At 67.4% G+C, this 110,618-nt stretch carries 116 protein-coding genes, 2 tRNA genes, 2 pseudogenes and 1 riboswitch (2 of these 121 running past the window's edge); of the genes and pseudogenes, 52 read left to right on the top strand and 68 right to left on the bottom strand.

Going from position 1 to position 110,618, the window contains the following annotated elements; all coding sequences use genetic code 11:
• From OKW76_RS07895 to OKW76_RS07885, 3 genes are all read left to right on the top strand, one after another.
• Positions 1–2,828: the 3' portion of a translocation/assembly module TamB domain-containing protein gene (locus OKW76_RS07895; protein WP_322740118.1), read on the top strand. It extends 1,339 nt beyond the left edge of the window; 2,828 of the gene's 4,167 nt are visible here — the last part of the coding sequence; its start codon lies beyond the left edge, outside the window; it ends in the stop codon at positions 2,826–2,828.
• Positions 2,829–2,945: 117 nt separating this feature from the next.
• Positions 2,946–4,721 (top strand): SLC13 family permease, encoded by a 1,776-nt coding sequence (locus OKW76_RS07890; protein ID WP_265552659.1) that lies wholly within the window; start codon positions 2,946–2,948, stop codon positions 4,719–4,721.
• A 55-nt stretch (positions 4,722–4,776) separates the two neighbouring features.
• A complete protein-coding gene (locus tag OKW76_RS07885) occupies positions 4,777–5,103 on the top strand; it encodes a zf-TFIIB domain-containing protein (RefSeq protein ID WP_265552657.1) in 327 nt (108 codons plus the stop codon).
• Positions 5,104–5,154: 51 nt separating this feature from the next.
• Here OKW76_RS07885 and OKW76_RS07880 read toward each other — a convergent pair whose 3' ends face one another.
• Positions 5,155–6,579 (bottom strand): aldehyde dehydrogenase family protein, encoded by a 1,425-nt coding sequence (locus OKW76_RS07880; RefSeq protein ID WP_265552656.1) that lies wholly within the window; start codon positions 6,577–6,579, stop codon positions 5,155–5,157.
• Between the two features lie 115 nt (positions 6,580–6,694).
• Between OKW76_RS07880 and OKW76_RS07875 the strand changes: the two genes are divergently transcribed.
• Positions 6,695–7,444: an SDR family NAD(P)-dependent oxidoreductase gene (locus tag OKW76_RS07875; protein WP_265552654.1), complete on the top strand. Its 750-nt coding sequence runs from the start codon at positions 6,695–6,697 to the stop codon at positions 7,442–7,444.
• Positions 7,441–8,421: a quinone oxidoreductase family protein gene (locus OKW76_RS07870; RefSeq protein ID WP_265552652.1), complete on the top strand. Its 981-nt coding sequence runs from the start codon at positions 7,441–7,443 to the stop codon at positions 8,419–8,421. Before OKW76_RS07875 ends, OKW76_RS07870 begins: the two co-directional genes overlap by 4 nt.
• A gap of 167 nt (positions 8,422–8,588) precedes the next feature.
• On the opposite strand, the gene OKW76_RS07865 is transcribed toward OKW76_RS07870, so the two are convergent.
• The 4 genes from OKW76_RS07865 to map form a co-directional block, all read right to left on the bottom strand.
• On the bottom strand, positions 8,589–9,887 hold the full coding sequence (locus tag OKW76_RS07865; protein WP_265552650.1) for a M20/M25/M40 family metallo-hydrolase: 1,299 nt from the start codon (positions 9,885–9,887) through the stop codon (positions 8,589–8,591).
• A 230-nt stretch (positions 9,888–10,117) separates the two neighbouring features.
• The gene (gene glnA, locus OKW76_RS07860) at positions 10,118–11,530 is read right to left on the bottom strand and encodes a type I glutamate--ammonia ligase (protein WP_265552647.1); all 1,413 of its coding nucleotides are present in this window, start codon (positions 11,528–11,530) and stop codon (positions 10,118–10,120) included.
• 117 nt (positions 11,531–11,647) lie between these two features.
• On the bottom strand, positions 11,648–11,986 hold the full coding sequence (locus OKW76_RS07855; RefSeq protein ID WP_265552644.1) for a P-II family nitrogen regulator: 339 nt from the start codon (positions 11,984–11,986) through the stop codon (positions 11,648–11,650).
• 160 nt (positions 11,987–12,146) lie between these two features.
• Positions 12,147–12,974 carry a type I methionyl aminopeptidase gene (gene map / locus OKW76_RS07850; RefSeq protein ID WP_265552641.1) on the bottom strand — a complete coding sequence of 276 codons (828 nt, stop codon included), beginning with the start codon at positions 12,972–12,974 and terminating at the stop codon, positions 12,147–12,149.
• Between the two features lie 65 nt (positions 12,975–13,039).
• On the opposite strand from map, the gene OKW76_RS07845 reads away from it, so the two are divergent.
• Positions 13,040–13,795, top strand: coding sequence for a competence/damage-inducible protein A (locus tag OKW76_RS07845; protein WP_265552639.1), 756 nt, complete (start codon positions 13,040–13,042; stop codon positions 13,793–13,795).
• 122 nt (positions 13,796–13,917) lie between these two features.
• A complete protein-coding gene (locus tag OKW76_RS07840; RefSeq protein WP_265552637.1) occupies positions 13,918–14,250 on the top strand; it encodes a DUF6481 family protein in 333 nt (110 codons plus the stop codon).
• A 779-nt stretch (positions 14,251–15,029) separates the two neighbouring features.
• Here the strand turns inward: OKW76_RS07840 and OKW76_RS07835 are convergent.
• On the bottom strand, positions 15,030–16,091 hold the full coding sequence (locus tag OKW76_RS07835; RefSeq protein ID WP_265552635.1) for a phytase: 1,062 nt from the start codon (positions 16,089–16,091) through the stop codon (positions 15,030–15,032).
• A 163-nt stretch (positions 16,092–16,254) separates the two neighbouring features.
• Between OKW76_RS07835 and OKW76_RS07830 the strand changes: the two genes are divergently transcribed.
• Positions 16,255–19,107 (top strand): TonB-dependent receptor, encoded by a 2,853-nt coding sequence (locus tag OKW76_RS07830; protein ID WP_265552633.1) that lies wholly within the window; start codon positions 16,255–16,257, stop codon positions 19,105–19,107.
• A gap of 85 nt (positions 19,108–19,192) precedes the next feature.
• On the opposite strand, the gene OKW76_RS07825 is transcribed toward OKW76_RS07830, so the two are convergent.
• Positions 19,193–19,489: a transporter associated domain-containing protein gene (locus OKW76_RS07825; protein WP_265552631.1), complete on the bottom strand. Its 297-nt coding sequence runs from the start codon at positions 19,487–19,489 to the stop codon at positions 19,193–19,195.
• Positions 19,490–19,530: 41 nt separating this feature from the next.
• On the opposite strand from OKW76_RS07825, the gene OKW76_RS07820 reads away from it, so the two are divergent.
• The gene (locus OKW76_RS07820; RefSeq protein ID WP_265552629.1) at positions 19,531–19,722 is read left to right on the top strand and encodes a hypothetical protein; all 192 of its coding nucleotides are present in this window, start codon (positions 19,531–19,533) and stop codon (positions 19,720–19,722) included.
• On the opposite strand, the gene OKW76_RS07815 is transcribed toward OKW76_RS07820, so the two are convergent.
• Entirely contained in the window at positions 19,703–21,286 is a 1,584-nt protein-coding gene (locus OKW76_RS07815; RefSeq protein WP_265552627.1) for a tyrosinase family protein, read from the bottom strand. The genes OKW76_RS07820 and OKW76_RS07815 overlap by 20 nt on opposite strands.
• 210 nt (positions 21,287–21,496) lie before the next feature.
• Between OKW76_RS07815 and OKW76_RS07810 the strand changes: the two genes are divergently transcribed.
• Positions 21,497–21,958, top strand: a complete 462-nt coding sequence (locus tag OKW76_RS07810) for a hypothetical protein (RefSeq protein ID WP_265552625.1) — start codon at positions 21,497–21,499, stop codon at positions 21,956–21,958.
• Positions 21,959–22,296: 338 nt separating this feature from the next.
• Here the strand turns inward: OKW76_RS07810 and OKW76_RS07805 are convergent, their stop codons facing one another.
• On the bottom strand, positions 22,297–23,094 hold the full coding sequence (locus OKW76_RS07805) for a hypothetical protein (protein WP_265552623.1): 798 nt from the start codon (positions 23,092–23,094) through the stop codon (positions 22,297–22,299).
• Positions 23,095–23,199: 105 nt separating this feature from the next.
• Here OKW76_RS07805 and OKW76_RS07800 point away from each other — a divergent pair, with 105 nt between their 5' ends.
• Positions 23,200–23,661, top strand: a complete 462-nt coding sequence (locus OKW76_RS07800) for a hypothetical protein (protein ID WP_265552621.1) — start codon at positions 23,200–23,202, stop codon at positions 23,659–23,661.
• 501 nt (positions 23,662–24,162) lie between these two features.
• Here the strand turns inward: OKW76_RS07800 and OKW76_RS07795 are convergent.
• Together OKW76_RS07795 and OKW76_RS07790 are read right to left on the bottom strand one after the other, a co-directional pair.
• Positions 24,163–24,236 (bottom strand) — tRNA-Gly (locus OKW76_RS07795).
• Between the two features lie 198 nt (positions 24,237–24,434).
• The gene (locus OKW76_RS07790; RefSeq protein WP_265552619.1) at positions 24,435–26,063 is read right to left on the bottom strand and encodes a ShlB/FhaC/HecB family hemolysin secretion/activation protein; all 1,629 of its coding nucleotides are present in this window, start codon (positions 26,061–26,063) and stop codon (positions 24,435–24,437) included.
• Between the two features lie 205 nt (positions 26,064–26,268).
• Between OKW76_RS07790 and OKW76_RS07785 the strand changes: the two genes are divergently transcribed.
• Positions 26,269–27,981, top strand: a complete 1,713-nt coding sequence (locus OKW76_RS07785; protein ID WP_265552617.1) for a FecR family protein — start codon at positions 26,269–26,271, stop codon at positions 27,979–27,981.
• Between the two features lie 45 nt (positions 27,982–28,026).
• On the top strand, positions 28,027–30,363 hold the full coding sequence (locus tag OKW76_RS07780; RefSeq protein ID WP_265552615.1) for a GGDEF domain-containing phosphodiesterase: 2,337 nt from the start codon (positions 28,027–28,029) through the stop codon (positions 30,361–30,363).
• An 82-nt stretch (positions 30,364–30,445) separates the two neighbouring features.
• On the opposite strand, the gene OKW76_RS07775 is transcribed toward OKW76_RS07780, so the two are convergent.
• Complete coding sequence (locus OKW76_RS07775; protein ID WP_265552613.1) at positions 30,446–31,366, bottom strand: hypothetical protein; 921 nt, start codon at positions 31,364–31,366, stop codon at positions 30,446–30,448.
• Positions 31,367–31,380: 14 nt separating this feature from the next.
• On the opposite strand from OKW76_RS07775, the gene OKW76_RS07770 reads away from it, so the two are divergent.
• Both OKW76_RS07770 and OKW76_RS07765 read left to right on the top strand, forming a co-directional pair.
• Entirely contained in the window at positions 31,381–31,503 is a 123-nt protein-coding gene (locus tag OKW76_RS07770; protein WP_265552612.1) for a hypothetical protein, read from the top strand.
• A 131-nt stretch (positions 31,504–31,634) separates the two neighbouring features.
• A pseudogene (locus OKW76_RS07765) lies at positions 31,635–31,766 on the top strand (VIT family protein); the annotation flags it as partial.
• Positions 31,767–31,905: 139 nt separating this feature from the next.
• Here OKW76_RS07765 and OKW76_RS07760 read toward each other — a convergent pair.
• A complete protein-coding gene (locus OKW76_RS07760) occupies positions 31,906–33,414 on the bottom strand; it encodes an aldehyde dehydrogenase family protein (protein WP_265552608.1) in 1,509 nt (502 codons plus the stop codon).
• Positions 33,415–33,563: 149 nt separating this feature from the next.
• Positions 33,564–34,664 carry a redox-regulated ATPase YchF gene (gene ychF / locus OKW76_RS07755; RefSeq protein ID WP_256505078.1) on the bottom strand — a complete coding sequence of 367 codons (1,101 nt, stop codon included), beginning with the start codon at positions 34,662–34,664 and terminating at the stop codon, positions 33,564–33,566.
• Between the two features lie 123 nt (positions 34,665–34,787).
• On the opposite strand from ychF, the gene OKW76_RS07750 reads away from it, so the two are divergent.
• Positions 34,788–35,453, top strand: coding sequence for a phosphatase PAP2 family protein (locus OKW76_RS07750; RefSeq protein ID WP_265552606.1), 666 nt, complete (start codon positions 34,788–34,790; stop codon positions 35,451–35,453).
• Between the two features lie 12 nt (positions 35,454–35,465).
• On the opposite strand, the gene OKW76_RS07745 is transcribed toward OKW76_RS07750, so the two are convergent.
• The 4 genes from OKW76_RS07745 to OKW76_RS07730 form a co-directional block, all read right to left on the bottom strand.
• Positions 35,466–36,050, bottom strand: a complete 585-nt coding sequence (locus OKW76_RS07745; RefSeq protein ID WP_265552603.1) for a TIGR02466 family protein — start codon at positions 36,048–36,050, stop codon at positions 35,466–35,468.
• Positions 36,051–36,251: 201 nt separating this feature from the next.
• Positions 36,252–36,821, bottom strand: a complete 570-nt coding sequence (gene pth / locus OKW76_RS07740; RefSeq protein WP_265552601.1) for an aminoacyl-tRNA hydrolase — start codon at positions 36,819–36,821, stop codon at positions 36,252–36,254.
• 96 nt (positions 36,822–36,917) lie between these two features.
• A complete protein-coding gene (locus OKW76_RS07735) occupies positions 36,918–37,628 on the bottom strand; it encodes a 50S ribosomal protein L25/general stress protein Ctc (RefSeq protein ID WP_265552600.1) in 711 nt (236 codons plus the stop codon).
• A 418-nt stretch (positions 37,629–38,046) separates the two neighbouring features.
• Positions 38,047–38,928 (bottom strand): TraB/GumN family protein, encoded by an 882-nt coding sequence (locus OKW76_RS07730; RefSeq protein ID WP_265552598.1) that lies wholly within the window; start codon positions 38,926–38,928, stop codon positions 38,047–38,049.
• Positions 38,929–39,064: 136 nt separating this feature from the next.
• Between OKW76_RS07730 and OKW76_RS07725 the strand changes: the two genes are divergently transcribed.
• The 4 genes from OKW76_RS07725 to OKW76_RS07710 all read left to right on the top strand — a co-directional run bounded on the left by OKW76_RS07725 (position 39,065) and on the right by OKW76_RS07710 (position 45,549).
• Positions 39,065–39,904: a glycine--tRNA ligase subunit alpha gene (locus OKW76_RS07725; RefSeq protein ID WP_265552838.1), complete on the top strand. Its 840-nt coding sequence runs from the start codon at positions 39,065–39,067 to the stop codon at positions 39,902–39,904.
• Positions 39,905–40,021: 117 nt separating this feature from the next.
• Complete coding sequence (glyS, locus tag OKW76_RS07720) at positions 40,022–42,631, top strand: glycine--tRNA ligase subunit beta (RefSeq protein WP_265552597.1); 2,610 nt, start codon at positions 40,022–40,024, stop codon at positions 42,629–42,631.
• Between the two features lie 75 nt (positions 42,632–42,706).
• Positions 42,707–45,367 (top strand): pyruvate, phosphate dikinase, encoded by a 2,661-nt coding sequence (gene ppdK / locus OKW76_RS07715; protein ID WP_265552594.1) that lies wholly within the window; start codon positions 42,707–42,709, stop codon positions 45,365–45,367.
• Entirely contained in the window at positions 45,364–45,549 is a 186-nt protein-coding gene (locus tag OKW76_RS07710; RefSeq protein ID WP_265552593.1) for a hypothetical protein, read from the top strand. Before ppdK ends, OKW76_RS07710 begins: the two co-directional genes overlap by 4 nt.
• A 212-nt stretch (positions 45,550–45,761) precedes the next feature.
• Here the strand turns inward: OKW76_RS07710 and OKW76_RS07705 are convergent, their stop codons facing one another.
• The 8 genes from OKW76_RS07705 to OKW76_RS07670 all read right to left on the bottom strand — a co-directional run bounded on the left by OKW76_RS07705 (position 45,762) and on the right by OKW76_RS07670 (position 53,564).
• Positions 45,762–46,289, bottom strand: a complete 528-nt coding sequence (locus tag OKW76_RS07705; protein ID WP_265552591.1) for a hypothetical protein — start codon at positions 46,287–46,289, stop codon at positions 45,762–45,764.
• Between the two features lie 110 nt (positions 46,290–46,399).
• Positions 46,400–47,392 carry a type II secretion system F family protein gene (locus tag OKW76_RS07700; RefSeq protein WP_265552589.1) on the bottom strand — a complete coding sequence of 331 codons (993 nt, stop codon included), beginning with the start codon at positions 47,390–47,392 and terminating at the stop codon, positions 46,400–46,402.
• A gap of 31 nt (positions 47,393–47,423) precedes the next feature.
• Positions 47,424–48,383, bottom strand: coding sequence for a type II secretion system F family protein (locus tag OKW76_RS07695; RefSeq protein ID WP_265552587.1), 960 nt, complete (start codon positions 48,381–48,383; stop codon positions 47,424–47,426).
• A 74-nt stretch (positions 48,384–48,457) separates the two neighbouring features.
• Complete coding sequence (locus tag OKW76_RS07690) at positions 48,458–49,756, bottom strand: AAA family ATPase (RefSeq protein ID WP_265552585.1); 1,299 nt, start codon at positions 49,754–49,756, stop codon at positions 48,458–48,460.
• Between the two features lies 1 nt (position 49,757).
• Positions 49,758–50,399, bottom strand: a complete 642-nt coding sequence (locus OKW76_RS07685) for a CpaD family pilus assembly lipoprotein (protein WP_265552836.1) — start codon at positions 50,397–50,399, stop codon at positions 49,758–49,760.
• A gap of 23 nt (positions 50,400–50,422) precedes the next feature.
• Positions 50,423–51,997 (bottom strand): type II and III secretion system protein family protein, encoded by a 1,575-nt coding sequence (locus OKW76_RS07680; RefSeq protein WP_265552583.1) that lies wholly within the window; start codon positions 51,995–51,997, stop codon positions 50,423–50,425.
• A gap of 1 nt (position 51,998) precedes the next feature.
• Positions 51,999–53,042: a Flp pilus assembly protein CpaB gene (cpaB, locus tag OKW76_RS07675; protein ID WP_265552581.1), complete on the bottom strand. Its 1,044-nt coding sequence runs from the start codon at positions 53,040–53,042 to the stop codon at positions 51,999–52,001.
• Between the two features lie 51 nt (positions 53,043–53,093).
• Positions 53,094–53,564 (bottom strand): A24 family peptidase, encoded by a 471-nt coding sequence (locus tag OKW76_RS07670; protein ID WP_265552579.1) that lies wholly within the window; start codon positions 53,562–53,564, stop codon positions 53,094–53,096.
• Positions 53,565–53,613: 49 nt separating this feature from the next.
• On the opposite strand from OKW76_RS07670, the gene OKW76_RS07665 reads away from it, so the two are divergent.
• Together OKW76_RS07665 and OKW76_RS07660 are read left to right on the top strand one after the other, a co-directional pair.
• A complete protein-coding gene (locus tag OKW76_RS07665) occupies positions 53,614–54,558 on the top strand; it encodes an alpha/beta fold hydrolase (RefSeq protein ID WP_416221851.1) in 945 nt (314 codons plus the stop codon).
• Entirely contained in the window at positions 54,555–55,670 is a 1,116-nt protein-coding gene (locus OKW76_RS07660) for an NAD(P)/FAD-dependent oxidoreductase (protein WP_265552575.1), read from the top strand. The genes OKW76_RS07665 and OKW76_RS07660 overlap by 4 nt, the downstream gene beginning before the upstream one ends.
• A gap of 117 nt (positions 55,671–55,787) precedes the next feature.
• Here the strand turns inward: OKW76_RS07660 and rnhA are convergent, their stop codons facing one another.
• The 3 genes from rnhA to ispH form a co-directional block, all read right to left on the bottom strand.
• Complete coding sequence (gene rnhA / locus OKW76_RS07655) at positions 55,788–56,255, bottom strand: ribonuclease HI (protein ID WP_265552835.1); 468 nt, start codon at positions 56,253–56,255, stop codon at positions 55,788–55,790.
• A 5-nt stretch (positions 56,256–56,260) separates the two neighbouring features.
• Positions 56,261–57,214, bottom strand: a complete 954-nt coding sequence (gene thrB / locus OKW76_RS07650; protein ID WP_265552573.1) for a homoserine kinase — start codon at positions 57,212–57,214, stop codon at positions 56,261–56,263.
• Positions 57,215–57,389: 175 nt separating this feature from the next.
• Entirely contained in the window at positions 57,390–58,343 is a 954-nt protein-coding gene (gene ispH / locus OKW76_RS07645) for a 4-hydroxy-3-methylbut-2-enyl diphosphate reductase (RefSeq protein ID WP_265552571.1), read from the bottom strand.
• A gap of 137 nt (positions 58,344–58,480) precedes the next feature.
• Here ispH and OKW76_RS07640 point away from each other — a divergent pair, with 137 nt between their 5' ends.
• The 5 genes from OKW76_RS07640 (at position 58,481) to gcvPB (ending at position 64,058) form a co-directional block, all read left to right on the top strand.
• Positions 58,481–59,131: a hypothetical protein gene (locus tag OKW76_RS07640; RefSeq protein WP_265552569.1), complete on the top strand. Its 651-nt coding sequence runs from the start codon at positions 58,481–58,483 to the stop codon at positions 59,129–59,131.
• Between the two features lie 97 nt (positions 59,132–59,228).
• Positions 59,229–59,321, top strand: a riboswitch (glycine riboswitch).
• A 172-nt stretch (positions 59,322–59,493) separates the two neighbouring features.
• On the top strand, positions 59,494–60,648 hold the full coding sequence (gene gcvT / locus OKW76_RS07635) for a glycine cleavage system aminomethyltransferase GcvT (protein ID WP_265552567.1): 1,155 nt from the start codon (positions 59,494–59,496) through the stop codon (positions 60,646–60,648).
• Positions 60,645–61,016 (top strand): glycine cleavage system protein GcvH, encoded by a 372-nt coding sequence (gcvH, locus tag OKW76_RS07630; RefSeq protein ID WP_265552566.1) that lies wholly within the window; start codon positions 60,645–60,647, stop codon positions 61,014–61,016. Before gcvT ends, gcvH begins: the two co-directional genes overlap by 4 nt.
• 118 nt (positions 61,017–61,134) lie before the next feature.
• On the top strand, positions 61,135–62,493 hold the full coding sequence (gcvPA, locus tag OKW76_RS07625) for an aminomethyl-transferring glycine dehydrogenase subunit GcvPA (protein WP_265552563.1): 1,359 nt from the start codon (positions 61,135–61,137) through the stop codon (positions 62,491–62,493).
• On the top strand, positions 62,490–64,058 hold the full coding sequence (gene gcvPB / locus OKW76_RS07620) for an aminomethyl-transferring glycine dehydrogenase subunit GcvPB (RefSeq protein WP_265552561.1): 1,569 nt from the start codon (positions 62,490–62,492) through the stop codon (positions 64,056–64,058). The genes gcvPA and gcvPB overlap by 4 nt, the downstream gene beginning before the upstream one ends.
• Before the next feature lie 132 nt (positions 64,059–64,190).
• Here gcvPB and OKW76_RS07615 read toward each other — a convergent pair whose 3' ends face one another.
• The 3 genes from OKW76_RS07615 to thpR all read right to left on the bottom strand — a co-directional run bounded on the left by OKW76_RS07615 (position 64,191) and on the right by thpR (position 66,561).
• Positions 64,191–65,369 carry a glycosyltransferase gene (locus OKW76_RS07615; RefSeq protein ID WP_265552559.1) on the bottom strand — a complete coding sequence of 393 codons (1,179 nt, stop codon included), beginning with the start codon at positions 65,367–65,369 and terminating at the stop codon, positions 64,191–64,193.
• Between the two features lie 240 nt (positions 65,370–65,609).
• Complete coding sequence (locus OKW76_RS07610; protein WP_265552557.1) at positions 65,610–65,921, bottom strand: glycine zipper 2TM domain-containing protein; 312 nt, start codon at positions 65,919–65,921, stop codon at positions 65,610–65,612.
• A gap of 100 nt (positions 65,922–66,021) precedes the next feature.
• Positions 66,022–66,561, bottom strand: coding sequence for an RNA 2',3'-cyclic phosphodiesterase (gene thpR, locus OKW76_RS07605; protein ID WP_265552555.1), 540 nt, complete (start codon positions 66,559–66,561; stop codon positions 66,022–66,024).
• Between the two features lie 115 nt (positions 66,562–66,676).
• Here thpR and OKW76_RS07600 point away from each other — a divergent pair, with 115 nt between their 5' ends.
• Positions 66,677–67,423, top strand: coding sequence for a Bax inhibitor-1 family protein (locus OKW76_RS07600; RefSeq protein WP_265552553.1), 747 nt, complete (start codon positions 66,677–66,679; stop codon positions 67,421–67,423).
• A 115-nt stretch (positions 67,424–67,538) separates the two neighbouring features.
• Positions 67,539–67,835 carry a hypothetical protein gene (locus OKW76_RS07595; RefSeq protein ID WP_265552552.1) on the top strand — a complete coding sequence of 99 codons (297 nt, stop codon included), beginning with the start codon at positions 67,539–67,541 and terminating at the stop codon, positions 67,833–67,835.
• A gap of 69 nt (positions 67,836–67,904) precedes the next feature.
• On the opposite strand, the gene OKW76_RS07590 is transcribed toward OKW76_RS07595, so the two are convergent.
• From OKW76_RS07590 to OKW76_RS07575, 4 genes are all read right to left on the bottom strand, one after another.
• The gene (locus OKW76_RS07590; protein WP_265552550.1) at positions 67,905–69,209 is read right to left on the bottom strand and encodes an amidohydrolase; all 1,305 of its coding nucleotides are present in this window, start codon (positions 69,207–69,209) and stop codon (positions 67,905–67,907) included.
• Positions 69,206–69,844, bottom strand: coding sequence for a DUF4893 domain-containing protein (locus OKW76_RS07585; RefSeq protein ID WP_265552548.1), 639 nt, complete (start codon positions 69,842–69,844; stop codon positions 69,206–69,208). The genes OKW76_RS07590 and OKW76_RS07585 overlap by 4 nt, the downstream gene beginning before the upstream one ends.
• A 67-nt stretch (positions 69,845–69,911) precedes the next feature.
• The gene (locus OKW76_RS07580) at positions 69,912–70,694 is read right to left on the bottom strand and encodes a 3-hydroxybutyrate dehydrogenase (protein ID WP_265552546.1); all 783 of its coding nucleotides are present in this window, start codon (positions 70,692–70,694) and stop codon (positions 69,912–69,914) included.
• Between the two features lie 28 nt (positions 70,695–70,722).
• Entirely contained in the window at positions 70,723–71,868 is a 1,146-nt protein-coding gene (locus OKW76_RS07575) for a patatin-like phospholipase family protein (RefSeq protein ID WP_265552544.1), read from the bottom strand.
• Between the two features lie 136 nt (positions 71,869–72,004).
• On the opposite strand from OKW76_RS07575, the gene OKW76_RS07570 reads away from it, so the two are divergent.
• Genes OKW76_RS07570 through OKW76_RS07555 form a run of 4 tightly spaced genes read left to right on the top strand, consistent with a single transcriptional unit; the run spans position 72,005 to position 74,014 of the window.
• On the top strand, positions 72,005–72,892 hold the full coding sequence (locus tag OKW76_RS07570; protein WP_265552542.1) for a neutral zinc metallopeptidase: 888 nt from the start codon (positions 72,005–72,007) through the stop codon (positions 72,890–72,892).
• Positions 72,893–72,896: 4 nt separating this feature from the next.
• Positions 72,897–73,370 (top strand): GreA/GreB family elongation factor, encoded by a 474-nt coding sequence (locus tag OKW76_RS07565; RefSeq protein ID WP_265552540.1) that lies wholly within the window; start codon positions 72,897–72,899, stop codon positions 73,368–73,370.
• A 5-nt stretch (positions 73,371–73,375) separates the two neighbouring features.
• Complete coding sequence (locus OKW76_RS07560) at positions 73,376–73,825, top strand: YaiI/YqxD family protein (protein ID WP_265552833.1); 450 nt, start codon at positions 73,376–73,378, stop codon at positions 73,823–73,825.
• A gap of 9 nt (positions 73,826–73,834) precedes the next feature.
• Positions 73,835–74,014 carry a hypothetical protein gene (locus OKW76_RS07555; protein WP_033922694.1) on the top strand — a complete coding sequence of 60 codons (180 nt, stop codon included), beginning with the start codon at positions 73,835–73,837 and terminating at the stop codon, positions 74,012–74,014.
• Between the two features lie 4 nt (positions 74,015–74,018).
• Here the strand turns inward: OKW76_RS07555 and OKW76_RS07550 are convergent, their stop codons facing one another.
• Together OKW76_RS07550 and OKW76_RS07545 are read right to left on the bottom strand one after the other, a co-directional pair.
• Complete coding sequence (locus tag OKW76_RS07550) at positions 74,019–74,516, bottom strand: DUF427 domain-containing protein (RefSeq protein ID WP_265552538.1); 498 nt, start codon at positions 74,514–74,516, stop codon at positions 74,019–74,021.
• Positions 74,513–74,860 carry a thiol-disulfide oxidoreductase DCC family protein gene (locus OKW76_RS07545; RefSeq protein ID WP_265552536.1) on the bottom strand — a complete coding sequence of 116 codons (348 nt, stop codon included), beginning with the start codon at positions 74,858–74,860 and terminating at the stop codon, positions 74,513–74,515. The genes OKW76_RS07550 and OKW76_RS07545 overlap by 4 nt, the downstream gene beginning before the upstream one ends.
• A gap of 48 nt (positions 74,861–74,908) precedes the next feature.
• On the opposite strand from OKW76_RS07545, the gene OKW76_RS07540 reads away from it, so the two are divergent.
• Positions 74,909–75,835: an NAD(P)/FAD-dependent oxidoreductase gene (locus OKW76_RS07540; RefSeq protein WP_265552533.1), complete on the top strand. Its 927-nt coding sequence runs from the start codon at positions 74,909–74,911 to the stop codon at positions 75,833–75,835.
• Between the two features lie 3 nt (positions 75,836–75,838).
• Here the strand turns inward: OKW76_RS07540 and OKW76_RS07535 are convergent.
• A tRNA-Ala gene (locus OKW76_RS07535) sits at positions 75,839–75,914 on the bottom strand.
• 204 nt (positions 75,915–76,118) lie between these two features.
• On the opposite strand from OKW76_RS07535, the gene OKW76_RS07530 reads away from it, so the two are divergent.
• From OKW76_RS07530 to OKW76_RS07510, 5 genes are all read left to right on the top strand, one after another.
• Positions 76,119–77,165, top strand: a complete 1,047-nt coding sequence (locus OKW76_RS07530) for a DUF2171 domain-containing protein (protein WP_265552531.1) — start codon at positions 76,119–76,121, stop codon at positions 77,163–77,165.
• Positions 77,166–77,271: 106 nt separating this feature from the next.
• Entirely contained in the window at positions 77,272–78,261 is a 990-nt protein-coding gene (locus OKW76_RS07525) for an NADP-dependent oxidoreductase (RefSeq protein WP_265552528.1), read from the top strand.
• Between the two features lie 100 nt (positions 78,262–78,361).
• Complete coding sequence (locus OKW76_RS07520; protein ID WP_265552526.1) at positions 78,362–78,880, top strand: cyclic nucleotide-binding/CBS domain-containing protein; 519 nt, start codon at positions 78,362–78,364, stop codon at positions 78,878–78,880.
• Positions 78,881–78,921: 41 nt separating this feature from the next.
• Positions 78,922–79,677, top strand: coding sequence for an NUDIX domain-containing protein (locus OKW76_RS07515; RefSeq protein WP_265552524.1), 756 nt, complete (start codon positions 78,922–78,924; stop codon positions 79,675–79,677).
• Entirely contained in the window at positions 79,674–80,399 is a 726-nt protein-coding gene (locus tag OKW76_RS07510; RefSeq protein WP_265552522.1) for an extensin family protein, read from the top strand. Before OKW76_RS07515 ends, OKW76_RS07510 begins: the two co-directional genes overlap by 4 nt.
• 33 nt (positions 80,400–80,432) lie before the next feature.
• Here OKW76_RS07510 and OKW76_RS07505 read toward each other — a convergent pair whose 3' ends face one another.
• Positions 80,433–80,984: a hypothetical protein gene (locus OKW76_RS07505; protein WP_265552520.1), complete on the bottom strand. Its 552-nt coding sequence runs from the start codon at positions 80,982–80,984 to the stop codon at positions 80,433–80,435.
• Positions 80,985–81,174: 190 nt separating this feature from the next.
• A complete protein-coding gene (locus OKW76_RS07500; RefSeq protein WP_265552518.1) occupies positions 81,175–81,639 on the bottom strand; it encodes a hypothetical protein in 465 nt (154 codons plus the stop codon).
• A 168-nt stretch (positions 81,640–81,807) separates the two neighbouring features.
• Here OKW76_RS07500 and OKW76_RS07495 point away from each other — a divergent pair, with 168 nt between their 5' ends.
• Positions 81,808–82,353 carry a CHAP domain-containing protein gene (locus OKW76_RS07495; RefSeq protein WP_265552517.1) on the top strand — a complete coding sequence of 182 codons (546 nt, stop codon included), beginning with the start codon at positions 81,808–81,810 and terminating at the stop codon, positions 82,351–82,353.
• Between the two features lie 215 nt (positions 82,354–82,568).
• Here the strand turns inward: OKW76_RS07495 and msrB are convergent, their stop codons facing one another.
• From msrB to OKW76_RS07475, 4 genes are all read right to left on the bottom strand, one after another.
• Positions 82,569–83,054, bottom strand: coding sequence for a peptide-methionine (R)-S-oxide reductase MsrB (gene msrB / locus OKW76_RS07490; RefSeq protein ID WP_265552515.1), 486 nt, complete (start codon positions 83,052–83,054; stop codon positions 82,569–82,571).
• Positions 83,055–83,118: 64 nt separating this feature from the next.
• A complete protein-coding gene (locus OKW76_RS07485) occupies positions 83,119–84,354 on the bottom strand; it encodes a cytochrome P450 (protein WP_265552513.1) in 1,236 nt (411 codons plus the stop codon).
• Between the two features lie 127 nt (positions 84,355–84,481).
• On the bottom strand, positions 84,482–85,708 hold the full coding sequence (locus OKW76_RS07480; RefSeq protein WP_265552511.1) for an ABC transporter permease: 1,227 nt from the start codon (positions 85,706–85,708) through the stop codon (positions 84,482–84,484).
• Positions 85,705–86,625, bottom strand: a complete 921-nt coding sequence (locus OKW76_RS07475; RefSeq protein WP_265552508.1) for an ABC transporter ATP-binding protein — start codon at positions 86,623–86,625, stop codon at positions 85,705–85,707. The genes OKW76_RS07480 and OKW76_RS07475 overlap by 4 nt, the downstream gene beginning before the upstream one ends.
• Before the next feature lie 115 nt (positions 86,626–86,740).
• On the opposite strand from OKW76_RS07475, the gene queG reads away from it, so the two are divergent.
• Entirely contained in the window at positions 86,741–87,793 is a 1,053-nt protein-coding gene (gene queG, locus OKW76_RS07470; protein ID WP_265552506.1) for a tRNA epoxyqueuosine(34) reductase QueG, read from the top strand.
• Positions 87,794–87,911: 118 nt separating this feature from the next.
• On the opposite strand, the gene OKW76_RS07465 is transcribed toward queG, so the two are convergent.
• From OKW76_RS07465 to OKW76_RS07455, 3 genes are read right to left on the bottom strand one after another with little or no spacing between them, the layout of a single operon-like run.
• Positions 87,912–88,238 carry a PilZ domain-containing protein gene (locus OKW76_RS07465; RefSeq protein ID WP_256505022.1) on the bottom strand — a complete coding sequence of 109 codons (327 nt, stop codon included), beginning with the start codon at positions 88,236–88,238 and terminating at the stop codon, positions 87,912–87,914.
• Positions 88,239–88,295: 57 nt separating this feature from the next.
• Entirely contained in the window at positions 88,296–88,670 is a 375-nt protein-coding gene (locus tag OKW76_RS07460) for a hypothetical protein (protein ID WP_265552504.1), read from the bottom strand.
• Entirely contained in the window at positions 88,667–89,347 is a 681-nt protein-coding gene (locus OKW76_RS07455) for an EI24 domain-containing protein (protein ID WP_265552502.1), read from the bottom strand. Before OKW76_RS07455 ends, OKW76_RS07460 begins: the two co-directional genes overlap by 4 nt.
• A 108-nt stretch (positions 89,348–89,455) precedes the next feature.
• Between OKW76_RS07455 and OKW76_RS07450 the strand changes: the two genes are divergently transcribed.
• Entirely contained in the window at positions 89,456–90,454 is a 999-nt protein-coding gene (locus OKW76_RS07450) for an adenosine kinase (RefSeq protein WP_265552500.1), read from the top strand.
• A gap of 191 nt (positions 90,455–90,645) precedes the next feature.
• On the opposite strand, the gene OKW76_RS07445 is transcribed toward OKW76_RS07450, so the two are convergent.
• From OKW76_RS07445 to hisB, 9 genes and pseudogenes are all read right to left on the bottom strand, one after another.
• On the bottom strand, positions 90,646–92,202 hold the full coding sequence (locus tag OKW76_RS07445; protein ID WP_265552498.1) for an amino acid permease: 1,557 nt from the start codon (positions 92,200–92,202) through the stop codon (positions 90,646–90,648).
• A 317-nt stretch (positions 92,203–92,519) separates the two neighbouring features.
• A complete protein-coding gene (locus tag OKW76_RS07440; protein ID WP_256505017.1) occupies positions 92,520–92,897 on the bottom strand; it encodes a histidine triad nucleotide-binding protein in 378 nt (125 codons plus the stop codon).
• Between the two features lie 200 nt (positions 92,898–93,097).
• Positions 93,098–93,418: pseudogene (locus OKW76_RS07435) on the bottom strand (phosphoribosyl-ATP diphosphatase); the annotation flags it as partial.
• A gap of 32 nt (positions 93,419–93,450) precedes the next feature.
• Entirely contained in the window at positions 93,451–93,645 is a 195-nt protein-coding gene (locus OKW76_RS07430) for a hypothetical protein (protein WP_265552495.1), read from the bottom strand.
• 21 nt (positions 93,646–93,666) lie between these two features.
• Positions 93,667–94,443, bottom strand: a complete 777-nt coding sequence (hisF, locus tag OKW76_RS07425) for an imidazole glycerol phosphate synthase subunit HisF (RefSeq protein ID WP_265552494.1) — start codon at positions 94,441–94,443, stop codon at positions 93,667–93,669.
• A gap of 115 nt (positions 94,444–94,558) precedes the next feature.
• Positions 94,559–95,293 (bottom strand): 1-(5-phosphoribosyl)-5-[(5-phosphoribosylamino)methylideneamino]imidazole-4-carboxamide isomerase, encoded by a 735-nt coding sequence (hisA, locus tag OKW76_RS07420; RefSeq protein WP_265552492.1) that lies wholly within the window; start codon positions 95,291–95,293, stop codon positions 94,559–94,561.
• Positions 95,281–95,883, bottom strand: a complete 603-nt coding sequence (gene hisH / locus OKW76_RS07415; RefSeq protein WP_265552490.1) for an imidazole glycerol phosphate synthase subunit HisH — start codon at positions 95,881–95,883, stop codon at positions 95,281–95,283. Before hisH ends, hisA begins: the two co-directional genes overlap by 13 nt.
• A 115-nt stretch (positions 95,884–95,998) precedes the next feature.
• Complete coding sequence (locus OKW76_RS07410) at positions 95,999–96,316, bottom strand: YciI family protein (protein ID WP_265552488.1); 318 nt, start codon at positions 96,314–96,316, stop codon at positions 95,999–96,001.
• Positions 96,313–96,900 carry an imidazoleglycerol-phosphate dehydratase HisB gene (gene hisB, locus OKW76_RS07405; protein ID WP_256505010.1) on the bottom strand — a complete coding sequence of 196 codons (588 nt, stop codon included), beginning with the start codon at positions 96,898–96,900 and terminating at the stop codon, positions 96,313–96,315. Before hisB ends, OKW76_RS07410 begins: the two co-directional genes overlap by 4 nt.
• Before the next feature lie 94 nt (positions 96,901–96,994).
• Here hisB and OKW76_RS07400 point away from each other — a divergent pair, with 94 nt between their 5' ends.
• The 6 genes from OKW76_RS07400 to gmk all read left to right on the top strand — a co-directional run bounded on the left by OKW76_RS07400 (position 96,995) and on the right by gmk (position 100,662).
• Complete coding sequence (locus tag OKW76_RS07400; protein WP_256505009.1) at positions 96,995–97,477, top strand: SspB family protein; 483 nt, start codon at positions 96,995–96,997, stop codon at positions 97,475–97,477.
• Positions 97,474–97,899 carry a GNAT family N-acetyltransferase gene (locus OKW76_RS07395; protein WP_265552485.1) on the top strand — a complete coding sequence of 142 codons (426 nt, stop codon included), beginning with the start codon at positions 97,474–97,476 and terminating at the stop codon, positions 97,897–97,899. Before OKW76_RS07400 ends, OKW76_RS07395 begins: the two co-directional genes overlap by 4 nt.
• 36 nt (positions 97,900–97,935) lie before the next feature.
• Entirely contained in the window at positions 97,936–99,327 is a 1,392-nt protein-coding gene (gene fumC / locus OKW76_RS07390; RefSeq protein ID WP_265552483.1) for a class II fumarate hydratase, read from the top strand.
• Positions 99,328–99,545: 218 nt separating this feature from the next.
• Complete coding sequence (locus tag OKW76_RS07385) at positions 99,546–99,761, top strand: hypothetical protein (RefSeq protein ID WP_265552481.1); 216 nt, start codon at positions 99,546–99,548, stop codon at positions 99,759–99,761.
• A complete protein-coding gene (locus OKW76_RS07380; protein ID WP_256505005.1) occupies positions 99,758–99,958 on the top strand; it encodes a hypothetical protein in 201 nt (66 codons plus the stop codon). Before OKW76_RS07385 ends, OKW76_RS07380 begins: the two co-directional genes overlap by 4 nt.
• A gap of 47 nt (positions 99,959–100,005) precedes the next feature.
• The gene (gmk, locus tag OKW76_RS07375; RefSeq protein WP_265552479.1) at positions 100,006–100,662 is read left to right on the top strand and encodes a guanylate kinase; all 657 of its coding nucleotides are present in this window, start codon (positions 100,006–100,008) and stop codon (positions 100,660–100,662) included.
• Positions 100,663–100,701: 39 nt separating this feature from the next.
• On the opposite strand, the gene OKW76_RS07370 is transcribed toward gmk, so the two are convergent.
• The 8 genes from OKW76_RS07370 to OKW76_RS07335 form a co-directional block, all read right to left on the bottom strand.
• Entirely contained in the window at positions 100,702–100,956 is a 255-nt protein-coding gene (locus OKW76_RS07370; protein ID WP_265552477.1) for a hypothetical protein, read from the bottom strand.
• Positions 100,956–101,144 (bottom strand): hypothetical protein, encoded by a 189-nt coding sequence (locus tag OKW76_RS07365; RefSeq protein ID WP_265552475.1) that lies wholly within the window; start codon positions 101,142–101,144, stop codon positions 100,956–100,958. The genes OKW76_RS07370 and OKW76_RS07365 overlap by 1 nt, the downstream gene beginning before the upstream one ends.
• 117 nt (positions 101,145–101,261) lie before the next feature.
• On the bottom strand, positions 101,262–101,957 hold the full coding sequence (locus OKW76_RS07360) for an ATP12 family chaperone protein (RefSeq protein ID WP_265552474.1): 696 nt from the start codon (positions 101,955–101,957) through the stop codon (positions 101,262–101,264).
• The gene (locus OKW76_RS07355) at positions 101,954–102,211 is read right to left on the bottom strand and encodes a hypothetical protein (protein ID WP_265552472.1); all 258 of its coding nucleotides are present in this window, start codon (positions 102,209–102,211) and stop codon (positions 101,954–101,956) included. The genes OKW76_RS07360 and OKW76_RS07355 overlap by 4 nt, the downstream gene beginning before the upstream one ends.
• 6 nt (positions 102,212–102,217) lie before the next feature.
• Positions 102,218–102,880: an HAD-IA family hydrolase gene (locus OKW76_RS07350; RefSeq protein WP_265552469.1), complete on the bottom strand. Its 663-nt coding sequence runs from the start codon at positions 102,878–102,880 to the stop codon at positions 102,218–102,220.
• Positions 102,877–104,010 (bottom strand): RluA family pseudouridine synthase, encoded by a 1,134-nt coding sequence (locus OKW76_RS07345; protein ID WP_265552467.1) that lies wholly within the window; start codon positions 104,008–104,010, stop codon positions 102,877–102,879. Before OKW76_RS07345 ends, OKW76_RS07350 begins: the two co-directional genes overlap by 4 nt.
• Positions 104,007–104,381 carry a fluoride efflux transporter CrcB gene (crcB, locus tag OKW76_RS07340; RefSeq protein ID WP_265552464.1) on the bottom strand — a complete coding sequence of 125 codons (375 nt, stop codon included), beginning with the start codon at positions 104,379–104,381 and terminating at the stop codon, positions 104,007–104,009. Before crcB ends, OKW76_RS07345 begins: the two co-directional genes overlap by 4 nt.
• A gap of 45 nt (positions 104,382–104,426) precedes the next feature.
• Positions 104,427–105,116 carry a hypothetical protein gene (locus OKW76_RS07335; RefSeq protein WP_265552462.1) on the bottom strand — a complete coding sequence of 230 codons (690 nt, stop codon included), beginning with the start codon at positions 105,114–105,116 and terminating at the stop codon, positions 104,427–104,429.
• 178 nt (positions 105,117–105,294) lie between these two features.
• Between OKW76_RS07335 and OKW76_RS07330 the strand changes: the two genes are divergently transcribed.
• Positions 105,295–105,888 carry an SOUL family heme-binding protein gene (locus tag OKW76_RS07330; RefSeq protein ID WP_265552460.1) on the top strand — a complete coding sequence of 198 codons (594 nt, stop codon included), beginning with the start codon at positions 105,295–105,297 and terminating at the stop codon, positions 105,886–105,888.
• Positions 105,889–105,922: 34 nt separating this feature from the next.
• Positions 105,923–106,144 carry a hypothetical protein gene (locus tag OKW76_RS07325; RefSeq protein ID WP_265552458.1) on the top strand — a complete coding sequence of 74 codons (222 nt, stop codon included), beginning with the start codon at positions 105,923–105,925 and terminating at the stop codon, positions 106,142–106,144.
• A 64-nt stretch (positions 106,145–106,208) separates the two neighbouring features.
• Here the strand turns inward: OKW76_RS07325 and OKW76_RS07320 are convergent, their stop codons facing one another.
• Positions 106,209–106,769, bottom strand: coding sequence for a glycine zipper 2TM domain-containing protein (locus tag OKW76_RS07320; RefSeq protein WP_265552456.1), 561 nt, complete (start codon positions 106,767–106,769; stop codon positions 106,209–106,211).
• Between the two features lie 96 nt (positions 106,770–106,865).
• Entirely contained in the window at positions 106,866–107,690 is an 825-nt protein-coding gene (locus OKW76_RS07315; protein ID WP_265552454.1) for a phosphoheptose isomerase, read from the bottom strand.
• A gap of 127 nt (positions 107,691–107,817) precedes the next feature.
• Here OKW76_RS07315 and OKW76_RS07310 point away from each other — a divergent pair, with 127 nt between their 5' ends.
• Positions 107,818–108,657, top strand: coding sequence for an outer membrane protein assembly factor BamD (locus tag OKW76_RS07310; protein ID WP_265552452.1), 840 nt, complete (start codon positions 107,818–107,820; stop codon positions 108,655–108,657).
• Between the two features lie 57 nt (positions 108,658–108,714).
• Entirely contained in the window at positions 108,715–110,373 is a 1,659-nt protein-coding gene (gene recN / locus OKW76_RS07305; RefSeq protein WP_265552451.1) for a DNA repair protein RecN, read from the top strand.
• 163 nt (positions 110,374–110,536) lie between these two features.
• On the opposite strand, the gene OKW76_RS07300 is transcribed toward recN, so the two are convergent.
• Positions 110,537–110,618 carry the 3' end of a class I SAM-dependent methyltransferase gene (locus OKW76_RS07300; protein ID WP_265552449.1) on the bottom strand. Its footprint extends 467 nt past the window's final position, so 82 of the gene's 549 nt are visible here — the last part of the coding sequence; its start codon lies off the right edge, out of view; the stop codon is at positions 110,537–110,539.

Genomic DNA, 110,618 nt, shown 5'->3' with positions numbered 1-110,618 from the left:
AGTTGCAGCTGCGATCGGACAAATTGTCGGGCCGGGTGATGGTGTTCGTCGACCTGCGTACCGGGCAATATGAAGTCGGGCTGGCGGGCGGACTGCAACGCTATCTGATCCCTGGCCTTGGCATCGTCGATGTCGATTCTCGGCTCAGCGTCGTGCCCGGCGCCAATGGCCGCGGTACGCGAATCCTCGGGCGCGGCACCGCGCAGGTCGTGCGGCTCGACAATGGCTTCTTCCGCTCGCTTACCGGCGGGCTGCCGCGGATCGTCACCGGGCTCGAGCGCGGCGCCGACCGCATCCTCTATTTCCGCAATGCCGTGCTCACCTCGCCCGACCTGACGCTGCGCGGCAACGGCTTCCGCCGCGTCGACGGGACCTTTTATTTCGAGGGCAGCGGCACCCAGCGCCAATATGGCCCGGTCACGCTCAAGCTGAACGGGCGGATCGATCGCCCCACCGTCGAGCTGCGGCTGGCGTTGCCCAACGCGACGCTCGGCCTCAGCGACGTCCAGGCGCGGCTCGATCCGACACCGCAAGGCTATGTCTATACCGCCGCGGGCGGATCGCGGCTGGGGCCCTTCACCAGCGAGGGCGCGATCCTGCTGCCGCGCGGGGGCAGCGGCCGCATCGAGGTCGCGCGGCTCGACGTCGCGGGAACGCGCGCGAGCGGCGCGCTCGATATCGTCGCCGGCGGGTTCGACGGGCGGCTCGACGTCGCTGGCGGCGGGCTGTCGGGCAATCTGGCGTTCGCGGTGCAAGCCGGCATCCAGCGGATCGACGGCGCGATCGATGCGCAGGGCGCGCAACTCGCCGAGACGCTCAGCGTCCGCCGCGGCCAATTGCGCTTCACGACCTTGCTCGATCCCGCCGGCACCACGCTCGAGGGCAATGTGCTCGCGCGCGGCCTGCGCGCCGGTGGGCTGACGCTCGCGCGGTTCGACGGCAGTGCGCGGCTGGTCGATGGCGTCGGCGACGCCAAGGTCGCGCTGGCGGGGTCGCGCGGCCGCGGCTTCGCGATCGATGCGACCGCGCGGATCGCGGCCGACAGCTACACGATCAGCGGCGGCGGCACCGTCGATCGCCGGCCGCTCAAGCTGGTGTCGCCCGCGGTGATCCGCCGCGAGGGCGATGGCTGGCGGCTGGAACCCACGCGGTTGACCTTCGCCGACGGCGAGGCACAAATTGCCGGTACCCTCGCCGGCGGCACTACTGCGATCGACGCCAGCGTCACGCGGATGCCGCTGACGGTGCTCGACATCGGCTATCCGGGGCTGGGGCTGGGCGGGCGCGCGACCGGCAAGCTGAGTTATGTCGCGCGTGCCGACGCCGCGCCGACGGGGTCGGTCGACATGACGATCCGCGGGCTCAGCCGCGCGGGGCTGGTGCTCTCGTCGCGGCCGATCGATGTCGGGGTGAAGGGCGTGCTCCAGCCGGGTCAGGCGGGCTTCCGCGCGATCATGGCGTCGGGCGGGCGGACGATCGGTCGCGCGCAGGCGCGGCTGGCGCCGCTGGGTGCTGGCAGCCTTGCGCAGCGTCTAGCGAACGCGCCTTTGGTCGCGCAGCTTCGCTATGGTGGTCCCGCCGACACGCTTTGGCGGCTCACGGGGATCGAGCTGTTCGACCTGTCGGGGCCGGTGGCGATCGGCGCCGATGTGAGCGGCAGGCTCGCCGATCCGCGGATCCGCGGGTCGCTGCGCAGCGAGAATGCGCGGATCGAAAGCACCGTCACCGGCACCGTGCTCACCAACGTCCAGACGCGCGGGCGTTTCAACGGGTCGCGGCTGGTGATCGATCAGTTCCAGGCGCGCGACGGGCGCCAAGGCAGCGTCTCGGGATCGGGCAGCTTCGACCTTTCCGCGGTGCGCGGCTTCGGCATCGACCTGAACGTCAACGCGCAGAATGCGCTGCTGATCAACCGCGACGATATCGGTGCGACGGTGACCGGGCCGATCAGCATCACGTCCGACGGGCGCGGCGGCACGATCGGCGGCGAAGTGGTACTCAACAGCAGCCGCTACCGGCTCGGCCAGGCGGTGGTCGCCGCGCCGATCCCGCGGCTCAACATCACCGAGATCAACCAGCGCGGCGGCGACGATGCCGAGCCCGAACGGATCGAGCCGTGGAAGCTCGACCTGCGCGCGCGTGCGCCGGGCAACATGGCGGTGACCGGGCTGGGCCTCGACAGCGAATGGTCGGCGAACCTGCGGATCGGTGGCGAGCCGACCGCACCGCAGATCCGCGGACGCGCCGATCTGGTGCGCGGCGACTATGACTTTGCCGGGCGCAGCTTCGACATCGATCGCGGGCGGATCAGCTTCGATGGATCGGTGCCCTCGAACCCCGCGCTCGACATTTCGGCCAACGCCAACACCCAGGGGCTTAACGCGACGATCCGCGTGACGGGCAACGCGCTGAAACCCCAGATCGGCTTTTCGAGCATCCCCGCTTTGCCCGAGGACGAACTGCTCTCGCGGCTGTTGTTCGGCACCTCGATCACCAATCTCTCGGCGCCCGAGGCGCTGCAGCTGGCATCGGCGGTGTCGGCGCTGCAGGATGGCGGCAACGGGCTCGACCCGATCAATGCGGTGCGGCGCGCGGCGGGGCTCGACCGGCTGCGAATCGTCGCCGCCGATCCGCAGACGGGCCAGGGCACCTCGATCGCCGCGGGCAAGTTCGTGACGCGGCGCACCTATGTCGAGATCATCTCCGACGGGCAGGGCTATTCGGCGACCCGCGTCGAGTTCCAGCTGACGCGCTGGCTGTCGCTGCTGTCGTCGATCTCGACCATCGGGCGGCAGAGTGCGAATGTGCGCGTGTCGCGCGATTATTGATCTTATCGCGTGCGGTATTGCCAAATCATGGACCTAACGGCAGTCCGCTTCGCTTGTTCGCCGACGTGGCGGTGACCGGTCCCGTTCCATGAGCCCATCTCCTAGGTAGCCCGCCCGATGACCCTTCCTCAGATCCTGTCGGTCGCCGTCCTGCTGGGGATGATGGGTCTCTTCATCTGGGGGAAGCTGCGCTACGATCTGGTCGCGATCATCGCGCTGATGGCGGCGCTCGCGGTCGGAATCGTCAGCCCGGCCGAGGCGTTCACCGGCTTTTCGGACGACATCGTCATCATCGTCGGGTCGGCGCTGGTGATCTCGGGCGCGGTCCAGCGCTCGGGGGTCGTCGAAACGACGATGGGCTTCCTCCAAAAGCGCGTCACCAGCGTCCGCACCCAGTTGCTGCTGCTGACGGGTACCGTCGGGCTCGCCTCGGGGCTGGTCAAGAATATCGGCGCGCTGGCGATGATGATGCCGGTGGCGTTCCAGATGGCCAAGAAGTCGCAGGTGTCGCCCTCGGCCTTCCTGATGCCGATGGCGTTCGCGTCGCTGCTCGGCGGGCTGATGACGCTGGTCGGTACCTCGCCCAACGTCATCGTCAGCCGGGTGCGCGAGGAGATTACCGGCCAGCCGTTCGAGATGTTCGATTATCTACCCGTCGGCGCGGTGCTTGCGGTGATGGGGCTGATTTATCTGTTCTTCGCCTATCGGCTGCTGCCGAGCGATCGGCGCGGCGCCGCGACGATGGGCGAATCGCTCGACATCAACAGCTATGTCACCGAAGCGACGATCGCCCCCAAATCGCCCGCGATCGGCGAGACCGTCGGTGACTTCGTCGAGCGCCACGAGCATGAGGTCACCGTCACCGCGCTGCTGCGCAACGGCCTGCGGACGATGCCCAATGATACGATGGAGCTGCACGAGGACGACACGCTGATCCTGGGCGGCGCACCCGACAGCCTCGAGCGCGTCATCGCCGGCGATCGGCTCGAGCTCGAGGGGCATCACCGTGACGGGCCCGAAGGCACTGAGAGCGACGAGGTCGGGGTGATCGAGGCGGTGATCAACGTCGATTCGCCCTTGATCGGGCGGACCGCGGGCCGGCTGCTGCTGCGCCAGCGCTATGGCGTCAACCTGATCGCGGTGTCGCGCCAGGGCGAGCGGCTCACCCGCCGCCTCGCCAACACCACGCTGCGCGCGGGCGACGTGCTGGTGCTGCAGGGACCGCTGACGATCCTGCCCGATCGGATGCGCGAGCTCGGCTGCCTGCCGCTGGCCGAACGGACGATCCGGCTGGGCAATGGCCGCAAGTCGCTGCTGCCGATCGGCATCCTGGCGGTGGCGATGCTCGCGACCGCGCTCGGCTATGTCCCCGTTGCGGTCGCGTTCTTCTGCGCCGCCGGCGTGATCCTGGCGACCGGCGCGATGCCGATCCGCGAGGCGTACAACCATATCGAATGGCCGATCCTGATCATGCTCGGCGCGCTGATTCCGGTGTCGGACACGCTGCGCACCACCGGCACCAGCGACCTGATCGGCCAGTGGCTCTCGGGGGTCGCGGTGACGCTGCCGCCCTGGGGGGCGATCGCGCTGATCCTGGCGGCGGCGATGGCGGTGACGCCGTTCCTCAACAACGCCGCGACGGTGCTGGTGATGGCGCCGATCGCCGCGACCTTCGCTGCCAGCTTGGGCTACCGTCCCGAGCCGTTCCTGATGGCGACCGCGGTGGGCGCGGGGTGTGATTTCCTCACCCCGATCGGCCACCAGTGCAACACGCTGGTGATGGGGCCCGGGGGCTATCGCTTCGGCGATTATGCGCGGCTGGGCGCGCCGCTATCGGTGCTGGTGCTGCTGGTGGGCACGCCGATGATCCTGTGGGTGTGGCCGGTCAGCTGATTTGCGCAGGTCCGCCCTATACCCCATATCGACCGTTCATCAGCAGGAGAGTTCGATGCGTTCAGCCGAAGCCGTTGCCGGGATGCCATGCCCCGTTTGCAAGACTCCGCTCGCCATGGCCGAGCGCCACGGCATCGAGATCGATTATTGCCCCACCTGCCGCGGCGTGTGGCTCGATCGCGGCGAACTCGACAAGATCATCGAGCGTAGCGCCGCCGAACAGGCCCCCGCCGCGCCGCAGCCAAGCTATGCGCCGCCGCCGCAGCCATCCTATCAGCAGCCACAAGGCAATCCGTGGAGCGGCAGCGGCGGGTATCGCAACGACGATCGCTATCACGGCAAAAAGCGCAAAAAGTCGTTTCTCGAAGAATTGCTCGGCTAAAAGCCACCGGGGCATAGCGGCGGCCCGGTTCAGCCGGGCCGTCGATAGGGATCAGGCCAGCATCCCGACCACCGATTTCACTTCCATGAATTCGGCCAAGCCGAACTTGCCATATTCGCGGCCATTGCCCGACTGCTTGTAGCCGCCGAAGGGCACGCTCGGATCGGGCTGGCCACCATTGACGTACACCATGCCGGCGCGCAGCCGCGGCGCGACCCGCGAGATCCCGTCCTTGTCACCGAACAGCACCGCCGACAGGCCATAGGCGGTGTCGTTGGCGATGCGGATCGCGTCCTCCTCGCTGTCATAGGGGATGATCGTCACCACCGGGCCGAAGATTTCCTCGCGCGCGATGCTCATGTCGTTGGTCACGTTCGAGAACAGGGTGGGGCGCACATAATAGCCGGTATCGACGCCCTCGGGTCGGCCGGGGCCGCCGGCCTCAAGCGTCGCGCCCTCGGCGATCCCCGCCTCGATCAGCGCCTGCACCTTGTCGAACTGCGCTTGGTTGACCAGCGGGCCGATGTGCCGCCCCTCGGTCATCGGGTCGCCGGTCTTGGTCGCCTCGACCATCGCCCGCGCGATTTCGACCGCTTCGTCCTGCCGCGCCGCCGGGACCAGCAGCCGGGTGGGCGCAATACAGCTTTGCCCCGAGTTGAGCAGGACCGCCATCAACGTCCCAGGGACCGCCTTGGCCATGTCGGCGCTGTCGAGCACGACCGAGGGCGCCTTGCCGCCGAGTTCCTGGTGGACGCGCTTGACGGTGTCGGCGGCGCTTTTGGCGACCATGATCCCAGCGCGCGTCGATCCGGTGAAGCTGACCATGTCGATCCCCGGATGCGCCGAAAGCGCCGCGCCGACCCCCGCGCCGTCGCCATTGACCAGGTTGAACACCCCCGGTGGCACCCCGGCGGCGTCGAGGATCTCGGCGAAGATCGCCGCACATGCCGGCGCTTCCTCCGACGGCTTGAGGATCATCGTATTGCCCGCCGCGAGCGCGGGCGCGACCTTGGCGACGATCTGGTTGAGCGGCCAGTTCCAGGGCGTGATCAGCGCGACGACGCCGATCGGCTCGTGCACCACGATGCTGGTGTTGATCGTCTCTTCGAAGGTGAAGTCGCGCAGCGCCTTGATCGCCGCGGCGAGGTGGCCGATTCCCGACCCGACCTGCGCGGTACGCGCGACCGAGATCGGGCAGCCCATTTCGAGCGCGATCGCCTCGGCAAGCTCGCCCGCGCGGGCCTTGTATTCGACCTTGATCGCCTCGAGCAGCGCGATCCGATCGTCGACACTGCTGGGACCGAAACGCTCGAACGCCCGCCGCGCGGCAACCACAGCGGTATCGACATCGGCCTCGGTGCCGAGCGTGATCCGGCTACAAGGCTGTTCGGTGGCGGGGTTGATCACTTCGTGCAGCGTGCCGCCGTCGCTATCGACCCAGGCGCCGTCGATATAATGCTTCAGGTAATCGCGCATCCTCGCCATCCTTTTTGAATATCGGGTACGTGATCGACGATGGCGAGCGCGGCGAAGCGTTGCAACCCGAAACCGTCCCGCCGCGTTCGGGCGCAAACGACTTTTGGAGAATGGCATGACGCGATTTCAGGGCAAGACGGTGATCGTCACCGGCGCCGCATCCGGCATCGGCAAGGCGACCGCCGAGCGGTTCCTCGCCGAAGGGGCGAACCTCGTCGCGGTCGATATCGAGCGCGACGCGCTGCACGCGGCGTTTGCCAACGGCGATCGGGTGCTGTGCCACGTCGCCGATGTCGGCGACGATGCGGCGTGCAAGGATATTGCCGAAGCCGCGGTCGCGCGCTTCGGCGGGATCGACGTATTGGTCAACAATGCCGGGGTCGCGCCCGAAGGATCGATCACCAAGACCAGCCCCGCCGATTTCGAACGCGTGCTGCGGGTCAACGTGCTCGGCGTCTTTGCGCTGTCGCGCCACGCCATGCCGTATCTGGCAACCGCCAAGGGATCGATCGTCAACACCGGATCGGTGTCGGGGCTGGGCGGCGATTGGGAGAAGGCGGCGTACAATGCATCGAAAGGCGCAGTCACCAACCTGACGCGCGCGATGGCGCTCGATCACGGCAAACAGGGCGTGCGAGTCAACGCGGTCGCGCCTACCTTCACCCGGACAGGCATGACCGAGGACTATATGGACGAAAAGACCGTGGCGAGTTTCGTCGAGCGTATCCCGCTCGGCCGGATCGGCGAACCCGAGGATCTGGCGGCGGCGATCGCCTTCCTCGCCAGCGAGGATGCCGGCTTCATCTCGGGGGTGACGTTGCCGGTCGATGGTGGGCTGTCGGCGTCGAACGGGCAGCCAGCATGAGCGCCGCCTGGGTCCAGCGGCTTGCCGCCACCGGCGGTCCCGATGCGTTCGAATGGGTGCAGGTCGATCTGCCGCCCCCCGCCGCGGGTGAGGTGCGGCTACGCGCCACCGCGATCGGGCTGAACTATATCGACACCTATCATCGCGGCGGGCTGTACCCGGTCGAGTTCCCTGCGGTGCTGGGTGCCGAAGGTGCCGGGGTGATCGATGCGCTGGGCAAGGGCGTCGAGGGCTTCGCGATCGGCGACCGCGTCGGCACCTTCGGTCCGGCGCGCGGGGCGTATGCGACCGCGCGCAATGTCGCAGTCGATCAATTGGTCCGGCTGCCCGACGACGTCGCCGACACCGACGCGGCGGCGCTGATGCTCAAGGGCGCGACCGCGTGGTTCCTGATCGAGCCATGCGCGAAGGTGCAGGCCGGGCAGACGGTGCTGGTCCATGCCGCCGCGGGCGGGGTGGGGCTGTTGCTGGTCGGCTGGCTCAAGGCGATCGGTGCTACGGTGATCGGCGTGGTGGGTAGCGAAGCGAAGGCCGACCAGGCGCGCCAGGCGGGTGCCGATCATGTCATCCTCCACCGCAGCGAGGATATCGCCGCGCGGGTGCGTGCCATCACCGATGGTGCCGGAGTGCCGGTGGTGTTCGACGGGGTCGGCAAGGCGACCTGGGCCGCCTCGCTCGACAGCGCGGCGCGGCGCGGGCTGATCGTCAGCTATGGCAACGCCAGCGGTCCGGTCGATGGCGTCAATCTGGGGGTGCTGGCGGCGAAGGGATCGCTGTTCGTCACCCGCCCGACCTTGTTCGACTATGCGACGACGCACCATGCGCGGCAGCAGGCCGCCGACCGGGTGTTCGCGATGCTGCGCGACGGCGCGATCGCGGCGCATGTCGGGCAGACGTTTGCGCTGGCGGATGTCGCGCAGGCGCATCGAGCGATCGAAGCTGGGGAGACGACGGGGAGCACGGTGCTGCTGCCTTGAGTCAGCAACGCCCCCGTTCGTCCTGAGTAGCCGCTGAGTAGCTGCGCAGCAGCGTATCGAAGCGGCGTATCGAAGGACCGTTGTCGGGCAGGTACTTCGATACGCGCCCTCGATACGGCTTCGCCTACTCGGTCGCTACTCAGCACGAACGGAGTGGGTGGGGGCGGTCAGCGCTTCTCCCCCGCCAATCGCGTCAGGAACGCCGCATTGCGCAGCGCCTGGCGCGGCAGGCTGTCGAGGTCGAGCCATTCGCCCTCGGCATGCGCCGCGCCGCCCACCGCGCCCAGCCCGGCGAGCGTCGGCACGTCGGCGGCGACCCAGCCCGAATCGGCGGCACCGCGCTTGGCGGGGTCGTATTCGGGCATTTCGGGCAGTTTCAGGTCGCGATTGACCGCGTTGAGCGTCGCCAGCAGCGCGCGGTTGCCCTCGCTCGGGGCCATTGGCGGCATCCCGTCGAAGAAGGTCAGCGTCGCGCCGGTCTGCGGCAGATGCGCCGCGACGATCGTCGCCATCTTGGCGCGTACCGATCTGTCCTGCTCGGGAGTCAGCGTGCGAAGATCGCCGCGCGCGATCGCGGTTTCGGCGACGATGTTGGTCTTGCCGCTGCCCGTCGCGGTGACCCCGGCGGCGTCAATCGCGGCCGGCGTGCCGCCCGCGAGCACGCCGACATTATAGGTGAGGTTGGGCTCGGGCAGCTCGCGGCGGAAGCCGTCGAGGATCCGCGCCATCTCGTAGATCGCACCATAGCCCAGTGCCTTGCCGAACACCCCGCTCGAATGGCCGGTCTTGCCGCTGGTGCGCAATTCCCAACTGGTCGAGCTGCGCCGCGCGACGGTGCCATATTCGGTGCCGCCCTCGACCGCGAGGCCTTCATATTCGAGCGCGACGTCGCTCGCCTTGCCCGCCGCGATCAGCGCCTCGCGCGCCTGGATCGCGGGACGGCCGGTGCGTTCCTCGTCGCCGGTGAGCACCACGGTGATGTCGGCGTCCTTGAGCGTGCCCGCCGCCTGCATCGCGCGCAACGCCGCGACGATCACGACCATCCCGCCCTTGTCGTCGCCGACGCCGGGGCCGACCGCGCGGCGACCTTCGACTTTATACGCCTGGAACGGCGAGGTCGGTTCGAACACCGTGTCGAGATGGCCGATCATCAGGATGCGCTTGCCACGCCCGTTGCCCTTGTGCGTGGCGACCAGATGCCCCGCGCGCCCGACCGCCGATTGATCGACCCAATCGACCTTGAAGCCCAGCGGCTCAAGCTCGGCGCGCATCATGTCGCCGACCACCTTTACCCCGGCAAGGTTGAGCGTGCCCGAATTCTGCTCGACCAGCTTCTGGAGCAGCGCTTCGTGGCGCGCGGTTTCGGCGGCGACGGTCTGACGCATCGCAGCGACCTGCGGCGCGGTTTGCGCGGCGGCGGGGGTGGCAAGGAGCAGGGCGAGCGCGGCGAGGGCGGGACGGGTCATGGGGCGAGCCTAACTTTTTGGGTGCGCGGACGATACCCCCCAGTCCGTTCGTGCTGAGCTTGTCGAAGCACTGTTCTTTCTTCGCGGACCGCTGGCAAAAGAAGGACGGTGCTTCGACAAGCTCAGCACGAACGGGGGAGGGGTTAGCGCGCTGTCGGTGCGAAACCAAAAAGGGCGGCAGGATCGCTCCCGCCGCCCTCGTCATCGCTCGGTCACGGCAACGCCGCGGCTTACGAGCTGTAGTACATGTCGTACTCGACCGGGCTCGGGGTCATTTCCCAGCGCGCCACGTCCTCGTACTTCAGCTCGATATAGCTCTCGATCTGCTCCTTGCTGAACACGTCGCCCTTGAGCAGGAAGTCGTGGTCGGCGGCCAGGCTCTCGAGTGCCTCGCGCAGCGACGCGCAGACGGTGGGGACTTCGGCCAGCTCGGCGGGCGGCAGGTCGTACAGATTCTTGTCCATCGCTTCGCCCGGATGGATCTTGTTCTGGATGCCGTCGAGGCCAGCCATCATCAGCGCCGCATAAGCGAGATAGGGGTTGGCCAGCGCATCGGGGAAGCGAACCTCGACGCGCTTCGACTTCGGCCCGGTGCCATAAGGAATGCGGCACGACGCCGAACGGTTGCGCGCCGAATAGGCGAGCAGCACCGGCGCTTCATAGCCCGGCACCAGCCGCTTGTAGCTGTTGGTCGACGGGTTGGTGAAGGCGTTGACCGCCTTGGCATGCTTGATGATGCCGCCGATGAAATACAGGCACATTTCCGACAGGCCGGCATAGCCATTGCCCGCGAACAACGGCTCCTTGCCGTTCCAGATCGAGAAATGCGTGTGCATCCCCGAGCCGTTATCTTCCTTGATCGGCTTGGGCATGAACGTCGCCGACTTGCCATAGGCATGCGCGACCTGATGCACGACATACTTGTAGATCTGCATCCGGTCGGCGGTCTGCGTCAGCGTGCCGAAGGTCAGGCCAAGCTCGTGCTGCGCGGCGGCGACTTCATGGTGATGCTTGTCGCAGGGCAGGCCCATCTCGATCATCGTCGAGACCATCTCGGCGCGGATGTCGACCGCGCTGTCGACCGGCGCGACGGGGAAATAGCCGCCCTTGGCACGCGGACGATGGCCCATGTTGCCGGCTTCATACACCCGACCGGTGTTGGTCGGCAGCTCGATATCGTCGATCTGGAAATAGCTGGTGTTGTAGGCGTTCTCGAACCGGACGTCGTCGAACATGAAGAATTCGGCTTCGGGGCCGACATAGACGGTGTCGCCGATCCCGGTGTTCTTGAGATACGCCTCGGCGCGCTTGGCGGTCGAGCGCGGATCGCGGGCATAGAGCTCGCCGGTCGAGGGCTCGACGACGTCGCAGAAGATGATCAGCATCGGCGTCGCCGAGAACGGATCGGTATAGACCGCATCCAGATCGGGCATCAGCGTCATGTCGCTCTCGTTGATCGCCTTCCAGCCGGCGATCGAGGAGCCGTCGAACATCAGGCCGTCGGTCAGCTCGTCTTCGCCCAGCAGGCCGGCAACCATCGTCAGATGCTGCCACTTACCCTTGGGATCGGTGAAGCGCAGATCGACCCACTCGATCTCTTCTTCCTTCATCCGCTTCAGAATTTCGCCGGCGTCGGTGGCCATCGTGTCAGTCCCTTTCGGTTCGTTCGGTTCGCAAAGTCGCGCGCACGAGTCGCGCAAGGATGTTTCGCGTCGCCCTCCTTTTCACAGGATGCTGCGTCGCGTCAAATGCCGGTCGTCCTAGATCGCGTCTTCGTTGCGCTCGCCGGTACGGATGCGCAGTGCGGTCTCGACATGGCTGACGAAGATCTTGCCGTCGCCGATCCGCCCGGTCTGCGCCGCCGCGGCGATCGCCTCGACCACGCGCTCGGCCAGGCCGTCCTCGACGATCACCTCGAGCTTCACCTTGGGCAGGAAATCGACGACATATTCGGCGCCGCGATAGAGTTCGGTGTGGCCTTTCTGCCGGCCGAAGCCCTTGGCCTCGGTCACGGTGATGCCCGATACGCCGACGTCGTGCAGCGCCTCCTTCACCTCATCGAGCTTGAACGGCTTGATGATGGCTTCGATCTTTTTCACGCTTTCCCCCAAATCTCGCCGAGGCGGTTTCAAAAATCGTGCCAAAGCCGACAAGCACGATTTTCGCTCGCTGAACGCCAAAGCGCAAGGCCAATCGGGTGCCGCAAAAGCGGGCATCGCGCGCCCGCTGCCCGCTAACCGGGCAGTTGGAGCCGTCGGTTCAGGCGTAGGGCGGCTGGTGCATCCCCGCCGGGCTCAGCGTGAAGATCTCGCACCCCGTCTCGGTGATCGCGATCGTATGCTCGAACTGCGCCGACAGGCTGCGGTCGCGCGTCACCGCGGTCCAACCGTCGTCGAGCAATTTCACGTCGGCGCGGCCGATGTTGATCATCGGTTCGATCGTGAAGATCATCCCGGGGCGCAATTCGGGGCCGGTGCCGGGGCGGCCGACATGGACGACCTCGGGGGCGTCGTGGAACAGTCGCCCCACGCCATGGCCGCAAAAATCGCGCACCACGCCATAGCGATGCTGCTCGGCATGGCGCTGGATCGCATGCGCGACGTCGCCCATGTGATTGCCCGGCACCGCCTGTTCGATCCCCAGCATCAGGCATTCATAAGTCACATCGACCAGCCGCCGCGCCTTCAGCGGCACGTCGCCGATCAGGTACATCCGGCTCGAATCGCCGTGCCAGCCATTGAGCAACGGGGTGACGTCGACATTGACGATGTCGCCGTCCTTCAGCGTCCGCTCCGACGGGATGCCGTGGCACACGACATGGTTGATCGAGATGCAGCTGCTATGCGTATAGCCGCGATAGCCAAGCGTCGCCGGCACCGCGCCCGCCGCGAGCATCTGGACGCGGATCGCATCGTCGATGTCGCGGGTGAGCGCGCCGGGCACCATCAGCGGCACGATCGAATCGAGGATTTCGGCGGCGAGCCGCCCGGCGGGACGCATCCCTTCGAACGCATCGGCGCCGTACAGATGGATCGCGCCATCGCGCGACAGCGGCGCGTCGGGCGCGACGGTTACATAATTGGTCATGCACCGCACATAACGCCCAAAGCCCGACTTTGCGAGGGGAGGCGGCTGGGCTATGCGCCAAAGTCATGGGCGAACGCATCTGGACCGCAGGGCTGGTGGTGATCGGCGACGAGATTCTCTCGGGCCGCACGCAGGACAAGAATGTCGCGCAGCTGGCGAGCTGGCTCAACGTGCAGGGCATCCGGCTGGCCGAGGTGCGCGTGGTCGGCGATACCGCTGCGGCGATCGGCGAGGCGGTCGATGCGCTGCGCAGCCGCTGCGATTATTGCTTCACCACCGGCGGGATCGGCCCGACGCATGACGACATCACCGTCGACGCGATCGCGCAGGCATTGGGGGTGCCGGTGGTGGTCCACCCCGAGGCGCGCGCGATGCTCGAGGCGCATTATGCGAACCGCGGCGGGATCACCGATGCGCGGCTGCGGATGGCGCGCGTGCCGCAAGGCGCCGAGCTGATCGCCAACGCGATGTCGGGCGCGCCGGGGATCCGCTTCGGCAATCTCTTCATCCTTGCCGGCGTGCCGCACATTGCCGCGCAAATGCTCGATTCGCTCACCGGCACGCTCGAGGGCGGGCGCCCGGTGGTCAGCCGGACGATCGGCTGCTGGGTCGCCGAAAGCGAGGTCGCCGAGCTGCTGCGCACGGTCGAGGCGGCGCATGACGGGGTGTCGATCGGCAGCTATCCCTTCTTCCGCGAGGGCAAGGTCGGCGCCAATTTCGTCGTGCGCGCCACCGACGCGGGCGTGGTCGATACCTGCATCGCCGACCTGACCGCGCGGCTCGAAGCGCAGGGTCGCGAAATCGCCGCGGGCGGAATATAGCCGTTTTTGCCCCTATCGGGGGCGACATTGCTGCCGAATTGCCCTAGGGCGACCCTGCTCGACGCCAGCGCGGCTCGAATCCTCGGCGCGCGGCCTCGAACCAACGGAGTGATTTGCCCCTCATGAGTGCGTACAAAGCCCCCGATTTCCAAGAGCGCCAGGCCCTGTCGAAGCAGGCCAAGGAAAAGGCGCTCGAAAAGCTGCGCGCCAAGCCGCCGATGGATCCGGCCGTGGTTGCCGAGCGCCTCGCCGCCGCCGAACGCCGCGAAGCCGCCGCCGCCGAGCGCCAGCGCGAAAAGATCGCCGCCAAGGAAGCCGCCGAAGCCGAGAAGATCGCCAAGGCCGCCGAAGCCGAAGCCGCAATCCTCCAGGCCGCCAAGGACGCCGAACAGGCCGAGATCGACAAGAAAGCCGCGCGCGACGCGCGCTACGCGGCGCGCAAGCAGCGTAAGTAAGGGCAGGCGAGGGGGCGGGCGCATAGCCGCCCACCCATTCTCGCCGAACCGGCGCGATTGTCGTCCTGATCGCCAGAGGCGCAAGACGCGCACACGCCATTGCCATGTCGTCGCGTTTCACCGGCGCTGCGCCTGGGGGAACCCGGTTAGAAGAGCAGCCCTGATCTGCGCCTAACCCACTGGCTTTGAAGCGGTATTTTGATCGCTCAACCGCTAGCTTACATTTTAGCAGACGCTTATGGGCCGCAATGCCTTTGAGCTATTCCAAGCGGCGAAATGGGTGGAAACCGGAATGACCGCTTTGGAGTGGTCAACCTAGGAAAGCGGACGTTCGTTGGCCGGCTTCGGCGCGTCAGCTACGCGCCCCGATCCCGATCGTTCGCCGTGCCGCTGGTCATTCCCGAAGGCCGCCATTCGTTCATGCAGCATTGCCGACAACGACGGGTGGATAGCGGCAAGTCCGCTGTAGAATTACATGCCTTTGGCTTTGGTCGTTCATTCACGTTCGAGGACATCAGGGTAAGCCCCGGCTCGGAAACGTCTCTCAAAATGACCGGCAGGAAGCTACCGCTATCGTGAACCCCGCTCTTATAGGTTGCGGCAACGTACGACCTCTGAGCAAGTTCGGCAGTTATCCAATGGGCTATATGTCCTGATCAGCGGTAAGCGGCACGCTCGAAGCAGCAAGCCCGAGCAATATGTCAAAGGGCTATTGTAGCGGTGCTTATGGGTGGGCCGTGGGTAGGTCTATCCGGACCGAACGCCTGAGATGTCGGTGATCAGCGCGACGGAGCTACGAGATTCAGCGCCGCGCGGACGTCGCGCCAGTCGACGATCTTGAAGTTCTGCTGCGGTCCGTTGCCGTCGCGATCGTCGTGCATCGCCAGCGCGCCTTCGGCAAATGGGCCGATCGGGCCCGACCAGGCATCAACGCCGTCGGTTTCGGTGACGCCGTCGATCGTGACGCCGTCGATTACCGCGAAGCGTCCGACATAGGTTTCGATACCATCGGCGATGCGGAACACCGCGAAGGTGCTATCGCCCTGCGACGATGCGATCAGGTAGCGCGAATCGCCGTCCTGCATAATCGTCAGCCCCTCAACATCATCGGTGATCCGCTTGCGATCGACGCGCGCGACGGAGCGGGGTTCGGCGGTGATCGTCGCGTCGAGGGGGAAGGCCCAGATGCCGACATCCTCTTCGCCGACATACAGCACGCCATTGACGTCGTCGGACACGCAGCCTTCGAGCTGGCTCGCCAGCTTGCGCGACCCCAGCAAGGTGACCTCGGGGCCGCTGGCGCCGGCGCGGACGCGCCATTGCTTGATATCGCCTAGCTTGTTGTTGGCGATCAGGTAGAAATCGTCGCCGCTGCGGCCCATGCACGAACCATAGGGCTCGCCCATGTCGGTGGCGACGAACCCCCAGTCGCGCGTCACCATCGTCGCGGGATCGAACAGATACAGGTTGATCCCCATCTTGCCGTCGTTGGTCGCGGCGACCAGCACCTGTTCGCGGCCATCGACGACGAAGCCGGTGCGGGTGTCGACATTGTTTAGCGGACCGCTGGGCAGGAATTGGCGCACCGTGCCGTCCATATTGTGGACGTACAGCCCATCGGTTTTGTCGGTCCCGAACATGACCGCGCGCGCTGGGTTCTTGGCGTCCGCCCACAGCGCCGGATCATCGGCATCGACGGTGGGATCGGTATCGACGACCGTTTCGACGCGCGCCTGCACCAAGGCGGGCTGCTCGCCCACCGCCCAGGGGGGATTGGGCATCGTCGCGGCGCAACCGCCCAACGATAGCGCCGCGCCGGCGCCGATCAAGAATGCGCGCATGTCATTTCCCCTTTTTGATGGGCCCTCTTTGGAAGCCCGGCCTTTCAGTTTCGTGACGGCGAACGCAACGTAAGTGTCTTTGATCAGTGATCAAACTGTCACCCCGTGCAGCTAGGGCTCGCCGATAAAGAGGCGCGGGGGCCTCGCATTCAGGGGAATTTCTATGACATCGACGCAGCGGCTGCGCGCGCTCGCCTTCGGCGCGGCGATGGGTGCCCTTCTCGTGGGCGCAGCGCCAGGGCTTACCCCGGCGGCGCAGGCGCAGCAGGTCGCGACGGGCACGATCGCGGGCCGCGTCGGCGACCGCACCGAAAGCGCGTTCTTCGGCGATGCCGAGGTCGAGATCGTCGAGCTCGGCCGTCGGACGACGACGCAGGACGATGGGCGCTTCACCTTCGCGGGTGTGCCGGCGAGCGACTATACGCTTCGCGTCAGCTATCTTGGTGCGCCCGCCGAAACCGTGTCGGTCAGCGTGGCTGCGGGCGGCCGCGCCGACGTTGCGATCGCGGTGGGGGCCGATGTCGACAGCGCCGACAATATCCTGATCGTCGGATCGCGCGCAAACCTGTCGTCGGCGATCAACGACAAGCGCAATTCGTCGCGCGTGCAGGACGGTGTCTCGGCCGACTTTATCGGCCAGTTCCCCGACCAGAACGTCACCGAGGCTGCTCAGCGCATCCCCGGCGTCGCGATCAACCGCGATCAGGGCGAGGGGCGCTTCATCTCGGTGCGCGGCATCAACCCGAATTTGAACGCGGTCACGGTCAACGGCATCGATCTGCCCTCGGCCGAGGGCGACCAGCGCCAGGTCGCGCTCGACGTCATTCCATCGGACGTGCTGTCGAAGCTGACGGTGGTGAAGAGCCTCACCCCCGATCTCGACGCAAATTCGATCGGCGGCACGATCCAGATCGAAAGCGCGACCGCCTTCGATCGCAGCGGCCTCTATGCCACAGGCAGCGCCGAGGGGCATTACAACCAGCTGCGCGACAAGGTCAGCCCGCGGCTGAGCGCCGCCGCCTCGAACATCTTCGAAACCGACGTCGGCGAGATCGGCATCTATGGCGCGGTGAGCTATTTCGATCGCCAGCTGGGATCCGACGGGATCGAGAATGGCGACGGCCAGGTCGACGAGATCGACGGCACGCTGTTCCCCGTGACCGCCGAGCCACGCGATTATGTGCTCAGCCGCAAGCGGCTCGGCGCGACGCTGAACCTCGATTGGCGCGTGAACGACAATGTGTCCTTCTACGTTCGCCAGCTCTATTCGCGCTTCACCGATGACGAGCGCCAGGGCGGGACGATCGTCGAACCCAATCCCGACGACGGCGACAATATCGTCGAGGCGGGGCCGACGCGGCTGTTGCTCGCGAACCAGGAAGTCGAAAGCTACGCCAGCCAGCGCAAGGAAACGCAGACGATCTATTCGGTCGCGTTCGGCGGCCAGAACCGATCGGGCGATCTGTTGGTCGATTACCAGATCGATTATTCGCAGGCGGGCGAGGACAATCCCGATTACGCCGAATCGATCTTCGTTGCCGATTTCAGCGACACCGACACGCTCGTCGGCACCGACCTGTCCGATCCGCGTCGCCCGCTGATCATCACCCAGGGTGGCGGCTTCGCCGATCCCTCGGCCTATGAACTTGACGAAGTGATCCGCGAGGATTCGCGCACGCTCGACCAGCGTTACTCGGGGCGGATCGATTTCACCCTCGACGGCGCGTTCGGTGATCTGCCCGGCGCGATCAAGACCGGCGCCAAGGTCGCACTGCGCAGCCGCACGTCGAACCTCAATGCGCGAATCTATGGCGGTGCCGATCTCGACGCGACCGTGGCCGACTTCCTCAACCCCGACATCGATTATCCGCTGGGGCTGATTGCGCCGCAGAACGATCCGCGCGCGGTCGCCGATTTCGTCCGCGCCAACCAGGCGCCGTTCGACGACGATGTCGACGAGGAAGGCAGCTTCATCGATTCGAACGCCGAGGATTACCGCGTCACCGAGGACATTTATGCCGGCTATCTGATGGGCACCGTCGATCTGGGCGACCTACGACTGGTGGGCGGGTTGCGCGTCGAGCATACCGAATATGCCGCGCGCGGCAACGAAGTGACGCTCGACGAGGAAGCCGGCGAATTGTCGCTCGGCGCGATCCGTATCGACGACAGCTACACCGATTTTCTGCCGAGCCTGAACGCACGTTGGCGGGCGAGCGAAAGGCTGCAGCTGCGCGCCGCCTATTTCCGCGCAGTCGTTCGCCCGATCTACGAACAGAACCGCCCCGCGGCCTTGTTCGAGCGCGACGACGAAGGCGTGATCGAGGCCGAGGCGGGCAATCCCGACCTCGAGCGCTTCAAGGCCGACAATTTCGACGTCGGCGTCGAATATTACCCCGGTAGCTCTTCGGTGATCTCGGCGGGCGCCTTCTACAAGCGGCTGCAGAACCCGACCTTCGGCATCGATCTCGCGGGCACCGACGGGTTCGAGGGCTTCGACGTCTACAGCACCTTCATCAACGGCGAGCGCGCCGACGTGCTGGGGTTCGAGGCGAACATCCAGCAGGATCTCGACTTCCTGCCATCGCCGCTCGACGGGCTGCTGATCGCGGCGAACTACACCTTCACCGACGCCACTGCGCGCGTGCCGCTGCCCGACGGCACCACGCGCGATTCGGTGCTGCCGTTCCAGTCGCGCCACACCGCCAACGCATCGATCGGCTATGACAAATACGGCTTCCAATTCCGCGCCGCGCTGTCGTACCGCGACCGCATCCTCGACGAGATCGGCGACCCGACCGATCCGGTAGGCGACGTGTTCATCGACGAGCATCTGCAGATCGACCTGACCGCCGCGTACCAGGTGACGCCCGGCGTGCGGGTGTTCGGCCAGGTCTCGAACCTCAACGACCGGCCGCTCTACCGCTATGCCGGCAATCGCGGCGTCAATGTCCAGTTCGAGGAATATCAGCTGTCGGCGAGCCTCGGGCTGCGCGTGACCTTCGGCGGCAAGTGATCGGGCGGGCGGAGCGGGAAGGGCCGCTCCGCCCTCTTGGCCAAAGAAGGCGTGGCAGCGTCGTGCGAGGGCGAAGGGAAGGCGGCTAGGTCCGCTCCAGCCGAACGCGCACGATCTTCATGCCCTGCACATCTTCGGCCACGAGCCGCACGCCGCCGCGCTCCAGCCGGTCGCCGATGTCGGGTAACACCCCGCTCTCGGCCAGGAACAGCCCGGCAACGGTCGTCACCTCGGGGTGGTCGAGCATGATGCCATGGTCTTCCTCGAGTTCGGCGAGCGTTACCTCGCCATCGAGCAGCAGCGTGCCGTCGGGCAGCTTGCGGATCCAGTCCGATGACACCCCGTCGTCCTGGTCGATCAGATCGGCCACCAGATCGTCCACCGCAGTGAAGAAAACCGTGAGCTCCTGTACCCGAATTGGAGATGGAGCGGATCGAAGCCGACGACAGCCGCACGGTGCTGCAGGACGCGCTTGAAGGCGCAGATGACGACTATAACGTTGCGGCGCTGAGGCGCATCTTCGAACATCTGGCATCGGGTTCGCTTGAGCTGCTTGGGCGCATGCGGACAGACCGCAAGGCTGGATCGCCGGCGATCACCGAATCTCTAGCGTGAACGGCTCTGCCGCCTCGGTCAGCGCGGCGGCCGCGATGGTCGATTTGCGCAGCATGCGCGGGCCGCCGCCCAGCGCGCCCTGACGCGTCCGGATCTCGACTTCGACCTTGCCCTGCGCCGCGGCATCGGCGGTGAGGCGGAAGTCGGCCGACGCCTTCAGGTGCGTCTGGCAATTGGCGCAGCCCTCGACATGCCAGCGGCTGAGTACCGCCTCATGGCCGAGCAGGCGGCGCTCGCCGTCGACCTCGGCATAAGCGGAGATGAGGAACGATCCGCGGATCTTGGAGCGATCGACCCCGGCGACGTGCAGCGTGCGCTCGTCGTCGCTGCGCCGGGTCAGCATCAGCGCTTCATGCTGTTCCGATGCGTGGGCGTAGCTGTCGAGCGATCCGGGACCGTAGCCATAGCCCAGCTGTGTCTCGATATCGATGCAGTCGTTCGAGGTGTACACGCTGCCGTCGGGCTTGGTGAAGGGGTTGAGCGGCGTGTCCATCGTGATCGGCTGGTCGGGCTCGCCACCGGCGGGCGGTGGATTGTTCGCGCCATATGCCGCGCCGGGATCGCTCGAATCGATCGTGAAGGACGTCGTCGCGCCGTTGCGGCGCTGCCAGGTCCAGAACACATAATCGATGAAGGAGTGATGGAAGAAGAAGATCGGATCGAGCCCGGCGGTATCATTTTCCCCCATGTCGCCATTGGCGCCGTCGATCGGCGACATGTCGCCCTGACCCGGAATGTCGAAGCCGCCGACCGCCAAGTGCATGCTGTTGTGCGGGCTTTCGAGCGCGCGCACCGGATTGGTCGGGTGGGCGTTGTTCCAGGCGCCTTGCGAGGTCGTATTCGAAAAGAGCGTGTAGGTCGGCGCGTTCAGGCACGCCACGAACTTGCTGTAGACTTCGCCCATCGGGTTCCCCGCGATGACGATCGTCGAGGTCAGCCAGGAGACGATGTTGGCGTTCAATATCTTGACGTTGGCGGCGTAGCTCGGGAATTTGGCGTTGTGCGCGGCGGTTGCCGCCTGATCGGCCACCGTTCCGACCAGCCCCGATAGCGGGTACCGCACCGTCTCGTAGCCGGCGGGCTTGCTGTAGAGCGCGTTGTCGCCCTGGACGGTGTCGACGATCCCGACCGGCAGCGTGAACGAGCGCAGCGGATTGTCGATCGATACGCCGTCGAGCTCGAAATGTTCGTCGGTCAGCGCGCGCGGAATGCCGTTTGCCTGCGAATCCTGGCTGCATTCGTCCCAGAAGGGCAGCATCACGCTTTCGCAGCCAGGAATGCTCTGCAGCGCCCGTTCGAGCGCGTGGAGATAGACGCGGTGCCATGTGGGGAAGAGTACGGTGCCGTGCTGGCAGTATCCGCCCCACCAACTGGGGTCGGTCGCACCGGGTCCGCGGAACGGTTCGCCATGATAGCCGCCGAGGACGAAGAAGGAACGCAGGTCGGCGGGATCGAGCGCCTGGATCCCCCGCCACGCGCGCATCAAATTCTCGAGCTCGGTTTTATTGCCGCTGTCATAGTCGGCCTGAATATCGGCAATCGATCTGCGAATTCCGACGCCCATGATGCGCTCCCCCAAACTCTATATGCCATCCTAATGTAATCTCGCCCCGAGCTGTAAAGGTTCGCAGCTAAGCGATTTACAAGCTACAAATCACAGCGCCGAGGCGGTACCGGATATTGCGCCAGAATAGCTTGATCGTGTCTCAGCGAATTGCATTTAGTATGGTATTGCGATCGTACCTGCAGGGAAAGTCGGGGGCGGGAACACCGCATGCTTGAAGGAAAATGGACCTATCGCAGCTTTATCAACGATTCGGCGCTGATCGGCGATGCCGCCGCGGCAGCCTTGGCGTTGATCTTCGGTGAGGGGATTTTCGACTTCGAAGCCGAAAGCGCGGGCCGGTTCGTTGGCGGGCTCGGCATGGGGCAGGGCTATGCGCTCGCGCTCGACGGGATGGTCGTCGCCCGCGATCCCTTCGCGTTTTCGATCGTCGGCAGCGGGATCGTCGGCACTCCGACGCAGGGTTGGCGCTACGACTATCATGGCGTGTCGGGCTATGCCTGGCCCGATGGCGTCGGGCAGGTCCCAAGCCTGCTCGGAACGGTGATCCGGGTCGTGGCGCATGGCGTGCACGCACCCGCCGGCGTCACCGCATCCTTCATCGCAGTACGCCAAAGCGAAGCGACCGCACCGCGCACGCTGCGCCCCTCGATGCTGGCGATGGGACTATGATTGCGCGACGCGGCAGCGCGGGTGGCGGCACAAATCGACCGGCCTATTACGCGCTGGCGGCGTTCCCCGCGGTGCTGACGCTGGTGCTGTCGCCGGTTGCGGTAGCGCAGCCGCAAGGTCTGATGGTCGGATTGTGCGGCGGGGGCAGCGTGACGATCCCCCTGCCACGCGGTTCCGAGCATGCTCCGAGCGATCCGCGCCTGCTCGGCTGCGCACACGCCACCTGTACGCGCGAGACGCGGCTCCGACCCGGCAGATCGCGGCGGGCCATCGATCGGCGGGGATGTTGTTGAGTAGTTAGCCCGACAACGGCCTTGGCGTGTGTGCGCATTGGTCGCTCACCTGCAAGCGCAACTGTCGTTAGGAGGTCGGGCTCTTGCGCCCGTCGCGCTTGCTGTGCTGCAAGGGCGGCATGCGAGCGTCCCCGGCGTCACGCTCGATCGCGCACCGTCAGTTTGGCGCGACCGGCGGGCCGCAGCGGCGCCGGTCGCCGGCGTTGCAGGCGATGACGTCGCGCTCCCAGCGATGGCGGGCCGCGCGGGCGGCTTCGAGCCGGGTGTTGTACTCGGCCATCGCGGCGGCATGCGCCGCTTGGGCTTCCGCATGCCGGGCGAAACGATCGCGCTCGGCTTGCTTGTCGGTGGCGATCTGGTCGGCGCGGTTACCCCGGGCGTGGCCGCGCTGAGGAACGCCTGGCGCCCGTCGTGCCGGTCGATCGCGGTGGTGAGCGTCGCCACGTCGCGTTCGACCGCGGTCATGTCCTTGACGGTGATCGGCGCGTTGCCGGCCGGGGTCTTGCGATGCTTGCGCCCGGCATCGCCGGCGATGCGCGCCTTCACGCCGGGGAAATTCTCGACATCGGCAAAGACATAGCTGTTGCCGGTGCCGCCGAATCCGTTGAGGCGATCCTTGATGTAGGTCGCATAGCTCGGCTCCGACCGTTCGCCGTCGTTGATCACGTCGATCCCTGCGGCGGCCTGGCAGGCGACGACACCCTCGACCGCCGCGACGACCCGCGCCTCGACCGCGACGGGATCGAGCGGCAGCCCTTCCTCGCGCGCGAACATCAGCGCGATCAGATCGTCCTGGCGTGGCAGGCTGCCGACATGCGTCGTGAGGAAACGCCCCGCGCTCATGCCACGCCCGCCCGGACGATCGCCTGCATCTTCAGGGTGGGGTGAGCGAAGGCGCTTTGGGTGGGCCGATCGGGTCGAGCGTTGGCAGATGTCTTGGAGAGCAACATGGAACCGCCCCTAATCGAGGAGGGAAGCAAGGAAATCCGCCCGCACCGCGTTGAAGCGCGCGGGGTTGTCGAGATTGCAGAGATGGCCGGCGCCGGCGATGCGGCGGGCCTCGCCCTGCGGCGCGGTCGCGGCGATGAAGTCGGCCACGCGGCGGCGCCAGGCGGTATCGTCGCTGCCGACGATCGCGAGCACCGGCATCGGCAGCACGGCGATGCCACCTCGATCACCAGCGGCGGCGACGGCGAGGACCGGCGACCGCAGACGGTTGAGATCCAGAAGGTGAACCCGCAGCTCAAATTCCACAATTCGCTTCGCGGGTATCTGATGTGCGACGTCGATGGCGAGCGCTGGCAGACCGACTATATCGTCATGGACCAGGTCAGCGACCGCAAGGGGGTCGGGCGTTCGCGGCAGAAGCTGGCGGTGGAAGCCGGGGCTGCGCGGTTGCAGATGGGCTGACCGCTAAGCGCGGCGGTCTTCGCCAGGGGTGGACGGCCGCGATCCTAAACTAATGGGAATAGCCGGCTCCGTCGCCGGTGACCAAACCAGTACGCCATTCCGTTGTCGCATCGTCACTCAGACCGCTGGTCCAGCATTCCCCGCGCCACCGCCCATTCCGTGCCCCACCACCGGGCCGCCAAGCGACGCCGCTGGCGGTCAGGCAGCGGCGATGGATCTCGACGGCATGCTGGACGAAATCGGAGAGCTTGTAGGGCTTCTCCCGGGGCCTAGCCTTGCGGAGAGCAGCGTCAGAAAGTGCTATCGGATCAGCGCCTTACTAGCAAAAGGCCCCCAGATTGGGGGCTCCCACATTGGCCGACGCATGAAAGGCCCCCAAAAGGCCCCCAATTTTCCTGGCTGCAGCTGGATTACAGCAATCACCAGTGGTCAGCGGATGTAAAAATAGCCCGGTTTTCCGGGGATTTCAAAGGCGCTGGTGGATGTCAGTGGACTGGATTTTGGAGCGGGTGAAGGGAATCGAACCCTCGTCACTTGCTTGGGAAGCAAAAGCTCTACCATTGAGCTACACCCGCAAATCAACGCCCTACCGTCGATCTGGTCGCGACGAGGCTCCGGGTTCGGCCGGGTGGACTCGTTGCTGGACGATGGGCGATTGCCACAGGGTGTGAGCTGCGGTCAACACAAACCGCACGGTTCTACGCAACCTGGTCAACCCGAACTCGCCGGGGCAGGCTGGGAGCATTCCGATCCGTGTCGCCATGGTCAGTGGTTCAAAAGCTCTTCGCAAGGCGGAAATTGAAGCGCGGGTCGGCGTTGCCGGTGTCGTAGCGCGGGCCCGACAGCGGTACGGCCAGCTCGAAATCGGCGTTCAGCCCGCGTGTCACCAGCGTCCGCACCCCGCCGCCGCCCGATGCCAGCGATCCGCTGCCGCGCCCATCGGCCAGGTTGGTCACCTTACCGCCATCGGCGAAGGCATAGAGTTGCGACCGGCGCACCAGCCCGCCCAGCGGCTCTTTCCAATCGTAACGAAGCTCGCCCATCGCCATTGCGCCTTGGTCACCCGATCGCTCGTTGTAATTATAGCCGCGCAGAAACGCGCCGCCGCCGATGCCGATTTCTTCGGAAATCAGCAGCGGGTCGGTCGACAGCTGCGAGCGTACCGCCAGCCGCATGCTCACCGGACCGCCCAGCGTCGCGATCCAGTCGGCCCAGCTCGTGAGCGTCGTGAAGGTCGCCGAAGCATCGCGCCGCGATGCCAGCGGATCGCCTATCCGCGTCGCGTCGAGCAGCGACAGCCCCTGCGACACCGTGACATTCGCGCGCAGCCGCCCCCCCGCCCATTGGGTATGGCCATAGAGCCCGGCGCGCAGCGCGACGACGCGATCATGCCGCGCCAGGATATCGGCACGATACTGGCGCAGCGTCCGCACCCCCAGATCGCCCTCGAACCACAGGCTGGTGTCGCGGCTGCGCACCAGCGGCTGGAGCACGTTCACCCCGGCGAACCAGCTTCGACCCTCGATCCCGCGATCTTCGAGATACGCGCCCGGATCGGTCGCCGACACCGTCGCCACCAGCCCGACTTCGGTGCCGGCGCTGCTGACGCGCGTGGCGTAGCGCACGCGGCCATAATGCAGCTCGCCCGGCTCGAACGGCGTCGTCACATAGGTGACCGACAATTCGTCGGCCGACGACAGCAACGACGCGACATCGGCGTCGAGCCGCAATTGTTCGGGGCCGATCGGCCGCGACCCGTCATTCTCGAGCACCGCGCGCGCGCGAATGCGGTTGGCGGCGACGCGCACCACGAGCACGCCCGCGCCGTCTTCGCGCACGAAGCGCGCGCCATAGACGCGCATCCCCGGGACATCGCCCGCGATCAGCAGCCGGCGCTCGAGCGCATCGAGCGTTACCGGGCCGGTGCCCACCAATTCGTTCAGCGTGCGCGCGACGGCGTCGTTCTGGTGGCCCTCGATCCGCAGCCGGTCGATCCGTCCTTCGTCGATGCGGATCACCAGCACGCCGCTCGCCATCCGCTGCGGATCAATCGTCGCGCTGGCGAAGACATAGCCGAGCGACCGTGCTCGTTTCGCGATCGTCGTCGCCAGCAATGCCAGTGCCTCGCGGTCCTTCGTCTGGCCGACATTTTCGGCCACGATGTCGGCAAACGCTTCGGGCGCGAGCGCCTGCAACCCCGTGAAGACGATCGCGCCGACCAGGACGCCCGACGTGGCGGTCGGGGCGCGCTCGACCGTGGCGAGCGGCGAATCGACCGCGATCGTCGGTTTGGGCTTGGGGGCCGGTGCAACCGGCTCGTTCGCCAGCGCCTCACGGTCGGTCTGCACCGGATCGACCCGGTCGAGCGCATTCTGCGCATATGCGGTTGCGGGCAAACCCATCACGGCGAGCGCGCCTATCGCCGAACCAAAACGCCAACCAGACAACATGCAGAACCCCACGCAACACTATTCAGATCGAGGGTTAGGACGCGAGGCGTTAGGAAAAGGTAAGTTCGCTACGTCTTAACCATGCCATCGAACAGCAATGAAAGGCTGCGGCGCTACGCTGGGGGTCCAAAAGTGAGGTTTTGTCATGCGTCTCGGCTTGCGTACTTTGGCCGGCAGCTTGTTGCTGCTGAGCAGCACCAGTGTCTTCGCGCAAACCGGCGCATGGCAGGTCAGTGAAGCGAGCGGGCGAGTTACCGTCCGTGACAAGAGCGGCGAACGAACCGCCCGCCGCGGCATGCCGGTGCCCGCGGGTGCGATGGTGACCACCGATGCGAATGGTCGCGCGGTCATCGTGCGCGGTCAGGAATTCGTCACCGTCGCGCCGCGCTCGCGCGTTCGCGTGCCGATGGCGGGCGAGGCCAAGAGCATCGTCCAGATGATGCAGGACTGGGGCAACGCGGTGTTCCGCATCGGCAAGCGCCCCAACCCGCACTTCGCGGTGCAGACGCCGTATCTGGCCGCCGTGGTGAAGGGCACCAGCTTCTCGATCACCGTTTCGGAAGAAGGCGCCTCGATGCAGGTGCTCGAAGGCGCGGTCGAGGTCGAGACCCCCGATGGCGGCGCGCGCGACATGGTCCGCCCCGGCGCGGTGGCGATGGTGTCGGCAAGCGACCCGTTCCGCCTGACGGTACAGGGCACCGAACGCCGCGTGATCGATTCGCCTGCCCGGCCCGCGACGGCTGCTGCGCCTACCAGCGCGGTGGTACCGCCCCAGGCTGTGCCGTTGTCGCAATCGGTCGTGCAGGGTGCGGGCGCGCCGGTGGCGCTGGCATCGGCGATGCCGGTGACGACGATCGCCGCGTTCGAATCGACCGGCGGCGACGTGATCGGCGAAACGATCGAGGCTGAATCGGCCGATCTGCGCGAGGCTACCGGCGGATTGATCGGCGGCAGCGCAGCGTTGGTCGCAAGCGCGATCATCGCCGATGTTGCGACCGGTCGCAGCGTCGAGCCCCCGCCGCCGCCGGCAGCGGCTGCGCCCGAACCGGCGCCGGTTCCCGCACCCGGCGAACCCGAACCGCTGCCTCCACCCCCGCCTCCGCCTCCGCCTCCGGTTCCTGAACCAGAGCCTGAGCCTGAGCCTGAGCCCGAGCCTGAACCCGAGCCTGAACCTGAACCTGAGCCCGAGCCTGAGCCTGAGCCTGAACCCGAGCCCGAGCCTGAACCTGAACCTGAGCCCGAGCCTGAGCCTGAGCCTGAGCCTGAGCCTGAGCCTGAGCCCGAGCCCGAGCCTGAGCCTGAGCCCGAGCCGGAGCCTGAGCCTGAGCCTGAGCCCGAGCCTGAGCCCGAGCCCGAGCCTGAGCCCGAGCCCGAGCCCGAGCCTGAGCCCGAGCCTGAGCCCGAGCCCGAGCCTGAGCCCGAGCCTGAGCCTGAGCCTGAGCCCGAGCCCGAGCCCGAGCCTGAGCCTGAGCCCGAGCCCGAGCCCGAGCCCGAGCCTGAGCCCGAGCCTGAGCCTGAGCCTGAGCCCGAGCCTGAGCCAGAAGAGCCTGAAGAGCCGGAAGACGATGACGACGACGACGACGACGACGATGACGACGACGACGATGGCGACGACGACGATGGCGACGACGACGATGACGACGACGACGACGACGACGACGACAAAGAGAACGACAACAACCGCGATGGCGATAAGGAAAATGGCAACGACAAGGATAGCGATGCCTCGCTCGTATCCGATCAAGGCGGCATATCTGCCGCGCCGGCCGGTACGTTCGATCGCGCTATCGATCGTCCAGCGTTCGATATGCCCCGGCAAATCGAAGACCGGTTGGGCGGTAGCGAAGGCGGCATTCGGAACGAACCCTGACCGGCTGGTCATCGGCTGTTGATGTTTGACCGGTAGAGGCAGGGAATGTCGCGCTTGTTCGCCATACCCGCCGGTCCGATCGCGATTTCCCGGCGCCTGTCGCTAGCATTGCTAGCGATCGCCGCGATCGCTGGACTGATCGCCGGCACGACCAGCACCGGCCAGGGGCTCGAGCGGCTGTTGCGCGACGTGCGGTTCCATCTGCGCGACACCAACGCGAGCGGCGAAATCCATATCGTCGAGATCGACGCCCGCAGCCTGCGCGCGATCAATCGCTGGCCGTGGGACCGCGAGGAACATGCGCGTGTCCTCGATCGGCTGCACGCCGCCGGCGCGGGGTTGATCGCGTTCGATGTCGATTTTTCATCGCCCTCGGCCAACCCTTCGGGTGACCTGGCGCTCGCCGCCGCGCTGCGCCGCGCGGGCGGCGGGGTGGTGCTGCCGACGCTGACCCAGCAGGCGAGCAACGGCGCGAGCCAGATGATCGACATGCTCCCCGCGCCGATGCTGCGCGATCATGCGGTGCTCGCGGCGGTCAGCATGGCCCCCGATAGCGACGGGCAGGTCCGCGAAGCGCCGCTGGGGGTGGTGACCGCCGGGGTCGCGCGGCCTTCGCTTTCGGCGATGGTGGCCGAGCGCGCGGGCAGCGCCGGGCTCCATTTCCCGATCGACTTCGCGATCGATCCAGCGACCATCCCGCGCCACAGCTTCGTCGATATTCGCGACGGCCGGTTCGACCCTGCGACGATCGCTGGCAAGCGCGTGCTGATCGGCGCGACGGCGGTGGAGATCGGCGATCGCTATGGCGTGCCGCGCTTCGGCGTCATCCCCGGGGTGGTCGTCCAGGCGCTGGCGACCGAAACGCTGTTGCGCGGCATTCCGGTCCGGATAGGGTGGGGTTGGGCCGCGGCGATCGCGCTCGCGCTGGCAGCGGCGATCCTTCGTATGCGCCGCCGCGCGCCGCTGCTGATCACCATTTTCGCCGCGCCTGCGGTGCTTTTTGCCGCCGCACTCATCCTCGAATCGACACTGGGCGCGTATCCGGCGCTGGTTCCCGGGCTCGTCATCATTGCCACGGCATCGATCATCGCGCTCGTCCGCCGCATGCTGGCGATGCTGCACCGCCGCCGCGCGCAGGACGCAGAAACCGGCATGCCCAACCGCTTTGCGATGCGCGAGACCCTGCACCGCGCAACGCCGATCCGGATCGCCACCGCGCGAATCGTCGAATTCGACAAGCTTGCCGCGGGACTTTCGCCCGGCCAGATCGCACCGCTGGTCTGCCGCGTGCGCGATCGCTTGGCATTGGTCGCCGCGGGCCATGCGATCTACCGGATCGAAGACCGGCTGCTGGCGTGGGAATGCGACGTCGAACTTGGCGACGTCGGCGACCGCTTCGAAGCGCTCAGCGCGGCGATGCTGAGCCCGGTCGAAGTCGAAGGACGCCGCGTCGATGTCGTGCTCGCCTTCGGCGCCGCCGAGGACTTGGCGGGTGACGTCGTCCGCGCCTGCGCCAATGCGGCGCTCGCCGCCGACCACGCAGCCAGCGCAGGCGACGCCTGGCAGTTGCACGGCAGCAGCGACGAAGGCGACCTCTCGAACGAATTGTCGTTGCTGGGCGAGCTCGACGATGCCGTTGCCAATGGTGAGATCGAGGTGGCCTACCAGCCCAAGCTCGACCTTGCCACCGATCGGATCACCAGCGTCGAGGCGTTGGTTCGCTGGCGCCACCCGACGCGCGGCTATCTGCGCCCCGACCTCTTCATACCCATCGCCGAGAAGGGCGGGCGGATCACCGGGCTGACGCTTGCGGTGCTCGAGCGCACGATCGCCGACCTTCAGGCATGGGCGGCGGCGGGAACCCCCGTCACCGGTGCGGTGAACCTCTCGGCCAAGCTGGTCGCCTCGCCCGAATTCATGGCACTGGTGCGCGAACGGATCGAACGCACGGGGATCGCGCCGGCGATGCTGACCTTCGAAGTCACCGAATCGGCGGCAATGAGCGATCCCGCCGGCGCCGCGGCCGCGCTGGGGGCGTTCCGTGCGCTGGGCGTGCGCATCTCGATGGACGATTATGGCACCGGCCAGTCGACGCTCAGCTATATCAAGCAGTTACCGCTCGACGAACTGAAGATCGACCGCAGCTTCGTCCAGTTCGCGCACACCAACCGCGCCGACGCCGTATTGGTGCGATCGACGGTCGACCTGGCGCACGAACTCGGCCTGAAAGTGGTTGCCGAAGGCGTCGAGGACGCACCGTGTCTTGCCTATCTACGCTCGATCGGCTGCGACATGGCGCAGGGCTATCTGATCAGTCGGCCGGTGCCGGCAACCGCGCTGGCGGCGTTGCTGGCCAAGCAGGATGCGCTGGCGGCGGCTTGATCGGCCGGGCAACGGCTGCCCGCGATCGAGGCGTGAACGCGGGCAGTGCGAGTACCGACCCCGCACCGCCCCCGTTTCACGATCAGCGGCGGTTGGTACCGACCATCTGCGCAAGATCGGCATAGCGCCGTGTCAGATACCCGCGTTCGTCGGCAGTGTAGCCGCTGCCGGCATAGGCGGCGTCGAGCCGCGCTAGGTCTGCGAGCTGCGCGCGCACCTGCACCGCCTGGGCGCGGTCGATCGTTCCGTTGCGCTCGGCGCTGGTGAGCTGCGTTCCCAGCTGGTTCCAGCGCGCGGTGTTGCGATCGTCGCCATAGCCGTAACCGCCGCCCTGCGCACCGCCGCCACCCAGCCGATCGTCGATCGCATTGTAGCGGTTCCACAATTCGGCCTGTTCGCGCGTATCGATCCCGCCGCGCTGGTACCCCGCTTCGACCTGGCCGAGCGAGCGCCATTCGCTGCGAAGCTCGTTCGCCTCGGCCTGTGTCAGGCTGCGGTTGCGCAGCCCTGCCGAGATGCGCTGTTCGAATTCGGCGTTGCGCCCCGCGATCGGCTGCCAGCGACCCTGGTTTTGGTTCCCGGTTTGGCCGTAGCCCTGTCCTGAGCCTTGGCCGCCGACGCGCTGGTTGAGCGCGCGATACCGCATCCGCAGGTCGTTGCGCTCGGCATCGGAAACGCTGCCGTTGGCCGAATATTGCGCTTCGAGCCTGACGATCTCGTCATATTCGCGGCGCATCTGCTCGGCTTCATAGCGATCGATCGATCGGTCACGAACGGCCGCATCGATCCGTTCGTCGAGCACCGGACCGCGCTCGGCGAACGGGCGGCGGCGCTGGTCCCAATCGGCATCGAGCGTCCGCTCGCTTGCTTGCTGGTTGGTGCCGAATACCGACCCCAGCAGCCTGCCCAGCAAGTCGCCCCCCTGCGGTTGAACTTGCGCTGCTGCATTGGAGGACAACAACAGCGCACCGGTGGCGACTGCAATGCGAAAATAGGTCTTCATGATGGATCGCCTTGATGCTGCCGTCGTCGGAGCCTGCCGCGATGGCTGTCTGCTTCAACCCCGCACCCGCCGCGATGTTCCGCCTGCCGGTTCGCAACCGCAACGATTTTGGATCGCGGCCCGACGCGGTGCGGTAATCGCGTATATCGAGCACCCCCGCGGTCCCGCAGGATGGCCTTGGGTGGCCGGCACGTCAGCGCCGAACCATAGCTTCCGAAAGGAGATTGCCGATGCCTGGCCTGCGATCGTTCCGGCGGCGACCGCGGCAGTGACCCGGCTGGCGTTGCATCGCGAGCGCCACTTCGTGTCGCGTGCCGGGTGGCTGCGCGCCGCGGTGCTGGGGGCGAATGACGGGATCGTCTTTACCACCAGCCTGATCATCGGCGTCGCGGCAGCAGCCGCCAAGCCGCGGACATCCTGATCGCGGTCGGTGCGCGCGCGGGGGGTGCGCCGGCCTGGACCGCGATATGAGCCACCGACCAGCCGTTCGCCCTTGCGCCTGTCGAACGGCGAGCCTTGCCCGCTTCGCGGTTCCTGGCCTAGCCGCCGACGCTCGCGGCTTCGGCGGGGGATAATTGGCGCGCGTCGGTGGGGTAGGCGCGGGGCTGGTGCTGCACCGTCACCCACTGGTCGGTGGTGAAGGCATCGACCGCCCAGCGGCCGTTGAAGCGGCCGATCCCGCTGTTCTTGTCGCCGCCGAAGGGGCTGAAGGGCAGGTCGTTGACCGGCTGGTCGTTGACGTGCGCCATCCCCGCCTCGATCGATCGCGCGAAACGCACGCCCTTCTCCAGGTCGCGGGTGAACACCGCCGACGAAAGCCCGTAATCGGTGTCGTTGGCGATCCGCAGCGCGTCGGCTTCGTCGGTAGCGCGGATGATCGGCGCCATCGGGCCGAAAATTTCCTGCCGATGGAGCGGACCGTCGGCGGCAACATCGGCAAAAGCGTGCGGCGGCAGCACCAGCCCGTCGGCGTCGCCGCCCGCGAGCTGGCGATAGCCGGCATCGCGTGCCTTGCCGATCAACTCCTGTACGCTTTCGAGCTGGCCGCGATTGATGATCGGGCCGATCATCGTCGTCGGATCGTCGGGGCCGTTGATCGGCAGCGCCTGCACCGCCGCGGCGAAGCGATCGACGAATGCGTCGTAGATCGGCGCTTCGACCACCAAGCGGTTGGCGATCATGCAGATCTGTCCCTGGTGGAGATATTTGCCGAACACCGCGGCCTTCACCGCCAGGTCAAGATCGGCGTCGGCGAGCACCACCAGCGGGCTGTCGCCCCCCAGTTCGAGCTCGAGCCGCTTGATAATGTCGGCCGCATACGCCGCCTTGCCGATTCCGCGCCCGACCGGGGTCGAGCCGGTGAACGAGATGACGCGCGGCACGCGGTGGCCGACGAATGCGTCGCCGATCTCGCCGCCCGAGCCCGAAATGACGTTGAGCACGCCGCCGGGCAGACCTGCTTCCTCGAACAATTTGGCGAACCACAGCCCGCCGGTGACGGGGGTGTCCGATGCGGGCTTGAGCACCACCGCATTGCCCACCGCCATTGTCGGCGCGATCGACCGCGCCGAGAGCTGGTGCGGGAAATTCCACGGCGAGATGACGCCGACGACGCCCACCGGCTTGCGGTAGACGCGGCTTTCCTTGCCCGGCGTGTCGTTGGGCAGGATCCGCCCCTCGACCATATAGGGCAGGCTCGCCGCCTCGAGCATCACGCCATAGACCGCCTTCCATTCGAGCGCGGCCTTGAGCAAGGTCGATCCCGCCTCGCGCACCAGCCAGCCGATGATCTCGTCGCGGCGCGCTTCCATGATCTTGGCAGCGGCAGCGAAGACCTGCGCGCGCTCGGAGGGGAGCTTCGCCGCCCAATCGGGCTGGGCGGTGCGCGCGGCTTCATACGCGTCGTTCAAATCGTCGACATTGCCCTGCGGCGCGTCGAACAGCACTTCCTCGGTCCAGGGGTTGAGGTTGGGCTTGGGCTTGCTGCCGCCGGCGCGCCATTTGCCGGCGATGTAGAGTTGCTCGAACGAGGCATAGGGCTGGGTCATAGGGGCTCCTTGGCGGTCGGCCGGGCGAGCGCCTGCCACCCCAAGGGGGGCGGCTGCCGCTGCGGTTGCACCCAAAAGCGACCGGAGCGGGCAAACGTTCCTCGCCCAGCCCAAAGCCCTACCCGTCGGCGCAGCCCGCCGGCGCGCGCCTAAACGTTGAAGCGGAAGAGCAGCACGTCGCCATCCTGGACGACATATTCCTTGCCCTCCGAGCGCAGCTTGCCGTTGTCGCGCGCGCCGCTTTCGCCCTTGAACGCGATATAATCGTCGAACGCGATCGTTTCGGCGCGGATGAAGCCGCGTTCGAAATCGGTGTGGATTTCGCCCGCCGCCTGCGGTGCCTTGGCGCCGACCTCGACCGTCCAGGCGCGGGCTTCCTTGGGACCGACGGTGAAGAAGGTCAGCAGGTGGAGTAGCTTGTACCCGGCGCGGATGACGCGCGCGAGGCCGGTTTCGCTGAGCCCCAGTTCGGCGAGGAACTCGGCGCGGTCTTCGGCGGGCATCGTCGCGATCTCGGCCTCGATCGCCGCCGATACCACCACGGCTTCGGCGCCCTCGGCCTTGGCCTTTTCGAACACCCGCGCCGAGAAGGCGTTGCCCTCGGCGGCATGTTCCTCGTTGACGTTGCAGACGTAGAGCACGGGCTTTGCGGTCAGCAACTGCGCCTGCGCGAGCAGCCGTGCGTCCTCGGGGTCCTTCACCTCGGTCAGCCGCGCGGGCTTGCCCTCGCGCAGCAGGTCGAGCGCGCGGCCGAGCACCGCGGCGGCGGCCTTGGCCTCCTTGTCCCCTTGGGTGCCCTTTTTGACGAGGTTGGGCACGCGCTTTTCCAGGCTTTCGAGGTCCGACAGCATCAGCTCGGTCTCGACCGTCTCGGCATCGGCGATCGGATCGACCTTGTTATCGACATGCTGGATGTCGTCATTCTCAAAGCAGCGCAGCACATGGACGATAGCGTCGACTTCGCGGATATTGCCCAGGAACTGGTTGCCAAGGCCTTCGCCCTTGCTCGCGCCGCGCACCAGGCCGGCGATGTCGACAAAGCCCAGTTGCGTTTCGATCTTCTTGGCCGAGCCCGCGATTTCCTGCAGACGGTCGAGCCGGTCGTCGGGTACCGCGACGTTGCCGACATTGGGCTCGATCGTGCAGAACGGGTAGTTCGCCGCCTGTGCCGCCGCGGTCTGCGTCAGCGCGTTGAAGAGCGTCGATTTGCCCACGTTCGGCAGGCCGACGATGCCACAGCGAAAACCCATGAAGATGCCCTTGTCGAAGAAAGTTCGGGATGCCGCGCGCAGGCGACAGGATGGCGCGGCCATAGCGCGCGCGCGCGGGACTGACAAATGGACCCGTGCGCCGGGTTCGCGGGTTATCGCGGCATGAAAACAGCCAAGGACATGGGAATGGCCGCGCGCACCGCGGTCGAACGCGCCGATCTGGCGGTAACCCGCGCGATCGCGCCGCAGCGCCACGATCCGGCGGTGCGCAAGGCGGGCAAATTGAGCGAGATCGGCGACCAGCCACCGCTGATCGCGCTGTCGGCGACGGTGCTGGTGGCAGGGCTCGCGCTGCGCCATGTACCCACCGCGCGCACCGGGCTGCGGATGCTCGCGACCCACGCGCTGGCGACCGCGATCAAGGACGTGATCAAGCGCTCGGTCGATCGCACGCGGCCCGATCATGCGCTGGTCGAAGGCTATCGGATGGAAAGCGGCGACAGCCACGAGCATGAGCTGACGTCGTTCCCCTCGGGCCACACCGCGGGCGCGGTCGCGGTCGCCGAGGCGGTGGCGCGCGAGGTGCCCTTGCTGGGCGCGCCCGCGCGACTGCTCGCGGCGAGCGTCGCGATCATCCAGGTGCCGCGGGCGAAGCATTATGTCAGCGACGTGATCGTCGGCGCGGCGATCGGCTGGGCGGCGGAACGGGTGGTGAATGCGGTCGGCGGGCGGGTCCACTTACACCGTCATTCCCGCGAAGGCGGGAATCCAGAGCCACGAACCCCGCCGTTCGTCCCGCGCTCTGGATCCCCGCCTTCGCGGGGATGACACGCCCTAGCGCTAAATCCGGTAGTTGAAACTCACGCTGATCCGATCCTGCGTGCCCGCATTGGGCATCACCTCATGGCGCAGCCAGCTTTCCCACAGGAACACGCTACCCACCTCGGGCTCGGCATAGACGAAGCTATCGGGCCGAGCAGGGGCCGCCATCATCATCGGCAGCCGCGGATCCTCGAGCTTGAGTGCCCCCGACCCCGGCGGCACCGCGACATAGACGGTGCCCGAGACGACGCTGTGCGGATGGATATGCCCCGAATGCGTGCCCCCCGGCTGCAGGACATTCACCCACAGGCTGTCGAGCTTGAGCCGGCGCCCGCCCAGATCGAACGCGCACGCCTTGGCGAAGGCGGCGACATGGCGGTTGAGGTGCCTGACGAGGTCGCCGAACGCCGGGTCGCGCAGCGGCAGATCGTTGAGCGAGGCGTAGGAGGTATAGCCGCGATAGCCATGCTCGCGCGACCAGCCGATCCCGGCGCGGTCTTCCTGCGCGAGCATTCGCACCGAGGCTTCGAGCTCGGCGATCAGCGCTGCGTCGCTGATACGATTCTGGTAGAATTGCGTCGGGAAGAGCGTGCGGATGGGCATGGCGCGGCGGTAGCGCGATGCGCCGGTCGCGACAATGTCGGGCGCACCCCAAGCCGTCACCTTGGCCCTGTGTCCGGGGTACACCGGGCGGCTGGATGCTGTGGTTGGCGGTCGTTGCGCCAGCCAACCCGCTGTCTCGTCGGTTCCCCGGCGGACCCCGGACCAAATCCGGGGTGACGAAGGGAGTGGGTTGCCGTCCCCCTACCGCGCCATCCGTACCGCGACGTCGCTCATGAACCGCGCATCCTGCCCCTCGGCAAGCCACGCTGCCTCCGCCGCGACCGCACCCAGCAGGTCGGTCAGATCCTCGATCTCGGCCTTGGCGAAATTGCCCAGCACATAGCCGGTCACGCGGTCCTTGTGGCCCGGATGGCCGATCCCCAGCCGCACGCGGCGGAAATCCTCGCCGATATGCGCGATCGTCGATCGGATGCCGTTATGCCCCGCCGCGCCGCCGCCCTGCTTCACCTTGACGCGAAAGGGGGCGAGGTCGAGCTCGTCGTAGAACAGGGTCACGGCCTGCGGCTCGAGCTTGTAGAAATCCATCGCGGCGCGCACCGCGCGGCCGCTGTCGTTCATGAAGGTCGCGGGCTTGAGCAGCAGCAATTTCTGGCCACCGATCCGCCCCTCCTGCACCCAGCCCTGGAATTTCTTGGCGCTCGGCGAAAAGCCATGGACCTCGGCGATCGCATCGACCGCCATGAAGCCGATATTGTGCCGGTGCATCGCATATTGCGGCCCCGGATTGCCCAGGCCTACCCAAAGCTGCATCGGTCGCGTCCTTCGGCGATAGCGAGAGGGGGGATAACGAAAGGGCGGAACAGCGTTTCCGCTGCCCCGCCCCGATCACACCGCAAGAAAGAAGGATCAGTCCTTCTTCTGCTCGGTGATCTTGTCGTCGTCATTATGGTCGTCGTTCGGCTCGGGAGCCTCGTCAGCCTGCTGCTCGGCAGCGGCCGCCTCGGCAAGCGCGGCGTCTTCGGCCAGCGCTTCCTGGGTCTCGGCGCGCATTGCCGACGGCGCGATGACGGTGGCGATGGTGAAATCGCGATCGTCGATCGTCGGCTCGGCGCCCTTGGGCAGCGTGACGTTCGAAATGTGGATCGAATCGCCGACTTCGAGGCCGGTCAGCGCGATCTCGATCTGCTCGGGGATGTTGCCCGCATCGACCACCAGCTCGAGCTCGTGGCGAACGATGTTGAGCACGCCGCCCTTCTTGAGGCCGGGCGAGCCGGCTTCGTCGGTGAACACCACCGGCACGTTGACCGTGACCGAAGCGTTCTTCGAGATGCGCAGGAAATCGACATGCACCGGACGATCGGTGACGACGTCGAAGGTCACGTCCTTGGGCAGGGTGCGGATAGCCGAACCGACGCCATCGATCATCACGACCGAATTCATGAAGTGGCCGGTGTTCAGCATCTTCATCAGCGCACGCTCTTCGACGTGGATGCTGACGGGATCCTGCTTGTTGCCGTAGATCACGGCGGGGACGCGGCCTTCACGACGAAGCGCGCGGGAGGCTCCCTTGCCAACCCGCTCGCGCGTCTCGGCCGACAGGGTAAGCGTATCGCTCATGTCGGGTCTCCGAAATACGTTGAGTTCAAAATAACCGGGCAAGCCTCCAGGGATGACCCTGCCACGGAACGGGCGCGCATAGCGGAAAGCGGGGGAGGGGGCAAGCTATAGCCCTCTCCCGCTTGCGCGGCGCGCGCACTTGAGAGCCCTCTCCCGCTTGCGGGAGAGGGTTGGGTGAGGGCCTTCTTCTTCTACCGTCGCCCCCGCCACCAAAAACCCTCACCGCTGCGACTGGGGGCCGCAAGTGCGCCCCCAAGTCTCGCTCCCTCTCCCGCAAACGGGAGAGGGATAGGTCAGGATTCCTCCCCTCCCTGGTCAAGGGAGGGGCCGGGGGTGGGTCGGCCCGCGAGGAGTCGTGACGCCCGCCAACCGGCCCACCCACCCCAACCCCTCCCTTCCAGGGAGGGGAGGAGGTCCTTCAATACGCCACCCGCTCCACCTTGACTCCGCGCCGCGCCAGTTCGCGCTGCACCGTATCGCCGCCAGTCAAATGCCCCACGCCCACCGCCATGAACACCACCCCCGGCCGGCGCATCCGCTCGACGATCCACCCCGCCCAGCGCCGGTTGCGCTTGGTAATTACCGACTCGGTGAACGCCGCCGACGAGGCGTGCTGGTCGCGCGCCACGATCCGCCCCATCGCCGCGACATCGCCGCGCCCCCATGCCGCCAGCACCTCGTCGGTCGAGGTCGTCGCGCGGTCCATGCCGTCGAGCTGCACCTTGAGCATCGCGATCTGCGCGTCCTGCGGCAGCGCGTCGAAATAGCCGAGTTGCTGCGCGCGCTCCTCGAGCCCCGTCACCGGCTTGCCCGCCGCCTGCGCCGCATTCGTCAGCACCGTCTCGACCCCCATCGCGGGATCATAGCCCGCGCGTTGCAGCGGCAGCGTCGACAGCGTCGTCGCCGCCAGCCACGGCTTGGTCCGGTCGAGCGCGCCAGCGGGATAGCCCTGTTCGGCGATCGCGGCGGCCAGCTTGGGGCGGTATTCGGGGGGCAGCCGGTCGGGCAGGCTCGGCCCGTCGGCCAGCGTCCCCACTCTGTCCTGCACCCGCCGCGCGGTCGCGGCATCGACATTCACCGTCTCGAGCACCAGCATGTCGCTTGAAACGAATGCGTCGCGCACCGCATCGTCGAACCAGCCGAGCCCGGGCTTCAACCAATGGATGCTCCCGAACAGATACACCGTCGTATCGGCATCGCGCACCACCCATAGCGGCGGATCGATATCGACCGGCGGCTGCTGCGCGCCGGTGCCCGCGAACAGGAAGGCGGCGATGGCGAGGAAGATGCGGGCGGGCATGCCCCGGCCATAGCGGGTTCGCGCAGGTCCCCCAACCATTGACCCTCCGGGGTGGCTGCGCCAAAGCGAAACCCGCTTCTCCCGCACCCGCGAAGGCCCGAATTTGTCCGACGAAAAGCCGCTCAGCTTCCAGCGAATGATCCTCACGCTCCACGACTATTGGAGCGCGCGCGGGTGCCTGATCCTCCAGCCCTACGACATGGAAATGGGCGCGGGCACCTTCCACACCGCGACGACGCTGCGCGCGCTCGGCCCCAATCCGTGGAACGCCGCCTTCGTTCAGCCCTGCCGCCGCCCGACCGATGGCCGCTATGGCGAGAACCCCAACCGGCTGCAGCATTATTACCAATATCAGGTGATCCTGAAGCCTTCGCCCGCCGATCTGCAGGAACTGTACCTCGGCAGCCTCGCGGCGATCGGCATCGACATGCTCGCCCATGACATCCGCTTCGTCGAGGACGATTGGGAATCGCCGACGCTCGGCGCCTGGGGGCTCGGCTGGGAAGTCTGGTGCGACGGGATGGAAGTGACGCAGTTCACCTATTTCCAGCAAATGGGCGGCTTCGATTGCAAGCCCGTCGCGGGCGAGCTCACCTACGGGCTCGAGCGGCTGGCGATGTACATCCAGAACAAGGACAGCGTGTACGACCTCGCCTTCAACGACGAGGGCGTGAGCTATGGCGACGTCTTCCTCGAGAACGAGCGCCAGATGAGCGCCTGGAACTTCGAGGTCGCCAATACCGACAGCCTGTTCGACCAGTTCCGCAAGCACGCCGCCGAATGCGAAAATGCGCTCAGCCGCGACCTCCCGATCCCGGCGTATGAACAGGCGATCAAGGCGAGCCACGTCTTCAACCTGTTGCAGGCGCGCGGAGTGATCTCGGTCGCCGAACGCCAGGCCTATATGGGCCGGGTGCGCGATCTCGCGAAGGGCGCGTGTGCTGCGTACATGGCCAAGAACGGGTGGGCGGCGTGATGGGCAAGCGTCTCCTTGTGCCCGTCATCCCAGCAAAAGCTGGGATCTCCCTGATGTATAGCGCGCGCTTGCCGCACGAGACCCCAGCCTTCGCTGGGGTGACGAAAGGTGCCGCCCGTGGCTGATTTCCTCCTCGAACTCCGCTCCGAAGAAATCCCCGCGCGGATGCAGGACAAGGCGCGTGCCGATCTCGAACGGCTGTTCGCCGCCGAGCTCGCCAAGGCCGGCCTCGCCCCCGGTTCAATCGAAACCTACGCCACCCCGCGCCGCCTGGCGCTGATCGCGCGCGACCTGCCGATGCAGACGCAGGCGGTGTCGGAGGAGCTGAAAGGCCCGCGCGCCGGCGCGCCGCCGCAGGCGCTCGAAGGCTTCCTGCGCAAGACCGGCCTCACCGCCGATCAGCTCGAAGATCGCGGCGGCGTGTTGTTCGCGGTCATCGAAAAGCCCGGCCGCGCGACCGCCGAGGTGCTGGCGGCGGCGATCCCCGCCATCGTCCGCGGCTTCCCTTGGCCCAAATCAATGCGCTGGGGCGATGCTTCGGCCAGCACCGAATCCTTGCGCTGGGTCCGCCCGCTGCAGGGCATCGTCGCGATCCTCGGCCAGGATCTGGTCGAATGCGAAGTCGCGGGCATCCGATCGGGCTACACCACCGTCGGCCACCGCTTCCACAGCCCGCACGAAATCACGCTGGGCGGCGCGGGCGACTATGTCGAAAAGCTGCGGATGGCGCATGTGCTGGTCGACCAGGACGAACGCCGCGCGATCATCCGCGACAAGGCGGCCAAGCTCGCCGCCGACGCCGGGCTGGCGCTGATCGAGGACGAAGGGCTGGTCGCCGAGAACGCCGGGCTGACCGAATGGCCGGTGCCGCTGCTGGGCCGCTTCGACGAAGCCTTTCTCGACGTGCCGGCGGAAGTGATCCAGCTAACCGCGCGGGTGAACCAGAAATATTTCGTCTGCGCCGGCGCCGAGGGGCGGCTGGCCAACGCCTTCGTCTGCGTCGCCAACATCGCCGCGCGCGACGGCGGCGCGCGGATCGTCGAGGGCAACCAGAAAGTGCTCGCCGCGCGGTTGAGCGATGCGCGCTTCTTCTACGAGACCGACCTGAAGGTCGCGCTCGAGGAACAGGCGACGAAGCTCGAAAAGATCGTCTTCCACGAGAAGCTGGGGACGGTCGCCGACAAGGTCGACCGCGTCGCCAAGCTTGCGCGCTGGCTGGTGGAAGAGGGGATCGTAAAATCCGATCCCGCGCTTGCGCCTCCCCTCCCTGGAAGGGAGGGGCCGGGGGTGGGTCGGCCCGAGGCGGTCGACTCGGTTCCCCCACACCAACCCACCCCCAACCCCTCCCTTCCAGGGAGGGGAGAAGTGGAGCAACTCGCCGCCCTCGCCGAACGCGCGGCGCGGCTGTGCAAGGCCGACCTCGTCACCAGCATGGTCGGCGAATTCCCCGAGTTGCAGGGCGTGATGGGCGGCTATTACGCCCGCGCGCAAGGCGAAGACCCCCGCGTCGCCGACGCGATCCGCGACCATTACAAGCCGGTCGGGCAGGGCGACGACGTCCCCACTGCGCCGGTCACGGTGGCGGTGTCGCTGGCGGATAAGCTGGATACGTTGGTTAGCTTCTTCGCATCTGACGAGAAGCCTACAGGTTCGAAAGATCCTTTCGCACTGCGGCGCGCTGCTATTTCGGTCATCTTGACCTTGGCAGCCTCAAAACTCCGACTTCCGCTGCAATCGGCTGTTCGAGAAGCGATTGAAACGCTTGCTGAGCAGCGCAGTGGTGCAATTGACGCTGCTACGCTCGATGTGGCGATCGAAGGCATGACTAAGCTGCTCGGCGAGAAGGCGGCTGCTAAGATGAGGGAGAGACTGAAGGGAGTGGAAAGCCCGACCTCGTTCGACGTCTGGTTCTCCTACTACGCTTCGGAAGACAGCTTGCTCGACTTCTTCGCCGACCGCCTCAAGGTCCAGCAACGCGAAGCCGGCGTTCGCCACGACCTGATCGACGCGGTGTTCGCGCTCGGGAACGAGGACGACCTCGTTCGCCTGCTCGCACGCGTCCATGCGTTGCAGGCGTTTGTCGCCACGCCCGAGGGGACCAATTTGCTTGCAGGCTACAAGCGCGCGGCGAATATCCTGAAGAAGGAAGGGGTCGCTGCCCCCCTCCCTTCAAGGGAGGGGCCGGGGGTGGGTGGTGAGACTCACGACCGCGCCGCGAAGGACCGACCCACCCCCGACCCCTCCCTTTCAGGGAGGGGGGAATCGCTCAACGCGCCCGAACCCTTCGGCACCGAATCGACCGATCGCCACCCCGACGAACTCGCCGCGCGCGCGATCGATCACCTCGCGGGCGACGACTCGATTCCGCAGACCGGCGAGGAAGACCCGCTGGTCGAGGTCGATCAGGCGAACTTCACCCCCAGCGTCGGCGACTTCGCCCGCTCGGAGCGCGAACACGCCCCCGGCTACGCCCCCGAGCCCGCCGAAGCCGCGCTGACGCAAGCGCTCGACGCCGCCGAACCGCGCGCCGCCGCCGCGATCGCCGCCGAGGATTTCGCCGAGGCGATGACCGCGCTGGCATCGCTACGCGCGCCGATCGATGCCTTTTTCGAGACGGTGACCGTCAACGATCCCGATCCGGCCAAGCGCGCGGCGCGGCTGGCGCTGCTCGCGCGGATGCGCGACGCGGTGCATGCCGTGGCCGATTTCTCGAAGATCGACGGTTGAGATGATCGCCCCGACCTACCTTTGACCACGCTTCCGCCTCCCCAGGACGAGCAGTCACGCACAGGGAACCGACACATGACGCAGTATATCTATCGTTTCGGCGGCGGGGTTTCGGACGGGGGCAAGGGCGACAAGAACCTGCTCGGCGGCAAGGGCGCGAACCTCGCCGAAATGGCGTCGATCGGCCTGCCGGTGCCGCCGGGCTTCACGATCAGCACCGCGATGTGCACCCGCTATTATGAGGAAGGCCAGGCCTTCCCCGACAGCGTCCGCGAAGAGGTGGCGGGCGGCCTGCGGCATATCGAGGGGATCACGGGCAAGCTCTTCGGCGACCCCGCCAACCCGCTGCTCGTCTCGGTGCGATCGGGTGCGCGGGTGTCGATGCCCGGCATGATGGATACCGTCCTCAACCTCGGCCTCAACGACGCGACGGTCGAGGGGCTGGCGGCGATCTCGGCCGATCCGCGCTTCGCCTGGGACAGCTATCGCCGCTTCATCCAGATGTATGCCGATGTCGTGCTCGAGCTCGATCACGGCCGGTTCGAGGAAGCGCTCGAGATCGCCAAGGAAGACCAGGGCTTCTATCTCGACACCGAACTCAGCGCCGACGACCTGCGCAAGCTGGTCGCCGAATACAAGGCGCTGGTGCAGGAGCTGTGGGGCAAGCCCTTTCCGCAGGACGTGCATGACCAGCTTTGGGGCGCGGTCGGCGCGGTGTTCGGATCGTGGCAGTCCGAGCGCGCCAAGGTGTATCGCCGGTTGAACGACATCCCCGGCGACTGGGGCACCGCGGTCAACGTCCAGGCGATGGTGTTCGGCAATATGGGCGAGACCTCGGCCACCGGGGTAGCCTTCACCCGCGATCCTTCGACCGGCGAGAATGGCTATTATGGCGAGTTCCTGATCAACGCGCAGGGCGAGGACGTCGTCGCAGGAATCCGCACCCCGCAATATCTGACCAAGGCGGCGCGCGAAGCCGCTGGTGCCAAGCCCGCATCGATGGAAGAGGCGATGCCTGAGGTGTATGGCGAGCTCGCGCGCACCTTCGACCTGCTCGAGCGCCACTATCGCGACATGCAGGACATCGAATTCACCGTCGAAGAGGCCAAGCTCTGGATGCTCCAGACGCGCAGCGGCAAGCGCACGGCGAAGGCGGCGCTCAAGATCGCGGTCGACATGGCCGAGGAAGGCTTGATTACCGAAGAGGAAGCGGTGCTGCGCGTCGAACCCTCGGCGCTCGACCAGCTGCTCCACCCGACGCTCGACCCCGATGCCCCGCGCGATGTGCTGACCAAGGGGCTTCCCGCCTCGCCGGGGGCGGCCTCGGGTAAGGTCGTGTTCGACGCCGACACCGCCGAGCGCGCGGCGGCGAACGGCGAGGCGGTGATCCTCGTCCGCGTCGAAACGTCGCCCGAGGACATCCACGGCATGCACGCCGCCAAGGGCATCCTGACGGCGCGCGGCGGCATGACCAGCCACGCCGCGGTGGTCGCGCGCGGCATGGGGCGTCCGTGCGTGTCGGGGGCGGGGACGCTCTCGATCGTCGCCAAGGACAAGATCATGCGCTGCGGCGACCGCGAGATCCGCGAGGGCGACATCCTCACGATCGACGGGGCTACCGGTCAGGTGATGGTCGGCGCGGTCGCGACGATCCAGCCCGAGCTGGCGGGCGATTTCGGCACGCTGATGGTCTGGGCCGACAAGGTCCGGCGGCTGCGCGTGCGCACCAACGCCGAAACCCCCGACGATTGCCGCACCGCGCGCGAATTCGGTGCCGAGGGCATCGGCCTGTGCCGCACCGAGCATATGTTCTTCGAAGCCAGCCGGATCACCTCGGTCCGCCAGATGATCCTCGCCGAAAACGAGGCCGGCCGCCGCGCCGCGCTCGACAAATTGCTCCCCGAACAGCGCAGCGACTTCGCCGAGATATTCGAGGTGATGGTGGGGCTGCCCTGCACGATCCGCCTGCTCGACCCGCCGCTGCACGAATTCCTGCCGCATGAGGAAGCCGAGTTCGAGGATGTCGCCACCGCGACGGGGATCGACATCGACAAGCTCAAGCGCCGCGCGGCCGAGCTGCACGAATTCAACCCGATGCTCGGCCATCGCGGCTGCCGGCTGGGGGTGACCTATCCCGAAATCTACGAGATGCAGGCACGCGCGATCTTCATGGCCGCATGCGACGTCGCCGAGAAATCGGGCGAGGCACCGGTGCCCGAGGTGATGATCCCGCTGGTCGCCACCCGCCGCGAGCTCGAGCTGATGAAATTGGTGGTCGACAAGGCCGCCGCCGAAGTCTTCGCCGAACGCGGGCGCACGATCGAATATCTGGTCGGCACGATGATCGAGCTGCCGCGCGCGGCGCTCAAGGCCGGCGAGATCGCCGAACAGGCCGAATTCTTCAGCTTCGGCACTAACGACCTGACGCAGACGACGCTCGGCGTCAGCCGCGACGATGCCGCGCGCTTCCTGTCGGTCTATGTCGAAAAGGGCATCTACGCGCGCGACCCGTTCGTCAGCATCGATGTCGAAGGCGTCGGCGAGCTGATCGCGCTTGCCGCCGAGCGGGGCAGGGCGACCCGTCCCGATATCAAGCTCGGCATCTGCGGCGAGCATGGCGGCGACCCGGCGAGCATCGCCTTCTGCGAACAGGTCGGGCTCGATTATGTCAGCGCGTCGCCCTATCGCGTGCCGATCGCGCGGCTGGCGGCGGCACAGGCGGCGCTGCGCAAATGAAGCAGCGCCTGACCCGCCAGCGGATGGACATGGTCGGCCCGTTCCATCCGTATGTCGCGTTTGCGGCGGTGATCGTGTTCGACTTGTTGCTGATCGCGGCGATCCTGCTGGCGGTGGTGGTCACCGGCGACAAGGTCGAGGATGTGGTCGCGCCGGGTGGGCCGGAATGGGTGACGCTGTAGGGGGCTGGCTAGGCGGTGCAGCGGGTGAGCCCCGCCCCTAGCGTGGCGCCTCCTCCCCCTCCGTCGGGCGCTTCGCACCCGCCACCTCCCCCTGGCGGGGGAGGATCGTTGGCTGGCTATACCCCATCACCGTTCGTGCTGAGCTTGTCGAAGCACCGTTCTTCTAGCCACGTGCGCATCGCTTGGCGGTAGAAAGACGGCGCGTCGCCGCTTCACACGAACCGGCGTCCGTGGTCGTCGTCATGGCCTTCGCGCAGCAACGCCGCCTGTTCGCGCCATTGTTGCTGCGCGATCCGGCCGCGGCCGAAGCCCAGCCGCTGCTCGAGATCGGCTTCGCCCTCGGGGGTCAGCGCCTCGATCGCGGCATAGGTCTTGATTCCGTCCTGGCGCAGCTGCTGTTCGGTATGCTCGTCGATCCCGCGGATTCGCGACAGGTTGTCGCGCCCCCAGCCGAAGAAGCCGCCCCCGCGCGACGACGTCGCGGCAGCGGTGCCGACCCCGGCGGCGGCGACCGGCGCTACCGTCTGCGAGGCCGTCCAGCGTTCGCGGTCGCGCTCGAGCTCGGCAAGCCGGGTATCGCGGGTCGCAATCTCGTCGCGGGTCGCGCGGTGCGCGGCTTCCTCGGCGCGCAGGCGCTCCTTCCACTTGCGGCCGCCCGGATGGCTCGCCAGCCCGAACAGCCAGCCGGCGATCAGACACAGCGCCAGCACCGCGAATTGGGTCGGGGTCGAGAATAGCATGGAAAGTCCCTCCTGTTACGGAGGTCAAACGACTTGGGGGGCAGGTGCGTTCCGCGCCCCGCCCCCTAGCTTCTTCGATCAGTGCGCCGCTTCTTCGATCCGTGCGCCGCTTATTTGATCAGCGCGTCGCTGATGTCGCAGGCCGCCGGCCCCAGGATGACGATGAAGAGCACGGGCAGGATGAACAGGATCAGCGGGATCGTCATGATCGCGGGCAGTCGCGCGGCCTTTTCCTCAGCACGCATCATCCGTTCGTTGCGGAATTCGGCCGACAGCACGCGCAGCGCCGAGGCGAGCGGGGTGCCGTATTTCTCGGTCTGGATCATCGTGGTGACGACGCCCTTGATCGCGTCGAGGTTGATCCGCGCGGCAAGATTCTCGAACGCCTGGCGGCGATCGGACAGGAAGCCCAATTCGATCGCGGTCAGCTGGAATTCCTCCCCGAGCTCGGGATAGGCGCGCCCCAGTTCCTTGGCGACGCGGTGGAAGGCGGCATCGACCGTCAGGCCCGCCTCCGCGCAGATCACGAGCAGGTCGAGCGCGTCGGGCAGCCCCTTGCGGATCGCGTCGGATCGCTTGGTGATCTTGTTCTGCAGATACAGGTCGGGCGCCTTGTACGCGCCGATGAAGCTCGCCGCGACCAGGCCATAGGCCTTGAGCGGGCTCCAATCGGCAAAGCCCTCGGTGCCGTACACCCAATAGAGCATCGGCCCGCCGATCACGACCGGCAACACCATCCGCCCGAAGATCACGGCGACCGCCCAATCCTTCGATCGAATACCCGCCTGCAACAGCTTCACCTGCGCTGCCTTGAGCTGCGAATCCTGCAGCACCTTCAGCGATGACAGCACGTTGCGCATGCGGTCGGTGGTGTCGTTCTGCTGGACCAGCTTGGCGCGGCGCTTGCCGGTCGAGGCGGTGATGCCGGCCTTTAGCTGTTCGCGGCGGTTCTGCAGCGCCTTCACGCGCTTGGTCATCGGATCGCGCACTGAGGTCGCGACATAGATCGCGACCATCACCGCAAAGGCAGCGATCGCCGCCAGGAAGGTCGCGACGGTGATGACGTCGACCCCCAGGATCGTGGGACCTGCACCCGGTTCCATCAGCGCGCGCCTCTCATCGAATTGGGGCCCATCAGATTTCGAAATCGACCATCTTGGCCATGATGAACGCGCCGATGCTCATCCAGATCAGCCCGCCGCCGCCCGCGACCATCAGCCGCTCGTCGATGAAGAAATTCTGCATATACGATGCGTTGATGAACCAGATCATCCCGAAGACGATGAAGGGCAGCGACCCGACGATATAGGCCGACGCCTTGGATTCGGACGACATCGCGCGGATCTTCAGCTTCATCTGCATCCGCTTGCGCAGCACGTCGGCCAGGTTCGCGAGCGTTTCGGCAAGGTTGCCGCCGGTCTCGCGCTGGATCGCGATGGTGATGACGAAGAACTGGAATTCGGGGGTGCCGAGCCGGTCGGCGGTTTCCTGCAGCGCGACGTCCATCGTCCGGCCGATCTTCATCTTGTCGGCGACCGAACGGAATTCCTCGCCCACCGGCCCGTCGAGCTCGGCGCCCACCACCGCGATCGTTTCGGTGATCGGCAGGCCCGATCGCAGCCCGCGCACCAGCAATTCGATCGCATCGGGGAATTTGGTGTTGAACTTGTTGATTCGCCCCTTGATCGTCTTGCCGACCCAGAAATGCGGCAGCCCCGCGCCGACAAACACCCCCAGCAGCAGCGCCAGCGGCAATGGCAGCCCACGCAGCCATAATCCCAGCCCGACGACGACGAACAGCCCCAGCGTCACCATGCCATATTGACCAACGGTCCAGCTTTTTCCGGTCATCGCCAGCCGCTTCTGCAACTCGGCGGGGTTGGGCAGCAGCTTGGTCGCGGCGCGATCGAACGAGGTGGCCTTTCGCCGGTTCGAGATTCGGCGGAGCTGTGCGTCCATCAGACCACCATTGGCGACGGTGGCGTGGCGATCGCGCACCGCGGTCAGGCGGCGTGCGCTGGCGCGCGCGGTCGACGGCCCGGCGAAGGCGAACACCACCAGCGCCAGCACCGCGAACGCGCCCAGCATCACCATCAGTAGCGGCAGATACTCGGTGCCGATGGTCGCCTCCCTAGGTTCGACGCGCGATGATTATGCGCACGGCGTGTTCAATTCTTCGCCATGCGCGGCATCCGCAGGTTGAGCTTGCCCAGCAGCGATCCGCCCTTGGCACCGGGCTCGACATGAGCCTTCGTCTTGGTCTTGCCCCCAGCTTCGGCAGCCTCCACCAATTCGGTCATCGCGAGCAGCCTGCCGACCAGATCGGTGATGGGCGCGACGGTCTTCGATCCCCGCCCGGCTTCGGCGATCGACTTGCCGAGCTTGGCCGCCTGCGCGCACAATTTCTGGTCAAAGGGCACCGCCACATCGATCTTGCGCTCGATCGATGCTTCGAAATCCTTGCGCGAGATTTCGAGCGATGCCGCATGCACGCGGTTCGCAACGATGATGACCGTGGTCTGCGGCGCGTTCGTCTTGAACCACGACAGGATACGGATCGCATCGCGCGCCGCAGCCAGCGTATATTCGGTAACGATCACCACGATCTGCACGTCGGTGACGAGGTGCGGGAACTGCACCAGCATCGCGCGTGGCAGGTCGATCACCGTCGTCTCGAACGCCGTTCGTATTTCCTCCTGCAGTTGGAAGAAGGCGGTACCATCGTTCATCACCGGCGCATGGATTGGCGCCTCAGCGGACAGGACGGCCAGCTTGTCCGACGCGCGTACCATTGCGCGTTCGATGAACAGTCCGTCGATCCGGCTGGGATTCTCGATCGCGTCAGTCAGTCCGCGCCCCGGCTCGAGGTCGAGCGCGAGCGCACCGGTGCCGAAATGGATGTCGAGATCGAGCAGCGCGGTGGTGCGCCGGCCCTTGTCGCTCATCAGCCAGGCGATCGAGGTCGCCATGCTCGATGCGCCGACCCCACCGCGCGTGCCGACCACCGCAATCGCGGCATGCGCACGCTCGGTGCTCGGCTCGGTCGCCTTGGGCGCGTTGAGCATCGTCTGGACCTGCGCCAGCGTTTCGCGCAGCGCGTCGGGATTGAGCGGCTTGAGCAAATAATCGTGGATGCCGCTGGCAACCAGGTCGCGGTACAGCCGGACATCGTTCACCTGCCCGCAGGCGACCACCACGGTGCCTGGCTCGCACACCTCGGCCAGCGCGTTGATGTCGTTGAGCGGATCGCCGCTTTCGGACAGGTCGACCAGCAGGATGTGCGGGCTGGCCGACACCGACAGCGTCTGGACCGCGTTGCGCAGCCCGCCCTTGTTGACCTTTTCAGGCGCCCAGCCTTGCTCGACCGCGACGCTGCGCATCGTCTCGGCGCTGTTCTCGTCGCAGACGAACGCAACAAAGGGTTCGCGAATTACGCTGCTGCGCGAGGGGTTCCAGGGAGCGTTCATGTCAATTGCTCCCCGTGCCGCCGGTGGCAACCGCCGGCAGCGCGGCATCGGCGGGGGGCTGGCGATCGCGCAGCGCCTGGATCGGCTTGGTGGCGGTCGCGGTGTCGGTCACGTCGGCGCCGCGGCTGCCGCGCACCAGGTCTTCGGGCCGCGCGACCATTGCGGCCAGGTTGGAATTGATCCCGCAGCCGAAATTCGACCCGGTATGGGCGCCGTAATTGGGTTCGTACATGCGGCTATAGTCGGGGCACCCAGGGACTGCGGCTACCATCCGGCTGAGCACCACGCGAACGGTGCCCGGCGTCAGCGCACCGACCGTTACCGGCGCGGTATCGGCCAGCAGCAGGCCGTAGCGCGAAGCCTCGGCAGCCACCGCGGCGCGGGCGGCGGGATCGAACGCGGGCTGGTCGTCGACCGACAGACGATCGCCGTAACCCGCTTCGAGCGAGGCGAGCCAGCCCGCCAGGCGTGCGCTCTCGCCAGTCGCCAGCCCCTGGCCAGTCGACTGGACGTCGAACACATAATCGGTGCGGCTGACCACCGGCTGGTGGACCGATTCGATGCCGCGGTTGAGCGTGCCGCCGCAGCCGCCCAGCAGCATGGCGGGCAGCAGGATCGCGGCGAGGTGGAGGCGCGGATGCATCACAATGTCTCTCCCGTACCGGGTCAATTGACGCTGAAGCCGGGGGCGACGTCGCCCTTGGCCCTTTTAGGCTTGCGCCGCGGCTTTTCCTTCGGCGCGGTGGCGAACGGATCGGGCAGCGGCGCGGCGACCGGCACCTGCTGTCCGGGCAGCGCGGGACCGGCGGGCAATACCGGCACGCTCGCGCCGAAGCTGGGCGCGGCCATGGTCGGCGGCGCCATGCTCGGCTTGGGTCGTTCGCTGCCGGGGCCACCGCCGTTGAGCTGGCCCAGCAGGACGCGCTCGACATCGGTGGGCGACTGGTAGCCGTCGGTGGGCAGCGCGATCTGGTTGCCGTCAACCGGCTTCACCAGATAGGGCGTGACGACAATCACCAGTTCGGTTTCCTGCCGGCGAAAACCGTTCGAGCGGAACAGCGCGCCCAGGATCGGCAGATCGCCGATACCGGGAGTCTTTTCGATCTGGTTGTTGTGGCTGTTTTGCAGCAGCCCGCCGATCATGAAGCTCTGGCCCGAGCCTAGTTCGATCGTCGTTTCGGCGCGCCGCGTCGTCAGCGCGGGGATCTGTACGCCTTCGATGGTCACCGCGCCCGCCGACGACAGTTCGGAAACCTCGGGTCGCACGCGCAGCGAGATGCGGCCATCGGCCATCACGGTCGGGGTATAGGCAAGGCTGACGCCATATTGTTTATACTGCACCGCCACCGCGCCCAGCCCCTGGCTGATCGGGATCGGGATTTCGCCGCCCGCCAGGAAGGTCGCGGTTTCGCCCGACAGCGCGGTCAAATTGGGATTGGCGAGCGTCGTCACCTGGCCGATCGTCTCGCCCAGATCGAGCGAGGCCAGGATGTCGGTGCCGAGCAGGCGTCCGGCGATGCCCAGTGTCGAGCGCTGCGCGCCGACCGAATAGGTCGACGTCTTGGCGCCGGTGACCGGATCATAGCTGATCGTTCCGGCGTTGCCCGAATTGCTCCCGAACAGAAAACCGCCACCCGCGCGATCCGAGGTGTTGAAGCGCACCCCGATATTCTTGACGAAGCTGCGGCTCACCTCGGCGATCCGCACCTGCAAATTCACCTGCAGCGGGGTCGCGGTGCGCAGCCGCGAGACGACCTTGGTCTCCTCACCGACGAACGCCTGCACCAGCCGTTCGGCCTCGGCGCCGTCGGAGGGGTTGGCGATCGTACCAGTCAGCAGGATCAGGCCGTTCATCGGCGTCGCGGTGATGTTCGCCTCGGGCATCGCCAGGTTGAGCATGCCGCCGACGCTGTCGAAATTATTGCCGACGCGAAGGTTCGACGAATAGGCGACCTTGCCCGCCTTGGTGACGGCATAGACCGTCGTTTCCCCCGCCTTCTTGCCGAACACCCAGAATTGGGTCGGCGAGCGGACGGTGACGTCGGCGACGCCCTCGCTGGCGACGAACACGTCGGTGATCGGTTCGCGCACGGTGACCAGCTGTCCCCGCCCGGTGCTTAGCTGGAGCATTTCGCTCGGCGAGCTGACATTTTGCGCTGCGGTAGGCATCGATGCGCCGATCGCACCCGATGCGGCGGCAAGCGCCAGCGCGGTGCGCAGCGAAGAGCGGATCTTCGTCATGTTACTTCTTTCCCCCGACTTCGACTGCGGTCACCGCGGTGCCGCGCGACACGCGCACGACCGGTCCCATCGTGACCGCCGCTGGACCTTGTGCAGGTACCATCCCCGGCATCACAGGCGGCGCTGGCTGCATGTTGCCGCCAGCATTGGCTGGCGGTCGACCCGGTACGCTGCTGCGCTGGAAGCGCGAGATATCGGCGCCGGTCGATACGCTCGATCGCGCTTCGATCGGCCGCGCCGCGAGCCGCGCCAGCATCGCCTTTTCGGCGCGCGGATCGTCGGTTTCGGGCACGGTGACCTCGCCCGACGCGATTGCTTCCTCGAGTTCGGTGGCGTTGTCGGCGATCGAGCGCAGCGACAGCGACAGGTCGCCGACGGTCTGCGCGACCGCGATCTTCTCGGCGATCTTGGGGGTCACCTCGACGGTAACGGTCGAATAGGTCGAGACCACAGTCTTGCCCGCTTCGTCGGTCTGGTTGTCGACGCGCTGGTCGGTCGCCAGCACGCGCAGGTTGCGCAGCACCGTCTCCGACGCCTTGAGCGGCTCGCCATCGCCGCCCCCGGGCACCGACTGGGTCAAGATGAGATCGACGCGGTCGCCCGGAAACACGAAGCCCGCGACCGCGCTCTGCGCCGATACCGGCACGGTCACCGCGCGCATGCCCGGCCCCAACGCTGCCGCCAGGAACCCGCGGTCGCCGGGGCGCACCAGCGACCCTTGCGCGATTGGCTGGCCCGCGGGCACCGCGAAGCGGACGACCGTGCCCTGCAGCGCCCGCAGGTCGACCTTGCCCTCCAAATGATAGGCGTTCTGGATCAGCTCTTCGGGCCAGGGCTGGAACTTCATCGATTCGGGCCCCAGGATCGTTCCCACCGGCAACGCCCGCGTGGCGACCAACACCTTGACGCTGCTTACTGGCGCTGCCTGCACCTGCGCGCCGGCGACCGGCGCCGCGCTGCCCTGCATCAGCGTCCGTGCCATGAACGCGGTGATCGCCGCGATGACGAGCGCGCCCACCAGGAGAATGATCTTCCGTCCATCCATGACAGTTCAGGCCTTTTTCAGATGCGGGCCGGTTGTCCCGGCATCGCGTAGTCAACCAAAATGGTTAAAGAGTGGTTCGCCTAACGTGAGCAGCGCGGCACAGGCGATCGCGACGCCATACGGTATCTCGGGCTGGCCGGCGTTGTTGCGCCGCCTGTGGTCGATCAGCATCACCAGCGTCAGCGCGCCGCCGACCAGCGACATCACCACCAGCAGCCACAACAGCGAATGCAGCGGAAACCAGAGCGCCAGCGCGGCGATCATCTTGACGTCGCCGCCCCCCATCATGCCGGCAGCGAACGCCGCGGCGAACAGGCCGAAGACCAGCAGCGCGACGCCCAGCTGGATCGCCATGCCGGGCCACACCGGCAGCCCGATCGCGATCCACCACAAGGGCGCCATCAGCGCGATCGCGGCGTTCTTCCAATTGGCGATCTCGCGCTTGCGCACGTCTTCGATCCCGGCCGAAACCAGCAATGCGGCCAGCGCGATCGGCAGCCCCCAAGCGAAAACATCCCCCATGTCGCCTATTCCCTAGACGACACGGCTTTCCAAAAAGTAACCACCGCAGATGGCAGGTTTGGAAGCAATTCGGCGCGCGGTCCCGATGGGCGCGCGCATCGCGACATGGGACGCGCCCGACGCTTGGCAGCATCGCCGGTTCGATTGGCCGTCGCAGGCGACGCCGGCGCGCGGATCGCTGCTGTTCCTCGGCGGTCGCGGCGATGTGTTCGAAAAGTATCTCGAAGGCTTCGCGCATTGGCATGCGCAGGGCTGGACGATCGCCAGCTTCGATTGGCGCGGGCAGGGCGGATCGGGGCGCTGTTCGCCCGCGCCGCATTGCGGACATGTCGAATCGTTCGCCGACTATGGCGCCGATCTCGCGGCGTTCTGGGACCAATGGGTCGCGACCACGCCGGGGCCGCATGTCGTGATCGGCCATTCGATGGGCGGCTATGTGGTGCTGCGCGCGCTCGTCGATTCGGCGATCGCGCCGCAGGCCGCGGTGCTGGTCGCGCCGATGTTGGGGTTGAAGGGGCCGGTCGCCGCGCGGCTCGGCGAATGGGCGGCGAGCGCGATGCGCAGGCTCGGCGATCCCGCACGCGCGGCATGGAAGGGCAATGAACGCCCCGCCACCACCGAGACGCGCCAGACGCTGCTCACCCACGACGCCGATCGCTATGCCGACGAAACCTGGTGGCAACAGGCCGATCCGCGGCTGATGACCGGGCCGCCGAGCTGGAACTGGGTGGCCGAAGCTTTCACCCAGACCCGCGCATTGCGGCAGGAGCCGAGGCTCGCCGCGATGCGTACGCCTTTGCTGGGGCTCATCGCCGACGCCGACGGGCTGGTCGATCCCCACGCCGCAGTGGCGACGCTGGAGCGGCTGCCCGATGCCCAGTTGGTCCGGTTCGGGCGCGAATCGGCGCATGAAATCCTGCGCGAGGCCGATCCGGTGCGCGACCGCGCGCTGGCGGCGATCGATCGCTTCCTCGATGCAAGGGCGCCGGCATGACCTACGACATCGCGATCGTCGGCGGCGGCATCGCCGGCGCAAGCCTGGCGGCGGCGATCGGCAGCGCGGCAAGCGTGCTGCTGCTCGAGGTCGAGGATCAGCCGGGCTATCACGCCACCGGACGGTCGGCGGCGTTCTGGTCCGAAACCTATGGCGGGCCCGGGGTGCAGCCGCTCACCACTGCCTCGGGCGCGATCCTGTGCGATCCGCCTGCCGAGCTCGGCGGGGTCAGCTTCCTCAAGCCGCGCGGCGAATTGTTCATCGCCACCGATGAGGATGCCGGCGCGCTCGATGCCTTTCTCGACGAATTCGCCGAGTCGGGGGTCGTGCTCGACCGGGTCGATCCGCGTGCGATGCTGCCCGGGCTTCGCCCCGAATGGACGCAGGCGGTGTACGAGCCCACCTGCCAGGACATCGACGTTGCGGCGCTGCATGGCGCGTATCTTGCGCTCGCGCGGCGGACCGGCGCGACGCTGGAGACGCGCGCCGGGCTGCTCGCCGCCACCCGCGCCGGCGACGCGTGGCGGCTCGAAACGCGTGCCGGAACGTTCGAGGCGGCGGTGCTGGTCAACGCAGCCGGCGCTTGGGCCGACCCGGTCGCGGTGATGGCAGGGGTCGCGCCGCTAGGCATCGCGCCGCTGCGGCGAACCATGGTTCAGCTGCGGGTCGATCCGCCGATGGCCGCCGACGCGCCGCTCGTTCGCGACGGTCGCGACCGTTTCTATTTCAAGCCCGAGGCGGGGGGCCGCGTCTGGCTGTCGCCGCACGACGAGGTCCCCGACACCCCGCGCGACGTCGCGCCCGAAGACATCGATGTCGCCACCGCGATCGACCGCTTCGAGCGCGCGGTCGACTGGCGGATCGAGGCGGTCGAGCGCCGCTGGGCCGGGCTGCGCAGCTTCGCTCCCGATCGGCTGCCGGTATATGGCTTCGATCCGAGCGCCGAGGGGTTCTTCTGGTTCGCGGGCCAAGGCGGCTTCGGCATCCAGACCGCGCCCGCCGCGGCGGCGCTGGCGGCGTGGTTGCTCGTCGGGGGAGAGCGGCCCGACTGGATCGCGGGGCTCGATGCGGCGGTGTATGCGCCGGGGAGGTTGCTGATCCCCCCTCCCTGAAAGGGAGGGGCAGGGGGTGGGTCGAGTGTTCGCGATACGGTCGCCTCGGCTGGCGGGGCAGCCGTACCCGCAGGCCTCGACCCACCCCCGACCCCTCCCTGCCAGGGAGGGGAGAGATTACCGCCGCCCAGCTACCACCGCGGCATCGCTCGCCAACCGATCGGCGCGCTCATTGTCGGGGTGGCCGGCATGCCCCTTCACCCATTTCCACTCGACCCGGTGCGGTGCCGCCGCCGCGAGCAGCGCCTGCCACAATTCGGCGTTCTTCACCGGCTGGCGCGCGGCGGTCTTCCAGCCGTTCTTGCGCCAGCCATGAATCCATTTGGTCAGCCCATCCATGACGTAGCGGCTGTCGGTCGACAGCGTCACGCGGCAGGGCTTGGTCAGCGCGTTCAGCCCCTCGATCGCCGCCATCAGCTCCATGCGGTTGTTGGTGCTCAGCGCCTCGCCGCCCGACAATTCCTTTTCGGTGGTGCCGAAGCGGATCAGCGCGCCCCAGCCGCCGGGGCCGGGGTTGCCCTTGCATGCGCCGTCGGTGGCGATTTCGACATGAGGCAGTTCTTTGGCAGGTTTTTCAGCGGGCAGGTCGGTCACGCAAAAGCCTTCGGGTTCGATTCATACCAGTCGAGCCGGCGCAGATAGGCCAGCGGATCCTTGCGCGTTACCAGCGCGCCCGCCGGCGTATTCAGCCAGTCCCAGGCGCGCGTCAGCAGGAAACGGATGCACGCGCCGCGCGCCAGCACCGGCAGCGCGGCGCGCTCCTGCGGGGTCAGCGCGAAGCTGTCGGCATAGCCGGCCACCAGCGCGCGGCCGATGGCTGGGTCGAGCGGGTTCCCTTGCGCGTCGAAGCCCCAGGCCGAATGCATCACCGCCAAATCATAGGCGCGAATGTCGGTGCAGGCGAAGTAGAAGTCGATCAGCCCGGTGATCCGGTCGCCCAGCATCAGCACATTGTCGGGAAACAGATCGGCGTGGATCGCCGCGACCGCGAGGTCGCTCGGCCAGTCGCCTAGCACCGCATCGAGCGAGCGCGCGACGCGGTCGTACAGCCCGGGCGCGATCTGGTTCATCGATTCGCCGCACTGGTCGAGCAGCGGTCGCCAATGCGCCGCCCCGAGCCCGTTGGCGCGAACGCCCTCGAAGGTCGCAAGGCTGGCATGCATCCGCCCCAGCGCCTGCGCCGCCGCGCGCGCCTGCGCCGGCGTCGGGTGGCTGACCGATACGCCCGAGAGGAAGCGGATCAAGCAGGCTGGCCGCCCCTCGAGCGTGTGGATCGTCTGGCCTTCGCGATCGGGGATCGCGGGCGGCACCGGATTGCCGTCGGCGGCGAGGTGATCGAGCAGTGAGAGGAAAAAGGGCAGGTCGCCGACCGACACGCGCTTTTCGTACAGCGTTAGGATGAAGCGATCGCGCGTCGTCTCGACGAGATAGTTTGAGTTCTCCACCCCCTCGGCGATCCCCTTGGCCGAGACGAGCTCGCCGACGTCGAACTTCGCTAGGAAGGTTGAGAGCGATTCGGCGGAAACTTGAGTGTAGACGGCCATGAAGTTCCTGTCGGTCCAAATAAAACGCAGACACCGCCCACCCACCGTTCGTGCTGAGTAGCCGCTGAGCTTGTCGAAGCGGCGTATCGAAGCAGCCGTCAGCTTCGGGCAATGTCCTTCGATACGGGTCTTCGCCTTCGCTCAGCCCCTACTCAGGACGAACGGAAAAAAGTGGCTACGCCGCCTCCAGCCCCCGCGGCAGCTTGAATGCGATCGTCTCGCGGTTGGTCTCGACCTCGCGCTCCTGCACGTCGAATCGCTGGGCGATCGCATCGACCACTTCACGCACCAGGATTTCGGGGGCCGAGGCGCCCGCGGTGATCCCCAGGGTCCGGACATCCGCGAACCAGGCGAAATCGAGCTCGGCGGCGCGCTGGATCAGCTTGGCGCGGGTGCCTTCGCGCTCGGCGACCTCGACCAGCCGAACCGAATTCGACGAATTGGGCGCGCCGATCACCAGCATCAGGTCGCACGCGCTGGCGATCGCCTTCACCGCGGTCTGGCGGTTGGTGGTGGCGTAGCAGATATCGTCGGGGCGCGGCGCCTGTACCGCGGGGAAGCGTGCCTGCAACGCTGATACGATCGCCGCGGTATCGTCGACCGACAGCGTCGTTTGCGTCAGGAACGCGACATTCTGGTCGTCAGGCACGCTGATCGTCCAGACATCCTCGACCGTCTCGACCAGCGTCATGTCGCCTGCGGGTACCTGGCCGAAGGTGCCGATCACTTCGGGATGGCCGGCATGGCCGATGAAGACGATGTGGCGGCCGGCGGCGACCAGCCGCTCGGCCTGGCGATGCACTTTCGACACCAACGGGCAGGTCGCGTCGAGATAGGAGAGCCCGCGCTCGGCGGCCTTGGCGGGCACTGCCTTGGGCACGCCATGCGCCGAGAACACCACCGGCACCCCGTCGGGCACTTCGTCGAGATGGTCGACGAACACCGCGCCCTTATCGCGCAGGCTGTCGACGACGAAGCGGTTGTGGACGATCTCGTGCCGCACATAGACCGGCGCGCCATATTTCTCGATCGCCAGCTCGACGATCTGGATCGCGCGATCGACCCCGGCGCAGAAGCCGCGCGGCGCGGCGATGAGAAGCTCTAGGCTTGGTTTTGGCTGGTCGGTCATCGTGTTCGGTCTCTACGCGATTGCTTGCGTGCGCGGAAGGCGGTTCCTATGGTCGCGCCCGATCGGGACGGTGCATATCGCGCCGGCCCGCTTTTTCTGCAAAGCCGTTGCTCTACGTAAAGAAGGTGTGTGCCAACGTGACGATCCGCAAGCTTGCCGTGCCGCTCGTGCTGGCCTCCACCATCCTCACCGGCTGTTCGCGCACCGGCGATATCGAGCTCGAGGGCGGCGTCGGGATCAGCGCGGTGCGCACCGCCTGCCCGATCGTCGCGGTCCCTGCGGGCACCGGCGACATCACGCTCTTCGATCCGCCAGCCAGCCGCGAGGCGAGCGCGATCGACGTCACCGCGACCATCACCAACGTCCGCTCGACCTGCAGCGAGACCGGCGCCGACGTCGTGACCACGGTCACCTTCGACGTGCTCGCGCGCCGCACCCGCGCCGATCAGCCGCGCACGGTGACGATGCCCTATTTCATCGCGATCGTGCGCGGCGGCAGCAACGTGACCGCCAAGCGCGTCGACCAGGTGACGCTCAGCTTCCCCGCGGGCCAGCTGCGCGCATCGGGGCAGGCGACCGCGACCAGCGTCATCGCCAAGAGCGCGGCGACGCTGCCGCAGGAAGTGCGCGAACAGCTCACCAAGCGCCGCCGTGCGGGCCGCGAGGAAGCCGCGGTCGATCCGCTCACCGCGCCGGGCGTCCGCGAGGCGGTTGCCCGCGCGACCTTCGAGGCATTGGTGGGCTTCCAGCTGACCGACGAACAGCTGAAGTATAACGCGACCCGCTGACTCGGTTCTTCGGCACTGCACTGGCGGTATGAAGTGACGATTGACTCGCTTCGTTCGTGCAGCCAAGACTTTGATCGTCGATACCGGGCAACCGGCATGGGCACGCGCGGGAGAGCGTTTCGGACAACCGAAGCCACCGAAGGAGCAACCGCCCCGGAATCTCTCAGGTACACGGGACCGCGCGGTGCCGACGACACTCTGGAAAGCGGCGCGGCTTTGAGCTGGCGTCCACCGAAGGGGTAAGCCGAACAACGCCCGACAGGGGCGGCGGCGAAAGCTCTCAGGTTCCGTGACAGAGGGGGCGACCGGTGCGGCGCGCAAGCGGCAGCATCGTCGTGCACCCCTTTGATCCGAGGAATCCCATGAGCGACCACGTCATCGACGAACCGACCGAGGCGCCCGAAACCCCGGCAATCGAAACGTTGCCGCTCGATGCCTGGCATCGCGATCGCGGCGCGCGGATGGTCGAGTTCGCGGGCTATCACATGCCGATCCAATATGACGGCATCATGGCCGAGCATCTGTGGGTGCGCGAAAGCGCCGGGCTGTTCGATGTCAGCCATATGGGCCAGCTGCGGATCGAGGGCGAAGGTGCCGATGCCGCGCTCGAGGCGCTGCTGCCCGGCGACATCAAGGGGCTCGGCACCAACCGCATCCGCTATTCGCTGCTGCTCGCCGAGGATGGCGGCATCCTCGACGACCTGATGGTAACGCGGCTGCCCGGCGGCGACCTGTATGTCGTGGTCAACGGCGCGACCAAATACGAGGATCTCGGCTATCTGCGCGAGCATCTGCCCGACGACATCACGATCAACCATATGGACGAGCACGCGCTGGTCGCGGTGCAGGGGCCCAAGGCGGTCGACGCGGTCGAGCGGCTGGTGCCCGGAGTCGCCGATCTGGTGTTCATGACCGCCGGCGCGTTCGCGTGGAACGGCGTCGCGCTGTGGGTCAGCCGATCGGGCTATACCGGCGAGGACGGGTATGAGATCTCGGTACCCGCCGACGCCGTGCAGGGCTTTGCCGATGCGCTGGCGAACCAGCCCGAGGTGAAGCCGATCGGGCTTGGCGCGCGCGATTCGCTTCGGCTCGAAGCCGGCTTGCCGCTCTACGGCCACGACCTCGATCCCGAAACCACGCCGGTCGCCGCCGATCTCGGCTTCGCGCTGTCGAAGCGCCGGCGTGAGGAGGGCGGCTTCATGGGTGCCGAGCGTATCCTGGGCGAGCGCGAGCACGGTTCGGCGCTCAAGCGCGTCGGGCTGATCGTCGAGGGGCGCCAGCCGGTGCGCGAGGGTGCATCGGTGGTCGATGCCTCCGGCGAAACGATCGGCCGCGTCACCTCGGGCGGCTTCGCTCCCAGCGTCGGCCAGCCGATCGCGATGGCCTATGTCCCCGCCGCGCTCGCGGTGCCGGGTACCAACCTCAGCCTGTCACAACGCGGCAAGCTGCATCAGGCGCAAATCGTGCCGATGCCGTTCGTCGCGCACCGCTATATCCGCAGGGGAGCCTCCAAATGAGCCGTCACTACACCTCCGATCACGAATGGATCGACGTCGATGGCGACGGCGCGACCGTCGGCATCACCGACTATGCGCAAGGCCAGCTCGGCGACATCGTGTTCGTCGAAGTCCCCGACGAGGGCCGCGAAGTCGCCAAGGGCGGGGAGGCCGCGGTGGTCGAATCGGTCAAGGCCGCCAGCGACGTCTATGCCCCGGTCTCGGGCACCGTCACGCAGGGCAACCCCGCGCTGGTCGACGATCCCAGCCTGGTGAATTCGGACCCCGAGGGCGAGGGCTGGTTCTTCAAGCTGCGCCTGACGCACCCGTCCGAGCTCGAAGGCCTGATGGACGAAGCCGCGTACAAGGAATTCGTGAGCGGTTTGTAATCGAAAGCCCCCCTCCCGCTTGCGGGAGGGGTTGGGGGAGGGCCTGTCTGAAGGGCGCCCCTCACAAGCCCTCCCCTAACCCCTCCCGCAAGCGGGAGGGGGACAGCAGGAACCAAGAATGCGCTACCTCCCGCTCACGACCGACGATCGCAGCGCGATGCTTGCCACGATCGGTGCCGCCAGCATCGACGACCTGTTCGTCGACGTGCCGCAAGCCGCCCGGCTCGACGGCCCGATCCACGGGCTTCCCGGCCATGCCAGCGAACTCGCGGTCGAACGCCACCTCACCGCGCTCGCACGCCAGAACACCGTCGCCGGCGAAGTGCCGTTCTTCCTGGGCTGCGGCGCGTATCGCCATCATGTCCCCGCCAGCGTCGATCACTTGATCCAGCGCGGCGAGTTCCTGACCGCCTACACGCCGTATCAGCCCGAAATCGCGCAGGGCACGCTGCAGATGCTGTTCGAGTTCCAGACGCAGGTCGCGCGGCTGCTCGGCACCGACGTCGCCAACGCATCGATGTACGACGGGTCGACCGCGTGCTGGGAAGCGATCACGATGGCGCGGCGCGTGACCAAGCGGGCCAAGGCGATCGTCTCTTCGGGGCTCCACCCGCATTATGTCTCGGTCGCCAACACGATGGCCAAGTTCACCGGCGACGTGCTCGAAACCGCAGCGCCGACGCTCGACGCCGATCCCGACACCGCCGACCTGATCGCGCGGATCGACGACGATACCTCGTGCGTGGTGGTGCAATATCCCGACATTCTGGGGCGCATCGGCGACCTGTCCGAACTTGCTGCCGCCTGCCAGGTCAAGAAGGCGCTGTTGATCGCAGTCGTCACCGAACCGGTGGCATTGGGCGCGATCCGTAGCCCGGGCGAGATGGGCGCCGACATCGTCGTCGGCGAAGGCCAGTCGCTCGGCGTCGGGCTGCAATTCGGCGGCCCTTATGTCGGGCTGTTCGGCTGCAAGGAGAAATATGTCCGCCAGATGCCCGGGCGGCTCTGCGGCCAGACTCAGGATGCCGAGGGCAAGCGCGGCTTCGTGCTGACGCTGTCGACGCGCGAGCAGCATATCCGCCGCGAAAAGGCGACGTCGAACATCTGCACCAATTCGGGGCTGTGCGCGCTCGCCTTCTCGATCCACATGACGTTGCTGGGTGAAAAGGGCCTGCGCGGGCTGGCCGAGGCCAACCACCTCGCCGCCAGCGCCGCCGCCGACCGGCTGGCACAGCTTGCCGGCGTCGAGTTGGTGACGCCAACCTTCTTCAACGAATTCACGCTGAAGCTGTCGAAGGAAGCACGGCCGGTGGTGCGCACGCTCGCCGATCGCGGCATCCTCGCCGGGGTGTCTTTGGGCCGTCTATATCCAGACGCGCCCGATCTGCAGAACGGGCTGGTCGTCGCGGTTACCGAAACCGCCACCGCGCAGGATGTCGAAGCGCTGGCGCGCGCGCTTGAGGAGGTGCTGGCATGAGTGCGATCAACCAGAGCGGATGGAAGCCCGAAATGGGCAGCGGCGGCACCGCCGCCGCCGCGACCTTCACCGGCAACCGCGCGCTGATGCTCGAGGAAGCGCTGATCTTCGAGATCGGCAGCGACACGACGTGCGGCGTCGACCTGCCCGAGACCCCCAAGGGCACCAGCCGCCTGGGCAAGCTCGCGCGCGCCAAGCCGATCGGCCTGCCCGGGCTGTCGGAGCCCGAGACGGTGCGCCACTACACCCGGCTCAGCCGCCAGAATTACGGCATCGACCTGGGCTTCTTCCCGCTCGGCTCGTGCACGATGAAGCATAATCCGCGGCTGAACGAGAAGATGGCGCGGCTTCCCGGCTTCGCCGACATCCACCCGCTCCAGCCGGTCGATACCGTGCAGGGTGCGCTCGGGCTGATCCACGAATTGCAGCATTGGCTGGTGACGCTTACCGGCATGGATTCGGTCGCGATGAGCCCCAAGGCGGGCGCGCATGGCGAACTTTGCGGCATCCTCGCGATCCGCGCCGCGCTCGAGGCACGCGGTGACGCGCGCCAGGTGATCCTCGTCCCCGAAAGCGCGCACGGCACCAACCCCGCGACCGCGGCCTTTGCCGGCTACAAGGTCGAGGACGTGCCCGCCACGCCCGAGGGCCGCGTCGACGTCGCGGCGATGAAGGCACGGCTCGGCCCCGATGTCGCGGGGGTGATGATCACCAACCCCAACACCTGCGGCCTGTTCGAGCGCGACCTGCGCGAGATTTCGGACATGGTCCATGCCGCGGGCGGCTTCGTCTATTGCGACGGCGCGAACTTCAACGCGATCGTCGGTCGCGTGCGTCCCGGCGATCTCGGCGTCGATGCGATGCACATCAACCTGCACAAGACCTTCTCGACCCCGCATGGCGGCGGCGGGCCGGGCTCGGGGCCAGTGGTGTTCTCGAAGGCGCTGACCCCCTTCGCGCCCTTGCCCTTCGTCGAAAAGACCGACGAGGGCTTCGCCCTGGTCGAGGAGGAAAATGCGCAGGATCATCACGCCAGCGCCTTCGGCCGGATGGTCGCGTTCCACGGCCAGATGGGGATGTTCACCCGCGCGCTGAGCTACATCATGAGCCACGGCGCCGACGGCCTGCGCCAGGTGGCCGAGGATGCGGTGCTCAACGCCAATTACGTGCTGCGGAGCCTCGAGGGCACGCTCGACGCGCCGTTCGCCGGGTCGGGGCCGTGCATGCACGAAGCCTTGTTGAGCGACGATAATCTGGCCGAGGGCTTCTCGACGCTCGACGTCGCCAAGGGGCTGATCGACGAGGGCTTCCACCCGATGACGGTGTATTTCCCGCTGGTCGTCCATGGCGCGATGCTCGTCGAACCCACCGAAACCGAAAGCAAGGCCGCGCTCGACCAGTTCATCGGCGCGCTGCGCTCGGTCGCCGAACGCGCCAAGGCGGCCGATCCGTCGCTGAAATCGGCGCCGCACTTCGCGCCAAGGCGGCGGCTCGACGAGACGCTGGCGGCGCGCAAGCCGGTGTTGGTGTGGAAGGATGCGCCGCTGGCTGAAGCGGCGGAATAAGGCGGAGCGGGGAGGGGATATCCGCTCCTCGTTGGCGAGTAGGGGGCCGCCCTCTCCCCGTTCGTGCTGAGCTTGTCGAAGCACCGTCCTTCTCTTCCCGCCGGGAAGAAGAAGAGCCGTCCTTCGACAAGCTCAGGACGAACGGTAGGCCTCGACCAATCCCGCCAAATGCGCCCGCAGCGCTTTCGCATTCCGCTCCCACGTAAACCGGGCCGCCGCCGCACGCACCGCCCCGACATCGGGCGCCTCGGCCAACACCGCCGCGATTCCCTCGACAAACCCCTCCACCGTCCGCGCGACGATCCGCCCCGCCGCGGGCCGGTCGACCACCTCGGCGGCGCCCCCCGCATCGGTGATCACGATCGGCGTCCCGCTCGCCAGCGCCTCGACCCAGGCATTCGCCAGCCCCTCCGAAGACGAGGCCAGCGCCATTACATCGGCGGCGCCGAGCAACGCGGGCAAATCGTCATGCGGCACGCTGCCCAGCAATCGCACCCGATCACCGACCCCCGCGGCATCGATCCGCGCCTGCAACGCCGCACGATCGGGCCCGTCTCCCGCGATGAGCAACGACACCCCGGCCAGCCGCGCCACCGCGTCGATGACGATAGCGTGCCCCTTGCGCGCGATCAGCGCCCCCACCGACACGACGAGCGGCCCTGTGACCCCCAGCCGCGCCTTGGCGGCGTCGCGATCGATCGGCACGAACCGCGCCTGATCGACCCCGGTATGGTGCACGCGCACCTTTTCCGCCGGCACCCCCAGCGCAATCAGGTCGCCACGCATCGCCTCACTCACCGCGAGCACCCCGTCGGCGGCGAGCGCCGCGGCGCGGACCTGGGGCGCGGTCGCAGGCGCATTGCCCCAGTGATGGATATCGGCCCCGCGCGCCTTGATCGACACCGGCACCCCGAAACGCTTGCCCAGCGCAACCGCCGCGGGCCCATCAGGAAAGAAGAATGAGGCATCGATCACGTCGAACGCGAACTCGGCCCGGATGCGCGCCAGTACCGGCACCAGCGCGCGTGCGAGCATCACGGCATGAAACCGCCCGCCGGTCGCCGGCAGATTGACGAAGCGTGGCCGCTCGATGCGAAGGCCCTTCCAGCTTTCGGCCAGCGGTAAGCCGGCCAGCGGCGCGTATCGCGGGTGGCGCGATAGCGGGAAGGGGGGCAATCCGATCGGCGCGACCACGCGAACCGCTAGATCGGGCAGGGCGGCCAGCCCGAGCGTCTGGCGCTCGACGAACACGCCGAAATTGGGGCGGGTCGCGTCGGGGAAGAGGCTGGCGAGAGTGAGAACGCGGAGCATGAGGGGGTGTTAGCCGCACAAGCGTAACAGCGCGTTACCGTAGCACCCCCGTTCGTCACCCCGGACTTGGTCCGGGGTCCAGGGTTGGGCAGACGCTGCCACCCGAGGCTCTTGCGGCACGGTGGACCCCGGAACAAGTCCAGGGTGACGAGCGGCTGTAGGCGCCGCCTACCCCCCAACGAAAAAGGGAGCGGGAGGCTTGCGCCTCCCACCCCCTTCTCTAACGGCAAAACCGCTCGCTCAGCGGCACTTGCTCGCGCCGCGCTCGATCGCGCGTCCGGCAACCGCGCCCGCGCCGGCACCAACCAGCGTGCCCAGCGTACGGTCGCCGCGCGTGTCGATCGTGCGACCCACCAGCGCGCCGGCGACGCCGCCGACCACCAGGCCAGTGGTGCCGTCGGGCTTGCGGCAATAGCGCTTGCCGTCGCGACCGCGCCATTCGCGATATTTGCTGCGCTTCTGTGCCGATGCCTCGGCCTTGTCGGTGGGGATGACCACCGCGACGGGGGCGATCAGGCTCGCGGCGGCAACCGCCATCATGATGTTACGCATCGGGATACTACTCCATCTACTTCACTTGAAACCGACCCCGTTAACGCCGCACCGCCCCGAACGGTTTCATGAACGAAACGAAAGCTGGCGTTTTACCGGGCTATGCGCCGCTTAGCGGGTAGCGCGCTATCGTCTCGTAAGTCGCCCCGTCGCTGCCCAGCGTGCTTTCGAACAGCAGGAAATGATCGAGCGCGAACGGCGCGCTCGCCAGCGCCGCATGGTCGGCGAGGAACCCCTCGACCGGTCCCGCGCCGCCACCGATCCGCGCCAGCGTGATGTGCGGCAGATAGGCGCGGCCCTCGGGCGGCAGGCCGATCCGCACCAGAGCCTGGTCGATCTTGCGGTGCAGCCGCGTGATCGGCTCGGCCGAGCGCACCCCCGGCCAGAGGCTGTTGGGCCGCCCGCGCCTATCGAACTGTCCGACCCCGTCGATCGAAAGCGTCAACGGGGCGGCATGTACCGATCCCAGCGCCACCGCGATATCCTCGGCCACCGGCCGCTCGACCTCGCCGATGAAGCGCAACGTGACGTGGAGCTGGTCGTCGTCCTGCCAGCGCGCGCCGACCACGCCCTCCATCGCGGCGAGGAGCTGCTCGCGCACCGCCAAGGGCGGGCGAAGGCCGACGAACAGGCGATGCATCGCGCCCGATTACCCCCGAATCTATGCCGACGCGACCCGGTTTCGCTTGAATTGGCGGGGGTTTCACCCGATATTCCTGTTATTCCGGCAAGCGTGCCGGGCAAAGGAGTTCACAATGGCAAATTGGTCGGATCCCCGTACGACCGCCGCACCGTATGCGACGGGCGCAGGTACGCGCACCGATGCGTATGATGCGGGGCTGCGGTCCTATATGCTTTCGGTCTACAACTACATGACCTCGGGCGTGTTGCTGACGGGCATCGTCGCGATGCTGTTCTCGTGGGGTGGCATGGAATCGCCCGCCGCGCAGATCATGATGGGTGGCGGCATCCTGAAGTGGATCATCGTGCTGTCGCCGCTGGCGGTCGTGTTCGCGATGAGCTTCGGACAGAACCGGATGTCCACCGCAACGCTGCAGATGCTGTATTGGGGCTTCGCGGTCCTGATGGGCTTGTCGCTGTCGACGATCTTCCTGGTCTATTCGGGCACGTCGATCGCGGGTGCGTTCTTCGCCACCGCCGCGGGCTTCGCAGGCCTCAGCCTGTTCGGCTACACCACCAAGAAGGACCTGTCGGCATTCGGCACCTTCCTGATCATGGGTCTGGTCGGTCTGATCGTCGCGAGCGTGATCAACATCTTCCTGCAGTCGGGCGTGATGAACTTGATCATCTCGATCGCGGGCGTGCTGATCTTCGCGGGTCTGACCGCGTACGACACGCAGAAGATCAAGAGCATGTATGCCCATGTCGCCGGTACCGACATGCAGGGCAAGGTCGTGATCCTGGGGGCGCTGAGCCTCTACCTCGACTTCATCAACATGTTCCTGTTCATCCTTCGGCTGTTCGGTGGCAACCGCGAATAAGCGGCGGCAACCCAGCGAAAACGGGGGCCCGGCGAGTGATCGCCGGGCCCCTTTTTCATGGAACGTGGCTGGCTCTCGCTTCGTTGAAGCGGCTTATCATCTGAAAGGTACCGTGATGGCTCAGGGCGAACTTCCAATCGACGACGCAGCGATCGACAGCCTGTCGGTGGCCCCCGGCGACCCCGCGAACGAGGAACAGCCCGCGGGCTCGGCCGATGCCGGTAGCGACGCGGCGATTGCCGAGCGACTCGAAGACGATCCCGATGATTGCGAAGCCAAGCTCGATCGCGGGCTCGACGAGTCGATGGATGCGTCGGATGTCCCGGCATTGACCCAACCGGGCGTGGGCGACGAGCCCGCGCCTTCGTCGGGCTTCGACGAAGCCGCCGAGGCAAGCTTGCGCAGCGTCTGACCGGCGCTGGAGCCGTTGTTTCGCGCGTACGACTATGCGCGGGACAACGGCACTCGGCGGGCCAGCAGGCTATCGCTTGAGGATATCGAGCGCCGCGGCGGTGGTGGCTTCGGCAGCGGTGCCGATCACCGCCTCGGCATCGGGCGCCCACGTCGCGCTGTGGAGCGATGGTAATGCCGCGCCGCCAGCCTGCGCCGCTGCCCATTTGTCCTTGGGAACGCCGCCCACCCAGAACAGCACGCTTTCGATCTGCTTGTCGGCGAGATAATAGCGGCTGAAGTCTTCGCCCACCATCACCGCTGGGACTTCGGGCACGCGCTCGGCGCCGAAGCGCTGGGTAAACAACGCCTTCATCTGTCCCGACAGCGCCTCGGTGTTGAACGTCGCCGGGGTATAATCTGTCCGCACCGTCACCACCGGCATCCGGTCATCGGGAATGCCCGCCGCGATCGCCTCGCCGCGCGCGATCCGCGCGATGCCCGCGAGCAATTTCTGCCGCACCTCGTCCGAATAGCTGCGCACCGTGATCAGCAGCGTCGCTTCGTCGGAAATGATGTTGTGCGACGTGCCGCCGCGAAAGCTGCCGACGGTCACAACTGCGGGCTGCTGCGGGTCGTTCTCGCGGCTCACCAGCGTCTGCAGCGCGCCGACGATCCGCGCGCCCAGCACCACCGGGTCCTTGGTCGTCGCAGGGTAGGCGCCATGTCCGCCGATCCCGCGCACCACGACATCGACCGAATCGACATTGGCCATCATATGCCCAGCGCGTACCGCCAGCGTCCCCGCCGCCATCGTCGCGCTGTCGTGGAAGGCGATCGCGTGGCTGGGCTTGGGGAAACGCGTGTAGAGCCCGTCGTCGAGCATCGCCTTGGCACCCGCGCCCTTCTCCTCGGCGGGCTGCGCGATCATCACCAAAGTGCCCGACCATAGGCCCTTCATCTTGGAGAGGTTGCGCATCGCACCGACCCAGGCGGTCATATGCGTGTCGTGGCCGCAGGCGTGCATCACGCCGGTCTCGGTGCCCTCCGCGGTTGTCGCGCGAGCCTTCGAGGCGAAGGGCAGCCCGGTCGCTTCGGTCACCGGCAGTCCGTCGGTATCGGTGCGGATGAGCAGCACCGGCCCCGGCCCGTTGCGCAGTACCGCGACGACGCCGTGGCCGCCGACGCGTTCGGTCACCTCGAACCCCGCGTCGCGCGCGAGCTTGGCCAGCTTCGCCGCGGTCTTGGCCTCCTGCAGGCTGAGCTCGGGGGTCGCGTGGAGATCGCGGTACAGCGTCATCAGCGCGGGAAGCTGCGCCTGCGTCGCCTCGCGCACCGGTTCGGCCGCGGCGGGCGATGCGACCAGCAACGCGCCCAGCAGCAGCCGCGCGCTCATGCCGGCACCAGTTCGACGACGTCGAGCTTCGATTCGAAGCGCGGCCATGGCAGCACCAGCCGCCAGCGGCGATCGCCGACGCGCTCGACGAAGCCCGCCATGTCGCGGTCGGCATCCTGGCCATATTCGAGCGGGGCGCGCTCGTCGCCCAGCACCAGCGTCCCCAGGAACACCGCGCGCGCGTCGCCATCGGCGAACAACAGCCCCACCGGCCGCTGCGACCCGGTCTGCTTGTACAGGCTCAGCACGTCGCCCTCGGCGTCGATGCGGCAGTCGAAGAACGGATAGGCGACATAATCGAGCATCGCGGGCCCCGCCGCGCCCAGCTTGAACACGCGGCAGCGATAGGCGCCCGGGGGCGGCATCGCACCGGGCAGCGCGCGATCGGGGTCGAACAGCGCGCCTTGCTCGCGGATTTCGGCGGCGTTGGCCTTTCGCGCGGCTGGCAGCGCCTGCATCCAGGCGTCGCGCCAGCGCCGCAACCGATCGCGGTCGGCGGCGGTGGCGACGTTGCGCCAGTCGGCAGGCGCCGCCGCTACCGGTGCCGACGCGCGCGGGCGAAGCTCGCCCCCAGATCCGCCACAGCCGGCCAAAAGAAGCGCCAGGCCGCACGCCGCGAGCGATTTCGAAATCATGGTACGCGAATCCCGATTGGTTTCGCCTTACCCTAACGCCGGTTTCGAGCTTGCCAAGCCGAACGCGTCAGGCGGTCCACCCACCATCGACCGACAGGTTGGCGCCGGTGATCGATTTCGCCTCGTCGCGGCACAGGAACAGCGCGAGCGCCGCGACCTGTTCGGAGGTCACGAACTCCTTGGTCGGCTGCGCATCGAGCAGCACATTGTTGATCACCTGTTCGCGCGTCAGGCCTCGGGCCTTCATCGTGTCGGGGATCTGCTGCTCGACCAGCGGGGTCCAGACATAGCCCGGCGAGATGCAGTTGGCGGTGATGCCGAAGGTCGCGGTTTCGAGCGCGACGGTCTTGGTGAGGCCGGCCAGCCCGTGCTTGGCGGCGACATAGGCGGCCTTGTTGGGGCTCGCGACCAGGCTGTGCGCCGACGCGGTCGAGATGATCCGGCCCCAGCCCGCTTCCTTCATATAGGGCACCGCGGCGTGCATCATGTGGAACGCCGAGCTCAGATTGATCGCGATGATCGCGTCCCATTTCTCGGTCGGGAATTCCTCGATCTTGGCCACATGCTGGATGCCGGCATTGTTGATGACGATGTCGGGCCCGCCGAGCTCGTCGTGGCAGCGCTGCACCATCGCCGCGATCAGCTCGGGCTTGGTCATGTCGGCGCCGTCGTACAGCGCCTTGCCGCCGCTGGTTTCCTGCAGCGCCGCGCGCTCGGCCTCGATCGCGGCCTCGTCACCGAAGCCGTTGATCATAACATTAGCGCCTTCGGCCGCCAGCGCCTTGGCATAAGCCAGGCCGATGCCCGAGGTCGAGCCGGTGATGAGGGCGGTCTTGCCTTTCAGAAACATGCGATTCTCCGTCTGGAATTTGATTGGCTCAACGCCGGGTGAGATCGAAGGCTGCAGTGCGTCCGTCGACGATGTTGGCGGCAACCACCTGCGATTGCGCCAAGGTGCGCTCGATACCGTCGCGCCCCGCCTGCCAATGCTCGCGCATCGTCCGCTGCGAAAATTCGAAATCGCGGCTGCCGCCCTCCCACGCATTAGCGCGGTGAATCAGGTGGACCAAAGCCACCGGCAACTCGGCCGCCTGCGCCTTCAGCGCGACGACGTCGGGATCCTCGCACAGCTCCTTGGGCAGCTTGGCGAGCACCCGGCGGATCGCCTCGCGCTCCTGCCGCAGCTTCAATTGCTCGTTCGACACCTGGCGCGTGCGGCTCGAATAGCGGATTTCCTTCGCGCGCGAGGTGACGTCGCTCATCGTGCGCGGGCTGTCGGCGGTCGCCGAGAACAGATCGACCTGGAACACCAGCATCGCCGCCTCCTGATGCTCCATCACATGCGTCAGCGGGGTGTTCGACACGAGCCCGCCGTCCCAATAGAGCTTCCCGTCGATATCGACCGGGGGCAGCCCCGGCGGCAGCGCGCCCGACGCCATGATGTGCCGCGCATCGATCCGATCGGTCGTCGAATCGAAATAGCGGAAATTGCCGCTGTCGATCTCGACCGCGCCGACCGAGAGCCGGATCGGCCCGTCATTCGCCAGTTCCCAGTCGATCAGGCTGTCGAGCGTGTCCCTGAGCGGGGTCGAATCATAATAGCTCAGCGCCTCGCAACTCCCCGGAACCGCGAATGCGGGCGGCAGCACGCGCGGGCGGAAGAAGCCGGGAACGCCTTGCGCCAGCACCGCGCCTGCCGACCATTCGTGGAGGAATTCGCGCAGCCGCTCGTCGGGGAAGATCGGGAAGCTGGGGATGCCGCTCGACAACAATTCCCAGAAGGCGCGCAGCCGTTCGACACGGCGTTCGGGCGGGTTGCCCGCGATGATCGCGGCGTTGATCGCGCCGATCGAGATACCCGCGACCCAGTCGATCTCGACTTCGGATTCGGCAAGCGCCTCGAACACGCCTGCCTGGAAACTGCCGAGCGCGCCGCCGCCTTGCAGGACCAATGCAACGCTATCGGGAAGCGGCAGCGTCTTGGCGATACGACGACGGGGCGAGCTGGAATCGTTATCTGACATTGTTGGAAGATGGCGTCGATGTTGCACTGCATCAACACCGTAATTGGCGAATAAAACGAGCGGCGTTGCAACGTACTGCCAACCCTGCGCATTCTGCGCGCTATATCTCGTTCCTGTTCCCAAGGATTCCCCGGTAATGCGTCTCGACGATTTTGATCCCAGCAACAACGTCCGCGATCTCGGTTCGGGCGGTGGCGGCGGGGGTGGCGGGTTCAACCTGCTGGGGCTGCTGCCGCTGTTCCTGGGACGCCGCATGGGCTGCGGCGGCATCGGCATGCTGGTGGTGGTCGGGCTGATCTATTTCGCGATGAGCGGCGGGCTCGGCGGCCTCACCGGCGGCGGCAGCGCGCCGCAGGCGACCTCGGGCGCCACGACGGGGGCCGCGGTCTGCAATACCGAAGCGCGGCGCTTCACCTGCCAGGTGCTCGCGTCGACCGAGCAGACCTGGGAGAAGATCTTCGCCGCGCAGGGCAGCGCCTATCGCGCGCCGACGCTCAATTTCTACCAGGCCGGGGTTCGCTCGGGCTGCGGCCAGGCGACCTCGGCGGCGGGGCCGTTCTACTGCCCGCCCGACCAGGGAATCTATCTCGACACCAGCTTCTTCGACGAACTGGCGCAGCGCTACGGCGCGGCGGGTGATTTCGCCCAGGCCTATGTCATCGCGCACGAGGTCGGCCACCATATCCAGAACCTCACCGGCCAGGCGGGCGAAGTCACGCGCCGCCAGCAAAGCGCGGGCGAGGCCGAGGGCAACCAATTGTCGGTCCGGCTCGAGCTCCAGGCCGATTGCTATGCCGGCGTCTGGGCGGCGCAGAACCGCCAATATCTCGAAGCCGGCGATATCGAGGAAGGGCTGACCGCCGCCAACGCGATCGGCGACGATACGCTCCAGCGCAAGACGCAGGGCGAGGTCGTGCCCGACAGCTTCACCCATGGCAGTTCGGCGCAGCGCAAGGCGTGGCTCCAGCGCGGGCTGAACAGCGGCGATCCTGCGGTGTGCGACACCTTCAGCGGGACGATCTGATTCGATGAGCGTCGCATTCCGCCGCGAGAGCGACGAAGAGCATAAGGAACCCGCGTTCGAATTGCCGCTGCCGCCTGGTCCCAATCTGGTGACGCGCGCGGGGCTCAAGCTGATCGAGGCGCGGCGCGATGCCGCGCAGGCGGCGGTCGACGCAGCATCGGGCGAAGAGGAAGTGAAGCGGCTGCGGCGCGACCTTCGCTATTGGCACACCCGCGCGGGCACCGCCGAGCTACAGCCGCCCCCCGGCAACGACGTCGTGGCGTTCGGCTCGCGCGTTCGCTTCCGGCTCAACGGGCAGGAGCGGGTGATCGCGCTGGTCGGCAGCGACGAGGCCGATCAGGCGGCGGGGCTGGTGCCCTTCACCGCGCCGCTCGCGCAGGCGATGATGGGCGCCGAAGTCGGCGAATGCGTCGATTTCGCGGGCAAGCCCGAAGCGATCGAGATCCTGGCGACCGAGGCGCTGGAGCCCGAAGCCTGAGCGCGATCCGCATCCTGGTCGATGCCGATGCGTGCCCGGTCAAGGACGAGGTCTATCGCGTCGCGCAGCGGCATGGCGTGAGCGTGGCGATCGTCAGCAACCAGCGGCTGCGCGTGCCGCCCTTGCCCTTCGTCGAGCGGATCGTGGTGAGTGACAGCTTCGACGCCGCCGACGATTGGATCGCCGAGGCGGCGAGTCCGCGCGCAGTGGTGGTCACCGCCGACATCCTGCTCGCCGATCGCGCGCTCAAGGCCGGCGCGGTCGTGCTCTCGTCGAACGGCAAGCCCTTCACCACCGCATCGATCGGCGGCGCGATCGCGGTGCGCGCGATCATGGCCGATCTGCGCGCCGGCGGCGATCAACTCGGCGGCCCCGCGCCCTATTCGAAGCAGGACCGCTCGCGCTTCCTCTCGGCGCTCGACGATGCGCTGGTGCGGCTCAAGCGAGCAGGATAGGGGAGGGCCATGGCCGAAAAATTCGAACGACACCGCCAGCCCTGGACCCAGGACGAGATTCAGAAGCTCCACACGCTGGCGAAGAAGGGCATGGCGCTCAAGGCGATCGCCAAGGCGATGACGCGCAGCGAGGAATCGGTGAAGGACCGCGCCAAGGCCGACGGGCTCAACATCGCCAAGCTGCGCTAACGGGTTACCAGAAGCGGCTACCGGGAATGCCCTTGAACGGGCCGGCAAGATCCTGGGTGATCCAGCCGCCGTAAAAGCCGCCGGGCTGCGCCACCGCGCGCTCGCCATCGACCAGGCAGGTGTCGAACAACGCGGGGTAGAAGGCGACATGGTCGCGCATCGCCGCGAATGCCGGGGTCGGCGCGGGATAGGCCCAGGCGGCATCGGCGATGACCTCGCCCGCAACGATCGCGTCGTAATAGATCGCCCGCCCCTTCCATTCGCACAGCGACCGCCGGCCATTGGGCCGCAGCAGCGCCATCGCGACATCGGCGGGCGGGAAATAATAGGTCGGCGGGTGGCTGGTCTCGAGCGTGCGGAAGCCCGCGCGCGTATCGGCGACGGTGATCCCGCGATGTCGGACTTCGAGGTGCCGCGCGGTAGGCTCGGCGATCGCGGGGCGCGGATAGGCCCAGACGCTCTCCTGCCCGGGCGCGACCGGATCGGGGGTCGGCCATCTCATCGCGCCAGCGCCCGCTGCAGGCGCGGTCGGACGCGCAGGAACCGCAAATACAGCCGCTCGAGCACGCCGAGCACTAAGCGGTTGCGCGCTGCCAGCCCCAGCGGCCGCAGCAACGGGATCGCGCGCCACATCGCAGCGAACGCCGCCGCACCCGACAGCATCCGCCCATCCTCCTCGGCATGGAAGCGTGCGAGCGCCGCCTTGCGGTCGATCGGGCAGCTTGCCTGCGGATCGGCGACATCGACGAACGCGATCGCATCGCGCCGGTCGAGCCGCCGCATCGCCGCGATCTCGCGTCGGCACAGCGGACATTGGCCATCGTAAAAGACGCGAAGCACTGCCATGTGGCCAAGATGGGGCGCGCCGCCGCGCCCGCAACCAAGGGGTGCCGAATGGACGTAGCGATCATCGGGGCGGGGATTGCCGGGTTGGCGTGCGCCGACCAGCTCGCGGCGGCGGGGCATCGCGTCGCACTGTTCGACAAGGGGCGCGGCCCCGGCGGCCGGATGTCGACCCGCCGCGTCGACCACGAGGGCGCGACCTATCGCTTCGATCACGGCGCGCAATATTTCACCGCACGCGATCCCGATTTTGCCGCGCAGGTCGCGCTGTGGGAAGCCGCCGGGATCGCCGCGCGTTGGCCCGCTGCAGGCGACGACGCCTGGGTGGGCACGCCCGGCATGAACGCGCCGGTGCGCGCAATGGCCGACGCTCACCCGGTCGAGTGGGGCGCGCGGATCGAAGCGCTGACGCGCACGCCTGCGGGGTGGCAGCTCGATGCGCGTCCCGAACTCTATGCCGCTGTCGTTGTCGCGGTGCCCGCTGAACAGGTAGCCGCGCTGGTCGCGCCGCACGCCCCCGACCTTGCCGAAGCGGCGACGGCCACCGCATCTGAGCCGTGCTGGACGCTGATGGCGGCGTTCGACCGGCGCGTCGCGGTCGCCGACGACGTCATCCGCGGCGCAACCGGCGAAGCGCTCGGCTGGGCGGCGCGCGACGGCGCCAAGCCCGGGCGCGCTGGCGGCGAAACCTGGGTGGTGCAGGCCGGTTCCGCCTGGTCGGCCGAGCATCTCGAGGAAACCGCCGACGCGATCGTCCCGCACCTGCTCGCCGCGCTCGCCGCCCGCGCCGAAGCGCCGCTGCCCCCGACGCCGCACGCCGCCGCGCACCGCTGGCGCTACGCACGGACGACGGGGTGCGGCGCAGGCCCGGCATGGCGCGCCGATATTGGCCTGGGCCTATGCGGCGACTGGCGCGAAGGCCCGCGCGTTGAAGCCGCTTGGGCTTCGGGACGCAAGCTGGCACGAATGATCGGGTGAGGCTGGTGGAGCTGAGGGGAATCGAACCCCTGACCTCTGCAGTGCGATTGCAGCGCTCTCCCGTCTGAGCTACAGCCCCGCCGTTGATCGCTTTAGCCGCGGCCCAATCGCTACGCAACGATCCTTGCCCCTCTTTTTGCGCTGTTTTGCAGGTGATTGCGCCTGGCTGCGGCTGGCGCGCGCCGGGTCGCCGGAACCGATACGGCGCCGAAATCGTCTAGAGCGCAGGACGCATGGCGGGCGCCATGGCTTCCCTTCACCGGAATCCCAGGAGGATCTTTCGATGGGCTATGAACGCGATTCACGCGGCAACGACCGCTTCGGCGGGTATCGAGACCGCGACGACGGCCAGCGCGGCGATTATCCCGCGCGCGACCGCGACCCCTATGGCAACCGCGATTATTATGGCGGCAACCGCGACGATCACCGCCCCGACAGCCGCTACGCCCAGCAGGGTCAGGGGCAGCAAGGCCAGGGCCCGCAGGGCTACGGCCGGCCGCATTATGGCGCGCACCGCGACGAGGATCGCGGCCAATCGGGCTATGGTCGATCGACCCACAGCGCCGATCGCAATCGTTTCGCCGATCCCGAGCGCGGCAATTTCGATCGCCACCAGCCGCATGGCCGCGGCTTTTCGGGGCAGCCGCAGGGCTATGACTATGACGATCGCGGCTTCATCGATCGCGCGGGCGACGAGGTCCGCTCGTGGTTCGGCGATGACGAGGCCGAGCGCCGCCGCGAAATGGATCGTCGCCATGACGAGCGCTACGGCGCCGACCGCGGCTTTGGCCGCGACGAACATTATGACAGCTGGCGCCGCAAGCAGGTCGCCGATCTCGACCGCGACTATGACGAATATCGCCGCGAGAATGCGCACAAGTTCGAAAGCGAATTCGCCAGCTTCCGCACCGAACGCCAGACGCAGCGCGCCGCGCTTTCGCAGGTCAAGGAGCATATGGAAGTCGTCGGGTCCGACGATGGCCATGTCGGCACCGTCGACAAGGTGCGCGGCGATCGCATCATCCTGACCAAGACCGATCAGGATGCCGGTGGGCGGCACCATTCGATCCCGTCGCGCTGGATCGAAAGCATCGGCGACAAGCTGAAGATCCGCAAGACCGCCGACGAGGCGCAGGCGTTGTGGCGCGACGAGGAAGCCAATCAAGCGTTCTTCAAGGACAATGACGGCGAACGCCCGAACCGCGCGGCGGACTCGCCCGCCCAGCCGGGCGCAGCCGATCGCTTCCCCAATGATCGCCTGTCGTCCGAACGCAGCCCGACCGACCGGGCGGGCGATACCGGCGCCGGCAATCCCACCCGCAGCTACTGATCGCTGCGACATCACGGTGAAAGGGCTCGGGCGGCGACGCCCGGGCCTTTTTCTTGCGCGGCATTTCCCGTAGCAAGGTGCAACTGATCATAACGAGGAGAAAGACATGGCCCGCGCCTGGCACCTGGAACGCCGCCCCGATGGCATGCCGACCGCCGACGATTTCGCGCTGCGCGACATCCCCGCCGCCGCGCTCGCCGATGGCCAGGTGCGCGTGCGCAACCTTTGGTTGTCGGTCGATCCCTATATGCGCGGGCGGATGAACGACGCCAAAAGCTATGCCGCGCCCTTCGCGCTCGGCGAGCCGATGGGCGGCGGTGCGGTCGGCGAGGTGATCGAGAGCCGCAGCGACGCGCTCGTGGTGGGCGACCGGGTGCTCCACATGGGCGGCTGGCGCGACGAGGCGGTGCTGCCCGCGCGCGAAGCGCAGAAATTGCCCGCGATCGATGCGCCGGCACAGGCGTTTCTCGGCCAGCTCGGCATGCCCGGCATGACCGCCTATTTCGGGCTGCTCCACGTCGCCGAAGCCAAGCCCGGCGAGACGGTGTTCGTCTCTGCCGCCGCCGGCGCGGTCGGGTCGACGGTGGTGCAGATCGCCAAGGCCAAGGGCATGACGGTCATCGGATCGGCGGGCGGGGCCGCCAAATGCGATTGGGTGCGCTCGCTCGGCGCCGATCAGGTCATCGACTACAAGGGTGAGGGCAGCGTGGTGCGCCAGCTCTCCGCCGCCGCGCCCGACGGCATCGACGTCTATTTCGACAATGTCGGCGGCGACCATCTCGACGCCGCCTTCGCGACCGCGCGGCAGGGGGCGCGGTTCGCGATTTGCGGGATGATCGACATCTATAATTCGGGCGCGCCGACCCAGCTTCGCTACATCGCGCGGACGATCGCCGCGCGAATCCGGATGCAGGGGTTCCTGGTCAGCGACTGGATGGGCCAGGCGCCCGCCTTCTACGCCGACATGGCGACATGGATGGCCGAGGGTAAGCTCCAGCGGCAGGAGACGGTGGTCGAAGGGCTCGAACACATGCCCGAGGCGTTCCTCGGCCTCTTCTCGGGCCGCAATACCGGCAAGATGCTCGTGAAGCTGTAGGCGGCTCGAGCGGACCGGGGGGCGAGCCTTGCCCCTTGGTCCGTATCGCGGTCGGCGGTCGCTGCGCGCAGGTTTCGGGCAAGCCCTGGGAGCCGTATCGATGAAGATCCGTGATCGCGCCGAATATGCCAGCAAGCCCCGGCCGCTGACCACCACGCCCGACCAGTTGGTGGTCGATGCGGCGCAGGCGATGTCGGCGAAGAACTACGGCTCGATCATCGTCGTCGATCCCGACACCCGCGTGATCGGGATGATGACCGAGCGCGACATCCTGCGCCGCGTCGTCGCCGAACGCCGCGACCCCATGACGACTCGCGTCGGCGAGGTGATGACCACCGAATTGCGGCTCGCCCGCGCCGACGACGATCTGGTCGGCTGGCTGCGGATCATGTCGAACGAACGCTTTCGCCGGCTGCCGATCGTCGATGCCGATGATCGGCTGGTCGCGGTGATGACGCAGGGCGATTTCGTGTCCTACACCTGGCCCGAACTGCTCGGCCAGGCCAAGAACATGGCCAAGGCGACCTTCGGCCCCGACCTCAGCATGGCGTTCATGGTCATCGGCCTGCTGATCTACACCGTCGCGATCATCATTGCGGTCGCGATCTTCGCCACCTGATCGCGGCTTTGCCAGGGGGGGCGGATCGCCTAGACGAGGACATGGCTTCGCCCCCCGACACCGCCACCATCTGGCCCGCCGCGACTTTGGTCGTCATGCGCGATACCGGCGATGCGGCCCCCGAAATCCTGTTCGTCGAGCGCGCCAAGGCGATGACCTTCGCCGGCGGCGCGATCGTGTTCCCCGGTGGCCGCGTCGACGATGCCGATCGCGCCGCCGCGCTCGCGCTGGCGGCGGGCGATATCGACGAGGCAGCGGCACGGATCGCCGCGATTCGCGAGACGATCGAGGAAGCCGGGCTGGCGATCGGGCTGGCCGACCCGATCGACGTCGAATCGGCGCGCGCCAGGCTCTATGCCGGCGAGACGATGGGGCAGGTGATCGGCCTCGATCGCCTCGACCTCGACGCGTTGGTGCCCTTCGCGCGCTGGCGCCCGCAGGGGGTGTCGCACAAGATTTTCGATACCCGCTTCTATCTCGCGCAAGCGCCCGCCGATGCCGCGCCCGCGGTGGTCGACGGCAACGAGAACAGCCGGCTGTTCTGGGCGAGCGCGCAGCACGTGCTCGACGAAACCGCGGCGGGGCGGATGCGGATCATCTTCCCCACCCGGCGCAACCTCGAGCGGCTGGCGCTTTTTTCCAGCTTCGCAGCGGCGGTCGACGATGCGCGCCGCTATCCGGTGCGGACGATCGTCCCCTGGATCGAATGCCGCGACGGTATCGACCAGCTCTGCATTCCCGAAGACCTCGGCTATCCGGTCACCAGCGAAGCGCTCGACGGCGCACTGCGCGCGTGATCGCGGTCCGCAGGATCATCGGGTCGGTGGTGATCGCCGCGATCCTGCTGGCGATCGCCTTCGCGCTGTTCGCCTTCGTCCGCAGCCGGCCGCAGGACATGCCCTGGACCGAGCTCGACCTCGGCCAGCCGGTGGGGGTGTTCACCCGCGGCAAGCTGGTGGCGCTGCGCGAGGATGTTGCCATTTGTCGCGGGCTGCTCGATCGCGCGGGGATCGAATATACTGCGCTTGCGCCGGTGAGCGCGGGCCAATGCGGCTATAGCGACGGCATCCGCTTCACCGCCGGCGGCGCGCGCCGGATCGACTTCGCGCCGTCGAACCTGGGGGTGTCATGCCCCGTCGCCGCGGCGCTGGCGATGTGGGAGTGGAACGTCGTCCAACCCGCCGCGCAGCGGCACTTCGGCAGCCGCGTGACCCGGATCGACCATCTCGGCAGCTATAGTTGCCGCCGGCTCTATGGCCGCGACGAGGGCGATTTCAGCGAGCATGCCACCGCCAACGCGGTCGATATCGCGGGCTTCCGCACCGCCCAAGGCGACCGGATCAGCGTATTGAACGACTGGGACGACAGCGCGGCGAAAGGCGCCTTCCTGCGCGAGGTACGCGACGGCGGCTGCGATCTGTTCGCCACCGTCCTGTCGCCCGACTACAACGCCGCGCACCGCGACCATTTCCACTTCGACCAGGCGAATCGCAGCGCCGGCTGGGGCGCCTGCCGCTGATCCCCTCCCGCCTGCGCGGAAGGGGAGGGCGGTTCAGTTGGGCAATGCCGCGGTGTCGACCTTCTCGACCCACGCCGGATAGAAACGCGGCTGGCGGTTCGACCAGCCCGAGGCGGTCGCCGCGGCTTCGCTGATCGACTGGAGCAGGCCGCGCCGTAATTCGGGATGCAATGTCGGCAGCGCCGCCGCCGCACAGAATGCCGCGGGCAGCCACGGCCGGACATCGGCGCCGATCAGCCGCTCGTACAGGAAGCGATAGGCAGCGAAGGTCGTCAGCCGCCCCTGCGCCAGGTCGAACGCCGACACGCTCACCAGCGGCGCCATGAACGGCTCGACCGCTTCGAGCCCGCTATCGTCGGGCACCAAAGCCCGAACCTCGGGGAGCCGGTCATAGACCCGCGTCTGCGCGCGAATGCCCGCGGCCTCGACCACGTCGCGCGACCAGCGCGCCATCGCGTCCTGCCGATCGAGCCCGACATCGAGCGAGCGCCGGACATAACGCTGGGTCGCCGCGCTGAAGCCAGCGAACTCTTTCATCTCGGCCAGCGCCATCGCGCCTTCGGCCGGTTTCATCTTCGAACCCATCGCCTACTCCCACCGCTCGTTTTGCACGGTTCACCGTAGGGCCGTCAGGTTAACCAAAAGCTGAACCCTACGTTATTCCGTGTTCAGACAAAGGACCATGGATGGTGGTGCAATGCAACAATCTATGCGATCAGCCGCACGCGCTGTTCGCAAAAGACGCACGGCGTATTGTTTTTGCAACATTCGGGCATCAGCTGCCCGACAGGCGCACCCCGTTGGCGATGATCCAGCCGCTGGTGCATGGCCCATCATAGCCGCGTGCGCGCTCGATCCGCCCGCGCACGCCGCAATCGGCATCGGGATCGGACAGCGGCGGAACGACGACCCCCAGCCAGCGCTGGTCGAGCGTCCGCGTGCAGACATACATGCCGATGCCCGTTCCCAACCCGACGACGCTTTTGGCCTCGGCAAAGGGCGCTTCGCGCAGCGTCAGCGTCGTCGCGCCGGGCTCGACATTGGTGACGGTGGCGCGCGACTGGCAGGCCGGAAAGCCGGGGCCGCCTTCGCCGATCCGCACCGGCCGGAGCCCCGGCTGCAGCTCGGTTGCAGCTGAGCTGGGGGCGGCGATGTTCGATTCTGCCGAATCCACCGATTCTACCGCGGCGAAGTTGCAGGCCGCCAGCGGCAGCCCGATGACGAGGGGAAATAAGCGCATAGCGCCGTGTAGAGGCTTATCGGCGGCAAAGCGAGCGCGGCAAAAATGGTTCCGGGCGTTCGTCGCTCCCGATCAACGCCTCGTCCGATCGACCGGCCGACGGGCTATCGCGCCACCTGAAGCCCTGCTTAACAGGCTCCACAAGTTCACAGGGCCTTGGGGGGCTTCATGCAAATCGGTCGTCTGGCAGCGCGTTTCGCGCTGACGCTAAGCTGTTGCCTGCTCACGGCTACCCCGGCACTCGCCCAGTTCTGGCAGTGCGTGCCTTATGCCCGCAAGGTTTCGGGCATCGAAATCCGCGGCAACGCGCACACCTGGTGGGACCAGGCCAAGGGTCGCTACGAACGCGGCACCACTCCCAAGGAAGGCGCCGTCCTGTCGATGGCCTCGACCCGCCGCATGCCGCTCGGCCATGTCGCCACCGTATCGCGCGTCGTCAGCGACCGCGAAGTGTTGCTCACCCACGCCAATTGGTCGCGCCGCGGCGGGATCGAAACCGATGTCCGCGCGATCGACGTGTCGGCAGCGGGCGACTGGAGCTCGGTGCGCGTCTGGTACGGCCCGATCGGTGGCCTTGGCACCAGCGCCAACCCCGCCAACGGCTTCATTTACCGCGACGGCGAACCCGCCGCCGCCCCGACCGCAATCGACGCCCCGGTCCTGATCGCGACGAGCGCGACGGTATCGATGGACAAGGCGGTTTCGGTAGACTGAGCCTCCTCTTCCCTCTCCCGCGAGCGGGAGAGGGTTGCGAAGACTTGGTTCGCGTTCTTCACGCGGACCTAGTCGAAGCTGGGTGAGGGTGCCGCGGTCGCCCTCGCGACCGCGCGGCGCAAAGCGCCGCACCACCCTCATCCAACCTACGCTAGCCAGCAAGCTGGCAAGCTCCGCTATCCTTCTCCCGCCAGCGGGAGAAGGAGCTCCCCGCCTCAAACCGCGCTGAACACCATCGCATCACCATTCATGCAATAGCGCTTCCCCGTCGGCGCCGGGCCGTCGTCGAACACATGCCCCAGATGCCCGCCGCAGCGCCGGCACACCACTTCGGTCCGCACCATGCCGAGCATCTTGTCGGTGCGCAGCGCGATCGCGTTGGGGCGCGGGGCGTAAAAGCTCGGCCAGCCCGTACCGCTCTCGAACTTGGTGCTCGACACGAACAACGGCAGCTTGCACCCCGCGCACGCATAGACGCCCTTGCGCTTCTCGGCGTTGAGCGGCGAGGAATAGGGCCGCTCGGTCCCCTGCTCGCGCAGGATCGCATATTGCGCGGGCGACAGCCGCTTCTTCCACTGGGCATCGCTCAGCGTCAGCGGATAGCGCTGCGCGGGTTCGGTCTGCGCGGGCGAACAGCCGAGCGTCACGGCAACGCTGCCGACACCGGCAATCGTCAGGAATCGGCGGCGATCGGTCTGCATCGAAAATCCTCTGGCTTGGCGCTCCTGATGTAGGTTCGCACGCGCGATCCGAAAGGTTGCACCCTCAATAGCGGCTGAGCTCGACCGGCAGCCGCCGATAGCCATGGACGAAGCACCCCGCGATCCGCTCGGGCGCGCCCTGCACGTTCACGCGCAGCCGGCGCTTGGCCATTACCTCGATCAGGATGCTGATCTGCAGTTCGGCGAGCCGCGCACCGACACAGCGGTGGATGCCATGGCCGAACGCCAAATGCCGCCGCGCGTTGGGCCGCTCGACGCGGATCGAATCGGCGTCCTCGAACATGCTCTCGTCGCGATTGGCCGAGACATACCAGAGCGCCAATTTGTCGCCCGCCCGGATCCGGTGCCCGCGCAATTCGGTATCGGCGGTGGCGGTGCGGCGCATATGGCTGAGCGGGGTCTGCCAGCGGATCAGCTCCTGCGTGGCGTTCGCCGCCAGCCCCGGATCGGTCTCGAGCTTGGCGCGCTCGTCGGGGAACTGGTCCAGCCCCCAGGCATAGGCGCTCATCGAATTGCGCGTCGTGTCGTTGCCGCCGACGATCAGCAGGATCAGATTGCCCAGATATTCATGCTGGCTCATCTCGGCCATCGCGTCCGAATGGATCATCATCGAAATCAGGTCGGGGGTCTTTTCCTTGCCCACCTTGGCATTCCATAACTCGGTGAAATAGCCCGCGCATTCGAACAAATGCACCAGCCGCTGCTGGCGCAGTTCGGGGGTCTTGATCAGCTCGATATCGCCCGCCCAATCGGACCAGAAAGTGAGCTTGCGCCGCTCTTTCCAGGGAAAGTCGAACAGGATCGCCAGCATCTGCGTCGATAGTTCGATCGACACCTTGTCGACCCAGTCGAAGCTTTCGCCCACCGGCATCGAGTCGAGCAGCTCGCCGGTCCGCTGGCGGATCGTCGCGTTCAGCCGCGCCATTTCGCTGGGGGTGAAGGCGGGCGCGACGGTGCGCCGCTGGCCGGTATGTTTGGGCCGGTCCATCGCGATGAACATCGGCATCTTGACGTCGACCCCCTCCTGAAAGTCGGCGAGCGTGATCCCGCCAGCGTGCGACGAATAGAGTTCGGGCAGCGATTCGACCTCGACCAGCGGCTTGTAGCTGGCGACCGACCAATAAGCGCCGAAATCCGAATGCTCGGTGTAGTGGATGCCGCCCTTGGCGCGCAGCTCGGCGAACGGCGCGTGCCAGCTGTCGTCGCGATAGAGTTCCGCCCGGCTGACGTCGAGCGGATCGACCGCGCGCGCGGGTGCCTCGGGTGCCAACGTCGCCATCCTCGCCTCTCCTTATGTAGGAGCAGAATGCCGCAACTAACATCAGTGTCAATATGCAACCATTCCTCACCCGTCAGGGGGAGGGGGACCGCCGCGAAGCGGTGGTGGAGGGGCTCGCCCCCCGGTGCTACCGCCCCACCAGCGAGGCCCAGCGGAACTTCGGCCCCGCCGATTGCAGCACCCCGCGCCGGAAGAACCGCGCCCCAACCGATACGGTGATCGCCACCCACAGCAATTGCCACGCCACCGCCAGTACATGCGGCCATAGTTCGGGCGAATTGGCCGCCTTGGCGCCCATTGCGAAGGGCGAACTGAAGGGGAAGACCTCGGCGAAGGTCGCAAGCACGCTGTCGGGCTTCGCGGCGGCGGCCTGCGATAGCGCGAACATCCCGACCTGGAAGATCGTGATCGGCAGCGATAGCATCTGGATCTCGCGCGGGGTCGATGCCTGCGCGCCGATCCCCAGGAATACCGCGCCCAGCAGCATGTACGCCATCGTGAAATAGACGATGAACAGCAGCACGAACATCGGCAGCCCCACCGCCGGCCCGGTGGCGGCGAACGCGCGCGCGAATTCTGGCGGCAGCAGCGACCCGACGTTGAAGACGATCGTCCCCCAGAAGGCGAGGAACAGCAGCGCCACCCCGAACATCCCCAGCAGCTTGCCCAGGAACACGCTTTCGAGCGGTACCGCGGCGGCGAGGATCTCGATCACCTTGTTCGACCGCTCCTCCGCCATCGTCCCCACCGCCTGGCCCGCGAGCAGCAGCGTCAGGAAGAACAGCCCGAACACCGTGAAGAACGCTGCCTGGCCCTGGCCGCCGATCGAAACCGTCTCGCGCGTTACCTGGCGCTTGGTCGCGATGCTGCGCGGCGCGAGCGCATTCGCATCGGTCCGGAGCGTCTGTTCGGCCAGCTCGGCGAGGTAGCTCGCGGTCCGCGCGCCTTGCGGCCCGTACACGATCGTCGGTCGGTCGAGCGAACCGTACAGCACCGCCGACACATCGACATCGCTCGAATCGAGCGCCGCGCGCGCCTGTGCAGGCAGGTCGCGCGACGGGGTGTCGATCCGCAGCGGCGGCGGCGCGTCGCTTTCGCGGAACACCGTGCGCAGGCGCTTGTCGATCGCGGTCATCCGCGCGCCGGTCGCTGAATCGGCGATCGCGACGATCCGCACCGTCTTGTCACGGCTTTCGGCCATCGTCGCGGCACCCAGCCCGCCGATCGCGCCGAAGCCCAGCATGATCAGCGGCGCGAGCAGGAACAGCAGGAAGGTGGGGGTGAACACCGTCGCGGTGAAATCGCGCCGCGCGATCGTCATCGTCTGGCGGATCAGCCTTGTGGTGTTGCTCATATCACCTGCTCCGCCGCTTCGCGCCCGACGATCTTGACGAAGGCGTCGTGCAGCCGTGGCCGCTCGATCGACAGCCCCGAAATGCCGTGCCCGGCGTCGATCAGCCGCACCAGCAACGCCTCCATCCCCTCGTCGGGAACGGTGAAGCGCCAGCCGCCATCGGCGCGCTCGGCATCGGCGGGCAGCAACGCGCGGACGCCTTCATGCTCGAAATGCGGCACATAATGCGCCTTCAGCGGCAGCAGCGCGCGCGCGTCGGCGACGGTGCCCTCGAACCGCGCCTTGCCCCCCGCGATGATCGTCAGCCGGTCGCACAGCCGCTCCGCATGCGCCATGACGTGGGTCGAAAACAGGATCGTCGCGCCGCGGTCGCGCTGCGCCAGGATCAGCGCCTCGAGCCGCTCCTGGTTGACCGGGTCGAGCCCCGAAAAGGGTTCGTCGAGCACCAGGAATTTTGGCTCATGCACCACCGATCCCAGCAGCTGGACCAGCTGCGCCATCCCCTTCGACAATTTGCGGATCTTCTCGTCGGTCGCATGGCCGAGCCCCGCGGCTTCCATCAGCGTCACCGCGCGCCGCCGCCCTTCGGCCCAGTCGAGCCCGCGCAGCGCGCCCATGAAGGCGATCGCGTCCTTGGCGCGCATCCCCGGATACAGGCCGCGCTCCTCGGGTAGATAGCCGACGATGTCGCTCGCGTCGCGCGGGCGGTCATGCCCCATCAGCGTGCGCGTGCCCTCATCGGGTTCGATGATCCCCAGCAGCATCCGCAGGGTCGTGGTCTTGCCCGCGCCATTGGGGCCGAGCACGCCATAGATCGACCCCATCGGCACCGCGATATCGACCCCGTCGACGACGCGCCGGTCGCCGAACCGCTTGACCAGCCCGCTGGCCGACAGCGCGAGTTGTTGTTGCTCCACCCCACACCCCAATCCGTTCGGTTCGAGCGAGGTCGAGAACCATCCCCGCGTCTCCCACCCGCTTGCCAACGGGGAGGGGAGTGCCCTTGAACGCTTTGCGTGGTAGCGGGCGAGCGTGCCCGAACACAAGCCTCTCGAAGACCGTATCCGCGCCAAGGCCGCCGAGTTGGGCTTCGTCGCGTGCGGCATCGCCGCGGCCGACAGCGCGCCGCGCACCGGCGAACGGCTGCGGCAATGGCTGCACGACGGGATGCACGGCGACATGATCTGGATGGAGGCGCGCGCGCATCACCGCGAAAGCCCTGCCGGCCTGTGGCCCGCGGTACGCTCGGTGATCGCGCTCGGCATGAGCTACGCCCCCGCCGCCGATCCGCTCGCGCTTGCCGACGCGGGCGATGTCGGGCGCATCTCGGTCTACGCCCAAGGCGCCGACTATCACGACGTCGTCAAGCGCGCGCTCAAGGCGCTCGGCCGCTGGCTCGCGCAGGAGGCGGGCTGCGACCTCAAGGTGTTCGTCGATACCGCGCCGGTGATGGAAAAGCCGCTGTCGGAGGCGGCGGGGCTCGGCTGGCAGGGCAAGCACACCAATCTGGTCAGCCGCGCGCATGGCAGCTGGCTGTTCCTGGGGGCGATCTACACCACGCTCGATCTCGCGCCCGATACCCCCGGGCGCGACGCGTGCGGGTCGTGCGACGCCTGCCAGCGCGCGTGCCCCACCGATGCGTTCCCGCAGCCCTATCGGCTCGATGCGCGGCGCTGTATCTCGTATCTCACGATCGAACATGCCGGGGCGATCCCGCACGAATTCCGCAAGGGCATCGGCAACCGCATCTATGGCTGCGACGATTGCCTGGCGGTGTGCCCCTGGAACAAGTTCGCCGCCACCGCCGCGCGCAACCTCGCCTTCGCCCCGCGCGCCGAGCTGACCGTACCAATGCTCGCCGACCTGCTGGCGCTCGACGATGCGGGCTTCCGCCAGGTGTTTGCGGGCTCGCCGATCAAGCGGATCGGCCGCAACCGGATGATACGAAACTGCCTGATCGCGGCAGGGAACAGCGGTGACACGGCGCTGTTGCCGGCGGTTGAGGTATTGTTAGGTGATCCCGACCCCGTGGTAGCCGAAGCAGCCGGGTGGGCGCACGATCAACTAACCTTCTCCCCTCCCTGAAAGGGAGGGGCCGGGGGTGGGTCGAGTGTTCACGATACGACCGCCCAAGGCGCCGTCGGGTACCGTACCCCAGGACCCGACCCACCCCCAACCCCTCCCTTCCAGGGAGGGGAGCAATTCACCCCAGCGTCAACGCGCGCGCGGTGCTGCTCGCAAGCGGTTCGTCGAAGCGGCAGCCCATCACCCCCGCCTCGCACCACACCACCGTCGCCGCAACCGGCATCGCCCCGGTGAAGCGCAACCACAGCCGGTCCCCCGGCGTCTGCGCGTCCTCGACCAGGATGCGGCAGCCATAGATTGACAGGTCCTTCAGCTCGGCATCGACGGCTTCCTCGCCGTGGCGGCGTACCGTCGCGCGGGTGACGACGACGCGGTGTCGCGGGGCGCTGCGCCCTTCGAACAGTGCGGGATCGACTTGCCGATATCTCGTCGCACGCGTTGCCATCTGTTTTCCTTCCGCGTCAGCGATGGCGCAAAACACTGAAAAATGGATTAATCACTTCTATCGCCCGCCGGCGCGCCGGGTGAGCGCGGCGACACAGCTCGCGCGGTCGATCGCGCGGCCGTCGCGCTGGCGCGCATCGACATGCGCGACCACCGGCACCCCGCCGCCCTTGCCCGGATACAGATACGCATCGAGCACGCAGATGCTGCTCGCGAATTGCAGTTTGCGTCCGGTGCCTTCGGTCACCTCGGCGTTGGGCTGGCCCATCAGCCCGATCAGCGCATTCTCGTTCTGGCCGAGCACGCGCTCGAGCCCGACCGCCGAATAGGTCGCGCTGGGCGGTGGCGGTGCGGTGCCTGCGACCGGGGTGGGGATGGTGGCGCAGCCGCTGGCGAGCAACCCGCCCGCGACGATCGCCGATACTGCCCTCATGCGCGTTTCCTTTGGTGATACCAGTGCGTCGCCATCGCCGCCGCCACGACCGGCGCCAGAATGTTGGCGACCGGTACGACAAGCAGCCCGGTGCCGACCAGCCCCAGCACGAAGCGGCGGACGCCGGTGGTCGCACGCCAATCGCGCATCGCCGCTTTGGGCATGTGCCGCGCCGCAACCATGTCGCCAAGGTCGCGCCCGAGCAGCCAGCCATTGACGAGGAAGAACAGGATCGCGGGGCCGACCCCGGTCACCAGCAGCGCCAGATAGACGGGGAGCAGCACGAGATTGACCAGCACCGTCCGCGCCGCCGATCCCAGCCCCATCGCCAGCCCGCGCGCGAACGGCACCGGCTTGGCGGTCGCCAGCGCTTGCGGGTAATGCCGCCGCTCGACCGCCTCGACCACTTCGTCGGCGAATACGCCCACCACCGCGATCGCCACCGCGCGGAACAGCAGCCAGGCTCCGCCGATCGCCAGCAGCACCGCAACGAAGCCTGCCAGCTCCTGCCACCCGGTCCCCGCGCCCAGCCAGCCCGCGCCGCCCCGCGCCGCCGCCCAGAACCCCGCCGCCAGCGCGACGAAGACGATCAGCGTCACCGCGAAGGATTTGGCGAGCACGCGCAGCACCGGCGGGTCGGTCAGCTGTGCGATCGACAGGGTGAGGGAACGGATCATTCGCCCTCCATAGCCGCATCGCGCGGCGCTTGCGAAGCGCGGTGTCGGGGGTGGTCAAGCGGCCGCCCGGGCGATACGCGCAAGACAACGCTTTTCCCGGAGACCCATGTGACCGAACCTACGCTGGATGTCGTTGCCATCGGCAACGCCATTGTCGACATTCTCAGCCAAGCCGACGACGCCTTCATCGCCGAACAGGGCATGACCAAAGGCTCGATGCAGTTGATGTTCTCGCCCGCCGAAGCCGATGCGCTCTATGCCAAGATGGGTCCGGGCCGCGAAGTCTCGGGTGGTTCGGCGGCGAACACCGTCGCGGGGATCGCGGCGCTCGGCGGCAAATGCGGCTTCATCGGCCAGGTCGCCGACGACCAGTTGGGCGAAGTCTTCGCGCACGACATCCGCGCCGCGGGCATCCGCTTCGATACCAGCGTCCGCGCCGGCGAGCCGACCACCGCACGCTGCCTGATCTTCGTCACCCCCGATGGCCAACGGACGATGAACACCTTTCTCGGCGCGTCGCAGTTCCTGCCCGAAGCCGCACTCGACCGGTCGCTGATCGAAGCCGGCGCGATCCTGTATCTCGAAGGCTATCTTTGGGATCCCGAAGAACCCCGCCAGGCGATGCGCGCCGGCATCGACATCGCGCGCGCCGCCGGGCGCCGCGTCGCCTTCACGCTGTCGGACACCTTCTGCATCTCGCGCCACGGCGGCGATTTCCGCCAGCTGATGGCCGACGGCCTGATCGACATCCTGTTCGCCAACGAGAACGAGCTGCTCGCCTTGTGCGAGACCGAGGATTTCGAAGGTGCGGTTGCCAAGGCGGCGGCGCAGGTGCCGCTGCTGGTGGTGACGCGCAGCGAGCATGGCGCGATCGCGGTGAAGGACGGCGAGCGCTTCGCGGTCGCCGCCGAGCCGATCGCGCGCGTGGTCGACACCACGGGCGCGGGCGACCTGTTCGCCGCGGGCTTTCTGCGCGGCCAGGCACAGGGTCGCGACGTTCAGACCTCGCTGCGGATGGGCGCGCTGTGCGCCGCCGAGATCATCTCGCATTACGGTGCCCGCCCCGAGGTCGACCTGCAGGCGATGATCGACGCCAAGCTGGGGTGAGCAAACCTCCCCTCCCTGAAAGGGAGGGGCCGGGGGTGGGTCGAGTGCTCGTGATACGACTGCCCGGCGCGCTGCCCGGCACCGTCCCCCCGGACCAGACCCACCCCCAACCCCTCCCTTCCAGGGAGGGGAGAACATAAAAAAGGCCGGGGATCGCTCCCCGGCCTTTTCGTTTCGTAACCCCCGCGCCCTCAAGGATGCGGGGTATGGTCCGGGTCGTTGTCGAGATCGACGACGGTCACGATCCCCTTGCCCAGATGGCTCGATTTATAGCCATACAGATAATAAATCACGAGCCCGATCGCGCCCCAAGCCGGCAAGACGATCATCGCCTCGAACGGCAGGTTCAGGAACAGGAAGATACAGCCCGCGATCGTCGCCGGCCCCACCAGCCACAGCGCGGGCACGCGGAACTTGCGCTCGCGCGTAGGCTCCGACTTGCGCAGCATCATCACCGCTACTGCGACCATCGCGAAGGCATAGAGCGTCCCCGCATTGGCGATATCGGCAAGCTGGCCCACCGGCAGGAACGCCGCGGCGAACGCCACGACCGCACCGGTGATCGCCGTCACGATGTACGGCGTCTTCCACTTCGGGTGGATCTTCGACAGGCTCTCGGGCAGCAGGCCGTCGCGCGACATCACGAAGAAGATGCGCGTCTGGCCGAACAACAGGATCAGGATCACCGACGGCAGCGCGACGAACGCCGCGATCCCCAGCAGGTTGCCGACGGTCGAGAAGCCGATCATCCGCAGCACATGCGCCAGTGCTTCGTTCGAGCAGACCAGCATGTCGGCATATTGCGGCAGCGCGCATTGCTGCGCGAGCGCTTCCGATCCGGCGGGGAAGGGGACGCCGCCCGGACCCATGATCGGCTGGCCGCCGATCGTGCCGATCGCGCCGGCGGCGACCAGAATGTAGAAGACGGTGCAGAAGCCCAGCGACCCGATCAGCCCGATCGGCACGTTGCGCTGCGGGTCCTTGGTCTCTTCGGCGGCGGTCGAAACCGCGTCGAAGCCGACATAGGCGAAGAAGATCGTCGCTGCGGCACCGACCGCGCCGACGCCCGAACCGAAGCCGCCGAACACGCCCGCAGGTAGGAACGGGTTGAAATTGGCCATTTCGGACTCCGGCAGCGTCAACACGATAAATACCGTGAGCGCGGTGACCTTGATTGCCACCAGCACCGCATTGACCTTGGCCGATTCATTGGTGCCGATCATCAGCAGCCAGGTGACCAGCCCGGCGATCACCACCGCGGGCAAGTTGATGAACCCGCCGGGGACGCCGCCCAGCGCCAGCGGACCGCCCGCCAGCCATGCCGGCAATTGTATGCCGAAAAACTGGTTGAGGATGGTGCCTGAGAAATATCCCGACCACCCCACCGCGACCGCGCTGGCGGCGACGGCATATTCGAGCACCAGCGCCCAGCCGACCGTCCAGGCGAGCAATTCGCCCATCACCGAATAGGTATAGGTGTAAGCCGATCCCGCGACCGGGATCATCGCTGCGATCTCGGCATAGCAAAGCGCCGCGACGATGCAGATCAGTCCCGCGATCGCGAAGGCGAGCATCAAGCCCGGCCCCGCCTTTTGCGCGCCCGCCGAGGTGAGCACGAAAATGCCCGTGCCGATGACGCAGCCGATGCCGAACAGCGTCAGCTGGAACCAGCCCAGCGTGGGCTCGAGCGATTTGGCTTTCGCCGTCGCCAGGATGGCGTCGAGTGGCTTTACGCGCCCAAACTTCATGAAGCTATTTCCCCCAAGGGTGGCGACCGGCCCTTGCCGTGTCGCCCGATCCAAGAAAGGCGCGAGCCTAGTGGCTATTGCGCCCCGTGCAATCCCTCTTGTCGCCACAATGTCCCTCTCCCGCTCGCGGGAGAGGGAGGGAGCCGCGCAGCGGCGGAAGGGTGAGGGCTTGTCGGGGGTATAGTTCGCCAGGGCACCCCCTCACCCTATCGGCGCCTTCGCGCCTCCTCCCTCTCCCGCAAGCGGGAGAGGGAGGGAGCGGCGGAGCCGCGGAAGGGTGAGGGTCTGTAAGCCACGTGCCGCAACCAAGCCGAAGCTCACCCCGCCAGCATCGGCCCCAATTTCCGCCCGGCGAAGATATGCACATGCAGATGCGGCACTTCCTGATGCGCATCCTGCCCGACATTGGCGAGCAACCGATATCCCGGCGCCACCAGCCCCGCCTCGCGCGCGACCAGCCCCACCGCGCGGACGAAGCCCGCGATCGCCGCGTCATCGGCGGTCGCGCTGAAATCGTCCCACGAGACATAGCGCCCCTTGGGGATCACCAGCACATGATGCGGCGCTTGCGGGTTGATGTCGTGAAAGGCGAAGGCGTGTTCGTCCTCATACACCTTCTTGGCAGGGATCTCGCCGCGCAGGATCCGCGCGAAGATGTTGCCGTCGTCATAGGGCTGCGTCGCGTCGATCGGCATCAGAATCCCCCGCCCGCTTGCGGGAGGGGCCGGGGGAGCGCCTGTTCCCGATCGCTGGACTTGTTGATATCGCGAATGGTCCCCGTCCCGCTTCCCCCCGACAGCGGGAGCGGCGACGAAGCTTCGACGGTGTCGGCCGCCGCCGATTGCACGACCGGTTCCGCTACAGGCTCGGCCACGGGCTCCACGACCGCCGCAACCTTCGGCCGCGCAGCCTTCTCGACCAGCCCCGACACGCCCTCGCGCTTGGAAAGCTCGGCGCGCACATCGTCGAGCGTCAGCCCGGCATCGACCAGCACCACCAGCAAATGGAACAGCACATCGGCGGCCTCGCCGACAAGTTCGGCGCGGTCGCCGCGCACCGCCGCGATCACCGCCTCGACGGCTTCCTCGCCCAGCTTCTGCGCGATCTTGGGGCGGCCCTTGGCGAACAAGGATGCGGTGTAGCTAGCGCCCGGATCGGTGCCGCGGCGGCTGCGGATGACGGCTTCGAGCGCGTCGAGGGGGTCGGTAAAGGCCATGCTGCGGGGCTTCGCGCGCACCGCGCAGGGTGTCAATCCTCGCGGCTGTCGTCGGCCTTGCGATGGCGTCGCCGCATCGCGCGCTGCGCCAGCCACAGGCCGATCACGACGATTCCGAAGATCGCCGCGTCCGACAGCGAAAAGCCGTTGCGCCGCGTCACCCCGGTATGCGCGGCAAAGCCGGGGGCGGCGAACAGGATGAGGATGGCAAGGCGCAACAGGTCCATACCACGCCTTACCACCCAGCTTCACGCCAAAGCGTTAACCGGCCGCCGCACCGGGATTCCCGCCGCCGCCAGCGCCGCATGCGCGTCGGCGATGCTCGCCTCGCCAAAATGGAAGATCGACGCCGCCAGCACCGCGCTCGCGCCGCCGTCGCGGATTCCGGCGACCAGATCACCCAGCCCGCCGACCCCGCCGCTCGCCACCACCGGCACCCGCACCCGCTGCGCGATCGCGCGGATCAGGTCGAGGTCATAGCCGCCGCGCGTACCGTCGCGGTCCATCGACGTGACGAGCAATTCGCCAGCGCCAAGTTCGGCCAGGCGAACCGCATGTTCGATCGCGTCGATCCCGGTCGCCTTGCGCCCGCCATGCGTGAACACCTCCCACCCATCGCCGCTGCGCCGCGCGTCGACCGAGGCGACGACGCACTGGCTGCCGAAGCGCGCCGCGATGTCCGAAACCACTTCGGGCCGCGACACCGCCGCCGAGTTGACCGCGACCTTGTCCGCCCCCGCCAGCAGCAGCGCGCGCGCATCCTCGGCCGACCGCACCCCGCCGCCGACGGTGAGCGGCATGAAGCACACCTCGGCGGTGCGCCGCACCACGTCGAGGATCGTGCCGCGTGCCTCATGGCTGGCGGTGATGTCGAGGAAGCAGAGTTCGTCGGCGCCGGCAGCGTCATAGGCGCGCGCCTGCTCGACCGGATCGCCCGCATCGCGCAGGTCGACAAAGTTGACGCCTTTCACGACACGGCCATTGGCGACGTCGAGACAGGGAATGACGCGCGCGCGAACGGTCATCGTGCGGTACCCAGGCCAAGGCCGTTCGTTTCGAGCGAAGTCGAGAAACCGCCACGCAGGCACACAATCCCGTTTCTCGACTTCGCTCGAAACGAACGGGGGAGGGGCGCGTCCCTCATGCGCACGCCATCGCGATCGCCGCCGCCAGATCGAGCCGCCCGTCATACAGCGCCCGCCCGGTAATCACCCCCTCGACCCCGTCGCCGACATGCCCCACCAACGCCGCGATATCCTCGATCCCCGCGACTCCGCCGCTGGCGATCACCGGAATCGCCACCGCGCGCGCCAGCGCCACCGTCGCCTCGACGTTGCAGCCCTTGAGCATCCCATCGCGCCCGACATCGGTGAACAGCAACGCCGCCACCCCCGCATCCTCGAAGCGCCGCGCCAGATCGACGACGGTGACGTCCGACACATCGGCCCAACCCGCGGTCGCGACCATCCCGTCGCGCGCATCGACCGCGACGACGATCCGCCCCGGATGCGCCGCCGCCGCGCGCTTAACGAACTCCGGGTCCTTGAGCGCGGCGGTGCCGATCACCACCCGCGCGACGCCGAGCTTCAGCCAGCCCTCGACCGCCGCCATGTCGCGAATGCCGCCGCCCAATTGCACCCGCCCCGGAAACGCAGCGACCACGCCGCGCACCGCATCGCCATTCACCGATCCGCCGGCAAATGCGCCATCGAGATCGACGACATGCAGATGATCCGCCCCGGCATCGGCAAAGGCGCGTGCCTGCGCCGCCGGATCGTCGCCATACACCGTCGCACGGTCCATATCGCCCTCGGCCAGCCGAACGACCTGGCCCGCCTTGAGGTCGATCGCGGGGAAAATCGTCAGGGACGCCATGCAAGAAACCTCTCGAGCAGCGCGATGCCATAGCGCTGGCTCTTTTCTGGGTGGAACTGGATACCGATCAGATTGTCGCGCCCGATCGCCGCGGTCACCGGCCCGCCATGCTGCGTAGTGGCGAGCACATCGGCACCGTCGAACGCATAGCTGTGCAGGAAATAGGCCTCGCCGGGTTCGATCAGCGGATGCGCGTGGGTCGGCATCACGTCGTTCCAGCCCATATGCGGCACGCGCACGTCGGGCGAAGCGGGCAGCAGCCGCACGCTCCCCTTGATCCAGCCAAGCCCGGCATGGACGCCCATTTCCTCGCCGGTGGTCGCCATCAGTTGCATGCCGACGCAAATCCCCAGGAACGGCACGCCGCCCCGAAGCGCGCGCTCCTCGATCGCCTCGACCATGCCCGGCAGCGCGCGCAGGCCATCGGCGCAAGCGGCAAACGCGCCGACGCCGGGCAGCACGATCCGATCGGCGCGGCGGATGGCGTCGGGATCGGCGGTGAGCGCGATGTTGGTCGCACCTGCGGCCTTTAGCGCATTATGCACCGAATGCAGATTGCCCGCGCCATAGTCGATAAGAGCGACGCTCAAATCCCCCTCCCGCTTGCGGGAGGGGTTAGGGGAGGGCATGTCTCCAGGGTGCGGCCAATGCAAAGACAGGCCCTCCCCCGACCCCTCCCGCAAGCGGGAGGGGGGAATATGCCGCTCACGCGAACACTCCCGCCATCTCCGCCGCCGCCATGCTCGCGGTGAACGCCACCACCTCGAATGTCGCCACGCCCGAGGTGACGAACGGATCGGTCGCCGCCACCGCTTCGACCGCATCGGGCTCGCCGCGAAACAGCAGCACGCCGCCGGTGCGCGGTACACGGCGGCCCGCGATCACCAGCACGCCCTGCTCGAACGCATCGGCCAGGAACGCGACATGCGCCGCCATCTGCGCGTCGACCTCCTCGATCGGGCGCACATAGCTGAGCAGCACCAGGCACATCGGCGCGCCGGGGCGGATCATCGTCTCGCTCACAGCGTGCCCTTGGTCGATGGGATGGTATCGGCCTTGCGCGGGTCGATCTCGACCGCTTCGCGCAGCGCGCGGGCCAGGCCCTTATACGCCGCCTCGATGATGTGGTGGTTGTTCTCTCCGTACAGCGTCTCGACGTGCAGCGTCAGCCCCGCGGTCTGCGCGAAGCTGTGGAACCAGTGCTGGAACAGCTCGGTATCCATCTCGCCCAGCCGCGTCTGCGTGAAGGCGGTCTTCCACACCAGCCAGGGCCGGCCCGAAATATCGATTGCGACGCGCACCAGCGCCTCGTCCATCGGCGACAGCGCGTCGGCATAGCGGCGGATGCCGCGCTTGTCGCCCAGCGCCTTGGCCACCGCCTCGCCCAGCGCCAGCGCCGAATCCTCGACGGTGTGGTGCTGGTCGATATGCAGGTCGCCCTTGGCGTGCAATTCGATGTCGATCAGCGAATGGCGCGAAAGCTGTTCGAGCATGTGATCGAAGAAGCCGACGCCGGTCGAGATGTCGTACACCCCGGTGCCGTCGAGGTTCACCGCGACGTCGATCGCGGTTTCGGAAGTGTTTCTTGAGATATGGGCGGTGCGCATGGATGGGCACATAGCGCGTCGTGCGCCCCATGCAATCACCGCCCCGGCGTCGCGCCCGCTTGACCCCCCGCCATTTCGCTCTAGCTAAGAGCCTATGACCGGCACCCTACCAGACAGCATGATTCCCTATGACGAAATCGTGCAGGAAGCGCTCCGCGCCGTGGTCGGCCGGGTGCTCGGATCGGTCGCCTCGTCGGGCGGGTTGCCCGGCGACCATCATTTCTACATCACCTTCAAGACCACCGCGCCCGGCGTCGACATCCCGCAGCGGCTGATCGAGCGTTTTCCCGACGAGATGACGATCGTCATCCAGCATCGCTACTGGGACCTGACGGTCGACGACAACCGCTTCTCGGTCGGCCTCAGCTTCGGGCAGGTGCCCTCGATGCTCGTCATTCCCTATTCGGCGATCACCGGCTTCCACGATCCCGCGGTCAATTTCGAGTTGCGCTTCCAGGCCGCCGAAGAGCCCGAGGGTCCCGAGCCGCACGAGCCCGCCGAAAACGACCCCGCCGACGCCAAGCCGATCGAAGACGGCTCGAACGTCGTCGCAGTGGATTTCAAGCGCAAGAAGTGACGCCCACGTCGATCGAAGTCGCGCAAACGCCCGGCGATGCCGAGCGCGAGGCGATTCTCGCCGCGCTCAGCGCCTATAACGACCAGGCCGGCCCACCGATCGAGCAGAGGCTGGTTGCCGTTACCGTGCGCGACGATTCAGGCGCGATCGTCGGCGGACTGTGGGGCCGCATCGCCTATCGCTGGCTCTTCGTCCAATATCTCGCGCTGCCGCCGATGATGCGCGGGCAGGGGATCGGCACCCGGCTGATGCGCGCCGCAGAAGGCGAAGCGCTTAGCAGCGGCTGCGTCGGCGTCTGGCTCGACACCTTCAGCTTCCAGGCGCAGGGCTTTTACGAGCGGCTGGGCTACGAGCCTTTCGCGCGGCTCGACGACTATCCCCCCGGCGAATCGCGCATCTTTCTGCGCAAGCGGCTTGGCTGAAGCGCAACCCGATCGCGCGCGATCGGTTGTCCGCGCATGACCCAGACCCGCCAAGAAACCGATTCGATCGGCGCGATCGCTGTTCCCGCCGACGCCTATTGGGGCGCGCAGACCCAGCGCTCGATCGAGAATTTCCCCTTCGGCGCGCAGGAACGGATGCCGCTCGGCATCGTCCATGCGATGGCGATGGTGAAGCACGCTGCTGCGCGGGTGAACCGCCACCACGGCCTCGACCGCGAAAAGGTCGACGCGATCGAACAGGCGGCGACCGAGATCGTCGCGGGCACGCATGACGACCAGTTCCCGCTGGTCATCTGGCAGACCGGCAGCGGCACCCAGACCAACATGAACGTCAACGAGGTGATCGCCGGGCGCGCGAACGAGATCCTCACCGGCAATCGCGGCGGCAAGCAGCCGGTGCATCCCAATGACGACGTCAATCGCGGGCAGTCGTCGAACGACAGCTTCCCCACCGCGCTCCACGTCGCCGCCGCGCGCGCCGCCTACGATCATCTTTTCCCCGCGCTCGACCGGCTGGCGGCGGCAATCACCGCCAAGGCGGCGGCATGGGACGGCATCGTCAAGATCGGCCGCACCCATTTGCAGGACGCGACCCCGCTCACGCTGGGACAGGAATTTTCGGGCTATGCCGCGCAGTTGAACGCCTGCCGCAACCGGATCGAGGAAGCAGTCGCGCACGGCGTGATGAAGCTGGCGCAGGGCGGCACCGCCGTCGGCACCGGGCTCAACGCCCCCAAGAAGTTCGACCAGTCGATGGCCAACGAACTATCGGCGCTCACCGGGCTGCCCTTCGTGCCCGCACCCAACAAGTTCGAGGCGCTGGCGTCGAACGATGCGCTGGTCCACCTGTCGGGCGCGCTCAACACGCTCGCGGTCGCGCTGACCAAGATCGCCAACGACATCCGCCTGCTCGGCAGCGGCCCGCGCTCGGGGCTGGGCGAGCTCGACCTGCCCGCCAACGAACCCGGCAGCTCGATCATGCCGGGCAAGGTCAACCCTACCCAGTGCGAGATGCTGACGATGGTCGCGGGCCAGGTGATCGGCAATCACATGGCGGTCACCGTCGGCGGGCTGCAGGGGCATCTCGAACTCAACGTGTTCAAGCCGCTGATCGGCGCGGCGGTGCTGCGATCGATCGACCTGCTCGCCGTCGGCATGGCGAGCTTCTCGCAGCGCTGCGTCGAGGGGCTCGAGGCGAACGAGGGTCGGATCGCCGAACTGGTCGACCGCTCGCTGATGCTGGTGACCGCGCTGGCGCCCGAGATCGGATACGACGCTTCGGCGAGGATCGCCAAGCACGCGCACGAGGAGGGGCTGACGCTGAAGGCGGCAGGGCTGGCGCTGGGGCTGGTCGACGAAGCGACCTTCGACCGGCTGGTACGGCCCGAGGAGATGACGGGCCGCTAAAACCCCCCTCCCTGAAAGGGAGGGCATGGGGGTGGGTCGAGTGCTCACGCTACGGCCGCCCGGTCGCAGGCGGCAACCGTATCGCCAGGAACCCACCCACCCCCGACCCCTCCCTTCCAGGGAGGGGAGAAGCGCCACCGCGCACTCCAACCCCGCCCGATGGAACCCCGCGCCCCGATCCGGGTTCTTCCTCCACGAAACGCGGGGAGAATATCATCATGGGTGGAACCACCATCGGCGCGCTGGTCGGCGCGGCAATCGACGGGATGAGCGGCGACGACGGCGTCGGCGACGGCGCGGTCATCGGCGCGATCAGCGCCAACGTGCTCAAGGTCGCGATCCCCATCGTCGCGACCTATGCGATCGGCTGGGCGGTGCTCTACGGTATCGGCCAGGCGTTCGACGCCATCACCGGTTCGGAGGAAAAAGCATGATTCGCAGCATCATCGGCGCATTGGTCGGGCGTGAAATCGATCGCCGCGACGGCTCAGGCGGCATGAAGGGCGCCGCGATCGGCATGGTCGCCGCCAGCGCGCTTCGCCGCATGGGGCCGCTCGGCATGGTCCTGGGCGGCGCCTATGTCGCCAAGAAGGCCTATGATCGTCGCAAGGGCCCGACGCGACCGCTGTAACGTCCGCCCGACTTGACGCAGGCGCCATGCCCGTCCCAAAGGCGGGCATGGCGCACACGATCGAATCCGACCCGCATGGCTTCAAACGGCGCGGCGTATTGTTCGTCCTGTCCTCGCCCTCGGGCGCCGGCAAGTCGACCATCGCCCGCAAATTGCTCGCCGCCGACCCCGATCTTCGGATGTCGGTATCGGCCACCACCCGGCAGATGCGCCCGGGCGAGGTCGAGGGGCGCGACTATCAGTTCGTCGATCTCGAGCGCTTCCGCGAAATGGTCGCCGACCATGCGTTCCTCGAATGGGCGCATGTCTTCAACCACCGCTACGGCACGCCGCGCGCGCAGGTCGAGGAAATCCTGGCCTCGGGCCGCGACGTGTTGTTCGACATCGATTGGCAGGGCGCGCAGCAGCTCTTCCAGATCGCCGGCGGCGATGTGGTGCGCGTGTTCATCCTGCCGCCCTCGATGGAGGAACTGCACCAGCGGCTGCTCAACCGCGCGACCGATCCGATCGAGGTGATCGACGCACGCATGGCGCGCGCCGCGGGCGAGGTCAGCCATTGGGACGGCTATGACTATGTGCTGGTCAACGACGATGTCGAAAAATGCTTCGAAAGCGTCCGCACGATCCTGGCCGCCGAGCGGCTGAAGCGATCGCGCCAGACCGGCCTGATCGGCTTCATCCGCCACATGCTCAAGACCGCCTGACCGTCCGGCGCCGCAGCGCCGAACGGGTAAGGCCTCAGCTCAGGTCTGCAGCCAGCGCGTGCGCGTGACCGGGCCCGACAGCACTTTCTTGCCATAGGCCTTGCGGATCACCGCGGCGTCATCGCCGTTCATCATCACGACGCGGGTGCCGCCCGATGCCAGTTCTTCGATCGCGCTGATCGTGCATTTGTGCTTGGCGCACATCGCGGTCACTTCGGCGCTGGTGACGCTGACGTGCAGTGCGCGCGAGGTCGGCAGGTCTTTGCTTTGATATTGCGTGCGTGTGGGGTCCATCAGACAAGCCCTTCTTCATTGGTCGTGGCGATCGTGCCGGCCGAGCCGTAGCGATCGCACAAGGATTGATATCGGATCGCGAGTTTCGAATGCGCGATCCTCGCGCCGCTGTCGGCAGCAGCAGCGCTGGCGAGCCGCGATGCGATCGCACGGCGACCGAAATATCGGGCTTCGTCGAAGAATGGCATAGCGGCTCCTCATCAAGCGGGAGCGCACGTCTCTCGGTCGCACCTGCGCTTGGGCTGGGTGGTGCGATGCAACCGATATAGACGCTCGCGACCGATTTTGCGAGCGTTTCGGTGAAGTCAGACGTTCAGCAGCGCCAGGAAGGTATTCGCCGCGGTATATTCGGCGCTGCGGACCGCGCGCGATTGCGTCGCTAGGCTGTCTTCGCCCCACATTTCGGCCTGCCAATCCTCGTCGATATTGGCCGCGGTCCAGACGCTGTCGGCATCGGCGGCGCCTTCGATCAGCGCGAGCGCCAGTACCAGCGATCCGGTGATCGTCACGACGACCGATAGCGGCGCGAGCTCGAACGGCGAACGCGCTGCAATCGCGTCGCCCAGCCGCTCGAGCGTCGCGGCGGGCTGGGTGACGGGCATCACCCCGATCGCGAGCGCGAAATGCACGTCGTAGCGCCCGCGTGCCCAATCGAGCACCGAATCCCACGCCGCGCGCTGGCGATCGGCGAGCGGGGCGGGGGCGTCGGCGCGGTAGCAGAGCAGGTCGCTCGCGCCATAGGCGGCCAGTGCGCGCGCGAAGGCGGCGGGATCAGGGGCGATCCGGTCGATCGCGGCGTTGGCGAGCCCGGTCAGCGGCATCGCCCGCGGATCGATATCGGTCTCGACCGCGCGCCACTCTTGGGCGATCGCCTCGATCAGCCCGGGGGTGGGCACCAGCAAGGGCACGCGCCCGGGGGTGCGCACCGGCCGTTCGTCCAGGCTGATTCCCCAACCACCCGCCTGTTCTTGAACCGCGACGTCCCGCCAGAATCTTTTCATGGTGCAGGCGGCGTCCGCCAGCGCCGCGCCAATGCGCGCGGCAGCGTTGCCATCACGAAGATCGCCGCGAGCACGATCGCCATGCCGAGGATGCGATCGGGCAGCGTGACCGCACGGCCGAGCAGCACCAGCCCGAACAGCGCCCCCGCCACCGGCACGATCCGCGCCGCGACCATCAGGAAATAGCGGGTCATCGCCGGATCATGGGCCGGATCGTGGGCCGGGTCATGCGCGGGATCGTCTGGATGCGTCATGACCGCCTAATACCGGTTCGCGAGATACGGGGCCAGATCGCGTGCATGGCCTGCAACATGCGCCGCGCCGGCGTCGGCGAGTTCCTCGGGCGTGTGATAGCCCCAGCTCACCCCCAGCGGGTGCGCCGATGCCGCGACCGCCATCTCCATGTCGAAGCTGGTGTCGCCGATCATCACCGTCGTCTCAGGGACAGCGCCAGCCTCGGCGATCGCCGCGGCGGCCATCGCCGGATGCGGTTTCGACGGGTGGCGATCGGCGGTCTGCAGCGTCACGAATCGCTCGGCCAACCCGTGATGCGCGAGCAACAGGTTCAACCCGCGATCCGACTTACCCGTCGCGACGCCCAGCACCCAGCCCGCCGCGCTCAGCGTATCGATCGCCTCGACGATCCCCTCGAACAACGGTTCGGGCAGCAGCCCGCCGGTGCTGCGCAGCTTCTGGAAGCACAATTTATAATCATCGGCCATCGCGCGGTGCAGCGCCTCGTCGCCCTGCGGCAGCAGGATGCCGATCGCCTCGACCAAGCTCAGCCCCACGATCCGCCTTATCGCGTGGCGATCGGGCGGGGGCAGCGCGTGGACGTCGAAGCAATGCTCCATCGCCAGGCAGATGTTCGCCTGGCTGTCGACCAGCGTCCCGTCGCAATCGAACAGCGCCAGACGGTTCACTTGGTCTCGGCCCCGCGGCCCCGCCGCTCGCCGCGGCGTTCCTTGCGCAAATTCTTGGCGTGGGTGCGCGCCTTCTGCTTCTTTTCCTCGCGCGTCGAGGGCGGCGGACCGCTGTCGATCAGCACGTCGCCCTTCGAGACGTCAAAGCCCAGCATGTCGATGCTCTCGGCGATATGCGTCGGCAGTGGGGCGGTGACGTCGAGCTTGCCGCCCTCAGGATGGTCGATCCGAATCCGCCGCGCATGCAGGTGCATCTTGCGCGAGATGCCGCCGGTCAGAAACGCTTCCTGCCCGCCATATTTGCCGTCGCCGACGATCGGATGGCCGATCGCCGCCAGATGGACGCGCAACTGATGCGTCCGCCCGGTATAGGGCTGTAATTCGACCCAGGCGGCGCGATTGCCCGCGCGCTCGATCACGCGGTAGCGAGTCTTGGCGGGTGCGCCCTCTTCCTCGTCGACATGCATCTTCTCGCCGCCCGATCCCGGCTGTTTGGCCAGCGGCAGCTCGATCACGCCGTCGTGGATTTCGGGCACGCCCACCACCAGCGCCCAGTAAATCTTCTTGGCGCTGCGGTTCGAGAAATTCTTGGCGAACAAGGTTGCCGCGCGCGCGGTGCGCGCGATCAGCAGCGCGCCCGACGTGTCCTTGTCGAGCCGGTGGACCAATTTGGGCCGGCCTTCATGCTCGTACCACAGCCCGTCGAGCAGCCGGTCGACATGCTCGTTGGTCTTGGTGCCACCCTGCGTCGCCAGCCCCGGCGGCTTGTTGAGCACCAGCGCCTGTTCGTCCATGTGGATCACCAGGCTCTGCGCGAAGGCCGCCTCCTCTGGCGTCAGCGCGACGCGCTGCGGCGTGGCGCGCGGCGCGACCGGTCGCGCGGGGTCGGCTGGCGGCACGCGGATCGCCTGGCCCGACAGCACCCGGTCGCCCGGCGTCGCGCGCGCGCCATCGACGCGAAGCTGGCCGGTACGCGCCCAGCGCGAGACGAGGTTGAAGCTGGTGTCGGGCAGATGCCGCTTGAACCAGCGATCGAGCCGGATGCCGTCATCCTCGGCATTCACGGTGAACTGGCGGACATTGGCCGATTCGGGGTTCTGCTCGGGGAGCATGTCAGGGGTATCGTTCATGCCGTCGCCCTCGCGATCGAGAGGCCCAGCGCCAGCGCCGCGATCGCGCCCGCGACCGACAGCACGACATAGCCGAGCGCGGGCACCAGCTCGCCGCGCTCGAGCATCAGCATCGTATCGAGCGAGAACGCCGAAAAGGTCGTGAACCCGCCGAGCACCCCGACGCCGACGAACAGCCGCACCTGCTCGCTACCCTCGCCGATCCGCGCGAGCAGGCCGAACAACAGCCCCATCGCGATCCCGCCGAGCAGGTTCACCGCAAGCGTGCCAAAGGGATAATTCGGACCGAACCAGGCAAGCGTGGCACGGCCGACCAAATGCCGCGCAGCGGCGCCGATCGCGCCGCCCGCCATGACGAGAAGATAAGACATGCCGCTGCGGTAGCGCGGATCGACGCTTAAGGAAATGGCAGCCGCTTAGGCGCCCCCGTCGCGAACGATCATCTCGACGTCGGTACCGCCATCGCCGCGATCGGTGAGATACAGCGCATAGCCCGCCGATCCGCGCGCGCCGGCCAGCATATGGACGCCCTCGTCGACCTCGTGCGTGGCCGAATAGCCCGCCCGCCGCGCGCGGGTATAATGCCAGTCGAGCATCGCCTGGATCGGCTGCGCGGCATAGAAGCCGACCGCGCGCAGCGAGCAACCGTCGCCTTGCACCCCCGCCGCCTCGATCACCCGCGCATCGGGGTGCAACGGCAGCGCGGTAGGCAGGCGGTTCGCCCAAGCGGCCGAATAGCGAAGCCTCGCGGCGCAATCCGGGCCGAACCGGCGCGCGGCGAGCGCCTCCAGCGTGATCGATTCGCGCGCCGCGGGATTGCGCCGCTCGGTCGGGGCAGGGGTCGACAGCAGCTTCTCGCCGGCGGGGAGGTTGCTGCCGCTGGCGATCCCGTCGGGTGGCAGCGCCCCCGAATAGGGGCGCGGCGGCGGGCGGACCGAATCGCTGTCGGCCTGCGCGGTCAGCATCGGATCGATCATGATCGGCTCGTTGAGCGCCTCCATCACCACCGGGTCGATATCGTCGTCGCGCGCCGCCGCCGCGACCTGCGCATCGAGCGTGGCAGGCGCGTCGCCGCATCCGGCGAGCAGCGCGCAAGCGACCGACATTGCACCCAAAACCCTGCCGCGCATCCCGCAAGCTCCCATCGGCGCCACCCATCGCGCACAACGGTTAAGGTGCGGCTACCATGCGCCGCGATACGGCGAATAAAGCGTTCACCACGCGGCGCCAGGAACTCGGCACCGCCGCCAACGTTCGCGTCGCAAGCATTCATATGAGGAGAAGATGATGGAACAGCGGACCAAATGGATCGGCGGCGCTGCCGTCGCCGCCGCAGCGATCGGCGGCGTGGCGTTGCTGCGCAAGCGCCCCGAAACCCCCGAATATACGCTGGTCCAGCGCGACGGCGCGATCGAGGTGCGCGACTATCCCGCGCTGCTGGTCGCGACCACCGTCCAGTCGGGGCTGCGCGAGACCGCGCTCAGGCAGGGCTTCCGCACGCTCGCCGACTATATCTTCGCCAAGTCGCGGCCCGGCAAGAAGATCGCGATGACCGCGCCGGTGCTCGCCGACAATGGCGATGCCGATGGCTGGCGCACCCGCTTCGTGATGCCGTCGCGCTATGACCGCGACAGCCTGCCGACGCCTGCGAACGACGTCGCAATCGAAACCTTGCCCCCGCGCCGCGTCGCCGCGATCCGCTTCAACGGTTCGCCGAACGACGCCGCGCTCGCCGCGCATGAATCCGAACTGCGCGTGTGGATCGACGACAATGGCCACAAGGGCGCCGGAATGGTCGAGCACGCCTTCTACGACGCACCCTTCGTACCTGGCCCGCTTCGCCACAATGAAGTGCTGATCCCGATCGACGCCGGTTGAACCGAGTGTATTATCTGCCTATAACGGAGGGGCTATGCTGAACATCATCTCGATCCTCATTGGTCTGTCGACCATCCCCTTCATTCTCATCGGGGCGATCCCGTTCCTCGGCTGGTCGCTGTGGATCGTGCTGCTGTTCCTGGTGCTCGGCACGATCGTCGGCGCGATGTCGTCGAGCAATGGCGGGCGCAACTTCAACATCGTGCTGATGCTGGTTGCCGGCTTCCGCCTGTTCCTGGGCGGCGGCATCTTCTGATCGCAAAGCAAAAAGGCCCGGCGGTTTCCCGTCGGGCCTTTCTTTTCATCGCGAGACGCTGGGCTTAGCGGCAGGTAACCTGCCCGCGGTCGACCGAACGGCCGAGCACACCGCCGCCAACGGCACCCAAGACGGTCCCCAGCAGCCCCGAATTGCCGGGTGCGATCACGTTGCCTAGCACGCCACCCGCCAGACCGCCGACGATCAGGCCGGTGGTGCCGTCGTTGCGCCGGCAATAATAACGGTTGTCCTGCCCAACATAGATGCGGTCGTTGCGACCCAGCCGGCGCTGCTGGTAATTGCCCTCGCGATAATAGCGATCGGCATAATAACGCTGCTGGCCGCGGGGCAGGCGATTATAGTCGTAGTTGCGATACTGGCGCCAATCCTGGACGTCGCGGCGGCGCTCCTGTCGCGCTTCGCGAACGTCGCGGCGATATTCGCGGTTCGCCTGGTTCACGTCGCGGCGATCGTCGGCGCGGCGCAGGTCCTGATTGCGGTCGCGCTGGGCGTCGCGCAGGTCACGATTATATTCGCGGTTCGCCTGTTGCGGCGTCTGCGCCATCGCGGGCATCGCCGGAATGGCGATCGCCGCGATCAGTGCTGCTAGAATCGGTGTACGCATGATTGCATCCTTACCCTGTGTCGTGCCGATAGAACGGCGCAGCACAGGGCAGGTTGCGTGAACGCGAAACTACACCGCGTTCATCGCCCGGCTATGTCACGCGCGCTTAGTACCCGGATAGGCGAACAACAGATCGGCATCGGCCGAGGCTGCCAACTGCCCGCTGCCCTCGATCGACACGCAGTCGCCCGCCTTCCACGCAACGCCGTCGACCGATCCCTGCCCACGGATCGGCACCAGCCAGCCGGTCTCGCCGCCGGGAACGGCCACCGAGCGGTCGCCGCCGGTCCAGCGCTCCATCACGAATTTGGGCCCCTCGACCAGTACTTCGCGCCCCGGTTCGACCGCGCCGGGCGAGGCATAGGCCTCGTACGGCACCGGGTCGCTCACCGCGACGCCGTCCTCCAGATGGAGTTCGCGCGGGCGGCCATAGTCATACAGCCGATAGGTCGTCTCCGAATTCTGCTGCACCTCGATCAAGGTGATCCCCGCGCCGATCGCGTGGATCGTGTTCGATCCCGAATAGAAGAAATCGCCCGCCTTCACCGGTTTCCAGTCGAGCAGATGCTCGATCGACCCGTCGAGCGACGCGCTGCGCAGCTGCTCGCGGCTCATCGGCTCGAGCGTCCCCAGCGCGATCGTCGAATCGGGCTCGGCGGCCAGGATCAGCCAGCATTCGTCCTTGCCGCGCGGCAACCCGCGCGCCTGCGCTTGTTCGTCGTTGGGATGGACCTGCACCGACAATTTCTCGCTGGTGAACAGATATTTGATCAGCAGGTCGGGGCTGGTGTCGCCCGGCTGCTGGAACCACACTTCGCCCACCGGCTCGCCGCCGGGGGCGGGGTTGGCGAAACCCGGCCACAGCGTGTGGCGGCCCCAGGGCTTTTCGACGCGGTGGGTGGCAAGGAGCGTGGCGGGCATGGAAGTCTCCTGAATCGGGCACGGATCGCCTGCCGGTTTTGCCGGCAACATGGGCATCGCGCTAGGCTTTGCGGGCGTTGAGCGAAAGCTATTGTTAGGGTGGCTTCCCCTCGGGTATGGAGACGCCATGCGTACACCCCAGTTCCGCCCGATCGCCGCGGTTGCCCTCACCGCCGCTGCCCTCGCCACCGCCGGTTGCGCGGGCGGTAACAAGGCCAATGTCGACACCGCCTATATCGCGCGCGATGTCGGCACGCTCTATAGCGCGGCCAAGACGCGGCTCGATCGCGGCCAGTACAAGCAGTCGGCGGCTTTGTTCGACGAGGTCGAGCGCCAGCATCCCTATTCGATCTGGGCGCGCCGCGCGCAGCTGATGGGCGCCTTCGCTTATTATCTGAACAAGGATTACACCGAGTCGATCCAGTCGGCGCAGCGCTTCCTCCAGGTGCATCCGGGCAACCGCGACGCGCCTTATGCCTATTATCTGATCGCGCTGAGCTATTACGAGCAGATCACCGACGTCACCCGCGACCAGAAGATCACCCAGCAGGCGCTCGATTCGCTCGGCGAATTGTCGCGCCGCTATCCCAACACCCGCTACGCCGCCGATGCGCGGCTGAAGATGGACCTGGTGCGCGATCACCTGGCGGGCAAGGAAATGGAGATCGGTCGCTTCTATGGCCGGCGTGGCCAATGGCTGGCGGCGTCGATGCGCTATCGCAGCGTGGTCGACCAATATCAGATGACGACGCACACCCCCGAGGCGCTGATGCGGCTGACCGAGAGCTATCTCAACCTCGGCCTGCGCGACGAAGCCACGAAGGCCGCGGCGGTGCTCGGCGCCAACTATCCCGGCACCGAATGGTATGAGCGCGCGTACAAGCTGGCGAACGAGAACGGCCCGGTTCCGGTACCGCCCGCCGCCGCCGCTGCGCCGGTCGAGACCGCCGCTGCGCCGACCAGCTGACGCCCGGCGTCGCAGCCGCGACGCGCGTATGATGAAAAGGGTTGGCGTGGTGATCCGATGCTAACCGCGCTTGCCATTCGCGATGTCGTGCTGATCGAAGCGCTCGACCTCGATTTCACCGCAGGACTCGGCGTGCTCACCGGCGAAACCGGCGCGGGCAAGTCGATCTTGCTCGACGCGCTCGGGCTGACGCTCGGCGCGCGCGGCGATAGCGGGCTGGTGCGCCACGGCGCTACGCAGTCGGTGGTTACCGCGACCTTCGAGACGCCGCACGCCGACGGCCCGGTGGCGGCGCTGTTCGCCGAAAACGGCCTCGATCTCGAACCCGGCGAACCGTTGCTCATCCGCCGGATCGTCAAGGCCGATGGCGGCAGCCGTGCCTTCGTCAACGACCAGCCGGCATCGGCGGGACTGCTCCGCGAACTCGCGCAGCACCTCGTCGAAATCCATGGCCAGCACGACGATCGCGGTCTGCTGAATCCAAAAGGCCATCGCGCGCTGCTCGACGCCTTCGGGCGGATCGACACCGGCGAAGCCGCCGCCGCGCACCGCGAATGGCGCGCCGCCAACACCGCGCTGACCCAGGCGCGCGAGCTGCAGGAAACCGCCGCGCGCGACCGCGAATGGCTCGAACATGCCGCGGGCGAACTCGCGGCGCTCGCCGCCGAACCCGGCGAGGAAGCGATCCTCGCCGACCGCCGCGCGACGATGCAGCGCGGCGAGCGGATCGCCGCCGATCTCTCGGGCCTCGCCGACCTGCTCGAAGGCTCGGACGGCGCGCTCGCGCGGCTGCGCCAGGCGGCGCGAATCCTCGAACGGGTGTCCGAGGATCACGAACAGCTCGCCGAGGCGCTCGCCTCGGTCGACCGCGCGATCGTCGAGGGGGCCGAGGCGCAGGAGCAGGTCGATGCCGCCGCCGCCGCGCTGGCGTTCGATCCCAATGCGCTCGACGCCGACGAGACCCGCCTGTTCGAGCTGCGCGCGATGGCGCGCAAGCACCGCGTCCAGCCCGACGATCTGGCCGCGCTCGCCGAGGAACTCGCGGGGCGGCTGGCGCTGCTCGAAAGCGGCGAGGCGGGAATGGCGGGGCTCGAGCGCGCGGTGGCCAAAGCGGCGAAACGCTACGAAGCCGCCGCCGACGCGCTGACCCAGGCGCGCCGGGCCGCCGCCGAGCGGCTCGATCGCGCGGTGGCGGGCGAACTCGCGCCGCTCAAGCTCGACGCCGCGCGCTTCCGCACGCTGGTCGCGTCGGCCGAAGGTTGGGCACCCGAAGGCCGCGATCGCGTCGAATTCGAGGTCTCGACCAACCCCGGCGCGCCCTTCGCGCCGCTGATGAAGATCGCCAGCGGCGGCGAGCTCTCGCGCTTCGTCCTCGCGATGAAGGTCGCGCTGGCGCAGGAGGGCGGGGCGAACACCTTGGTGTTCGACGAAATCGACCGCGGCGTCGGCGGCGCGGTGGCCAGCGCGATCGGCGAACGGCTCGCGCGGCTGGCGGCGCACACCCAGGTGCTGGTGGTAACCCACAGCCCACAGGTCGCCGCACGCGGCCGCCGCCATTACCGCATCGCCAAGCGCCACGACGGCATCGTCACCCGCACCGGCGTCACCCCGCTCGACGCAGACGAGCGCCGCGAAGAAATCGCAAGGATGCTGTCGGGGACCGAAGTAACGCCCGAAGCCCGCGCCCAGGCCGAAAGACTGCTGGAAACGGCCTGACCCCAAAACCCTCTCCCGCAAGCGGGAGAGGGGGCGAGACTTGGGGCCGTACTTGCGGCCCCTAGTCGCAGCGGTGAGGGCCTTCTTTTTGGAAGCGAAGGCCAGAAAAAGAAGACCCTCACCCAACCCTCTCCCGCAAGCGGGAGAGGGCTTCACTAGAAGATCACCGCGCCGGCACCGTCCAAAAGAAAATCTGCCGCCCATCGATATCCGCGGTCTTCTCGGGCTTCCAATCGCCCATCGTG

Source organism: Sphingomonas sp. S1-29 (assembly GCF_026167545.1).
Lineage (GTDB): Bacteria > Pseudomonadota > Alphaproteobacteria > Sphingomonadales > Sphingomonadaceae > Sphingomonas.
This window is presented reverse-complemented; position numbering and strand designations above follow the sequence as displayed.

Coding starts and splice junctions, on each gene's coding strand:
- OKW76_RS07880 (WP_265552656.1), bottom strand. CDS start 6,579: ATGCGCGATTACCTGAAGCATTATATCGACGGCGCCTGGGTCGATAGC.
- OKW76_RS07430 (WP_265552495.1), bottom strand. CDS start 93,645: ATGGACCTGTTGCGCCTTGCCATCCTCATCCTGTTCGCCGCCCCCGGC.
- OKW76_RS07335 (WP_265552462.1), bottom strand. CDS start 105,116: ATGTCGGTCGCTTGCGCGCTGCTCGCCGGATGCGGCGACGCGCCTGCC.
- ispH (WP_265552571.1), bottom strand. CDS start 58,343: ATGACCGACCAGCCAAAACCAAGCCTAGAGCTTCTCATCGCCGCGCCG.
- OKW76_RS07585 (WP_265552548.1), bottom strand. CDS start 69,844: ATGATTTCGAAATCGCTCGCGGCGTGCGGCCTGGCGCTTCTTTTGGCC.
- gcvPB (WP_265552561.1), top strand. CDS start 62,490: ATGAGTGCGATCAACCAGAGCGGATGGAAGCCCGAAATGGGCAGCGGC.
- OKW76_RS07615 (WP_265552559.1), bottom strand. CDS start 65,369: ATGCTCCGCGTTCTCACTCTCGCCAGCCTCTTCCCCGACGCGACCCGC.
- OKW76_RS07820 (WP_265552629.1), top strand. CDS start 19,531: ATGGAGCGGATCGAAGCCGACGACAGCCGCACGGTGCTGCAGGACGCG.
- OKW76_RS07520 (WP_265552526.1), top strand. CDS start 78,362: ATGAAGATCCGTGATCGCGCCGAATATGCCAGCAAGCCCCGGCCGCTG.
- OKW76_RS07725 (WP_265552838.1), top strand. CDS start 39,065: ATGATCCTCACGCTCCACGACTATTGGAGCGCGCGCGGGTGCCTGATC.
- OKW76_RS07570 (WP_265552542.1), top strand. CDS start 72,005: ATGCGTCTCGACGATTTTGATCCCAGCAACAACGTCCGCGATCTCGGT.
- OKW76_RS07400 (WP_256505009.1), top strand. CDS start 96,995: ATGACCGGCACCCTACCAGACAGCATGATTCCCTATGACGAAATCGTG.
- OKW76_RS07590 (WP_265552550.1), bottom strand. CDS start 69,209: ATGAGCGCGCGGCTGCTGCTGGGCGCGTTGCTGGTCGCATCGCCCGCC.
- msrB (WP_265552515.1), bottom strand. CDS start 83,054: ATGCAGACCGATCGCCGCCGATTCCTGACGATTGCCGGTGTCGGCAGC.
- OKW76_RS07810 (WP_265552625.1), top strand. CDS start 21,497: ATGCTTGAAGGAAAATGGACCTATCGCAGCTTTATCAACGATTCGGCG.
- gcvT (WP_265552567.1), top strand. CDS start 59,494: ATGAGCGACCACGTCATCGACGAACCGACCGAGGCGCCCGAAACCCCG.
- OKW76_RS07890 (WP_265552659.1), top strand. CDS start 2,946: ATGACCCTTCCTCAGATCCTGTCGGTCGCCGTCCTGCTGGGGATGATG.
- OKW76_RS07360 (WP_265552474.1), bottom strand. CDS start 101,957: ATGAAAAGATTCTGGCGGGACGTCGCGGTTCAAGAACAGGCGGGTGGT.
- ppdK (WP_265552594.1), top strand. CDS start 42,707: ATGACGCAGTATATCTATCGTTTCGGCGGCGGGGTTTCGGACGGGGGC.
- gmk (WP_265552479.1), top strand. CDS start 100,006: ATGGCGCACACGATCGAATCCGACCCGCATGGCTTCAAACGGCGCGGC.
- OKW76_RS07480 (WP_265552511.1), bottom strand. CDS start 85,708: ATGAGCAACACCACAAGGCTGATCCGCCAGACGATGACGATCGCGCGG.
- OKW76_RS07440 (WP_256505017.1), bottom strand. CDS start 92,897: ATGCCGATCGACGCGACGCAGCCCTATGACGACGGCAACATCTTCGCG.
- OKW76_RS07565 (WP_265552540.1), top strand. CDS start 72,897: ATGAGCGTCGCATTCCGCCGCGAGAGCGACGAAGAGCATAAGGAACCC.
- cpaB (WP_265552581.1), bottom strand. CDS start 53,042: ATGGATGGACGGAAGATCATTCTCCTGGTGGGCGCGCTCGTCATCGCG.
- OKW76_RS07830 (WP_265552633.1), top strand. CDS start 16,255: ATGACATCGACGCAGCGGCTGCGCGCGCTCGCCTTCGGCGCGGCGATG.
- fumC (WP_265552483.1), top strand. CDS start 97,936: ATGACCCAGACCCGCCAAGAAACCGATTCGATCGGCGCGATCGCTGTT.
- recN (WP_265552451.1), top strand. CDS start 108,715: ATGCTAACCGCGCTTGCCATTCGCGATGTCGTGCTGATCGAAGCGCTC.
- gcvH (WP_265552566.1), top strand. CDS start 60,645: ATGAGCCGTCACTACACCTCCGATCACGAATGGATCGACGTCGATGGC.
- OKW76_RS07705 (WP_265552591.1), bottom strand. CDS start 46,289: ATGCTATTCTCGACCCCGACCCAATTCGCGGTGCTGGCGCTGTGTCTG.
- OKW76_RS07865 (WP_265552650.1), bottom strand. CDS start 9,887: ATGACCCGTCCCGCCCTCGCCGCGCTCGCCCTGCTCCTTGCCACCCCC.
- crcB (WP_265552464.1), bottom strand. CDS start 104,381: ATGTCTTATCTTCTCGTCATGGCGGGCGGCGCGATCGGCGCCGCTGCG.
- OKW76_RS07545 (WP_265552536.1), bottom strand. CDS start 74,860: ATGGCAGTGCTTCGCGTCTTTTACGATGGCCAATGTCCGCTGTGCCGA.
- OKW76_RS07540 (WP_265552533.1), top strand. CDS start 74,909: ATGGACGTAGCGATCATCGGGGCGGGGATTGCCGGGTTGGCGTGCGCC.
- OKW76_RS07760 (WP_265552608.1), bottom strand. CDS start 33,414: ATGACCCAGCCCTATGCCTCGTTCGAGCAACTCTACATCGCCGGCAAA.
- OKW76_RS07580 (WP_265552546.1), bottom strand. CDS start 70,694: ATGTTTCTGAAAGGCAAGACCGCCCTCATCACCGGCTCGACCTCGGGC.
- OKW76_RS07600 (WP_265552553.1), top strand. CDS start 66,677: ATGGCAAATTGGTCGGATCCCCGTACGACCGCCGCACCGTATGCGACG.
- OKW76_RS07345 (WP_265552467.1), bottom strand. CDS start 104,010: ATGAACGATACCCCTGACATGCTCCCCGAGCAGAACCCCGAATCGGCC.
- OKW76_RS07775 (WP_265552613.1), bottom strand. CDS start 31,366: ATGAAGACCTATTTTCGCATTGCAGTCGCCACCGGTGCGCTGTTGTTG.
- OKW76_RS07485 (WP_265552513.1), bottom strand. CDS start 84,354: ATGGCGACGTTGGCACCCGAGGCACCCGCGCGCGCGGTCGATCCGCTC.
- OKW76_RS07730 (WP_265552598.1), bottom strand. CDS start 38,928: ATGCCCGCCCGCATCTTCCTCGCCATCGCCGCCTTCCTGTTCGCGGGC.
- hisA (WP_265552492.1), bottom strand. CDS start 95,293: ATGGCGTCCCTGACGATTTTCCCCGCGATCGACCTCAAGGCGGGCCAG.
- OKW76_RS07525 (WP_265552528.1), top strand. CDS start 77,272: ATGGCCCGCGCCTGGCACCTGGAACGCCGCCCCGATGGCATGCCGACC.
- OKW76_RS07515 (WP_265552524.1), top strand. CDS start 78,922: ATGGCTTCGCCCCCCGACACCGCCACCATCTGGCCCGCCGCGACTTTG.
- OKW76_RS07495 (WP_265552517.1), top strand. CDS start 81,808: ATGCAAATCGGTCGTCTGGCAGCGCGTTTCGCGCTGACGCTAAGCTGT.
- OKW76_RS07530 (WP_265552531.1), top strand. CDS start 76,119: ATGGGCTATGAACGCGATTCACGCGGCAACGACCGCTTCGGCGGGTAT.
- OKW76_RS07680 (WP_265552583.1), bottom strand. CDS start 51,997: ATGACGAAGATCCGCTCTTCGCTGCGCACCGCGCTGGCGCTTGCCGCC.
- OKW76_RS07575 (WP_265552544.1), bottom strand. CDS start 71,868: ATGTCAGATAACGATTCCAGCTCGCCCCGTCGTCGTATCGCCAAGACG.
- OKW76_RS07790 (WP_265552619.1), bottom strand. CDS start 26,063: ATGGGTTTGCCCGCAACCGCATATGCGCAGAATGCGCTCGACCGGGTC.
- OKW76_RS07685 (WP_265552836.1), bottom strand. CDS start 50,399: ATGCATCCGCGCCTCCACCTCGCCGCGATCCTGCTGCCCGCCATGCTG.
- OKW76_RS07670 (WP_265552579.1), bottom strand. CDS start 53,564: ATGGGGGATGTTTTCGCTTGGGGGCTGCCGATCGCGCTGGCCGCATTG.
- OKW76_RS07455 (WP_265552502.1), bottom strand. CDS start 89,347: ATGATCCGTTCCCTCACCCTGTCGATCGCACAGCTGACCGACCCGCCG.
- OKW76_RS07445 (WP_265552498.1), bottom strand. CDS start 92,202: ATGAAGTTTGGGCGCGTAAAGCCACTCGACGCCATCCTGGCGACGGCG.
- OKW76_RS07870 (WP_265552652.1), top strand. CDS start 7,441: ATGAGCGCCGCCTGGGTCCAGCGGCTTGCCGCCACCGGCGGTCCCGAT.
- OKW76_RS07465 (WP_256505022.1), bottom strand. CDS start 88,238: ATGGCAACGCGTGCGACGAGATATCGGCAAGTCGATCCCGCACTGTTC.
- OKW76_RS07325 (WP_265552458.1), top strand. CDS start 105,923: ATGCTGAACATCATCTCGATCCTCATTGGTCTGTCGACCATCCCCTTC.
- OKW76_RS07885 (WP_265552657.1), top strand. CDS start 4,777: ATGCGTTCAGCCGAAGCCGTTGCCGGGATGCCATGCCCCGTTTGCAAG.
- OKW76_RS07875 (WP_265552654.1), top strand. CDS start 6,695: ATGACGCGATTTCAGGGCAAGACGGTGATCGTCACCGGCGCCGCATCC.
- OKW76_RS07550 (WP_265552538.1), bottom strand. CDS start 74,516: ATGAGATGGCCGACCCCCGATCCGGTCGCGCCCGGGCAGGAGAGCGTC.
- OKW76_RS07835 (WP_265552635.1), bottom strand. CDS start 16,091: ATGCGCGCATTCTTGATCGGCGCCGGCGCGGCGCTATCGTTGGGCGGT.
- OKW76_RS07815 (WP_265552627.1), bottom strand. CDS start 21,286: ATGGGCGTCGGAATTCGCAGATCGATTGCCGATATTCAGGCCGACTAT.
- OKW76_RS07800 (WP_265552621.1), top strand. CDS start 23,200: ATGGAACCGCCCCTAATCGAGGAGGGAAGCAAGGAAATCCGCCCGCAC.
- pth (WP_265552601.1), bottom strand. CDS start 36,821: ATGCAGCTTTGGGTAGGCCTGGGCAATCCGGGGCCGCAATATGCGATG.
- OKW76_RS07610 (WP_265552557.1), bottom strand. CDS start 65,921: ATGCGTAACATCATGATGGCGGTTGCCGCCGCGAGCCTGATCGCCCCC.
- OKW76_RS07735 (WP_265552600.1), bottom strand. CDS start 37,628: ATGAGCGATACGCTTACCCTGTCGGCCGAGACGCGCGAGCGGGTTGGC.
- map (WP_265552641.1), bottom strand. CDS start 12,974: ATGACCAATTATGTAACCGTCGCGCCCGACGCGCCGCTGTCGCGCGAT.
- OKW76_RS07845 (WP_265552639.1), top strand. CDS start 13,040: ATGGGCGAACGCATCTGGACCGCAGGGCTGGTGGTGATCGGCGACGAG.
- thrB (WP_265552573.1), bottom strand. CDS start 57,214: ATGGCCGTCTACACTCAAGTTTCCGCCGAATCGCTCTCAACCTTCCTA.
- ychF (WP_256505078.1), bottom strand. CDS start 34,664: ATGGGTTTTCGCTGTGGCATCGTCGGCCTGCCGAACGTGGGCAAATCG.
- hisF (WP_265552494.1), bottom strand. CDS start 94,443: ATGACCGTTCGCGCGCGCGTCATTCCCTGTCTCGACGTCGCCAATGGC.
- OKW76_RS07370 (WP_265552477.1), bottom strand. CDS start 100,956: ATGGACCCCACACGCACGCAATATCAAAGCAAAGACCTGCCGACCTCG.
- OKW76_RS07505 (WP_265552520.1), bottom strand. CDS start 80,984: ATGGGTTCGAAGATGAAACCGGCCGAAGGCGCGATGGCGCTGGCCGAG.
- OKW76_RS07695 (WP_265552587.1), bottom strand. CDS start 48,383: ATGGTGATGCTGGGCGCGTTCGCGGTGCTGGCGCTGGTGGTGTTCGCC.
- OKW76_RS07320 (WP_265552456.1), bottom strand. CDS start 106,769: ATGCGTACACCGATTCTAGCAGCACTGATCGCGGCGATCGCCATTCCG.
- glnA (WP_265552647.1), bottom strand. CDS start 11,530: ATGGCCACCGACGCCGGCGAAATTCTGAAGCGGATGAAGGAAGAAGAG.
- OKW76_RS07710 (WP_265552593.1), top strand. CDS start 45,364: ATGAAGCAGCGCCTGACCCGCCAGCGGATGGACATGGTCGGCCCGTTC.
- OKW76_RS07805 (WP_265552623.1), bottom strand. CDS start 23,094: ATGAGCGCGGGGCGTTTCCTCACGACGCATGTCGGCAGCCTGCCACGC.
- OKW76_RS07365 (WP_265552475.1), bottom strand. CDS start 101,144: ATGCCATTCTTCGACGAAGCCCGATATTTCGGTCGCCGTGCGATCGCA.
- OKW76_RS07700 (WP_265552589.1), bottom strand. CDS start 47,392: ATGGAACCGGGTGCAGGTCCCACGATCCTGGGGGTCGACGTCATCACC.
- OKW76_RS07460 (WP_265552504.1), bottom strand. CDS start 88,670: ATGAGGGCAGTATCGGCGATCGTCGCGGGCGGGTTGCTCGCCAGCGGC.
- OKW76_RS07840 (WP_265552637.1), top strand. CDS start 13,918: ATGAGTGCGTACAAAGCCCCCGATTTCCAAGAGCGCCAGGCCCTGTCG.
- OKW76_RS07310 (WP_265552452.1), top strand. CDS start 107,818: ATGCGTACACCCCAGTTCCGCCCGATCGCCGCGGTTGCCCTCACCGCC.
- OKW76_RS07690 (WP_265552585.1), bottom strand. CDS start 49,756: ATGAACGCTCCCTGGAACCCCTCGCGCAGCAGCGTAATTCGCGAACCC.
- OKW76_RS07595 (WP_265552552.1), top strand. CDS start 67,539: ATGGCTCAGGGCGAACTTCCAATCGACGACGCAGCGATCGACAGCCTG.
- OKW76_RS07780 (WP_265552615.1), top strand. CDS start 28,027: ATGTCGCGCTTGTTCGCCATACCCGCCGGTCCGATCGCGATTTCCCGG.
- OKW76_RS07555 (WP_033922694.1), top strand. CDS start 73,835: ATGGCCGAAAAATTCGAACGACACCGCCAGCCCTGGACCCAGGACGAG.
- OKW76_RS07385 (WP_265552481.1), top strand. CDS start 99,546: ATGGGTGGAACCACCATCGGCGCGCTGGTCGGCGCGGCAATCGACGGG.
- OKW76_RS07770 (WP_265552612.1), top strand. CDS start 31,381: ATGCTGCCGTCGTCGGAGCCTGCCGCGATGGCTGTCTGCTTCAACCCC.
- hisB (WP_256505010.1), bottom strand. CDS start 96,900: ATGCGCACCGCCCATATCTCAAGAAACACTTCCGAAACCGCGATCGAC.
- gcvPA (WP_265552563.1), top strand. CDS start 61,135: ATGCGCTACCTCCCGCTCACGACCGACGATCGCAGCGCGATGCTTGCC.
- OKW76_RS07380 (WP_256505005.1), top strand. CDS start 99,758: ATGATTCGCAGCATCATCGGCGCATTGGTCGGGCGTGAAATCGATCGC.
- OKW76_RS07665 (WP_416221851.1), top strand. CDS start 53,614: ATGGCAGGTTTGGAAGCAATTCGGCGCGCGGTCCCGATGGGCGCGCGC.
- thpR (WP_265552555.1), bottom strand. CDS start 66,561: ATGCATCGCCTGTTCGTCGGCCTTCGCCCGCCCTTGGCGGTGCGCGAG.
- OKW76_RS07745 (WP_265552603.1), bottom strand. CDS start 36,050: ATGCCCATCCGCACGCTCTTCCCGACGCAATTCTACCAGAATCGTATC.
- OKW76_RS07750 (WP_265552606.1), top strand. CDS start 34,788: ATGAAAACAGCCAAGGACATGGGAATGGCCGCGCGCACCGCGGTCGAA.
- OKW76_RS07330 (WP_265552460.1), top strand. CDS start 105,295: ATGATGGAACAGCGGACCAAATGGATCGGCGGCGCTGCCGTCGCCGCC.
- OKW76_RS07500 (WP_265552518.1), bottom strand. CDS start 81,639: ATGCGCTTATTTCCCCTCGTCATCGGGCTGCCGCTGGCGGCCTGCAAC.
- OKW76_RS07315 (WP_265552454.1), bottom strand. CDS start 107,690: ATGCCCGCCACGCTCCTTGCCACCCACCGCGTCGAAAAGCCCTGGGGC.
- OKW76_RS07660 (WP_265552575.1), top strand. CDS start 54,555: ATGACCTACGACATCGCGATCGTCGGCGGCGGCATCGCCGGCGCAAGC.
- OKW76_RS07355 (WP_265552472.1), bottom strand. CDS start 102,211: ATGACGCATCCAGACGATCCCGCGCATGACCCGGCCCACGATCCGGCC.